Source organism: Paenibacillus barcinonensis, from assembly GCF_003217495.1.
GTDB lineage: Bacteria > Bacillota > Bacilli > Paenibacillales > Paenibacillaceae > Paenibacillus > Paenibacillus barcinonensis.
The window spans coordinates 1-92215 of the sequence record NZ_QJSW01000020.1; the positions used below are offsets into that span (position 1 = coordinate 1).

At 44.9% G+C, this 92215-nt stretch carries 80 protein-coding genes; 60 read left to right on the forward strand and 20 right to left on the reverse strand.

Annotation, left to right across the window (positions count from 1 at the left end):
- Window positions 1-765: 765 nt before the first annotated feature.
- Both DFQ00_RS22520 and DFQ00_RS22525 read right to left on the reverse strand, forming a co-directional pair.
- The gene (locus tag DFQ00_RS22520; protein WP_110898732.1) at window positions 766-1464 is read right to left on the reverse strand and encodes a transglutaminase-like domain-containing protein; all 699 of its coding nucleotides are present in this window, start codon (window positions 1462-1464) and stop codon (window positions 766-768) included.
- Window positions 1465-1493: 29 nt separating this feature from the next.
- Window positions 1494-2255 carry a helix-turn-helix domain-containing protein gene (locus tag DFQ00_RS22525; RefSeq protein ID WP_110898733.1) on the reverse strand — a complete coding sequence of 254 codons (762 nt, stop codon included), beginning with the start codon at window positions 2253-2255 and terminating at the stop codon, window positions 1494-1496.
- A 177-nt stretch (window positions 2256-2432) separates the two neighbouring features.
- Between DFQ00_RS22525 and DFQ00_RS22530 the strand changes: the two genes are divergently transcribed.
- Window positions 2433-3188: an SDR family oxidoreductase gene (locus DFQ00_RS22530; protein ID WP_110898734.1), complete on the forward strand. Its 756-nt coding sequence runs from the start codon at window positions 2433-2435 to the stop codon at window positions 3186-3188.
- Between the two features lie 125 nt (window positions 3189-3313).
- On the opposite strand, the gene ureC is transcribed toward DFQ00_RS22530, so the two are convergent.
- Both ureC and ureA read right to left on the reverse strand, forming a co-directional pair.
- Window positions 3314-5026, reverse strand: a complete 1713-nt coding sequence (gene ureC, locus DFQ00_RS22535) for an urease subunit alpha (protein ID WP_110898735.1) — start codon at window positions 5024-5026, stop codon at window positions 3314-3316.
- Window positions 5023-5649: an urease subunit gamma gene (gene ureA / locus DFQ00_RS22540; RefSeq protein ID WP_110898736.1), complete on the reverse strand. Its 627-nt coding sequence runs from the start codon at window positions 5647-5649 to the stop codon at window positions 5023-5025. Before ureA ends, ureC begins: the two co-directional genes overlap by 4 nt.
- A 314-nt stretch (window positions 5650-5963) precedes the next feature.
- Between ureA and DFQ00_RS22545 the strand changes: the two genes are divergently transcribed.
- From DFQ00_RS22545 to DFQ00_RS22555, 3 genes are all read left to right on the forward strand, one after another.
- Window positions 5964-6824: an AraC family transcriptional regulator gene (locus DFQ00_RS22545; RefSeq protein ID WP_110898737.1), complete on the forward strand. Its 861-nt coding sequence runs from the start codon at window positions 5964-5966 to the stop codon at window positions 6822-6824.
- Window positions 6825-7033: 209 nt separating this feature from the next.
- On the forward strand, window positions 7034-8122 hold the full coding sequence (locus tag DFQ00_RS22550; RefSeq protein ID WP_167433805.1) for a DUF418 domain-containing protein: 1089 nt from the start codon (window positions 7034-7036) through the stop codon (window positions 8120-8122).
- 120 nt (window positions 8123-8242) lie between these two features.
- Window positions 8243-9223, forward strand: a complete 981-nt coding sequence (locus tag DFQ00_RS22555) for an ROK family protein (protein WP_110898739.1) — start codon at window positions 8243-8245, stop codon at window positions 9221-9223.
- Here DFQ00_RS22555 and DFQ00_RS22560 read toward each other — a convergent pair.
- Complete coding sequence (locus DFQ00_RS22560) at window positions 9207-10442, reverse strand: helix-turn-helix transcriptional regulator (protein WP_110898740.1); 1236 nt, start codon at window positions 10440-10442, stop codon at window positions 9207-9209. The two genes, DFQ00_RS22555 and DFQ00_RS22560, sit on opposite strands and share 17 nt — an antisense overlap.
- A 264-nt stretch (window positions 10443-10706) precedes the next feature.
- Between DFQ00_RS22560 and DFQ00_RS22565 the strand changes: the two genes are divergently transcribed.
- The 3 genes from DFQ00_RS22565 (at window position 10707) to DFQ00_RS29630 (ending at window position 14148) form a co-directional block, all read left to right on the forward strand.
- Window positions 10707-12062 carry an MFS transporter gene (locus DFQ00_RS22565; protein WP_110898741.1) on the forward strand — a complete coding sequence of 452 codons (1356 nt, stop codon included), beginning with the start codon at window positions 10707-10709 and terminating at the stop codon, window positions 12060-12062.
- Between the two features lie 75 nt (window positions 12063-12137).
- A complete protein-coding gene (uidA, locus tag DFQ00_RS22570; RefSeq protein ID WP_110898742.1) occupies window positions 12138-13937 on the forward strand; it encodes a beta-glucuronidase in 1800 nt (599 codons plus the stop codon).
- A gap of 25 nt (window positions 13938-13962) precedes the next feature.
- Window positions 13963-14148 (forward strand): hypothetical protein, encoded by a 186-nt coding sequence (locus DFQ00_RS29630; protein ID WP_110898743.1) that lies wholly within the window; start codon window positions 13963-13965, stop codon window positions 14146-14148.
- A 177-nt stretch (window positions 14149-14325) separates the two neighbouring features.
- Here DFQ00_RS29630 and DFQ00_RS22580 read toward each other — a convergent pair whose 3' ends face one another.
- Together DFQ00_RS22580 and DFQ00_RS22585 are read right to left on the reverse strand one after the other, a co-directional pair.
- A complete protein-coding gene (locus DFQ00_RS22580) occupies window positions 14326-15063 on the reverse strand; it encodes an AAA family ATPase (protein ID WP_229729791.1) in 738 nt (245 codons plus the stop codon).
- Window positions 15064-15165: 102 nt separating this feature from the next.
- Entirely contained in the window at window positions 15166-15687 is a 522-nt protein-coding gene (locus DFQ00_RS22585; RefSeq protein WP_110898803.1) for a DinB family protein, read from the reverse strand.
- A gap of 675 nt (window positions 15688-16362) precedes the next feature.
- On the opposite strand from DFQ00_RS22585, the gene DFQ00_RS29635 reads away from it, so the two are divergent.
- The gene (locus tag DFQ00_RS29635) at window positions 16363-16668 is read left to right on the forward strand and encodes a hypothetical protein (protein ID WP_110898745.1); all 306 of its coding nucleotides are present in this window, start codon (window positions 16363-16365) and stop codon (window positions 16666-16668) included.
- Between the two features lie 310 nt (window positions 16669-16978).
- Here DFQ00_RS29635 and DFQ00_RS22595 read toward each other — a convergent pair whose 3' ends face one another.
- Window positions 16979-17776, reverse strand: coding sequence for a helix-turn-helix transcriptional regulator (locus DFQ00_RS22595; protein WP_110898746.1), 798 nt, complete (start codon window positions 17774-17776; stop codon window positions 16979-16981).
- Window positions 17777-17995: 219 nt separating this feature from the next.
- Here DFQ00_RS22595 and DFQ00_RS22600 point away from each other — a divergent pair, with 219 nt between their 5' ends.
- Window positions 17996-19417, forward strand: a complete 1422-nt coding sequence (locus DFQ00_RS22600) for a family 43 glycosylhydrolase (RefSeq protein ID WP_110898747.1) — start codon at window positions 17996-17998, stop codon at window positions 19415-19417.
- 120 nt (window positions 19418-19537) lie between these two features.
- Here DFQ00_RS22600 and DFQ00_RS22605 read toward each other — a convergent pair whose 3' ends face one another.
- Window positions 19538-20446, reverse strand: a complete 909-nt coding sequence (locus tag DFQ00_RS22605) for a helix-turn-helix domain-containing protein (protein ID WP_110898748.1) — start codon at window positions 20444-20446, stop codon at window positions 19538-19540.
- Window positions 20447-20608: 162 nt separating this feature from the next.
- On the opposite strand from DFQ00_RS22605, the gene DFQ00_RS22610 reads away from it, so the two are divergent.
- From DFQ00_RS22610 to DFQ00_RS22630, 5 genes are all read left to right on the forward strand, one after another.
- Entirely contained in the window at window positions 20609-21487 is an 879-nt protein-coding gene (locus tag DFQ00_RS22610; protein WP_110898749.1) for a fumarylacetoacetate hydrolase family protein, read from the forward strand.
- 39 nt (window positions 21488-21526) lie between these two features.
- Complete coding sequence (gucD, locus tag DFQ00_RS22615; protein ID WP_110898750.1) at window positions 21527-22990, forward strand: alpha-ketoglutaric semialdehyde dehydrogenase GucD; 1464 nt, start codon at window positions 21527-21529, stop codon at window positions 22988-22990.
- A 17-nt stretch (window positions 22991-23007) separates the two neighbouring features.
- On the forward strand, window positions 23008-25047 hold the full coding sequence (locus DFQ00_RS22620) for a YjhG/YagF family D-xylonate dehydratase (protein ID WP_244213969.1): 2040 nt from the start codon (window positions 23008-23010) through the stop codon (window positions 25045-25047).
- 99 nt (window positions 25048-25146) lie between these two features.
- Window positions 25147-26736: a glycoside hydrolase family 43 protein gene (locus DFQ00_RS22625; RefSeq protein ID WP_110898751.1), complete on the forward strand. Its 1590-nt coding sequence runs from the start codon at window positions 25147-25149 to the stop codon at window positions 26734-26736.
- A gap of 194 nt (window positions 26737-26930) precedes the next feature.
- Window positions 26931-27284, forward strand: a complete 354-nt coding sequence (locus DFQ00_RS22630) for an SH3 domain-containing protein (protein WP_110898752.1) — start codon at window positions 26931-26933, stop codon at window positions 27282-27284.
- A gap of 8 nt (window positions 27285-27292) precedes the next feature.
- On the opposite strand, the gene DFQ00_RS22635 is transcribed toward DFQ00_RS22630, so the two are convergent.
- Window positions 27293-28183 carry a LysR family transcriptional regulator gene (locus DFQ00_RS22635; RefSeq protein ID WP_110898805.1) on the reverse strand — a complete coding sequence of 297 codons (891 nt, stop codon included), beginning with the start codon at window positions 28181-28183 and terminating at the stop codon, window positions 27293-27295.
- Window positions 28184-28307: 124 nt separating this feature from the next.
- Here DFQ00_RS22635 and DFQ00_RS22640 point away from each other — a divergent pair, with 124 nt between their 5' ends.
- From DFQ00_RS22640 to DFQ00_RS22650, 3 genes are all read left to right on the forward strand, one after another.
- A complete protein-coding gene (locus DFQ00_RS22640; protein ID WP_110898753.1) occupies window positions 28308-29429 on the forward strand; it encodes an MFS transporter in 1122 nt (373 codons plus the stop codon).
- 130 nt (window positions 29430-29559) lie between these two features.
- Window positions 29560-30405: a sensor histidine kinase gene (locus tag DFQ00_RS22645; protein ID WP_110898754.1), complete on the forward strand. Its 846-nt coding sequence runs from the start codon at window positions 29560-29562 to the stop codon at window positions 30403-30405.
- Window positions 30402-31067 carry a response regulator gene (locus DFQ00_RS22650; RefSeq protein ID WP_110898755.1) on the forward strand — a complete coding sequence of 222 codons (666 nt, stop codon included), beginning with the start codon at window positions 30402-30404 and terminating at the stop codon, window positions 31065-31067. Before DFQ00_RS22645 ends, DFQ00_RS22650 begins: the two co-directional genes overlap by 4 nt.
- Window positions 31068-31222: 155 nt before the next feature.
- Here the strand turns inward: DFQ00_RS22650 and DFQ00_RS22655 are convergent, their stop codons facing one another.
- Together DFQ00_RS22655 and DFQ00_RS22660 are read right to left on the reverse strand one after the other, a co-directional pair.
- The gene (locus DFQ00_RS22655; RefSeq protein WP_110898756.1) at window positions 31223-32578 is read right to left on the reverse strand and encodes a PepSY-associated TM helix domain-containing protein; all 1356 of its coding nucleotides are present in this window, start codon (window positions 32576-32578) and stop codon (window positions 31223-31225) included.
- A gap of 216 nt (window positions 32579-32794) precedes the next feature.
- Window positions 32795-33715, reverse strand: a complete 921-nt coding sequence (locus DFQ00_RS22660; protein WP_110898757.1) for an alpha/beta hydrolase — start codon at window positions 33713-33715, stop codon at window positions 32795-32797.
- Window positions 33716-33777: 62 nt separating this feature from the next.
- On the opposite strand from DFQ00_RS22660, the gene DFQ00_RS22665 reads away from it, so the two are divergent.
- The 14 genes from DFQ00_RS22665 (at window position 33778) to DFQ00_RS22730 (ending at window position 51368) form a co-directional block, all read left to right on the forward strand.
- Entirely contained in the window at window positions 33778-34692 is a 915-nt protein-coding gene (locus DFQ00_RS22665) for a LysR family transcriptional regulator (RefSeq protein WP_110898758.1), read from the forward strand.
- A gap of 152 nt (window positions 34693-34844) precedes the next feature.
- Window positions 34845-35696, forward strand: a complete 852-nt coding sequence (locus DFQ00_RS22670) for a DegV family protein (RefSeq protein ID WP_167433806.1) — start codon at window positions 34845-34847, stop codon at window positions 35694-35696.
- A gap of 171 nt (window positions 35697-35867) precedes the next feature.
- Window positions 35868-36251 carry a hypothetical protein gene (locus DFQ00_RS22675; RefSeq protein ID WP_110898760.1) on the forward strand — a complete coding sequence of 128 codons (384 nt, stop codon included), beginning with the start codon at window positions 35868-35870 and terminating at the stop codon, window positions 36249-36251.
- A 17-nt stretch (window positions 36252-36268) separates the two neighbouring features.
- Window positions 36269-36889, forward strand: a complete 621-nt coding sequence (locus DFQ00_RS22680; protein WP_146236216.1) for a copper resistance CopC family protein — start codon at window positions 36269-36271, stop codon at window positions 36887-36889.
- Window positions 36890-37167: 278 nt separating this feature from the next.
- Window positions 37168-37962 carry a copper resistance D family protein gene (locus DFQ00_RS22685; protein WP_208643813.1) on the forward strand — a complete coding sequence of 265 codons (795 nt, stop codon included), beginning with the start codon at window positions 37168-37170 and terminating at the stop codon, window positions 37960-37962.
- Window positions 37963-38145: 183 nt separating this feature from the next.
- Entirely contained in the window at window positions 38146-39147 is a 1002-nt protein-coding gene (locus DFQ00_RS22690; protein ID WP_244213972.1) for a phosphotransferase enzyme family protein, read from the forward strand.
- Between the two features lie 113 nt (window positions 39148-39260).
- A complete protein-coding gene (locus tag DFQ00_RS22695) occupies window positions 39261-40994 on the forward strand; it encodes a sensor histidine kinase (RefSeq protein WP_110898763.1) in 1734 nt (577 codons plus the stop codon).
- Complete coding sequence (locus tag DFQ00_RS22700) at window positions 40972-42378, forward strand: response regulator transcription factor (RefSeq protein WP_110898764.1); 1407 nt, start codon at window positions 40972-40974, stop codon at window positions 42376-42378. The genes DFQ00_RS22695 and DFQ00_RS22700 overlap by 23 nt, the downstream gene beginning before the upstream one ends.
- A 333-nt stretch (window positions 42379-42711) precedes the next feature.
- The gene (locus DFQ00_RS22705) at window positions 42712-44448 is read left to right on the forward strand and encodes a type 2 periplasmic-binding domain-containing protein (protein ID WP_110898765.1); all 1737 of its coding nucleotides are present in this window, start codon (window positions 42712-42714) and stop codon (window positions 44446-44448) included.
- Window positions 44449-44573: 125 nt separating this feature from the next.
- Window positions 44574-45440, forward strand: a complete 867-nt coding sequence (locus DFQ00_RS22710; RefSeq protein ID WP_110898807.1) for an ABC transporter permease — start codon at window positions 44574-44576, stop codon at window positions 45438-45440.
- A gap of 13 nt (window positions 45441-45453) precedes the next feature.
- Window positions 45454-46347 carry a carbohydrate ABC transporter permease gene (locus DFQ00_RS22715; protein ID WP_110898766.1) on the forward strand — a complete coding sequence of 298 codons (894 nt, stop codon included), beginning with the start codon at window positions 45454-45456 and terminating at the stop codon, window positions 46345-46347.
- Window positions 46348-46462: 115 nt separating this feature from the next.
- Window positions 46463-48091: a glycoside hydrolase family 13 protein gene (locus DFQ00_RS22720; RefSeq protein WP_110898767.1), complete on the forward strand. Its 1629-nt coding sequence runs from the start codon at window positions 46463-46465 to the stop codon at window positions 48089-48091.
- Between the two features lie 46 nt (window positions 48092-48137).
- Complete coding sequence (locus DFQ00_RS22725; protein ID WP_110898768.1) at window positions 48138-49814, forward strand: glycoside hydrolase family 13 protein; 1677 nt, start codon at window positions 48138-48140, stop codon at window positions 49812-49814.
- A gap of 153 nt (window positions 49815-49967) precedes the next feature.
- Window positions 49968-51368, forward strand: coding sequence for an APC family permease (locus DFQ00_RS22730; RefSeq protein ID WP_110898769.1), 1401 nt, complete (start codon window positions 49968-49970; stop codon window positions 51366-51368).
- 89 nt (window positions 51369-51457) lie between these two features.
- Here the strand turns inward: DFQ00_RS22730 and DFQ00_RS22735 are convergent, their stop codons facing one another.
- A complete protein-coding gene (locus tag DFQ00_RS22735) occupies window positions 51458-54079 on the reverse strand; it encodes an ATP-binding protein (protein ID WP_208643814.1) in 2622 nt (873 codons plus the stop codon).
- Between the two features lie 283 nt (window positions 54080-54362).
- Here DFQ00_RS22735 and ald point away from each other — a divergent pair, with 283 nt between their 5' ends.
- The 8 genes from ald to DFQ00_RS22775 all read left to right on the forward strand — a co-directional run bounded on the left by ald (window position 54363) and on the right by DFQ00_RS22775 (window position 59900).
- Complete coding sequence (ald, locus tag DFQ00_RS22740; protein WP_110898771.1) at window positions 54363-55496, forward strand: alanine dehydrogenase; 1134 nt, start codon at window positions 54363-54365, stop codon at window positions 55494-55496.
- Window positions 55497-55523: 27 nt separating this feature from the next.
- Window positions 55524-55928: a hypothetical protein gene (locus DFQ00_RS22745; protein ID WP_110898772.1), complete on the forward strand. Its 405-nt coding sequence runs from the start codon at window positions 55524-55526 to the stop codon at window positions 55926-55928.
- Window positions 55925-57184: an aminotransferase class III-fold pyridoxal phosphate-dependent enzyme gene (locus DFQ00_RS22750; RefSeq protein ID WP_110898773.1), complete on the forward strand. Its 1260-nt coding sequence runs from the start codon at window positions 55925-55927 to the stop codon at window positions 57182-57184. The genes DFQ00_RS22745 and DFQ00_RS22750 overlap by 4 nt, the downstream gene beginning before the upstream one ends.
- A 204-nt stretch (window positions 57185-57388) precedes the next feature.
- Entirely contained in the window at window positions 57389-57658 is a 270-nt protein-coding gene (locus tag DFQ00_RS22755; protein ID WP_110898774.1) for a metal-sensitive transcriptional regulator, read from the forward strand.
- Between the two features lie 207 nt (window positions 57659-57865).
- Window positions 57866-58186, forward strand: coding sequence for a rhodanese-like domain-containing protein (locus DFQ00_RS22760; protein ID WP_110898775.1), 321 nt, complete (start codon window positions 57866-57868; stop codon window positions 58184-58186).
- A 50-nt stretch (window positions 58187-58236) separates the two neighbouring features.
- On the forward strand, window positions 58237-58635 hold the full coding sequence (locus DFQ00_RS22765; protein ID WP_110898776.1) for a rhodanese-like domain-containing protein: 399 nt from the start codon (window positions 58237-58239) through the stop codon (window positions 58633-58635).
- Complete coding sequence (locus DFQ00_RS22770) at window positions 58613-59005, forward strand: rhodanese-like domain-containing protein (protein WP_110898777.1); 393 nt, start codon at window positions 58613-58615, stop codon at window positions 59003-59005. Before DFQ00_RS22765 ends, DFQ00_RS22770 begins: the two co-directional genes overlap by 23 nt.
- A 169-nt stretch (window positions 59006-59174) precedes the next feature.
- On the forward strand, window positions 59175-59900 hold the full coding sequence (locus DFQ00_RS22775) for a response regulator transcription factor (protein ID WP_110898778.1): 726 nt from the start codon (window positions 59175-59177) through the stop codon (window positions 59898-59900).
- 142 nt (window positions 59901-60042) lie between these two features.
- On the opposite strand, the gene DFQ00_RS22780 is transcribed toward DFQ00_RS22775, so the two are convergent.
- Window positions 60043-61044 carry a CobW family GTP-binding protein gene (locus tag DFQ00_RS22780; protein WP_110898779.1) on the reverse strand — a complete coding sequence of 334 codons (1002 nt, stop codon included), beginning with the start codon at window positions 61042-61044 and terminating at the stop codon, window positions 60043-60045.
- A 411-nt stretch (window positions 61045-61455) separates the two neighbouring features.
- Here DFQ00_RS22780 and folE2 point away from each other — a divergent pair, with 411 nt between their 5' ends.
- The 7 genes from folE2 to DFQ00_RS22815 all read left to right on the forward strand — a co-directional run bounded on the left by folE2 (window position 61456) and on the right by DFQ00_RS22815 (window position 70895).
- Window positions 61456-62382, forward strand: a complete 927-nt coding sequence (gene folE2 / locus DFQ00_RS22785; RefSeq protein WP_110898780.1) for a GTP cyclohydrolase FolE2 — start codon at window positions 61456-61458, stop codon at window positions 62380-62382.
- A 180-nt stretch (window positions 62383-62562) separates the two neighbouring features.
- On the forward strand, window positions 62563-63186 hold the full coding sequence (locus tag DFQ00_RS22790) for a DUF2239 family protein (protein ID WP_110898781.1): 624 nt from the start codon (window positions 62563-62565) through the stop codon (window positions 63184-63186).
- A gap of 43 nt (window positions 63187-63229) precedes the next feature.
- Complete coding sequence (locus DFQ00_RS22795; protein ID WP_110898782.1) at window positions 63230-64156, forward strand: alpha/beta fold hydrolase; 927 nt, start codon at window positions 63230-63232, stop codon at window positions 64154-64156.
- A gap of 215 nt (window positions 64157-64371) precedes the next feature.
- On the forward strand, window positions 64372-67038 hold the full coding sequence (locus tag DFQ00_RS22800; RefSeq protein WP_167433808.1) for an endo-1,4-beta-xylanase: 2667 nt from the start codon (window positions 64372-64374) through the stop codon (window positions 67036-67038).
- A 278-nt stretch (window positions 67039-67316) separates the two neighbouring features.
- Window positions 67317-68261, forward strand: coding sequence for an ABC transporter permease (locus DFQ00_RS22805; protein ID WP_110898808.1), 945 nt, complete (start codon window positions 67317-67319; stop codon window positions 68259-68261).
- Between the two features lie 17 nt (window positions 68262-68278).
- The gene (locus DFQ00_RS22810; protein ID WP_110898784.1) at window positions 68279-69157 is read left to right on the forward strand and encodes a carbohydrate ABC transporter permease; all 879 of its coding nucleotides are present in this window, start codon (window positions 68279-68281) and stop codon (window positions 69155-69157) included.
- A gap of 46 nt (window positions 69158-69203) precedes the next feature.
- Window positions 69204-70895 (forward strand): extracellular solute-binding protein, encoded by a 1692-nt coding sequence (locus DFQ00_RS22815; protein ID WP_110898785.1) that lies wholly within the window; start codon window positions 69204-69206, stop codon window positions 70893-70895.
- A gap of 68 nt (window positions 70896-70963) precedes the next feature.
- On the opposite strand, the gene DFQ00_RS22820 is transcribed toward DFQ00_RS22815, so the two are convergent.
- The 4 genes from DFQ00_RS22820 to DFQ00_RS22835 are packed head-to-tail and all read right to left on the reverse strand — an operon-like array spanning window position 70964 to window position 77465.
- Window positions 70964-72646 (reverse strand): response regulator, encoded by a 1683-nt coding sequence (locus DFQ00_RS22820; RefSeq protein WP_167433809.1) that lies wholly within the window; start codon window positions 72644-72646, stop codon window positions 70964-70966.
- Window positions 72618-74351, reverse strand: coding sequence for a sensor histidine kinase (locus tag DFQ00_RS22825; protein WP_110898787.1), 1734 nt, complete (start codon window positions 74349-74351; stop codon window positions 72618-72620). Before DFQ00_RS22825 ends, DFQ00_RS22820 begins: the two co-directional genes overlap by 29 nt.
- 58 nt (window positions 74352-74409) lie before the next feature.
- Window positions 74410-75756, reverse strand: coding sequence for a response regulator transcription factor (locus DFQ00_RS22830; protein ID WP_167433810.1), 1347 nt, complete (start codon window positions 75754-75756; stop codon window positions 74410-74412).
- A 5-nt stretch (window positions 75757-75761) separates the two neighbouring features.
- Window positions 75762-77465, reverse strand: coding sequence for a sensor histidine kinase (locus DFQ00_RS22835; protein ID WP_110898789.1), 1704 nt, complete (start codon window positions 77463-77465; stop codon window positions 75762-75764).
- Between the two features lie 313 nt (window positions 77466-77778).
- Here DFQ00_RS22835 and DFQ00_RS22840 point away from each other — a divergent pair, with 313 nt between their 5' ends.
- The 11 genes from DFQ00_RS22840 to DFQ00_RS22890 all read left to right on the forward strand — a co-directional run bounded on the left by DFQ00_RS22840 (window position 77779) and on the right by DFQ00_RS22890 (window position 88393).
- Window positions 77779-78663, forward strand: a complete 885-nt coding sequence (locus DFQ00_RS22840; RefSeq protein ID WP_341866282.1) for an ABC transporter permease — start codon at window positions 77779-77781, stop codon at window positions 78661-78663.
- 18 nt (window positions 78664-78681) lie between these two features.
- On the forward strand, window positions 78682-79551 hold the full coding sequence (locus DFQ00_RS22845; RefSeq protein WP_110898791.1) for a carbohydrate ABC transporter permease: 870 nt from the start codon (window positions 78682-78684) through the stop codon (window positions 79549-79551).
- A 65-nt stretch (window positions 79552-79616) separates the two neighbouring features.
- Window positions 79617-81302 carry an extracellular solute-binding protein gene (locus tag DFQ00_RS22850; protein ID WP_110898792.1) on the forward strand — a complete coding sequence of 562 codons (1686 nt, stop codon included), beginning with the start codon at window positions 79617-79619 and terminating at the stop codon, window positions 81300-81302.
- A gap of 78 nt (window positions 81303-81380) precedes the next feature.
- Complete coding sequence (locus DFQ00_RS22855; RefSeq protein WP_110898793.1) at window positions 81381-83099, forward strand: galactose-binding domain-containing protein; 1719 nt, start codon at window positions 81381-81383, stop codon at window positions 83097-83099.
- Window positions 83100-83333: 234 nt separating this feature from the next.
- Window positions 83334-84023 carry a YetF domain-containing protein gene (locus tag DFQ00_RS22860; protein WP_341866281.1) on the forward strand — a complete coding sequence of 230 codons (690 nt, stop codon included), beginning with the start codon at window positions 83334-83336 and terminating at the stop codon, window positions 84021-84023.
- A 184-nt stretch (window positions 84024-84207) separates the two neighbouring features.
- A complete protein-coding gene (locus tag DFQ00_RS22865; RefSeq protein WP_244213974.1) occupies window positions 84208-84558 on the forward strand; it encodes a DoxX family protein in 351 nt (116 codons plus the stop codon).
- Between the two features lie 102 nt (window positions 84559-84660).
- Window positions 84661-85086, forward strand: coding sequence for a MarR family winged helix-turn-helix transcriptional regulator (locus DFQ00_RS22870; RefSeq protein WP_110898796.1), 426 nt, complete (start codon window positions 84661-84663; stop codon window positions 85084-85086).
- Between the two features lie 184 nt (window positions 85087-85270).
- On the forward strand, window positions 85271-85468 hold the full coding sequence (locus DFQ00_RS29640; protein ID WP_208643815.1) for a class I SAM-dependent methyltransferase: 198 nt from the start codon (window positions 85271-85273) through the stop codon (window positions 85466-85468).
- 11 nt (window positions 85469-85479) lie between these two features.
- Window positions 85480-85731: a hypothetical protein gene (locus tag DFQ00_RS22880; protein WP_110898797.1), complete on the forward strand. Its 252-nt coding sequence runs from the start codon at window positions 85480-85482 to the stop codon at window positions 85729-85731.
- Between the two features lie 321 nt (window positions 85732-86052).
- Window positions 86053-86799: an ABC transporter ATP-binding protein gene (locus tag DFQ00_RS22885; RefSeq protein WP_110898798.1), complete on the forward strand. Its 747-nt coding sequence runs from the start codon at window positions 86053-86055 to the stop codon at window positions 86797-86799.
- Window positions 86783-88393 carry a hypothetical protein gene (locus tag DFQ00_RS22890; protein ID WP_110898799.1) on the forward strand — a complete coding sequence of 537 codons (1611 nt, stop codon included), beginning with the start codon at window positions 86783-86785 and terminating at the stop codon, window positions 88391-88393. The genes DFQ00_RS22885 and DFQ00_RS22890 overlap by 17 nt, the downstream gene beginning before the upstream one ends.
- Window positions 88394-88486: 93 nt before the next feature.
- Here the strand turns inward: DFQ00_RS22890 and DFQ00_RS22895 are convergent, their stop codons facing one another.
- Window positions 88487-89539, reverse strand: a complete 1053-nt coding sequence (locus DFQ00_RS22895) for a YeiH family protein (RefSeq protein WP_110898800.1) — start codon at window positions 89537-89539, stop codon at window positions 88487-88489.
- Window positions 89540-89727: 188 nt separating this feature from the next.
- Here DFQ00_RS22895 and DFQ00_RS22900 point away from each other — a divergent pair, with 188 nt between their 5' ends.
- The 3 genes from DFQ00_RS22900 to DFQ00_RS22905 all read left to right on the forward strand — a co-directional run bounded on the left by DFQ00_RS22900 (window position 89728) and on the right by DFQ00_RS22905 (window position 92062).
- Complete coding sequence (locus DFQ00_RS22900) at window positions 89728-90624, forward strand: LysR family transcriptional regulator (protein ID WP_110898801.1); 897 nt, start codon at window positions 89728-89730, stop codon at window positions 90622-90624.
- A gap of 234 nt (window positions 90625-90858) precedes the next feature.
- A complete protein-coding gene (locus tag DFQ00_RS29290) occupies window positions 90859-91020 on the forward strand; it encodes a hypothetical protein (RefSeq protein WP_167433811.1) in 162 nt (53 codons plus the stop codon).
- A gap of 751 nt (window positions 91021-91771) precedes the next feature.
- Entirely contained in the window at window positions 91772-92062 is a 291-nt protein-coding gene (locus DFQ00_RS22905) for a CD3324 family protein (protein ID WP_110898802.1), read from the forward strand.
- Here the strand turns inward: DFQ00_RS22905 and DFQ00_RS22910 are convergent.
- Window positions 92036-92215: IS30 family transposase (locus tag DFQ00_RS22910; protein ID WP_146236148.1), on the reverse strand; the 180-nt coding region annotated here is incomplete at its 5' end. The two genes, DFQ00_RS22905 and DFQ00_RS22910, sit on opposite strands and share 27 nt — an antisense overlap.

Consider the following 92215-nt stretch of genomic DNA (forward strand, 5'->3'; position numbering starts at 1 on the left):
GTGGCAATTGCCGCTGTAGCGCGTGAACTGATGGGTTTTATTTGGGCGGTTGCCCGAACCATAGAACAGCCGAACGCCCAGTAATTGGTGTTGCACTCGCTCGAGACGTTCGTTACAAGGGGAAAGGGTAAAACCCGGAGCCTTACGCCCGGGGGTTCATGGAAAGGTTCGGGAGAGAATCTGTGTTGATCGTTTGCACCAGGCTCCTGTGTGAGCTGAACGTGCGTTTCTAGCTTACAACCGCTCTCCTTGACGAAGGCATACCATGTGGTAACCAACCCACGGATAGCAGCGTGCCAACCGTCGCTCGCATATGGACTCCCGCGCTTAGGGCTTCGGGCTAAATTGCATCATTTTTGTGTTGGGCTTGACTAAAACGTTCATAGCAACGATCTCAGATGAGCTTATTTAAGCAAAATAGAGCCTTCTGGAATTCTAACGATCCCCAGAAAGCTTATTTCACCGAAAACACAAGATAAACAGTCATCTTCTCATTAATTTCTAAAAATAAGCTCTCCTGGGATCGTTAGAAATGAAAAACGTTTGATTTCGCCTAAATAGCGTTTGTGGAGATCGTTAGAGAAGCAAGACTCCCCGGGACTACGATATATGGATTAACTTCACAAGCGGATAGCGGTTCATCCCCTTGAAAATTGGATATAAACCAGCTCATGCATGTCGCAACTAAAAAGGCATATGCAAACGGAACGAAACAGAGAATTTCCCCTGGATCGTTCCGCTTTTTGTTTCTGCCTAAGGTGAGGTTCAACCTTTCCTGATACGCCTGACATTTCTATTCATTAAATGCCGAACCAGGCAGCTGAATATCCTTCTTTTGATCGGACTTAACTTCTGAGGATGAAGAGTGAAGAATTGGTCGGGATGATCAAACGTGCCGAAATCCTGAACAATGCCTTCTTTTTGTACATAGGTATCATTCTCGTCCCAAAAAATAGCGGGATTCTGAAAATCATCCGTCGCTACGCCATAACCACAAAATGAGCCGGTGCATTCGTTAAACTTTTGCTGAAGCTTGGTCAGGTAAGGAAGATCCACAATGAAACCCTCTATATTTAACCACTTGTCGTTGTATAACACCTCAATCCAGCTATGGATAATCTCTTTCGGAGAAAGGTGATAATACCAGCCAGTCATTGCTCCTTTTTGCAATTGCTTATCAATCGTAAAACCGTGAATTCGGCAAGGGATGCCCAGCGCTCTGAGCAGTGCCATAAATAAAATGCCTTTGGTATTACATTGTCCATAGCCATCCTGCAATACTTCTGAAGCCGGAATATCATCCCTGCGATTATAACCAAATTCAATCTCGTCTCGAACATAGTTATACACGTGCAGGATCTGCTCTTTTACTGGAAGCGAAGCCCACTGACGTCTGCGAATGAGGTCCTGAATGGACGAATGATTGAAGTTTAACAATTCCGTTGGCTCGAGATCGTTGTTCATGATGAGCACCTCCTGCAATCATTGTATCGTCAGTGCAGGGAGGAAACTTGCAAAAACACGCTATCTTTACGAATGTCTTTGGCTGTCATACCCAACAATCGCTTACTTGTATTGGCAAAATGGGAGGGTGTATCGAAGCCGGCAGCCATGGCCGCGTCCGTAATACTCAGTCCTTCAAAAATCAGATAACATGCCTTCTGCAGCTTATGTAAGACGAGATAACCACTAAGGGATATTCCTGTATTTTCTTTAAACAGATGTGAGAGCCTGCTGCTCGAAAGACCAAACTGCTCAGCGTAAGTACGAATAGAGTGCTCCGAATCTGTGCATTGTTTCATATGTTGAATCAGTGCTTCGATTCGTGTATCCGTAATCGCCGGCGGAGTATAGTCGAGGTTAAACAGCGTCATGAGTTCTTGGAAAAACAAGCCGTAACTCTCGGCCGTATGAATTTGCGGCAAACGTTTTTTAATATATTCGGCCATGACCAGACTAAGCTCTGAAGGAAAATTGGCGTATGCCTGTTTGCCCATATAATGCTTAAAGGCCGCAGCTATGCTGGAGGTGCTGTCTATTAGAAGCAATACCAGAGGCTGTCCCAAACCTTGCAAACGATGAGTTACATTGGAATTAAGCACAATCCCGGAAGTACATATATGTTCTCCCTGAACTTCAATCTTAAAATCAGTTTCTAAAGCGATCGTAACTTGAATAAAGGTATGTTGGTGTGCCTCAGCATCAATGGTATTGGAATGTACCAGAATATGATGCTGTGCGCCGTATAAGTTCATCAAACAGGTATCACCTCATAGGGAAATTAAAACAATTATTACTTTCTATTAGAATACATCAGAAGTGTAATAGAAAGGGGAATCAACCATAAATGAAGCATTATCGTTTAATAAGTCAATTCGATTCACTATAATGGATAAGAACAATACACGGCTTTACATGAGGAGGTCAAGAGAATGACTCAAAACCAGAGAAAAATTGCAATCATCACCGGTGCCAGCGGCCCGAGAGAGATGGGAAGTGCCTTTTGCCGAAAGTTAGCTTCACGAGACATAGACATTTTCTTCACACATTACAAGGCTGATCCAGAGTGGATCATAGCATTTCACAAGGAAATAGAGGACATGGGTGTGCGTTGTGCGTCACTGGATGTTGATCTGGCTGAACGTTATGCAGCGAAGCAAGTATATGAACGTGCAGTTGAGAAGCTTGGTCAGCCCTCAATTTTGATTAATAATGCGGCTTATTGTGTAAACGCAGATTATCAGGACTTTGACGCTGACCTCATGGACAACCACTATGCCGTTAATATGAGATCTACTTTTCTCTTATGTACGATCTTTGCCCGTGATTTCGAAAAATCCAGACTAACCTCAGGCAGAATTATCAACATGACGTCTGGACAGGACATATCGCCAATGCCTGGTGAATTAGCGTATGTTGCGACCAAAGGGGCGATCTCTGCTTTTACCAAGTCCTTATCCCGCGAACTGGCACCACTCAAGATTACTGTAAACGCCGTAAACCCGGGGCCGACGGATACAACGTGGATGGATGACTCCATTCGTGATTATCTTTTGCCCAAATTCCCATTGGGACGAATCGGAGCGCCAGAGGATGCAGCCAACATCATTGATTTTCTGGTGAGTGAAGCAGGGGTGTGGATCACGGGTCAGGTGATTCATTCAGAAGGCGGCTTTATTCGGGAGTAGTCTGGAAAATATCATGAAAATAATTCAAAATTAAGGTCAAACGACAAAAAGCTCAGCTGCATCGGCTGGGCTTTTTTGAAGATTAATATAAAGCAATGAATAATTTCGATTACACTGTTATCATGTCAGCTCAGGAAATACCTTTGGGCCATCGGAAGTTCATCAACGGGCAGGCAATGCAATGTTTCTCCATTAACGGATACGGTGTAATTTTTCGGATCGACCATAATATTCGGTGTCTCTCCATTCAAAATCATATCTTTCTTGCTGGCTGCCCGACAGCCAGTCACAGGTTTTAATGACTTGCTCAATCCGAGAGGGGAGAGGGTGCCGGCATCAATGGAAGCCTGGGAAACAAAGGTCGCACAAATGGCTGAACGTGCCTTGCCATAGCTGCCAAACATAGGTCTGTACATGTACGGCTGTGGTGTCGAGATGGTGGAGTTTGGATCTCCCATCACACTATGAATAATCATGCCGCCTTTAATGACAAGCTCGGGCTTCACGCCGAAGAAGGCGGGTTTCCAGAGGACAAGATCGGCCATTTTACCGACTTCAATCGATCCTACATAAGTGGAGATGCCGTGGGTAATGGCCGGATTAATCGTGTATTTGGCAATATAACGTTTGACGCGCGCGTTATCTGCCTGGTTATCACCGGTAAGGGAGCCGCGTTGTTTTTTCATTTTATCCGCTGTCTGCCACGTTCTGATCGCTACTTCACCTACACGACCCATTGCCTGTGAATCCGAACTGGTCATACTGATCGCCCCGATATCATGTAAAATATCTTCCGCACCAATCGTCGTTTCACGAATTCGTGACGCGGCGAAGGCCACATCCTCGGGAATTTTGGGATCGAGATGATGACAGATCATAAGCATATCCAGATGCTCATCGACCGTATTTCGGGTGTAAGGCATGGTTGGACTGGTAGAGGAAGGCAGCACGTTAGGCATGGAAGCGACACGTAATAAATCCGGCGCGTGACCACCACCCGCACCTTCCGTATGATAGGTATGAATGGCACGACCGTTAAACGACCGCAGGCTGTCCTCTACATATCCGGCCTCATTCAGCGTATCGGTATGGATGTTCACCTGTATATCATACTGCTCCGCCACGCTTAAACACTTGTCAATCACATACGGTGTGCTGCCCCAATCCTCATGAATTTTCAATCCGCCGACGCCTGCAAGCACTTGCTCCCTCAGCGCTTCTGGTCTTGAACTGTTACCGCGGCCAAGCATCACAAAATTCATAGGAAGTGAGTCGAGCGCCTGCAGCATTCGTTCAATGTGCCATACACCCGAGGTACAGTTGGTCGCGAGTGTTCCCGTAGCTGGACCTGAACCTCCACCGATTATCGTGGTAACACCACTTTGCAGCGCAATCTCAATCTGCTGTGGAGAAATAAAGTGAACATGGCTGTCTACACCGCCAGCTGTCACGATCAAATTTTCACCAGAGATTACTTCTGTACCAACCCCGATATACATATTCGGATCAACGCCATCCATCACAAACGGATTCCCAGCTTTTCCAATACCCGCAATTAACCCATCCTTGATCCCGATATCGGCTTTGACGATGCCCCAGGTGTCTATAATGACAACGTTGGTAATGACGGTATCCAGCACACCTTCATCCCGTGTCGCCAGAGGGTGCTGGCCCATACCATCCCTGACTGTTTTTCCGCCGCCAAAAACACATTCATCTCCGTATACGGTAAAGTCTTTCTCAATCTCAATCTTTAACGAGGTGTCAGCGAGCCGAATCCGGTCTCCTGTCGTAGGGCCATACATGCTTGCATACGTTGCACGGTCAATGATGTTCATGATTCAACCCTCCCGTTCGTTAATCCGGCAAAACCATAGATTTCCTTCGTACCACCAATCTCAACCAGTGTAATCTCATGTGTTTCTCCCGGTTCGAAGCGAACGGAAAGACCTGAAGCAATATCCAGTCGATAGCCTTTGGTGCCTTCCCGGTCAAAGGCTAGGGAAGGGTTTGTTTCAAAAAAGTGAAAATGTGATCCGACCTGAATCGGCCGACTTCCCGTGTTGGTCACAGAACGCGTAATGCGTTTGCGATCAGGCAGCAGCACAATAGGATCGTCAGCGAATTCATACTCACCGGGTATAATCGCACCATCTATACGGGTAATGGGCTCATGCACGGTCACCAGCTTCGTTCCATCGGGGAACGTAGCTTCAATCTGAACCTCACTCAGCAGCTCGGCTACACCATCCATAACCTGTGTTGCAGTCAAAAGGTGACGTGCTTCTTCCATCAGCTGCTTTACGGTTTTTCCATCTCGCGCACCCTCGACAACAAACCCGGAAATATAAGCTGCGGCTTCCGGATAATTCAGTTGAACTCCCCGTTTCAGACGCTTTTCGGCCATATCCGCAGCCAGATACATTAGCAGTTTCTCACGTTCCTGTACGGTTAAGTGCATAGATAGCAGCTCCTTTGTAATCATTTCCAGTTCTTGCTTATGTCTGAAAATGTAACATGAGAATCGGTTCCAGTCAAACAAATATGTCAAATAACATAACATCATTAATTGGAATTGTGCGAGATGACAAACAGAGAGGACTTACGGAAAATATTTCGTAGTATACGGAGGGCAGATAAAGTATTCTTAAACTTGATGTTTGTCATACTCGACAATATGTTTCTGCAACATCCAATTACGAAACTAAAGTGTGCACAAATCGTTGCGAAACAGGACCGACAGAACACTATACTTTGATCGAGAGGAGGAATCAGATGGATTGGCTGATGAAAATGAACCGCGCTCTGGATCATATTGAAATGAATCTAGCGAATGAGATTGTGCTAAAAGACATTGCTCAGTGTGCCTGCTGCTCGTCCCATCAATTTCAGCGAATGTTCTCGTTTATCACTAATGTTTCACTTGCAGAGTATATAAGGAGAAGGCGGCTTACTCTGGCGGCCATCGAACTTCAGAACAGCGATACCAAAGTGGTTGATATTGCAGTCAAGTACGGCTTCGAATCTCCAGTATCATTTGCAAGAGCATTCTATGCGTTACATGGTGTGAATCCTGCCAAGGCTAGAGAAGAAGGAACAGCCCTCAAAGTCTATCCGCGGCTGTCCTTTCTCATCTCGATTAAAGGGGCTGAGCCTGTGAATTATCGGATTGAAACCAAAGAGAGCTTTGAAGTGTTTGGATTGGAGCGCATATTCAGTCTAAATGGACAAGAAACTCCGGCTGACTTCTGGAAGCAAAGTCATGAGAATGGTGAGGTTGAGCGCCTTGCTGCGCATGCAGGAGGAGTGCCTGATTTCTTGAATCCGCACTATTACCAGGTTCATTCGGTGTGTAGTTATACAGCGACGGAGGAAGAGACATTTCCATATATGCTGTGTGCTTTCAAAAAGGAAACAAGCACAACCGAAGAGTACACGGTAATCAGTATACCTGTGTATACTTGGGCGATCTTTCCATCCGAGCCGTTTACTTGGGATCAATTTGATGGGGTCATGGAGACGTTATACCAACGTTTCTTTACCGAATGGCTCCCTACGGCGGGATATGAGCAGGTGAACGGTTTGGAATTCGAAATTACAGGAAGTAAGGATGGGCGGCAATTTGCAGAACTTTAGTTTGCTGTACGCAAAATAACCAATTAAACAGAAATGTCTAATGACAAGAGCCGCCAGATTAGCGGCTTTTTTTGTGTCGAGGACCTTGATCTAACACGCTTGAGAAAAGTTCGGCGCATGACTTGACCTTAGGTCTGTCCCAAGCCTTATGCTTCATGTTGTGTTTGCAACGGCAAACATTATTGAGATGCAGAAGGGGAGGTTACAGCATGAACGTACATACGACAAAAGGAAGAATTTTCGGACTGGACTTGGCAAGAGCTCTGGCTGTCATTGGTATGATCCTGGTCAATTACAAGCTGGCGATGAATGCACAAGCGGCAGGACCGGATTGGCTGCAGACCATAACAGGGCTTTTCGAAGGGCGGGCTTCTGCGTTATTTGTCATTCTTGCAGGCATAGGAGTAGCGTTAATGACGGCCAAAGCGAGAGCTTCGGAAGGCGAGACTCTACTTCAAACGACACAACGACTACTATTTCGCAGAGCTGGATTTCTGTTTGTTACAGGCATGATGTTGCTACTCATCGGTTGGAGTGCAGACATTCTGCATTATTATGCGGTCTTCCTTGTCATTGCCGCTATGTTAATCAAAACATCCAACTCACATCTGCTCATCGGTACAATAGGCACAGTGATCGTGTCAATCCTTCAATTAATGATGTTGGACTACAGCTACGGCTGGTTGGAGAACTACCATCAATATGAGATATTGTGGACATGGAGCGGATTCACACGCAACCTGCTGTTTAACGGGTTTCACCCCATTTTCCCGTGGCTGGCATTTTTCCTGTTAGGCATGTGGGTGGGCAGAATTGGCTGGCTGACTCAGCGAAAAACCAGAGTGCGTCTGCTTCAGATCTCAGCAAGTGTTGCCGTAATTACCGAGATGGTTTCCGCATGGCTGGTTCATCGTTTCACCACTACACTGAGCTTCGAGGCAGCGCAGTCACTATTCGGCACCAAGCCCATGCCACCGAACCCGATATATTTCATCGCGGCAGCTTCATCCGCACTTGCCATGTTAGTGATTTGCATTGAAGTAGCCGAGAGATGGAGGGAGAGAATGTCGGTGCAGGCATTGATCAGCACAGGACAACTTTCACTTACACATTATGTTGCCCATGTTATGATTGGACTTGTTCCACTTCAATTAACAGGACAATTGGAAAATGGTAGTGTGGTGTTCTCAACCATCTATGCGTTGATATTTTACGTTGCCGCGATTGTCTTTTCATACTATTGGAAAAAACGTCATAGCCGCGGACCATTGGAACAACTAATGCGGAGATGGGAATGAGTACATGTGAAGGACAGACTCTATTCATCGTGTAGGTTTATATGGTTTAATAACGTGTAGATTTATATAGTTTAATATATTGAATATTTCTAATAAACAGAATCGGGGAACTGAACTGCAATGAGTAAATATATTATCGGGATCGATCTGGGCGGTACCAATATCAAATCCGCTATTTTCACGACGGAATTCAAGAAAATTCACGAACGAAGCGATGCAACAGAAGCAGATCAAGGCCCCATTCATGTACTGAATAAAATGGTGAACATTGCAAAAGAGATGATGCTGCTTGTCGGAATCCAGCCGGATGCAGTTCAATGCATGGGAATTGGTGTACCGGGATTGTTGGACCCCGAAACGGGCAACTCTGTTTTTTCGCCTAATTTTCCTGAATGGGAGAATATTCATGTGGTAAACCACATGAAACAGCATTTTGAGTTTCCAGTGTTTATTGATAATGATGTGCGCGTAAATCTATATGGTGAATGGTTGTTTGGTGCGGGTGTCGGGTATCGCAACATGGTGCTGATTACATTGGGCACCGGGTTGGGTTCTGGTATTGTCAATGACGGCAAGGTGATCTATGGTACAACCTCCAGTGCCGGGGAAATAGGTCATATGAATATGTACAGAGAGGGTCGCGCTTGCCGCTGCGGAAGCTCAGGCTGTTTGGGAAGATATGTATCGGCTATCGGCATGGTCAGAACATTGACGGATAAGCTTGATGCAGGCAAGCTTAGTATCATTACAGAATGGGTAGAGGGAGACCACACCAAAATTACAGCTCACATGATCTCGGATGCGTACGACCTTGGCGACACACTTGCCATGGAGGTTATGCATGAAACAGGAGAGATTCTTGGATTTGGCCTGGCCAACGTAATCAATCTGTTGAATCCGGAAGGGATTATCGTAGGCGGAGGCATGTCAGCAGCAGGTGATCGTCTTCTCAACAGCGTTCGGGACACCGTTCGAAAGCATTCATTACAGCTCGCTTCAGGCGCTTGTACAATCGTACAGGCGAAGCTGGGTGGACAAGCCGGGATGATTGGTGCTGCTGCTTATGCAAGCCGCAGGACGTCTGTTATTTTTGGTCCTTGAATTGTTTCGGCGTACAGCCTGTATAGGTTTTGAACACTTTCGCAAAATAACTCTGATCATTAAAGTTCAAAAGAGTAGCGATCTCCGCCAGAGAATAATTAGAATATGTCAATAAATTTTGAGCCTCTTCTATTTTGGTCTTCAATATAAATTGGGATATGGAGATCCCTACTTCTTTTTTGAACAGATTGGATAAATAATTAGGATGAAGTGAGGTCAGTTCAGCCAGTCGCGCAATGGTGATCCGTTCATGCAGGTGATTGAAGATGTAATCTTGACAAATATTAATAGGTTTGGAGTATTTATTTTTTTTGCTATGTTCCACACGCTTCGTAAAGTCCAGCAAGGCATCCTCCATCAAATCATCCACCGCTTTACTATCCGTCAACTCCTCAAGTTTAAGAATATACAGATCACTGAGATTGTAAGCAATTTCTTGAAATACACCACCTTCTACCGCTGCTCTGGTTGCAAGCGTAATAAGGGAGATAGCCAGATTTTTCTGACTTCTGACATAACTGGTTTTAGACAGAACGCTTTTCTTGCCTTGTTTATGGATGGAATGGAAGGTTTCCAGCACTTTATCCATTCTGCCTAACCGAATATAATCCAGCAGTTTTTTCTCTTTATGCATCTCGGTGTGTATGAGGTTATTTTGGCGCGCATCCATAATTTGATGATACGGGTGCTCGATTTCCAGTGCTGCTTTTCTCCAGTCATCCTTCTCCAGATTACCCAATACATCAGCCAGCGTTAACTGCTCCTGATAGAGCATGAAATATACAACCATCGCAAAATTGATAAATGTGTAATTGCTCATTACAGGTACATGGTCATAGTAGACACTCAGTTCCTTATTATTTGCCTTGGTTAACAGATCACTTAATGTGACATGAATGATGGACTCGGTCATTTTAAAATGAATCACAGGTCCCGCAACGAGGCGTCCTATCCGCTGATCGTCAGCAAAGAGGTTTATAGCAAAAAACTTCTCCAGATAGACCGTTTCCCGAATAATCGGATACCGCCGATCCTCCGTGCCATCAAACAACGCTGCGATCATCTCGTGATCCGAGGAAAACAGAGGATTATGTTCAATATTCACAGGAATGCGATAATGCAGTTTATCATGCTCTCCGAAATAGTAGAAGGGTATACTGTATAAATGATGGGCCACCGTACATATAAACTCCAGATGTTCATCCGTAAAGCTTTGCACGTCAAAACCTCCAATTCAATTCATTCCTATCAAAATCAAACGTGAATCATCCGATTAATCTGTGAAAAATACCATATCAAACAGCTCATACCGATTATAATTTTCCATGAAATCGATTTCAAGCATAGATTCGAAGGAGGTCACATCACTGGAACTTGCGTAAAGAGCTATTGTATTCCATAAATTGAGAGCGTTATCATTCTGTCTTATATCATCAATGATCTTCAGAGATATGCCCAATTAAACAAAAAAAGGTGGTTTACTATGCGTCCATTCGGATATAAAGATAAATTCGGTTATTTGTTTGGCGATTTCGGGAATGATTTCTTTTTTGCATTGGTAGCTTCATTTCTAATGGTGTATTACACGGACGTATTCCATATTCATCCTGCAGCGGTGGGGGGCTTGTTTTTGTTAGCACGCTTATGGGATGCAGTAGCGGATATTACCTGGGGGCGTTTTATTGATACGAGAAAAGCATCAAAGCATGGGAAGTTCAAGCCCTGGATTTATCGTATGTCCTTCCCGCTGGTCATCTCGGGTGTGCTTATGTTTGTATACATCCCGGGAATGTCCGACGGATTCTATCTTGCCTATGCTTATGTGACTTATATCTTGTGGGGAACGTTGTACAGTACGGTCAATATTCCCTACGGCTCTATGGCTTCGGTTATTACCGCAGACCCTGTAGAGCGAACCGTGCTGTCCACCTGGAGATCACTCGGTGCAACTCTCGCTCAGCTTATCGTTGGCGTGCTTGGCCCGCTGCTGATGTTTGTGAATAATGAAGCGAATGCCAATCGATTCCTGATGGGTGCTGTCATTTTCGGAGTTTTGTCAATCACGTCGTATATGGCATGTTATAAACTGTCCATCGAACGTGTTGTCATGGATGAGAACGAGAAGCCCAACACAAACTTGAAGAAAACATTACAGGGGCTGCTGAAAAACAAACCGCTGATCATTTTCCTGATCGGATCATTAATATTTTTAATCAATCTCATGCTGATTGGTACTGTAAACACGTACTTGTTCAAGGATTATTTTGGTAACGCGCAGCTGTTAAGTGTGCTCAGCCTCGTTCAATCGGCAACGATATTTATCGGCATGCCCTTGGTTAAACCGCTAGTCGCAAAATTTGGTAAAAAAGAAGTCGCCGCGACCGGATTTTTACTTTCAACGGTGATCTATTTGCTTTTGTATCTCATTCCTGATCTGTCGGTGGTGCAATATATGATCATTTTGTCCGTCGGTTTGTTTGGTTACGCTCTGTTTAATCTGATCAGCTGGGCATTTATAACCGACCTGGTCGACTATCATGAGTATTTGACAGGGCTTCGAGAGGACGCTACGATTTACTCTATTTATTCCTTTTCACGCAAAGTCGGACAGGCTGTTGCCGGAGGGATCGGAGGTGTAGCCGTTGCTGCCGTTGGATATAACGCTTCACTGCATGTGCAGACTGCGGAGACACTTAAAGGGATTTACCTGTTGGCAACACTTGTACCCGCAATCGGATTATTTCTTGTCTTTGTATGTATTGCCGTGCTGTATCCTTTAAACAAAAAACGTACAGCTCAACTTGTAAGCGATATCAATGCGAAGAGAATGAGCAATTAACTGACCAACAATATGTACAGTGAAAGGAGGTAGAGCAAGAGTACCTTTTTAAAAGAAAATGAAGGAGATGTTCATATGTTATACCCTATACTTACCGAGACTCGCAACGTGATTGATCTGAACGGAATATGGAATTTCAAACTCGATTCAGGTCAGGGATTTCAGGAGAATTGGCAGCAGGAAAAGCTAAAAAACACCCTATGCATGGCTGTGCCTGCTTCATATAATGACATTGGAGTAAGTGCAAAAATTCGTGATCACGTGGGCTGGGTGTGGTATGAGCGAGACATCACCATTCCGGATTTGTTAACCAGGGAGAGAGTGGTTTTACGGTTTGGTTCGGTCACTCATGCTGCGAAAGTGTATGTGAATGGCAATTTTGTAGTGGAGCACAAGGGCGGATTTCTGCCTTTTGAAGCTGTGATTAACCCTTATCTGCAAAGAGGGAAAAATCGGTTAACCGTTGCTGTCCATAATGTTGTGGACGAAACTACCTTACCTGTCGGTTCAGTTGTTGAGAAACACATCGCCGGAGTAGGGAAGGTCATGCAGAACCTGCCTAATTTCGATTTTTTTAATTACGCTGGTCTTCATCGTCCCGTTAAAATATACACCACTCCTGCAACTTACATCCAGGACGTCACCATCGTTACTAAATTGGATGGACGCGTTGATTACGCAATCAAAATTGACGGTTCGGCCGCAGTTAGAGTGAAAGTGAAAGTACTGGACGAATCAGGAGCGGTTGTGGCAGAATCTGCAGGGGCATCAGGTCTGGCACACATTCCAGACGTCAGGTTGTGGGAGCCGCTAAATGCCTACTTGTACACGCTTCACATTGAACTGGAAACGGAATCTGAAAATGAAACCGTAGATGTCTATGAACAGCCATTCGGGGTGAGAAGTGTTGAGGTAAAGGAAGGCAAGTTCCTCATTAACAACAAACCGTTCTATTTCAAAGGATACGGCAAACACGAGGATACCGCGATGCATGGCAGAGGTTTTGATGAAGCAGCCAACGTACTCGATTGTAACCTGATGAAGTGGAGTGGGGCGAATTCATTCCGCACCGCGCACTATCCATATTCGGAAGAGATGATGCGGCTGGCCGATCGGGAGGGCTTTGTTGTTATTGACGAGGTGCCCGCAGTGGGTATGCATCTGAACATGCTGGTTCTCCATCGCGGCGGGGTGTTGAAAAATACGTGGGATGAACTGGAAACGTTTGAACATCATCAAGACGTAATTCGGGAGCTCATTCAGCGGGATAAAAATCACCCATGTGTCGTCATGTGGAACATCGCTAATGAGCCTGCTTCAGAAGAAGAGGGCGCCTACGAATACTTCAAACCGCTGGTGGAGTTAACCAGAGCATTAGATCCGCAGAAGCGTCCGATTACGATTGTTACCCAAATCGAATCGTCGCCGGAGAAGGATCAGATTGCAGAGCTGCTGGATATGCTAACCTTCAATCGTTATTACGGATGGTATGTGGATGGCGGGGAACTGAACCTGGCAAAACAGAAACTTCGAGCCGAACTCAATGGGTGGCTAAAAAGATGTCCACACACACCTATGATGATGACAGAGTATGGTGCAGATACCGTTGCCGGATTACATGATGTCGAGCCCGTTATGTTTACTGAAGAGTACCAGGTTGAATTCTACAAAGCCAACCATGAAGTGTTCGATGAGTTTCCACAGTTTGTTGGAGAACAGGTTTGGAATTTTGCTGATTTCGCAACAAGTCAGGGCATCATTCGAGTGCAGGGCAATAAAAAAGGCATTTTCACCCGTGATCGTAAACCAAAGGCAATTGCACATGAGCTTAAAAGACGCTGGACAAGTATCCCGGATTTCTACTATAAGGGTTAAAAAGAAGTATACACAATAGAGAACAGTGGAATTAAGAGGAATAACTATACGCAGGAAAAGCAGAAAGAAAACGGCTAAGAAAACAGATAAGAATAAAGATAAAGATAAAACAAAGATAAAAAAAGATAAAACAAAGATAATAGAGATGAAGACAGCTCATCATATAAAGTGGCTGTCTCTTTCTCATGGAAATAGAATAAAAATAGAATAGGGGATTTAGTATATCATTTATATCACTCGCTGCTTCCAGGGTATAACGCTCGCTGAGTGACAGGAATTGATCAAAGCAAAGACCTACCCGCGTCTATCATGTCAAAATTGCTGCTCATGCTCTTCTTTTTACATTATCCCGTATTCTTCGTTATTTGCTTGCTTATGCTAGTGCCCTTTAGCCCTCAGAGTCAGCTTCCTCAAATAACTGTTGAAGCATCTTATCCTTGTTGTTCAGAAATTGCTTCATGATCTGATAATGATCTGTTTCCTCCAACGTCTGGAGCTCGATGCCCTCTGAAGTCAGATTAAAGATCTGTGAATCCGGGTACGCCATTAAAATAGGGGAATGGGTAGCAATGATGAATTGTGAGTTTTGCTGCACCAGTTCATGAATACGAGCGAGCATAGCCATCTGGCGCAGTGGTGACAAGGCCGCCTCGGGCTCGTCCAGAATATACAGACCTTGGCCCCCGAAACGATGTATAAACGTAGCAAAAAAAGACTCTCCATGAGATTGCTCATGTAAAGATTTTCCCCCGTACGAATCTTTTATCGGAGGTCCATACGAAGGCTCGTTGTCCAATTCATCGATCGTTGTCGCCAGATTATAATAACTTTCAGCCCTGAAAAAGAAGCCGTCCCTGGGACGCCGCGACCCTCTGACCAGTTGGATATACTGAAACAGATCGGAATGCGTGGCCCGGGTAGAAAATGAAAAATTCATCGTTCCGCCTTCGGGATTAAATCCCCAGGAGACAGCAATAGATTCCATCAGCGTAGACTTGCCCATTCCATTTTCACCAACGATATACGTGACCTTGGGGTGGAAATTCAGCGTATGTAGATGTTGAATTACGGCCAAGTCAAACGGATATTGATCAAAAGCAGCAATTTGATCACGCTTCAGCCGAATCTGGCTTAAATAAGATGCAGATAAGTTCAACTGGCTTCACTCCAGACGATAAAATAGATGGGCTGTTGTCGTCATTCTCACTTCTATACTGCCATTGGTGCGTTATACACGTACTTCATAACGATCACGAAGAACAGATAAATGATGCAGCTCATGTCCGGTGATCACCCAAGCAATTGCACGGGCAGTAGTCGAGTAATCATTGACGACTCCTGTGCGCAGCCATGCTTCAGGACTAAGGCGGCGAAGCATGAGCAGGGTAGAATGCCGAACAGCTTCATATTCTTCTGCCAGATCGGCCACAGTATACGAGTCAAATGGATGACTGCCCATCAGTGTGTCCTGATCATATCCCGGAAGCGATGTCATATCACCTCTCGCTACCCGCAGCAAACGACCGCTCATAATACGTTCATTGTCAATAAGATGGCCGAAAACCTCCTTAACGCTCCATTTCCCTTCGGCATAGCGGTAATTGGCTTGATCCTCAGTCAAGGAGGAAAGGGATGCCAGCACTTGTTTGGCTTGCTTCTCAAGCAGTTCCAACACATTGCCTTCAGGAACTTGACGAATGTATCCTTCATAAAAGGAAGCATATTCTTGTGGTTCAGGTCTTTCGTTCATGTGGTTGTTGTTCGTATTCATGCTATAACCCCTTTAATAGAATTGATTTTGTTTATTTTACCATTAATCAAGATAGAACCCCAGCGCAGATCACATTCATAGCATGATGTTAAGGTTAGAGTCCGTCATGGTTACAATATTGGTGCACGTTCTCTTTTGAATTCTCTTTTGGACTCTGGTTCGGATTTAACCCTTCATTTATCGGAAACTCCAATGGATTATTTTCTCCAATTATCGGATCTACCTGCCAAACACCGATTTATCAGCAGCATTTCTCAGAAGAACCTACTTACTACTTAGCTAGACTATCTGCTTGCTCTAACGAATCCAGATGAGCTTATTTGAGCAATATTGGGCCCTCTCAAATTGTAACGATTCCCACAAACCTTATTTCGCTGAAATTGCAAAATAAACACCCATTTTCCCACCAAATGCCGAGAATAGGGTCCCCTCGATTCGTTAGAAATGAAATACGTATAAAATCGGCCAAATAGCGTTACCTGAGATCGTTAGAGAAAATAGAGCTTTTTACAGCATCGGCGGAGCATGTCAATCTTGAAAGGAGCAAGTTTAAAGGGGTAAGTTTAGTGGTGCATTTTTACAGATTCGCATTATAATATACAGATCACGGTCAATAACATTTTTCTGAAAGGAGGGATCGACATCATTACACCGATGCAAGGCTACATTATTATTTTTGGATCTATTTTTCTATTCATTCTGATTTATATAGGAATTCCGGCTATCTTAATCTTTACAACCTATATGATGTTCCAAAAACGCAAAAAGCTTAACCAAGCGACAGCTCAAAACCAACTGAATCAACTAAACAATCCAGACAGCCCAAACAACGTGGACCACCTGAACAACGTAGACAAATTAGATAACCCAAACCATGTAGAAAATCTAGACAATGTAGACAATCCAGATCATTTGAACACACCTAAGCTTCATATGCACCAATACAAAGTTAAACCCTAGCAAGCAGCAGACTATCCAACGTGAGACCTATGATAAAAACTTTTAACCCAGATACATAGTCCACCACCAAGCCGCCGTTAATTCGGTGGTTTTTTCATTTTACAGAATTCAGCATAAGCTGATACATATAAGAAGCATATGAGGATTGATCAATAATCCATCAGTATACATCATTGCAACTGTATGCCCGATACCTTACCCTGAATATATTAGTAACCGCTACCATCACATAAGTCAGAAGGGATCTGAACATAGGCTGAGCGTAAATACAAAATGAAATAACCTTCAACTGTCTATTTCGTTCATCAAACTATTGATCAAGATTGGCTCTGTCCGTCAAAACATTGACGCTCTGCTGCTTGAATCGCTTGGGTGATACCCCTGTGATCTGTTTAAACTGTCTGCAGAAATGCTCCACATTGCGGTACCCGCAGCGATCAGCGATTTCAGCTACCGAGTAAAGGTAATGCCTGAGGTATTCTTTGGCTAAACGAATGCGGCTGTGGATGACATCATCCATACACGATACACCAAAGGATTTCTTATAAATCAGCTGCAAATACCCTGGACTGATACTCATCGTTTTGGCCATGGCCGCAACCGTCCATGGGTGACCGGGATTGTTGTGAATCGCCGTCCGCAGTTTCATTAGAGGATAATGCTGCGGGCCAATATTCTCAAGAACACAGGACTCCAGCAGCTTGTTAAACAGCGTTCGAAGCAAAAAATCCATCGAGGCTTCCTGGTAATCCTTCTTGAAAGAATGCTCTGCCACCAGTAACTGGAACAGCTTGTGACAATATTCAGGATCATCTAACGGGAATGGCTTCCCGCGCGGGAGGCGGCTTTCGGTGATATAAGGCTCATCACTATGCAAACGAATCCAATCGTTTACATACTGCTCCGCACACGCACGATAATAGATTTTCTGATGGGGTGCATATAGAACAGCATGATGGGGCGGATATTCCTTCAGCTCACCATCTACCCAGAACTGTGCCGCCGTCTTTGTGATGACCAAAAGCCAGCAATCATGCCCTTCGGGCACATCAAACACAAACCCACTGTGATGTACCGCATCATGCTCAACGTAAAAAATAGTATTCATTGTTTGTTCTTCACCTTTACCATACAGGCTGTGGAATTGATATGAACTTGGACACTGTTATTCCTGTTTTCTATTATACGGTTACTTCTGCTCTATATTAAACGGAAGTTTGTCTTAAACGCTCGGCAAATACATTCATTTATTTTCATCTAAACCTTTAATCAATATCTTCAATATCTTTTCAACTTCAATTTCTTTTCAATAAGGAGTGCATCTCGAATGAAAAAGCAAGCGTTTAACCCTTACCTGCCAGCGTGGGAGTATGTTCCTGACGGTGAGCCTTACGTATTTAACGACAGAGTATATGTGTACGGGTCGCATGACCGTTTTAACGGGCATGTGTTTTGCCTGAACGATTATGTATGCTGGTCTGCATCAATAGACGATCTTGGTAACTGGCGCAATGAGGGCGTCATTTATTTGAAAACAGATGATCCGCTGAACCCGGATGGCCATATGTGTCTGTACGCGCCCGATGTAACGGTAGGGCCGGACGGACGTTATTATCTATTTTATGTGCTGGATAAAGTTCCAGTTGTTTCCGTTGCTGTGTGTGATACACCCGCTGGTAAATATGAATTCTATGGTTACGTAAAATATGAGGATGGCACCCGGCTTGGAGAACGAGAAGGGGATGAGCCGCAGTTTGATCCCGGTGTGCTGACGGAAGGACAGCTGACTTATCTGTATACCGGCTTCTGTGCACCTGGCGATCATTCCAGACACGGCGCCATGGCAACCGTACTTGGACCGGACATGTTAACGATTGTGGAGGAACCCGTTTTCATCGCACCAAGTCAGCCGTACAGCGAGGGAAGTGGATTCGAAGGACATGAATTTTTTGAGGCACCTTCGATCCGCAAGAGGGGGGACCTGTACTATCTCGTTTATTCCTCGATTGTGATGCATGAATTATGCTACGCCACCAGCACATCCCCAACGGCAGGTTTTGAATACGGGGGCGTAATTGTGAGTAACTGTGATCTCCACATCGATACTTACAAACCGGCCGATATGCCGATGTATTACGGAGGCAACAATCACGGCAGCATTATCGAAATGAATGCAGACTGGTATATTTTCTATCACCGGCACACTAATGGAGATGCATTTAACAGGCAGGGCTGCATAGAGAAAATTTCATTTCAAGAGGACGGATCGATTCCTCAGGTGGAGATGACCTCTTGTGGCGCCAATGGAGGCGCACTTGAGGGTAAAGGACAATATCCTGCGCACATTGCATGCAATCTGTTTACTCGTGATGATCAAACATACACCGGAGGTTTCGGTGCAGGGGCCTGGCTGGACAGTCGCTTTCCGAAAATTACACAGGACGGCAGAGACGGTGATGAGGAGATCGGGTATATTGCCAATATGGTTGATTCAGCAACAGCAGGTTATAAATACTTCCATTGTCATGGCATTCGCCAGGTTACACTGAGGGTAAGAGGATACTGCAGCGGAGCTTTCGAGGTGAAAACCTCATGGGACGGCCCGGTTCTGGGAACCATCCCGGTTCACTTTACCAATGAATGGAAGGCCTACACCGCGCCAATCAACATCCCGGACGGCACACAAGCATTGTTTTTTACTTATAGAGGAAATGGCGGAGCGAGTCTTGCTTCATTTGCCTTGGAATAAGATGTTAGGCGGACTTCAAAGAATGCCTCAGGAGAAGCGGTTACACACCTTTTCCGGCATGTGATGTATGTCTGCATCATGTGGTGGGTGGAAAGCAGCTAGTGGAGAGTCAATCGTCCATTAGCTGCTTTTTTCATGCTCTGCCTGCTGTGAATGGCTGCGAAACTCGCTTGGTGCAATGCCCGTCCACCGCTTGAATTGACGACTGAAATGCGCATTGGTCTTATACCCCAGCATCATGGCAATATGGTCGATCGTCAGATCCGTCTGTTTAAGGAGCCGCTGTGCTTCGTTCAGAAGTGTCTCGGATAAAAATTTGCGTGGCGGCTGACCATAGACTTCACGAAAGATTCGATTCACCTGAGATGTGCTCATATTCAGCGATTTGGCGATATCCTGAATCCATGTACGGTTATTCTCCTGAATCTCGCCATGCAGATGAATGTAGTTTACTGAATCCTCGATGTGCTCCGCGATCTGATGGGCAATGATTTCTTTTCTGGATAATGTAACGGAGGCGTGATCCGATAACTGTCCAACCAGCGAGCCAAGCAGCTCAAATACTGCAGCATGCACCTTCATCTGTTTGGAGGAGGATAATGAATCGGACAAATGCTCCGTAGACAGCTCGTATAATGCAGACAGGGAGGCCGATAATCCCGTGGCCAGATTGGAAACAGCCGGATAATAGATATCATTACAACGGTTGAGCTCCCGGCAGAAGGATGTATCATGCACACTGAAATGCACTGAAAAATAACTGAAGCCCTCTGGCCCTGCGCCTGTACAGGAATGGGTCATTCCAGGGCGGATGAACAACAGGTCACCCTTGGACTGCTTGTAAAGCTGCCCATTAACCACCATATCCATCTTCCCCTCCATCATCCAGTGTATTTCATACATTGTGTGCTCGTGAGATGGATAAGTCCAGTTCGAATCTGCCTTTCGGGCATGCAGACCCATGAGTTGAAACGACATGCGAACATCAGGAAGACGGCCCAGATACATCGCTTCCGCATGTTTGGTCATACCAGCTCAGCTCCTTTGTCGAATAAATATAACCTTATCTTACCAGAAAAATAATGCGTGAAAAGGGTAACTCTTCGGATGAATTAGAGCATCGTCATGAGACATTCATGATGCTAAGGTATAATTATCAACCCGCCAAGGGAAAACAGGGGGCACGCTTACATGCGAATTATTCGATTTCTGGATGGAGAACAGAAGTGGCTTGCAGCCGTTACGGATGACGAACAAGCCTATCGTTTGCCACAAGCCGATTTCATCACACTAATCCATCAGTCCAGAGAGCAGGGGATATCTCCAGTACAGCTTGTTGAAAGCGCTCTTAAACCCGTGAACCGTTTGACAGAGGATTGGACATCCCTGCATTTTATTAATCCAATTGACGCACCGGAGGTGTGGGCTGCGGGTGTGACGTATCAGCGAAGCCGGGAAGCGCGTAATTATGAAGCGACAGACGGCAAGCTGGATGCAAACACCTTTTACGATAAGGTCTACGATGCAGAACGGCCGGAAATCTTTTTCAAATCAACAGCTGCCCGGACCGTGGGTCCTAATGAAGCCGTAACACTCCGCAGCGATTCCACCTGGCAGATTCCAGAGCCCGAGCTAGGGCTGGTCATTACCGCAGATGGCAGCATTGTGGGATACATCGTTGGCAATGACATGAGCTGCCGGGACATCGAGGGTGAAAATCCGTTGTATCTGCCACAGGCCAAAATATGGCGCAGCTCCTGCGCTATTGGTCCAGCTATACGTTTGGCAGAAACGGTAGCTAATCCTTATGATCTTGACATCGTCTGCGAAATCTATCGCGATAGCAAGGTTGTGGTGAATAGTGAGGCAAGTACAAGCGAATTAAACCGGAAGCTGGATGAGCTGGTTTCCTTTTTGGCAAGAGATAATGATTTGTTTGACGGAACCGTGCTGCTGACAGGTACAAATATCGTACCGCCTAACGATTTTACACTTCAGCCAGGAGACCGCATTGAAATTACGATCAGCGGCATCGGCACACTGGTGAATCCTGTTATTTCAAACCGATAATCGATGAATTCGAACAAATGAACAGGGAGGATGAGCGCAATGGGTTTTCAGTTAGAGCAGACGTATAACAATTTTATTAACGGTGAATGGGTGAAGGCAGGTTCCGGCCAGACCGAACCAAGCCTTAATCCGGCGAATCGCAACGAAATTGTAGGTTATGTTCCAGCTTCTGGTGTGGAGGACCTGAATCATGCTGTGGCAGCGGCCAAAACGGCAGCCAAAACGTGGCGCAGGTTAACTGGCGCGGAACGCGGCAATTATCTGTTTCAGGCTGCCAATGTACTCGAACGTCGGGCAGACGAGGTTGCCGAAGCGATGACAAGGGAGATGGGGAAGACCTTTCCTGAAGCCAAGGGAGAGACGATGCGCGGCGTCGCGATTCTCAGGTATTACGCAGGAGAAGGCATGCGCAAAACAGGTGATGTTATTCCGTCAACGGACAGTGAAGCTCTGATGTTCACAACCCGTGTACCGCTTGGTGTGGTAGGTGTGATTGCACCTTGGAATTTTCCGGTGGCGATCCCGATCTGGAAAACAGCGCCTGCGTTGATCTACGGCAATACCGTTGTACTCAAGCCAGCTCAGGAAACGGTGGTTACCGCAGCCATAGTAATGGAATGCTTCAAGGAAGCGGGTCTTCCAGCAGGAGTTCTTAACCTGATATGTGGTAAAGGTTCCGTCATCGGTTCCGCGCTGGCGGAGCACCCGGATGTAAACGGAATTACATTCACAGGCTCCAATGAAGTCGGCAAACGGGTTGGTGCGGCTGCCCTCGCTCGGGGTGCCAAATACCAGCTTGAAATGGGTGGTAAAAACCCGGTAATCATTGCCGCAGACGCTAATCTCGATCTGGCTGTAGAAGGAACGATCAGCGGTGGTCTGAAATCAACAGGGCAAAAATGTACAGCGACCAGCCGCGTTATTATCGAACGAAAAATATATGATGCCTTCAAGGAAAAGCTGCTGTCACAGGTTCAGGAGATTCGTTTGGGAGACGGCATGTCTGCTGGCAGCTGGATGGGGCCGTGTGCAAGTGAAGGGCAGCTGAACACCGTGCTGAGCTACATTCAGAAAGGACAGGATGAGGGCGCAGTTCTGCTTGCCGGGGGAAAAAGACCAAATAATCCCGAGCTTGCAGAGGGCTTTTATGTAGAACCAACCGTATTTGAAGGTGTCGAATCCCATATGTCTATTGCCAGGGAAGAAATTTTTGGCCCGGTGCTGGCCTTGATGCCCGTTGACTCTATCGAGGAAGCGATAACACTCGCCAATGACAGCGATTATGGTTTAAGTGCTTCAATCTATACGCAGAACGTTGGTTCGATGCTCTCGTTTATCCGGGATATGGATGCCGGACTTGTCAGAATTAATGCAGAAACCGCAGGAGTAGAGCTGCAGGCACCGTTTGGCGGGATGAAAATGTCCAGCTCGCATTCCAGAGAGCAGGGACAAGCGGCTATAGAATTTTTCACCGCGATCAAAACAGTCTTCGTGAAATCATAACCTGCGGGGAGGATATCATGTACGAACAGATCCTATCAATTATGGAGGGAAAAGCAGCTGTTCTGGAGGGAAAAGCAGCTGAACAGGATGGAGCAGTGACCGAACTGAAAGGAACGGCGTCAGACCGCTACGAGATTACAGCTCATGCTCCAGGGCCCACAGGTCATCTGCCATTGACCGATGATTTGCTGCGTAATGCTCCAAGCGGTGACTTGTTCGGCATGTCCCAGAATGTTGGCATGGGCTGGAAGCCAGGAGAATTAAACGGCAAACAGTTCCTTATCTTAAGCACACAGGGCGGTATTCGAAATGAAGATGGCAGCCCTGCAGCTCTTGGTTATCATACGGGCCACTGGGAGGTTGGGCTGCTGATGAAGGCGGCTGCCGAAGAACTGTCCAGCCATGGCGGCATCCCCTTTGCCGGTTATGTCAGTGACCCTTGCGACGGCAGATCACAAGGAACGACCGGTATGTTCGACTCGCTTCCGTATCGGAACGATGCGGCAATGGTTTTCCGCCGATTGATTCGATCTCTGCCCACGCGAAAAGGTGTGCTTGGTGTTGCCACCTGTGACAAGGGACTGCCCGCCATGATGCTTGCGCTGGCAGGTGTGCCGCAGCTGCCAGGAGTGATCGTTCCGGGCGGTGTTACCCTTCCGCCTACGGATGGAGAGGACGCTGGCAAAATCCAGACTATTGGTGCAAGGTATTCGAATGGAGAGCTTTCACTGGAGATGGCATCAGAGCTGGGGTGCCGGGCTTGTGCTACACCTGGCGGGGGATGTCAGTTTCTAGGAACAGCTGCAACTGCGCAGGTTGTCGCGGAGGCTTTGGGCATGACGGTACCTCACGCCGCCTTGGCCCCTTCAGGACAGCCGATCTGGACCGAGATGGCGCGTCAATCCGCACGCGCGCTCATGCATATGGAGAAGCAGGGTATGACGATGTCTGACATTATTACCGATGCTTCCATTCGCAATGCCATGGTTGTACATGCTGCCTTCGGCGGGTCTACGAATCTGCTGCTTCATATTCCAGCGATTGCTCATGCGGCAGGTCTAACCCTGCCGGGTGTACAGGACTGGATTCAGGTCAATAAACAGGTGCCCAGACTGGTAAGCGCGCTGCCGAACGGTCCTGTCTTTTACCCGACCATTCGGGTATTTCAGGCCGGCGGTGTTCCCGAGGTCATGCTTCATCTCAGACGCCTGGGCCTGTTGGATGTCTCTGTACCGACCGTAACTGGCATGCCTTTGGATCATGTACTGGATTGGTGGGAATCGTCAGAACGTCGTCATGTCATGCGCAAGCAGCTGCAGGAGAGAGATGGCATTGATCCGGACACCGTCATTATGAGTGCAGAACTTTCGAAGCATCTCGGGATTTCCTCAACGGTGACCTTTCCAACCGGCAATATCGCTCCCGAAGGCTCGGTTATTAAATCGACCTCCATCGACCCGGATGTTCTGGATGAGCATGGGGTATATCGTCACCGGGGCACTGCAAAGGTGTTTACCACCGAACGTGCAGCCATTCGTGCCATCAAAACAGGCGGAATTCAGGCAGGAGACATTATCGTACTGCTTGGACGCGGGCCTTCAGGCACGGGCATGGAGGAGACCTATCAGCTAACGTCTGCACTCAAACATCTGTCTTTTGGCAAATACGTCTCCCTGATTACGGATGCAAGGTTCTCGGGTGTCTCCACAGGTGCATGTATTGGTCATGTTGGTCCTGAAGCTCTGGCGGGCGGGCCAATTGGCAAGCTGCGGGATGGTGATCTGATTGACATCGTAGTGAATCGAAGCACACTGGATGGAAGTGTTAATTTTGTCGGAACAGTGGGCATGGAGGTAACCCCGGAGGAAGGATCGTTTATTCTGGCACAGAGATCGTTTCATCCAAATATGCGTGCAGATGAAGCGCTGCCAGATGATACACGCCTGTGGGCCGCACTTCAAGCAGTCAGCGGGGGAACCTGGAGAGGCAATGTATATGATGTCGATCGAATTATCACCGCACTCGAAGCGGGAAAAAAAGCACTGGGTTGGCACTAAACCAACAGGACCTGGATAAACAAAGTCACTCTGGCATCGGTGCTCTGGCCTGTATATTATTTTGGAACAGATATTACTCATGTACCGGAGGTTTCTTCAATGAATACGATCAACCCTTTGATCACCAATCCGATTCTTCCCGGGTTTCATCCCGATCCCTCTATCTGCAGGGCGGGAGAAGATTATTATATCGCTACATCTACGTTCGAGTGGTTCCCGGGTGTACGCATTCACCATTCCAAAGATCTCGTTCATTGGCGCGCAATGCCGTATCCGCTAACTCGCAATGCGCAGCTCAACATGGAGGGCAACATTAATTCCGGTGGCGTATGGGCACCCTGCCTCAGTTATGATAACGGGATGTTTTATCTAATATATACCGATGTGAAGAGCCGGGTGGGTGCTTTTAAAGATACACATAATTACCTTGTCACCGCATCGGATATTGAAGGACCATGGTCTGACCCGATCTATCTGAACAGCAGTGGCTTTGATCCATCCTTATTCCATGATGAAGACGGGCGCAAATGGCTGGTTAATATGATCTGGGATCACCGTAAAGGCAAAAATCACTTCGCAGGCATCGTGCTGCAGGAGTATTCCGTTCAGGAACAGAGGCTGATCGGACCCGCAGTTCATATTTTCAAAGGGACCGAGCTGGGACTTACAGAAGCACCGCATCTGTATAAGCACAACGGCTATTATTACTTGGTTACCGCAGAAGGTGGAACAGGCTATGAGCACGCCGTTACCGTTGCACGTTCACGGACGTTACAAGGCCCTTATGAGGTTGACCCGGCAAACCCGATACTCACATCCAATGGCAGAACGGATTTACCCCTGCAAAAAGCAGGTCATGGCAGTCTCGTGGAAACACACACTGGTGAATGGTACATGGCACATCTCGTTGGAAGACCCGTGCAGGACAAGCACTGCATTCTTGGTCGTGAGACAGCGCTGCAGCGCTGTATCTGGAGCGAAGAAGGATGGTTGAGACTTGCTACTGGAGATCGTTATCCAGAGCTTCAGGTCGCTGCACCTAACGTAACACCGCATCCTTTTGAAGCGATGCCCGATAAGGATGATTTTGATCAGACCGAGCTTCGGAACGACTGGAATACACTTCGCATCCCGCCTGACTCATCGTGGCTTAGCTTGACGGAACGCCCTGGCTACTTGCGCCTGTATGGTATGGAGTCGATGAGCTCGACGCATCGACAAAGTATGGTTGCCCGCAGACTGCATACTTTTGAAGTTGAAGCAGAAACCTGCCTTGAATTCGCACCGGATCATCCACAGCAGATGGCTGGACTGATTCTTTATTACGATACTCAGGATTATCTCTATCTGCGAGTGACACATCATGAAGAGAAAGGGCTGTGCCTTGGGATCATTCAGTCCAGATATGGAGTGTATGATGAGCTTGTAGAGGAAGACATTGCACTGACACAGGGGAATCGAATTCGGCTGAAATCGGTGATTGATCATGATCGTGCCTGCTTTTACTACAGCCCGGACGAGGATTCTTCCTGGGTTCAGATTGGTGATTGGACAAATATTACTCATTTATGTGATGAATCTCCGGAGTACATTCGCTTCACCGGAACCTACATTGGGCTCTGTGTGCAGGATCTTGGCGGAACACGCAAGCATGCTGATTTTGATTATTTTCGGTATACGATGCGTTAATTAAAATTCATATTCAAGATGGCCCTGGCATTGTTGTTGTAGCTACCCTGGGCCATCTTTTTTTGTTGAACAGTGTTAACTATGGAGAAAACGAACTCCATCATATTTATAGTCCTATCATATTTTGATAGAATAATCATGTAGCTCAACACATTTTATGTAGAATACAGTCTTATATTTTGGAGGGAATACATATGAAGCAGTATACAGTCATTCAAGCACATCATTCTAATTATCCAGATCCGATTGTGCTGTCCAAGGGCGATGTCGTTCTGTACGGAAAAGAGGATACCGAATTCCCGAACTGGATCTTCTGTGAAGCCGTGCACTCTAAGAAAAAAGGCTGGGTACCAAAACAAATCCTGAGTGCACCTGATGACAAACTCATGGCAAGTGTTCAACAAAACTACTCTGCACATGAATTGAATGTGTCTCCGGGTATGATCGTTGAGAAGGAATCAGAGTTGAATGAGTGGAGTCTCGTACTCACTGCTGATGGGGAGAAGGGGTGGGTACCGAATAAAGTAATCACCCCGTTGAAGCTATAAACAAAAGCTCAGTCTTCCTTGGATTTGAAAAAGTCAATCAGCCATTCCATTAACTGCTGCTGAGCCTTGCTGATAAAACGGTCAGCATAATAAGTCAGCTCCATATGCCGAACTGGCACAGGTCCAGCAATCGGGATAGATACGATATCAGACCAGCCGGAATGCTGTTTCAGCAGCTCTCTTGGCTGAATTGTGGCACCAATGCCTGCCGCAACCAGCTGCAGCAGGGAAGACGCAGACCCCACCTCCATAACCGTACTTAATTCCATGCCGTGTTCCCGGCAAACATCATCCACCAAATCTCTGCCCAAATACCCCTTCGGATACATGACAAGCGCATGCTTCGTCAGTTCTTCAAGTGTAATCTCATGTCTCTTCGCCAGCACGCTTGAGGCATGAACAAATACTTCATACGGTTCACTGCCTAGTGGAATCTGTACCAGTCTTTTGTCCGCAGGCGTACGTAGTCCAATACCCAGATCGACCTGATGTGCGAGCACTTCATCCCGAACATAGATGGTGGAGAAGGCCTGCAATTTAGTATCAGGATAACGCGTTTTGAACTCCACAAAGAGTGGAACGAGCTGAAAATCAAGGTCAGACGGTAATACAGCCAGACGCACGGTTCCACGTTTCTCGGATAACAGCTCTTTAATCGCATTCTTCGCATCCATCTCCGCCTGAAGCATTTTCATTCCGTACTGATGGAGAAGCTTGCCCGCCTCGGTTGCAATGACTTTTTTGCCAATGCGGTCGAAGAGAGGGGTACCCAATTCTGCCTCCAGCAGACGAATCTGCTGACTCAGCGTAGGCTGGGAAATGCCTAAACTCTCTGCCGCCTTTGTGAAATGAAGCTGCTCAAATACTGCCCTGAAATACGTTATATTTCGGGTATCTATGCCGTTCACCTCGCTAAATGATAGTATTTTACTATTATAATAATATGAATTATTGGATTGATCAATGAATCAGGCGGGCTTATACTCAAAGTGAATTCAACAAGAACTCTGGAGGAAGAGCACGATGAAAAAAACATTCTATGTATTGGCGCTATCTATCGCGGCATTGAATCTGCGTCCGATCATTACTTCCGTAGCTTCGATGATGGGCATAATTAAATCCGAGCTTGGTATAAGTGCATTAACAGCAAGTCTATTAACAACATTGCCTGTGCTGTGTATGGGACTGTTTGCTCCTGCTGCCACGGCGCTCAGTCAGCGGCTGGGTATGGAGCGAACACTTGTCATATCCCTGTTGCTGATTACAGTAGCGACTGCACTGCGAAGTGCGGGGCAATCCGTCACTATACTTCTCGTTACCGCTTTGTCGGGAGGAATCGGGATCAGCTTCGCTGGCCCTCTGTTATCCAGTTATATCAAAAAGTATTTCCCCGGCAGTCCTGGCATTGTCAGTATCTATTCCGTATCCATGACGATTGGGGCGGCGCTAGCATCAGGATTGACCATTCCGATCTATCATCAGTCTCAGAACAACCTGACACTCGCTTTGTCCTGCTGGACCGTGCTGGGAATACTTGCTTTGATTTTCTGGCTTCCACTTATTCGCCAAAAACAATCATCCAGCAGCAGCATGCAGCGTCTTCGGTTGCCGCTGTCCAACAAAAAAGCAATTCGATTCACCTTATTCTTCGGCTTCATGGCCAGCATGTTCTACAGCCTGACCGCGTGGATATCACCGATTGCTCTTAGCTTTGGATACAGTACACAGGATGCATCCATACTGCTTACCTTGTTTACACTGATTCAAGTGCCTGCTGCGCTGCTCATTCCAAATCTGGTGAACCGCTCAGGCAAGCTCAAGCTGTGGCTGGTCTTATGTAGCATTTCGGAGCTCGTGGGTCTAGCATTACTCTTATCCCCTGTTCCAATGCTTCCAGCCGTCCTTTTTCTGGGTATGGGTGCCGGTGGATTATTTCCTTTGGCCTTAATGCTGCCTATTGTAGAAACACGCACGGCGGAGGAAGCGGGAACCTGGTCGGCCATGTCACAGATGGGTGGTTATATTATGGGAGCTTTCGGCCCCCTTGTTATCGGAGGCATCTTTGATCTGAGCGGACATTTCAACGCCTCCATCATAGCCATGCTGGTCATCGTGGTGCTAATGATCAGTGTTCAGCTATCCTAGCCTCCATTTTCTGAATTCAATATGTGATCACAATTTGGACACTTTTAGAGGCAGGCAATAGCCTGGTCGGGCTATATGGACGCCTGAACTTCATTTGTATACTAAGAATGACGGAGGGAGAGGAAGCCAGATGTCCTACAAACAAATTAAATGGATGATTTTGTTCATCCCTACAATCACAGTTGCGTTATGGGAGTACGTTCGGCATCAATTTCTACTTCCGTACATTTCAATGGATCTTGGAAACTGGCTGACGCCCGTATTCGTGTATATAGTCAGTATTACATTGTTAACCAGGCTGTTTCAGATGCTGGAGAAGATGCAGCGAGAGCTGGAACGTGCGCGGGCGGACAAGGCTGCGTTGGAGGCCAAAGAACAGCTTGCAAGAGAGCTGCATGATGGCATAGCCCAGTCCCTATTTCTACTATCAGTTAAAGCCGAGAAGCTGGAGAAGGGCAGCCGTAAAGAGCCAGAGCAGCATAACGAGAATATTCTTTCTATACGTAAAACCATTCATGAAGTGAATCGGTACGTGAGGCAGGCCATTGCCAATCTGCGACAGGATCGGGAGGAAAGCCGACTGGAGGAGACCAAAGAATCTGCACTGCAGCATCAGATCAAATCCATGATACGAGACATACGCACGCCCATTATCGTCGATTGGGACATGAAGGATAACCCTATGGAAAACAAGGAAAAGATAGAGCTGCTCGCCTGTGTTCGTGAGGCACTTATTAATATGGACAAGCACGCTGGCGCATCCTCTGGTCACATTAAGGCAGATGGCTTGAGCAACAGCTGGAAGATCAGTATTACCGACAACGGACAAGGCTTTGAAGGCGATCCTTTTGCAAAGAAAAACAAATTCGGGCTACGCATTATGAAGGAGCGTTGCAGTGAGATGGGATGGGTCATGAATATGTACCGGGAGAACGAACAGACGATTGTTGAGATCCGCAAAGGGGGTGCCGCATGAATCTAACGAAAACCCGTGTACTTGTGGTGGATGACCATGCACATGCAAGAGAAGCGATCCGTGAAATATTAAGCATGGATGCCCAGTTCGAGGTCATCGGTGTCGTGGCTAATGGACAGGAAGCGATAGAGTTTATGGAAAAATGGCTTCCTGATCTGATTTTAATGGATATCCAGATGCCGGTTATGGATGGGTTGGAAGCAACTCGCCGTATCAAGATGGATTATCCGTATATCAAAATTGTAATGATTACTGTGTCTGATGATATGCTCCATTTACTTGAGGCTCTGAAGCGAGGGGCTCAGGGGTACCTGCTCAAGAATCTGGAGCCCTCCACCTGGCTGGAGTATCTGCATTCGATTATCAACGAAGAGGCACCATTATCGAGAGAAGTAGCTTATCAGATTCTAAAGGAAGTTAACGTCGTGGAAGCGAGAGAGGCCGAGGTCAAGCTGACGACACGAGAGCTGGACATTTTATATGGAGTAGCCGCGGGCTGGACCAATAAAGAGATCGCCGTCAAATATACGATTTCGGAATATACAGTCAAAAACCACCTAAAAAACATACTGCAAAAGCTACAGCTGCAAAACCGGGTTCAGTTAACCCGTTATGCTCTGGAACAGGGACTTGTATCAGATGCCAAACGCAGACTGAATTGAACGCTGCCGCAGCATCAGTACAACACAAAAACACCGCCCGAAAGATCATATCCATGATGATCCACAAGGCGGTATTTCTATTTTTTATTTCTTATGCCTTCTTACTTATTCAAATCAGCATCCGCTGTATAGTCGTCCTTTCTCACGTGATCTCTTTATGCTGCGTGTTCCGGCTGGCGTGTGGCGAAATAAACGATCGTTTCAATGATCAAAATGAGGAGCAAGGATAAGCCGAATAGCGGCATAAGTATCCCTAATACAAACAGGGTAAGTACGGCCCCGATGGACCATGGTTTGTTGATTCGCCGCGGACGATTGGACTCGCCAGGCTTCATTCTTTTCATCCAGGACCAAAAACCCATCACGATTGCGCCCAGGAAAGCAAGGCATACCAGTAAATTCATGATTCGATTCGCTGTGCCAAACAGGTGACCTTCATGCAGCGGAATACCCCATGTAAACCATTTGCCGATGATACCATAGTCTGCAAAATTAATCCGGGCAATCAGCTTGCCGGAATATTGATCGAAATAAGCGGTTGTCTCCTCATAAGGATTCACATCCAGACCGGTAACCCCCGTGTTGCTTCCTTTGGTCACGGTGAAGACACCTTGTTCATTGGAAGGATACACAATAGAGAAGGGCCGGGTTATGTTCTCTTTTTGCGCATTCTGAATGATTACTCGCAAACGTTGCTGATGCTCGGATATCACTGCCGCCGTTGTCTCGTGATGTCCATGAGCTGCATGCTCCGAGACAGGCTGATCCAGACTGCGCGTAGCCCATGGAATCTCGTTGATGTCCGATTGAGGCGGGTTATATTTCAATGCCGTTCGGCCAAGTGCAGGATGCTCCTGAGCATATGAGCTGATGTAACTGCCGGTAAATACGGACCACGGAATGCCAGTGACTACGATAACGACCAGCGGAATCGCAATGATAAGCCCGAGAATGGCATGTATGCGTTGCAGCCGGAAAGGATGTTTACGCTGACCATTTCTGGCATCCAGCAGTCTCTTCTTGAAAGTCATATATACACCAGAGACAATCAAGAAGATGGCCCAGCAGGCCGTTAATTCGACCAGATAACGTACGAAGGTGCTACCGGTTAATAAGGAGCTGTGAAAGTTCCTCATCAGATTGGAGTACGTGTTATCGGCATTCTGCTCAGCTACAATCTGGTTGTTATGGTCCAAAAAGATATAACGAGTGTCACCATCGGCATTGCTGATCGTCACTCTGTTATTGTATGGCTCAGACATAATGCTGATCTTGCCGATATTGTAATCAGGATACTGATTACGGAGCTGCTGTACCGCTTCATCCAGGCTTTGCTTGGTGCTTACGGTGCTCTGACCGAAAAACGGCTCTTTGTACAGACTGTTCTCTACATTGGGATAGAACAGAAATCCGATGCCTGACAGTGTCAGCGTTAGCAATAGTGGCGAAATGAACCAAGCGGCATAAAAGTGGAGCCTGCGAAATGGATTAAATGTGTTCGAATTGCGCATACCCGTCTCCTCAAAATATCGTATTTTTTAATATTAGTAGGCCTAATAGTTATATTAATCGAAATAGATAGAGGAGCGGAATGGCTCAAGTGAGCTATTTGAAGCGTTTAGATATACCAAAAAAACAAGCCCCCATTCCCAAAGAGAGAAGGAGAGCTTGTTTGGTTCCAGGCAGCGTCAACGCATTCAGCCGATGGAGCTAAGCGTAGCGGTGTCCTAGCTTTTAATAATATCTATAATTTGCTTAAGCGCCTTTTTGGCTTCAGGGATCGGAAATACCGGGAACACATGATTCATTTTCGGATATTCAAAATAGTTGATATCTACGGATTGGCGGGCCGCTTTTTCTTTGAATTTACGCGCATCCGGAAGGAAGAATTCATGGGTGCCGATGAACACCGTGATTTTACCCAGATTTTTGATCTCTCCATGGATTGGGCTGACCAGGTAGTGAGAACGCGGCAGTTCACCTGCATATTGTTTACCAGCCTCAACCAGCATGACCCAATTCAGCATCGGCTCCCCGTCGATCATAGCTATAACCTCGGGGCTGCTCAATGTAATGTCAAGCCATGGTGACAACAGAATGATGTCCTTTGGCTGCGGTAATCCTTGCTCTTTCAAATATTGTGCGAAGGCCAGAGCAAGGCCGCCACCCGCTGAATCGCCCATAATGGTGATATTTTCTGGTTTGGCTTTCTTCAAAATATGCTGATAGACGAGCAATACACTTGCAATCGCATCTGTGCACTGATAGTTTGGAGCTTTTGGATATACTGGTGCGTATACCGTACAATTTAATTGCTCTGTCAAATGATTGAGAAAGTGCCGGTGCCATGTCAGCGGCTGCTCAACATATCCTCCACCAGGCAAATATAGAACGATCCGTTCATCAGATCGAGAGTTGGACTTCATCATATAAGTATCTACAGGGAGGCTCTGTTCCTTGATTATATTGTATTTCTGTTTAAGCTTGGCAGGAACCTCATAGGGCACGCTATTGATCTTTCTACGTTCTTCCATAAAGTCATGTACATTCATTTTCTTTTTCGTCATTTTTAACAACACTTCTACAAGAAAACTACGAATGCTACGCATAATATTCGCCTCCTTAGATAGATCATACTCGATTCGCATTATAAAATATATTTAATTATAATTTAGTATTATAAATATTTTTTAAAGATGGGGAGCATGTGATGAATATTTCTCAACTGCAGTATTTGATATCTGCCGCACAATTCGGTTCGTTTACCAAGGCAGCAAGTGTACATCATCTTACCGTGCCTACAATCAGCCAATCCATCAGGCAACTGGAAGAAGAGCTCGACACCGTTCTTTTTCACCGCACCAAAAAGGGCGTTGCTCCGACAGCCGAAGGGGAGTTGGTCCTGAAGTATGCTATGGCTATTCTGAAAAATATAGACAGCATGCAGCATGAATTGCTCACGCTGAAGGAAAATCATATAGAGAGCATTACGATTGCCACCATTCCCGGTTTTGTTCCGCAAGTGGTTCAGGCTACGTTAGAGCTAATGCAGGAACATCCAGAACTCAAGGTGCAGATGATTGAAGGCGATACTCAGACGGTTTTGAATCAGGTACAGGACGGTTATGCAGACATGGGTTTACTATCCTACAGTAAAAGTCAACAGAATCCTTCGTTTGAATGGGTCCCGATTGTAGAAGGGAGTGCTGTAATCATTATGAACACGAGCTCACCGCTGCGTTATTTGAAAACGATTACTCCCCAAACCTTGAAGAACGAGGTCTTTGTCTTATACAAAGATGAACACATCGAAAATATTGCCCATTATCTGATGTCTGCAAGTGATGGCAATCGTATATCTCTGATTACGAATAACACAGATGCACTGGGGCAGATGGTCTTTAAGGGCAATGCGATTACAATCGCTCCCGATTTTATTGTTAATGCATTGTCCTCCACTTATAAGGAACAACTAGTTACCGTTCCAATCGAACAGCTCGGTTCTGATAGCAAAGCTATTTTGGGCAGAATTACGAGAATAGCTGAGCCGATCCCTAAAATGATTCAAGAGTTTACGGCCAAGCTTACAGATCTGGTTAACCATATTAGTCCCCAGAAGGAATAAACAACATACCTGTAACTGAAACATCCAATTTCCTGCGCTTTTCATATAAAATTTGACTCACCCCTAAAAATGATATAGCTTTGTATCAAATGATATTTAAAATTTATATATTTCACAAAATCATATTAGATTGGATGGATGCAGCTATGGGGATGCCCTCGAATATTAAATTAATGGTGGACAGCACCTCGGATTTATCAAAGGAACTGCTCGAACAGTATGAGATCAGTGTTGTGCCATTATATGTCATTATGGGATCTCAATCGTACAAGGATAATATAGATATCACGACTGGAGAGCTGTATCGTCGCTCCGATGAAGAGGGCATCAATCCCAAAACAGCCGCGCCATCACCGGCGGATTTCCTTCACTTTTTTGAACAAGAGCTTACTGAAGGCAAACAGATCTTATACATCAGCATGTCCTCCAAGGTGTCTTCCACCAACCAGAATGCACATATTGCAGCCTCCGAGCTGCCGGCCGGCCAGATTCATATCGTGGATTCGATGCACCTGTCTGCAAGCTATGCCATGCTGGTGGTACGCGCAGCCCGTGCACTTGAAGCAGGAACCTCTCTTGAGCATGTCATTCAGGATATTGAGAATGTACGCGAGAAGGTTAATATTGAAGTATTAGTGGACCGATTGGATTATCTGTACAAGGGTGGACGAGTGAGCAGTTTACAGCATTTGATCGGGAATGTGCTTAAAGTACGTCCTGTGCTAAATATTATTGAGGGAGAAGTGCGCTCTATTCAGAAGTATCGCGGAAAAATGGAAAAGGCTCTGGACGGAGTGGTACAGAAAATCGTTACACGTAAAAATGAAATATGTCCAAACGTACTCATTATCGCTCAAACCTTTGCAGAGAAAATGGCCGAAAAACTGCATACATCTCTGAAGCAAACGAATCATTTTAAAGACATTATTCTGATTGAGGGCGGCTGTGTGATCGGCTCGCATACGGGTCCTGGTACAATCGCTGTCAGCTATATCGATTTGTAAATTCACATCAATCGTTCAATCTCCTTCAAGGCTGACTTGGGGGAGATTTTTTGTGAAAAAACACAAAATTGTCGAATTCATCCCATTGAATGAATATATGCTCATATGTTAACCTATAAACATTATCACATCCAGGGCAACCAAGCATTGTATTAAGGGAAGGGGAAGAATATGCCAAAAGCCGTTATACTTTTATTTGGGCTTGCATTCATTGTGATAGTGTCGGGATGCACGACTCCTGCTGCAGGATCAGGAGAAGGCCTGTCCGACATGCAGATTCAGGTGGTTCCACAAAAATCGTCAGGTGAAGCACAAATTATAGCCAAACTGGATGAGTCGATCATTCGTGATGGCTCATGGGTTATGTTTGAAATTATCAATCCCGCGATCAAAGGTCCCATCTGGCTGCAGGCAGATTACGAAGGGGAAGGAATCTATACAACGAAAACAACCTTGCCAAGTAAAAGCTACACTCTGTTAGGCCATTTTTATGCCGCTGGCGGATTTCATTTCTCCAGACAGTATGAACCGCAAACGAATTCAAACTTGAATTAGAAAGGCTGGTTTTTGCATTGAACCATTTACGGCAAACCGTTATCTCCATAATATGTGTAGTGCTGCTCGGTCTCTTTATGCTTCCGTCTAATTCATATGCACACACGAAGCTTATAGATTCAACCCCCAAAGTTGATGAAGTTGTCACGAAAGAGCTGGATGAAATTACGCTGCAATTCAATACCAGAATCGAGATGTTAAGTACATTTACGCTATGGGACGAACATAATACAGCAATTGCGTTAGGTTCCACCGAGATTAGTGAGGACACCATGAAAAGAAAACTCATCGCCGCAGATGATCTGCAGAATGGTACATACCGATTGGATTGGAAAATAGTCGGCAAGGATGGACATCCCATTGAAGGGCAGTATACTTTTCAGGTAAATATCCCTGCATCTATCCAACCATCTCAGATTGAATCAGCAGACCTTACTCCCTCAACCAAAGATCAAAATTCAGCTTCTGATGCTGCGGCATCTGAAACAAGCGTTTCTTCAGCGCAACCTACGCCTGATCAGCCTACAGAGAAGGCATCCGAGCGTAATTCATCATGGCTTCCGTATTTGCTCGGTGTAATCATTCTGCTGATTGTATTGTGGGTGGGATTACGTGCCGCCCAACGGAGAAAACCATGAGTTTTTACTGGCTTGCGGAACCCTTTCTCTACACATGCCTGGCCGTTCTATTTGGATTTTTGATCATGCCGCGCATACATCCCGTCATTCAAACGAGCACCAGAATGATAAACTGGGCGCTCCTTGGAATTGTTATTTGTGCTTTTGTACCTGTTCTTCGAATTATCGTTTTCTTTGCTAATGATACAAACTGGTTCATCATCTTCAGGAGTGTTATGTTTTCGTTCGCAGAAGGCAAAGCATACGTATGGACACTTATTTTCTGCATTCTGTTATTGATGATGATTCGAATAAACAATACGAACAAGAACAGACATCTATACACAGCGGCTCTAGTTCTTACAGCCATTGGACTTATAGCTACATTATCCTGGTCAAGCCATTCATCTTCCTATTTTGGCATGCAGGGCTTCTGGAATCATTTGATTCATCTGCTCTCGGTTACTGTCTGGTCCGGGATTTTGATTGTGACAAGCAGAATGATGCCTAATCATGAGAAACACTGGAGATCATTTCTCTCCTGGTATCACCCGTTCGCCGCAGCCATCATGGTTGTGATTCTAATGTCTGGCTTGATGTTAAACGTGAAAACAGATCCCGACTATATCAATTCCTGGGTCACCTCGTATGGTCAGGCACTGTTGATGAAACATCTGCTGATGATTCCGCTGCTCATCATGGCCTTTTTCAACGGCTTTATCATGAAGAAGAGACTTGGTCAAGAACAGTTCAATCCTCAAAGATGGCTGATGCTAGAAGGCATATTGGTGTTACTCATTTATACCGTCACCGGTTTTCTCAACCAGCAGCCCGCTCCTCATGAACTGAACCCTGAGACCATGAAGCTGTCTGCATCAGGTCTCTATACGTTCTGGAATCAGGGGAATCCGATAACCTATCCGGTGCATTGGAATATTGATGCGATTGCGATCCTCATGTATCTATTGGCAGCAGTCTCGATTTTAGCGATGTATGTGATTTTGAAAAAAAACAAAAACACGTATGCGGCACTTGTTTGTGGAGTCTTGTTCTGCCTCGTTTCGTTTGCCGGTTTGATACATGCCATTGCATAGAGCAACAGGCCCGATTGGTATATTCCTCATCCAATACGGGCCTTTTTGTGTTATGTAAGGAATAAATATAAACAGACTCTGCCTATAATTGAAGATCAGCTTCCCTGTACACTACAGATATGGAACCTTTGTTTTAATACATGTTCATATGACACTAAACATCAGAAAAAGGGGATGCTCATCATGTTTCATTTTGAATCAGAAAAAGAACTTCAGCAGACGCTGCTGCAATGTAAACAGGCCGCTTTACAGGCACTACCCTATTATCAGCTGGACTGGGAGCAGATTCGATTCAACCAGCTCTCGGGCACATGTACCTTTGTATTGGAAACACAGGAGAAGCAAAAGCTTTTGCTTCGAATTCATTCGGGAACGGATATACAGGAGATTGAATCTGAATTATTATTCCTTGAATCTCTTCATGCAAACAGTGATCTGATCATACCTCAAGGGCTTGTAAGTGCTGCCGGCTCCAGAGTAATTACACTCGAACGAGATGGTGATGTTGAATATCATGCCACATTACTAAGTTGGGTTGAGGGTGAACATTCGCAAGGGGCGCTTACGGATGATCAGGTGTATCAGGAAGGTGTGCTTTTGGCAAAACTGCATCAAGCCACCGAGGGTTTGATGTTAGACGAGAACGCCCATTTCAAACGTCCTGCATGGGGTCAGCAGACATTTCAGCAAGCTTGGGCTCGATTAACGAAGTATTACAGTCGCTTTCTGAGTGAAGCAGAATTCCAGCTGTATCGCGAAGCCGCCGACCGGGTTTCCTCATGGCTCGCCACACTTTCGGTTGAAAAGAACAGCTACGGCTTGATTCATGGTGACCTCCATCAGGGCAATATCATTTTTCATGAAGGGCAGCCTCGCGCCATTGATTTTGGAAGATGTGGCTACGGATTTTATACATACGATATTGCACACATGATTCTGGCACTCTATCCCGCACAAAGAGAAATCGTCATTCAAGGCTACGAGAGCATCAGAACGCTGGATCAAGATTGGTATGCTGTCTTAGAGGCATTTGCGGTGATGGTCCTGATTGAAAATACCAGCCATCATGCCCCCAATCCTCGGGAAATCGAGAGTCTTCAAGCGGAGCAGCCATACGCTCAAGCGATCCTTCAGCACTATTTAGACGGAAAACCATTTCTGTTTAATGCGATTGAGATTAATTAAGATTCCAGATGAAAGCGTTTGACTTATTCGAATAACCTTCTATAATTATGAAAGCAAAGGCAAGCTTCCACAGCAGGAGGCTTGCTGTTTCATTTAGCAAGGAGAATATCAACATGACACTAAAGAAAAGAATCTTTCTGTTGTTTTTCCTCAGTGCGTTTATCCCCTTTATCAGTATATTTGCCATCTCGTATTACACGATCGACTCCATTTTTGCCAATAAGATTGACGATGGAATTCGAAGTAATCTGCAGCAGGTGACCTCGTCTTTGGAGAACTCCATCACCAACCTGAATCACGTAACCCAGCAATTGTCCTACAGTGGTACGGCAGGCAAAAGGCTGCAGCAATTTCTGGACCCTGCCTCTGGTATATTTGACAAAATTGAAGCAAGGGACGAATTAAAGAGCGAGTTAAGTGTTGTGACATTTACCAATCCGAATATCGGATTGACCTTGTATTATTTTCAAAAAGAAGGGACCACGCAATTCGGCAATTTTCCGATCAAAGATCGGTTTTCTCCCGAAGCTTTGCCAATCCTCTTTCAATCCTATGGAATAAGCTATTATAGCCCGCATGTCAGCATGAACCGTTTTAATGACGAGTTGGTTCTGTCCGCAATGCGCAAAGTGAAGCTCTCTGGCAGAGATGATGTGTATATTTATGTCGAATCCGGCTTTCGTCTGACCGAGGATATTCTGGGTTCCAATCAATCCAGCAGCACTGTATCTCATCTCATTCTGGATGCGGAAGGCAATACGGTCTACAGTGAAATACCCGATACGATTCGAGTCGGAGAAAACTTTAACAGCTTAACGAGCGCATCCGTCAAAGACGGCACATCTCGCGGTTATCACTGGTTCAAGACCGATTCTCCGCAGAAATGGAGTGTCGTGTCCGTCATTTCCCAAGATCAATACCAGCAGGAGAAAAATCAATGGCTGGTTCGAATTATGCTGGTTGCTTTATTTTTCCTCGGGTTTACTGTTTTCCTCGCTTGGCTGCTGTGGAAGATGGTGTATAAACCGCTCGGACTGTTTCATTCCGAGATCAATGGGATGTCGAAAAATCCGCAAACCGCAGATCGGCAGCAGGCTCGCACAGCTATTCCCGAATTCGATTTTCTGCTCAGTGAATTCTCCAACATGCAGCATCAGATCAGCGATTTGTTTACGGAGGTGCAGCAGAAGGAAAAAATTCGCGCTGACCTGGAGGTGGAGAAGCTGTTATATCAGATCAATCCACATTTTCTGATGAACACTCTGGATACGGTGCACTGGCTCGCCGTCATGAACGGGCAGGGAGAGATCGACAAGCTGGTACAGGCTCTGAACAAGCTGCTTTACTATAACCTGGGCAAGCTGGGGCAAGTCTCAACCATGCAGGAAGAATTGAATGCGTTGGGACAATATTTGATTTTGCAGCAGATTCGATATGATTTTGAATTTGATGTTCGCATCACAGCGGATGAGCAGGTGCTTCAGATTCCTGTACCTCGCTTTATCCTGCAGCCGCTGGTTGAGAATTCGCTGTACCACGGACTAAGCGATGAAGGTTTTATTCAGATCGAGGTCACATGCACCTCTACATTGAACATTCTGATTCAGGATAACGGGGCAGGCATGAGCGAGGAGACCATTCAGAAGTTGCTGAACAATCGGGTAGCCGAGCAGGATAAAGTCGGGATGGGCATCGGACTGAATTATGTTCATCGCATGCTGAGGGCCCAATACGGGAATCAGGCTCAGCTGCGCATCGAAAGTGAACCCGGTAAGGGAACAAACATCCTGTTGATACTGCCTATAAAAGGAGAAGACGCTCATCATGATAAAAGTGTTAATAGTTGATGACGACAAGCTGGTACGCAAGGGCATTAGCTCTGCAATGCCATGGAAGGATTTTGATATGGAGGTAGTTGGAGAAGCCGGCAACGGGCAGAAAGCATTGGAATTTTTGCAAAGCCATCCTGTCGATCTGATGCTGACCGATCTGGCGATGCCGGTCATGTCCGGCATTGAGCTGATGAGAGCGGCGAAGCAGCTCTATCCGGGGTTACATATTGTCGTATTGACCCTGCATCAGGATTTTGACTATATTCAAGAAGCACTTCGGCTGGGAGCCATTGACTATATCGCCAAAGTTCAGCTGGAGAAAGAGCAGTTCGAGCATGTTCTTCAGCGCATCTATACACGTATTAACGAGTCAGTTCAACCAAACCGCTTAGTGCCTTCACTCGAAGAAACCAATGTTCGTTATTCAACTGTATATGTGCTTGTGTCTCAGGATCGCAACTCTGAACATTCCTGGGTTTCACAGATGAACGTGACTGACTATGAGATGCGTTGGAAGATTGAACGAAACTGCTGTATGTGGGCAGCGCGCAGAGAACAGGAGCAGCAGCTCTTTGAGCAGCTGAAGGAGTTACAGCTTCAAGCCCCACAAACCACACTATTTGTGCTGTCTGATGTACAAGCACGAACGTGGTCACAGATCAAAAGCTGGATTATTCATTACACTGAAACTGAGTTTTTCTACAAATATACTCCTGATCTTAGGGTACTTATGCTTTCGATGAATGATGACAAGCCGTTTGTACTCGCACTGCAGGATGAGAAGCTGGATCAGCTTAAACAAACCTGGTTTCAAACACCATGGACACATCATGAACTTCATTATCGTGAACTTATCCACCAGTTCAAAGCATTACAGTTGCAGAAAGGGCAGCTAACGGGGCTGCTGTACTTCATCGTCATGGAGTGGAATCGCCTGTTTGCCGAGACTTCACTCGGGAAACTCACTATGATTCATTCATTTGATTCCTGGTACGAGGTAGAGACATGGATCAAACAAACCGCAGCGAGCATTCGTCAAGCGGACAAGCAGCACGGGTATTCACCTGAGATTATGGGGGCGGTCAAAAAAGCCGTGAAGATCATTCAAAATGATTTGACTCAGGCGCACACTGCTTCCGGACTATCCCAGCAGCTCAATATCAGTCGAAGTTATTTCAGTCAATGCTTCAAAGAGCTCATGGGACGCACATTTAACGATTACACCCGATTCGTTCGAGTAGAAAAAGCCAAGGAATATCTGGTCAATACGAATCACACCATAGCGTGGATTGCAGAGCAAGTCGGTTATACAGATGAAAAATACTTCAGCCGAATTTTTCGCGAAATGACAGGATTCCTGCCAAGTGAATATCGACAAGCTGGCGTAAACATGGAGTAGCGGAATCATCACAAGGCTCATCTGCATCTGACTTCTATGGAAAAACAAATAATGATTTGGGCATAAATAATCCTTCCAGGTCGACAGCACCTTTCATGATTAAGGGACTGCCGGCTTTTCTTTTCAACAAATACCAGCAAAGGGTAGACAAATGGAAGGCAGCAGGTAGGATAAATGTAATTCTGCTGTGTCATGTGGGGAATATCATCCGAAAACGGTGAACATTTCTCTAACCAAACGAGCGTGCAATCCCTATCCCGGCAGAGGGAATATTCAACTTATAATGAAAGCGTACACAAAAATGATAATCAGATTGAAGGGGAATCTAACAAGATGACAACAAAATGGTCCATGAAAAGCAATCTGTTCACGAAACGTTTGGCTGTGCTGTCCATGTCTGCCATGATGGTTACTGTTCTGGCTGCCTGTGGTGGAAGCACAGAGGCACCTACTGCAGAGGATGCAGGCAAATATGAAGTCAATCCGGGAGAGCCTTTTAGTGCGTATAAGGACGAAATCAGCGTCACTATGGGAAGGGTGACCACAGCCAATCCGAAACTTCCGTCGGGAGATACGTACGAGAACAATGCATATACCCGGCTGGTCAAGGATACGTTTAATGCCAAAATTACAGACCAATTTGAAGCCAACGGTGAAGACTATAGCCGTCAGGTCTCGCTTGCGATTGCATCCGGGGAGCTGCCCGACATGATGCGTGTTGATTCCAAGGATGAGCTGAAGGAACTGGTAGACAATGATCTGATTGAAGACCTGACGGCTGTATATGATCAATACGCCACCGATGAGATTAAAAAAATATACGATTCTTACGATGGTCGTGCCTTGGGCAATGCAACGATAGATGGGCGTTTGATGGGACTGCCGGCAACTTCACTGGATTCTGCGCCAACGATGGTTTGGGTTCGCCAGGACTGGCTGGATTTGCTCGGAATTAAGCTTGATGCAGATGGAGACGGAGCGATCACGCTGGAGGAGGTCGAGCAAACGGCGCAGCAATTTCTGAAAAAAGATCCGGGGCAATCCGGCAATCCGGTCGGTATTCCTTTTGTAAACACCATGAACACGACTGATTATAATGGCTCTGCCTATACAATGCTGGGTGTTGCTTCAACGCAGAATGCATTTCCACAGTATTGGATGAAAGGTGAGGACGGCAAAATCTTCTATGGCTCAACAACCGAAGAGACTAAGCAAATGCTAGGTATTATGGCAAATTGGTTCAAAGCAGGCATCATTGATCCCCAATTCGGGACTCGTACATTTGATGATATTACCGCACTTTATGCGAATGGACAGAGCGGCATCGCCTTTGGACCTTGGCACATTCCTGACTGGGGCCTGATCAGTGTGAAGCAGATGGACAAAAACGCCAAATTTTCGGCTTATACCTTAGAGGATGCAAACGGCAAGGTCAATGTTGCACACGCGAATCCCTCCAACCAGTTTATCGTTGTGAGAAAAGGATACGAGCACCCCGAGCTGGCGGTTAAAATTGTCAATCTGTTCTACGACAAGCTGGCGAATGACAAGGATGTTGCAACAACGATGTCGGAAGCAGCCAAATATCAAGAGACTGGCGTCGATGGATCGACCCGGCCATTCAACATCGAAGTCAACTCAGCGACATCACTGTTGGACGATTATTCGGATGTCGTTCGCGGAATTAAAGGCGAAATCAGTCTGGATGAGGTCCATACGACCGAATCCAAAAACAATATTGGCAGCATCAAAACGTATTTAAGCGACATGGATACAGACGATACAACAGCCTGGTCGAAATATCATTCACGTATTAATGGCGTAGGGCTGATTGATAAGCTAACCAAGGAGAAAAAATTCGTATGGATGACCCCGGCCTTCTCGGGAACCACCTCTAGCATGAAACAAACGTGGGCTAATCTGAGCAAGCTGGAGCAGGAGTCGTTTATCAAAATTATTACCGGGTCGGAACCGATAGATTACTTCGATACTTTTGTGGTCAATTGGAGAAAACAAGGTGGTGACCAAGTAATTCAGGAGATTGAATCCGAGATCACGTCACAACCATAAACATCTACAGAATGTGCGAGGCTGCGCACGGGTATATCCATGTGCGGCCTTTCTTCATCAGGGAAGGAGAATGCTTCTTGAAACAACGAAATTCAAACATCAATGGCCGCATCAGCTCAGGTACAATGTACCATATGATGATGATCCCGGGCATTTTATTTTTGCTTGTATTCAGCTATATTCCGATGGTTGGCGTAATCACAGCCTTTCAGGACTATATCCCGGCCAAAGGAATGTTTGGCTCTGAATTTGTCGGGCTCAAACATTTCATCTATATGTTCAAATTGCCCGACATTGCACAAGTGGTGAGCAACACGTTAGTCATCGCTCTTGGCAAAATTCTGCTCGGTACGCTGATGGCCATCATTTTTTCGGTGCTGCTTAATGAAATTCGCATCAAAACGATTAAGAAATCGGTACAAACGATTGTGTATCTGCCACACTTTCTATCCTGGGTAGTGCTTGCTTCGGTCGTTGTTAATATGTTTAGCCTGGATGGCATTGTGAATCAAATTCTGGCCTTCTTCGGAGTACAGCATATTAATTTCCTAGGCAGCAACACATGGTTTCAACCACTGATTATCGGGACAGATGTATGGAAGGAATTCGGATACAGCTCCATCGTATATCTGGCTGCCATTACCTCCATCGACCCGGGCTTATATGAGGCTGCGGGCATGGACGGGGCCAGCTGGTGGAGAAAAGTATGGCACATTACGCTGCCAGGTATGCTGCCAATTATTCTGCTCATGGGTGTCATGAGTCTGACCAATATATTAAGTGCGGGCTTTGATCAAATCTACAACCTTTATAATCCGATCGTCTATGAATCAGGAGACATTCTGGATACGTATGTTTACCGCATTGGTCTGGTTGGAAGACAGTACAGCTTCGGTACGGCAGTGGGTTTATTCAAGTCCGTGATCGGTATTGTTTTACTGTTATCGGCCAATCAGCTCGCCAAAAAATATACGGATCGCAAAATATTCTAAGGAGGCAACGTCTGTGTCATACTCTGCAAACTTCAAGGATCGACTGGGCCGGTTCTGCATCTATGCCATTGTCATCCTGCTTGCGCTGATCTGCCTTCTGCCTTTATGGAATATCGTAGCGATTTCCTTCAGCAGCAGCGAGGCCGTATCTGCCAATGCAGTTGGACTTGTTCCGGTTAACTTCACGACAGCAGCCTATACCCGAATCATTGATGATGCTCAGTTCTGGCGTTCTTTCGGCATATCCGTGCTGCGTGTAGTGCTTTCCCTTGTGCTCAACATGATTCTGATTACTTTGATGGCTTATCCATTGTCCAAATCCAAAAGGGAATTCAAGGGCAGAAACATCTATATGAATGTTATGATCTTTGCGATGCTGTTCAGCGGGGGCATGATCCCGAGTTACCTGCTGATCAAAAATCTGGATATGCTCAACACCATCTGGGCGCTTGTACTGCCCGGCGCGGTACCGATATTCAGCGTGATCCTGGTCATGAACTTTTTCTCAGCCGTTCCTGAAGCGCTGGAAGAAGCTGCATTCATAGACGGTGCGAGCCCGCTTCAGGTTTTATTCAAAGTTTACGTTCCTGTGTCTATTCCTGCACTGGCCACAGTGGCTTTATTCAGTATCGTGGGTACATGGAATGATTTCTTCAGTGGTTTGATCTATATGACCAAAGTGAGCAACTATCCACTTATGACTTATATCCAGTCACTTAACGTGAATATTGCGGACCTGCTCCAGGCCGGCACAAACTCCAGCGAGCTTAGCAATCTGACCGAGATATCCAATAAAAATCTGAATGCAGCCAAAATCGTAGTGGCAGTGATTCCGCTACTGCTGATTTATCCGCTGCTCCAGAAATACTTTGTAACGGGAATCGTTGTCGGATCGGTCAAGGAATAACCAGCTGCAATCAGAACATAAACGTGAGTATTTTAATATATAAGGGCAATCACTCAAGAATAAAATAGGATAGAGGGCGCAGCCACTTGGGCACGTCAGAGAGGTGGAGCAACGTATGGAACCGAAGCAATGGTGGAAAGAGACAGTTGTTTATCAGATCTATCCTCGCAGTTTTCAGGATAGCAATGGAGATGGAATTGGTGACTTGAAGGGCATTGTCTCCCGTCTGGATTATCTGCAGCAGCTTGGAATCGGTGCAATCTGGTTATCACCCGTATGCAAATCTCCTCAAGATGATTACGGTTATGATATTTCAGATTATCAGGATATTGATCCGATGTTCGGCTCACTGGAGGATATGGAAGCCTTAATTGATGAAGCTGCCAAACGGAACATACGCATTATCATGGATCTGGTTCTCAATCATACATCCGATGAGCATCCCTGGTTCCAGGAAGCCAAAAAGGGAAAAGACAATCCATACTATGACTATTATGTATGGCGAGACGGGATTGAAGGAACACCGCCTAACGACTTGGGCTCTACCTTCGGCGGTTCAGCCTGGGAGTGGGTGCCCGAGATGGGCCAATATTATTTACATTTATTTTCTGTCAAGCAGCCGGACCTTAACTGGGCCAATCCGAAAGTACGGCAGGAAATGTACAATATGATCAATTGGTGGATCGGGAAGGGTGTCGGTGGGTTTCGCCTCGATGTCATTGACCTGATCGGTAAAGAGCCGGATGCCAAAATCACAGGAAACGGGCCTCTTCTCCATGAATATATTCGAGAATTAAGTCGGGAAACGTTCCAAAAAGGAAATGAGCTGTTAACGGTGGGCGAAACATGGGGAGCCACGCCAGACATTGCGAAACTGTACAGCAACCCGGACGGCAGTGAGTTTTCCATGGTATTTCAGTTTGAGCATATCAGCCTGGATGAGCAGGAGGGCAAGGGTAAGTGGGATCTCAAACCTCTGGATCTGATGGAGCTGAAAACGGTACTGTCCAAGTGGCAGACCGAGCTTAAAGGAGAGGCATGGAACAGTCTGTTCTGGAATAACCACGACCTGCCACGGATCGTCTCACGCTGGGGGAACGATGGCGAGTTCAGAGTTGAGTCCGCTAAAATGCTCGCAACCCTGTTGCATGGAATGCAAGGTACACCTTACATCTATCAGGGTGAGGAGCTGGGTATGACCAATGTTCAATATGAGATTGAGGATTATCGGGATATTGAATTGCTTCGGTTGTACCGGGAAAGAATCGAAAAGGGGTATACTGAACAGGATGTGATGGAGTCGATCTACGCGAAGGGACGCGATAATGCGAGAACGCCTATGCAGTGGAATGATTCCAAACATGCAGGATTTACTACGGGCGAACCTTGGATCAAAGTTAATCCGAATTACACGGACATTCACGCCGCAGAAAATGTAAACAATCCGAATTCAATATTCCATTATTATCGTCAGCTCATTCAGCTCAGAAAAGATTATGAAGTCATTGTTTATGGCGATTATACATTGATTTTCCCGGAACATCCCGATGTGTTTGCTTACAAACGAACGTTACATGATAAACAAATTATAGTGGTTTGCAATTTCCGGGGATATAAGGTAGAACTACCGCTCCAGGAGCAAATGGAAGAATCTGCTAAACTGTTGCTGGCTAATTATTCAGATCATCTGGCTCATAACGAATTACGTCCATACGAAGCCAGAATGTACCTTATGGAAACTTAAAAATATTATGATAACAGCCGTAGTTAAGAAAGAAGGAAGAGTACGAATGAAAAGAGTATGGTGGAAAGAGGCAACCGCTTATCAAATCTATTCAAGGAGCTTTATGGATTCAAACGGGGACGGCATCGGCGACATTCAAGGAATTCTGTCCAAACTGGACTATATTCAGGAGCTTGGTATTGATCTGATATGGATCTGTCCGATGTATAAGTCGCCTAATGATGATAACGGGTATGACATCAGTGATTACTGCTCTATTATGGATGAATTCGGAACGATGGCTGATTTTGATCAATTATTACAGGAAGTCCATCGGCGCGGTATGAAGCTTATTATGGATCTGGTCATTAACCACACCAGTGACGAGCATCCCTGGTTCATTGAATCCCGTTCTTCCGTCGATAATCCGAAACGGGACTGGTATATCTGGAGGGACGGCAGGAACGAAGAGGAGCCTAACAACTGGGAAAGCATCTTTGGCGGCTCGGCCTGGCAATACGACGAAACTAGAGGGCAGTATTATCTTCATCTGTTCTCCAAAAAACAACCGGACCTCAACTGGGCCAATGCCGAGGTTCGTAAATCTATCTACCAGATGATGAATTGGTGGATGGACAAAGGCATTGACGGCTTTCGGGTGGATGCGATCAGCCATATCCATAAAGAAGAGGGTTTGCTGGATATGCCGGCCAAGGAAGGCGTCAGATACATTTCTTCATTTGAGAAGCACATGAATGTGAAAGGCATTCAACGTTATCTGCAGGAAATGAAGGAAGAAACGCTCTCCAAATATAACGTTGTCACTGTTGGCGAAGCAAATGGAGTAAAAGTAGAGGATTCCGAGGATTTACTCGATTGGATCTGTGAAGTCAGAGGCAAATTCAATATGGTATTCCAATTCGAGCACCTTGACTTGTGGAATAACAGCACAGACAGGCAGCTGGATGTTTCCAAGCTGAAAAATGTGATGACCAAATGGCAGAAAGCACTGGAAGGCATCGGCTGGAATGCGCTGTTTATTGAAAACCACGACCAGCCGCGCAAGGTTTCCTCCTGGGGAAACGATACGCAATATTGGTATGAAAGTGCTACAGCGCTTGGTGCCATGTACTTTTTCATGCAGGGCACGCCATTCATCTATCAGGGACAGGAAATTGGAATGACCAATGTGTCTTATCCTTCGATTGAGGATTACAACGACATCGCTGACCACAACCTGTATCGGATCAAACGGGAAGAAGGCATGTCACACGAGCAGATTATGAATATGATCTGGGCGTCCAGCCGGGATAATTCCAGAACACCGATGCAGTGGTCGGCAGGGAACCAGGGTGGGTTCACGACAGGTATTCCCTGGTTAAGGATGAATGATAATTATCTCGATATTAACGTGGAAAAACAGCTGCAGGAGCCTCATTCTGTTCTAAATTTCTATAAACAGATGATCCGGCTGCGGAAACAGCATGACACGTTGATTTACGGCACTTACGACCTTCTATTGCCTGAATATCCTGAAGTTTTCGCTTACACACGCACACTGGAAAATCAGCAGGTGCTGGTGCTTATCAATCTGAGCGAACACACCGTGGAGATGGAGGAAAATGAGCTTGGCGTTCGGTTATCAGAGCTCTGGCTGACCAACTACGTGAATCATGTCTCTGGTCGACTGCAACCGTATGAAGCCCGTATTGGATTATGTGACTCCTTTTTTCGTTTCTTCTAGCTTTGTGTCATATTAGATGACACAATTTGATGCAAAAATCTGTTTTTGTAATTATTTTCTCTTGTTTTGTAATTCTCATGTATTAGACTCTCCGTAATATTCATTTAAGTGGAAGGTAATATTCCATACTAAGCAATTAATGGAGGGAATAACGTGGGAATTACAGCAGAGAACGCCAATCAAGGAAAGTTAACCTTAAAACATCAAATTATTTTCGGCCTTGCGTACATGTCTCCACTAGCAGCTATGAGCACGCTAGGGATCGTCACCGAAATGACACAAGGTTTAGTAGCCACCACATACTTGATCGCATTAATCGTCGTTATGTTTACGGTATACAGTTATAGTCAAATGGTGAAGGCATATCCGATATCCGGCTCTTCTTATACGTATACACAGAAATCATTACATCCCAATGTAGGGTTTCTCGTAGGCTGGGCAGTGCTCATGGACTATTTATTTGTTCCGATGTTATGTACGCTGATTTTTGGTTTGTACATGAACACATTAATTCCAGAAATCCCGCAATTCGTATGGATGATCTCCCTGGCTGTACTGATGACAATCCTGAATGTCCGTGGTGTAAAGCTCGCAGTCAAAGTGAATAGTTTACTTATTCTCCTTCAGTATGTCGGTGTCGCTGTATTTGTCTATTTATGTATAAGAGGTTTAACGCATGGTCTGGGAAGTAATACGCTGTTCTCACTTGAACCTTTCTACAATCCGAATTTTGCACTTGCTAATGTTGTTGCTGGCGCAGCACTTGTTTTTCAGTCCTTCCTGGGCTTTGATGCGATTGCAACATTGGCAGAGGAATCTGTTCAACCCAAAAAAACCATCCCCAAGGCTCTCGCTATTTGCTGCTTGCTGAATGGCTTGGTATTTGTAACCATCTCATATCTCTCAAGCCTGGCATATCCCTCTCACCGTTTCCAATCTGCGGACACTGGAATTCTTGAGATAGGCTTATATTTGGCAGGAAACTGGTATATTATCTTCTCCTCGATTACATCCATGATTGCAAGTGCAGCTTCCATGCTTGCTTCTCAATCCAGTGCCGCTACAATGCTCTATGTAATGTCTCGCGACGGGGTTTTCCCGAAAAAATGGTTAGCTCGCAAGCACTCCAAATTCGGAACTCCTTATATTAACATTATTCTGATCGGCCTGATTTCCATGACAGGTGCATTATTTCTGAATTTGGGCACCGCTGCTTCATTTATCAATTTTGGAGCCTTCCTCGCTTTTACATCCGTTAATCTATGCGTGATTGCACATTATTACATCCGCAACAGACAACGTTCCTTGAAAGATCATATTTTTTATTTGCTCATTCCCTCCGTTGGAGCTGTAAGCAATCTCTGGCTGTTAATCAATCTTGAGCGCACCGCTCTCATTCTTGGCACAACCTGGATCATTCTAGGAATTGCATATCTTTTATATCTGACCCGGTTTTTTAAAGCCAAAATTCCACAGATGGAAGTCGTGGATCAGCATGTAGAGTTGATGGAGAAAAGACCGGATACACAAGTGCCTCTCTCGGCAGTCAATTAAACGACAAGCTCATCACCAAGCGCACCGAAAATGATCTAATAAAGACGCCTCAACCCCAAATGTGAAGGGGCGAAGGCGTCTTATTTCTGTTATACGAGTAAAATTGCAGTAATTTCGCTTGGCAGCTCTAGTCCGAGCTCCTTATGAATGTAACGTTCCATTTTGGAAGCGACATGTCTGGCCTGAGATCGCATTCCGTACTGAATGAGGGAACCAATATATTCAATATATGACTCCTCGCGATAAGGGTCCTTGTTGACTAGCTTCTCATAATACCCTAATGCACGAATAGGGTCATTGTTCGTTTTGTAATGCTGTGCAACTTCTTTTAACAGCTTCAAGTATGAAAGACGTATTTTCTCTCGTTCAATTTCCAGAAATGGCTCGTACAGATATTCAGAGAAGTAGTCTCCTCTATACATACTCTCAGCCCGAAGTAATGCAGGAATATCAGGAAGAGCAGCATTAGAAGAAAGAGCATACACATAATGATCCAGATCAAGATCAATGTATGCAGCGTTCAGATAATACAGGCCAGACTCACGGCAGATGAATTTGATCCCGTCACCAGGTGATGTATTCTTTTCAAGTGATTTTCGAAGAGTGGAGAGAGCAACATGAAAATGATTGCTTGCTGACTTGAGATCCTCCATAGGAAAAAGCTCATCCAGTATGAGATCTTTATGCATTTTGCGATTACGGTGTGTGATCAGGTACTGAAGCACTCGTAAACTGGAGGATCTATTAATTACGATTAATTCCCCATTCCATTTCATTTCAAAGGTGCCCAGCACGTTTACTTCCAGTTTAGCTGATTGCTCCTGAATCTGCTCCACCTTTCGTGTAGGGACATCCGTGCGAATCGTTTGCTCGTTCCAGATATGAGTAAAGGTGGCAATTAGTGCAGAAGAGGACTCTAACCATCTACAGGCTTCAGCAAAGCTTCGCTCAGCCTCTTCAATATCACCACAGGCGTGCAGGGTTTGCGCCAGTTCGAATAAAGCCCAGCCTTTGTCAAAATTTAATGAAAAAGCATTTGCAAGGGCGTAAGCCTTACGGGCCCATTCAATGGATTTGGATAGCTCCTGCTGCATACGATATGTCCTGCTTATCGTTGACCAAATGAACAAGTTGGATATATCGTTCTCATCCGACAGTGAGAGGGCTTGATTCGCATACAATGCCCCCTCCTCAATGTGATTCATATCCAGATAAATGTTTGCCATAGTATCCAGTACAAGTAACTGAATCGGTTGTATACCATACTTCTCTGCAATAAAAAGAGATTTTCGCGCGTATGACATAGCCTCATCCAATCGTCCCTCACACCGCCGTATATCAGCAATTCCATTCAGACTAAACGCTGCAATCGGATGATCGTTCATCGCTGTTGAAGCTTCTAGCGCATCCTCATATAACTCCACTGCTTTTGCCGGATTCACACCTGTATAGATCGCAGCTAGTCGATGGCCCACCACCATTCGATTCCTCAAGCTCTTGCTGGCACGAGCTTCCTTCATTCGCTCCTCCAGATGAGAAATCAATTCCTCGTATGCATTGGCACTGTAACAACGGATAATAAAAAAAGTCAGAAAGGCTACGGATAAACCCGGTGAAGCTTTTTCTACCCAGCCTTCAGCCAGTATCATCAATTCCAATGGATTATATCTTGAAGATAACATATTCGCACACCGTGCAGCATTTAAGTAGTCGCCACCTGCTATATAGTTCGAGAAGGCACTAAAAAATTCAAAGCGGCGCTCATAGATGCCAGCCAATTCGACATGCCTCTGCTTGAGCTGCATTGCACCTATTTTTTTCTTGTAGGTTTCATAAAGAAAAACCCTGAACAACGAGTGGTAGCGAAGAGCACCATTCTCCTTTTTCACAAACAGATTGTTGCGAATCAGTGCCTCCAGCATGGTCTCGGAGGGCGGGTCGCCAATATATTGATCCATTACCTGGATGTCCAGCTCAGTTAATACGCTGCTTTTCAGCAGGAAATCACCAACTTCCAGACCCTGGCTCATCATGACGGCCGTCTCAAAATAGCTGAATATTTCCACGTTCACACTGAGCCTCGATAAATAAGTCATTCTCTCGCGCGGAGACTTCTCCCTAAAAGCCTTGAGTATAAAGGGCAGGATGGCCGCCCAGCCTTCCGTCTTCTCATAGATTATCTCCAGCTCTTCAGGAAGTAATTCGATTCCAGCCAGCTGTTGGAAGTAACTCACGATCTCGGAGGGAGTGAAGGATAGCTCATCCGTCCCAAGTTCCATATAATCCCAGTTTGATTTTAATTTCGCCCAATCCGAGTGCAGTGAAGAGCATGATACTAAAATAAACTGGAAGTGGGGAGGTGCACTTTCGATCAGATTCTGAATCATCCTGCGTGTTTTCTCGTGTTCATCTAACAGATGATAGTTATTTAGAACGATAACCTTGGACTTATTACATAAGAACAGCAGGGAGAGAATATCGTGAATTCCATTCGAGGCAAGCTTCACTTGAAGATTGTTTTCTTCAGAGTCCATATGCAGCGCTCGGAACACAGCAACCTTCAGATAAGTTAACCCTCGATCCTCTGTCATGTCCTCCAGATCAAGATTGATCCAAATCGGATCTATTTCTTTATTTTTCAAAAAATCAGAGATCACTATCGCCTTCCCATACCCAACGGGACCATTGATGTGAATAAATCTACCATTCATTCCAGATTCGAGTCTGTTAAATAACCGTTGACGAGGAACGTAAGAAATGAAAGTTGGCATTCGCAGTTTACTCTCGATGATATTCATTGCAAATCCCCACCTTTTTACGACTTAATCATTTATATGTCAGGTATTATACCACAATTTATCAGAATCTAGTGTTAAAACGTTTAAAACTCTCTTTTGTAAGTAAAACTCATCGTTATTGTAATTCCCATGTCATTTATCCTCCGTATAGTGATGTTATAAAACATCATAATGATTTGAAAGAGGTGCAGTATACATGAAAATTGGGGTACCTAAAGAAATTAAAAACAATGAAAACCGTGTAGCCATAACACCTGCGGGCGTGTTGGAATTCGTTCAGGCGGGACATAAGGTCATCCTTCAGGAAGGAGCAGGTGAAGGAAGCGGCTTTCCTGATGCGCTATACAGTGAAGCGGGAGCGATACTAGTACAGCGTGCAGAAAGTGTATGGGGCAGCGCTGATATGATTATGAAAGTAAAAGAGCCATTGCCGGAAGAATATGTTTATTTTAGAAAAGGGTTGATTTTATTCACCTATCTTCATCTTGCCGCCGAACCTCATCTGGCTAAGGCTCTTGTGGACTCGGGGGTTACAGCAATCGCTTATGAAACGGTTAACGTGAACGGCAGCTTACCCCTTTTGGTTCCAATGAGCGAAATTGCAGGTCGAATGTCGGCACAGAAAGGTGCAGAAATTCTCGAAAAACCGAACGGCGGTCTTGGCATTCTTTTGTCAGGTATCCCGGGGGTACAGCGCGGTAAAGTTACTGTGCTTGGCGGAGGAATCGTGGGAACAAATGCCGCGAGGGTAGCACTCGGATTGGGAGCGAATGTGACAATCCTTGACCTAAATGCGACTCGGTTAAGACAGCTTGATGACTTGTTCGGAAATTCTGTACAAACCCTTGTCTCCACACCGTCCAATATCTCGGCTGCAGTTCAAGAAGCGGACTTGCTGATCTGTGCTGTCCTTATTCCCGGAGCAAAGGCTCCCAGACTTGTCACCGAAGACATGGTTAAAGGCATGAAAGCAGGATCTGTTATTGTCGATGTCGCCATCGATCAAGGTGGTGTTGTGGAAACGATAGACCATATTACGACACATGACAATCCCACTTACATTAAACATGGAGTAGTGCATTATGCCGTTGCCAATATGCCAGGTGCAGTGCCTCAAACAGCTACATTGGGACTAACGAATGCAACTTTGCCTTATGCACTGCAGTTAGCCAATCATGGGTTATACCAGGCTATCGAGAGTAACCCCGGCTTAAAATATGGTGTGAATGTATTCAACGGGAAAGTGACCTATGGAACGGTAGCGCGCGATCTCGGTTATGACTATATTGAAGTCTCTGAAGCTTTATTAGCTGAAGCAGCCGTTCTGTAGCCTGTAAATAGAAGAGGAGGAAAAGAAATGAACCAAGACACCGCTTTAACTGCTGAGCGTTATACTCTGCTCATTGAATCATTTATAGATCACGTGGTACACCTTGTTCAAAATGATGTGACATGCAGTCAACATGCCTCCAAGCTGTCAGGTGTCATTTCTATAGAGATTGGTACAGACAAAATAGGGTTTGCTTTTGACAATGGGCAAATAACAACGAGCAGAGGAGAGAATGTACCTCGTCCAACGGCAAGCATCTATTTCATGGATCTGGAAACGGTACTCCATATTTTGTCTGGAACCGCAGACGTTAACCTCTGCTGTGTCAGAGGGACGTTTATCATCAAGGGATACTTACCATTACTTGCGATATTCAATCCGATTATGGGGAAAGCATTTCAACTCACTATGGAAGGAGAGGCTGTACAATGAAAACGTATGAATACAACAAAAGTCACGCTTTATTTGAACGAGCTGCTCAGGTCATCCCTGGTGGAATCTATGGTCATCTAGGCGTTGCAGGCGGGAGACGGTACATTCCTGCCAGCGCCTATCCATTGTTTGCTGAACGGGCAGAGGGTGCATACTTCTGGGATGTAGACGGAAACAGATTCCTGGACTATATGGCTGCGTACGGTCCTAACGTGCTTGGCTATAATGATCGGGAAGTGAACGAAGCGGCGATCAAGCAAGCTGCCATTGCGGACTGCACCACGCTGCCCTCATCTTTGATCGTTGATCTTGCAGAGCTTATGGTGGATACCGTAGCATCAGCAGATTGGGCCTTTTTTGCCAAAAACGGGGGAGATGTCACCACGCTGGCTGTAATGAGCGCAAGAGCTGCAACAGGCAGAAAGAAAATCATCTTTCTTGAAGGCTACTACCACGGTGTTGCTCCATGGGCTCATACCGACACAGGTCCAGGTATTCTGGAGGAAGAGGTGTCCAATAACATTCTGATTCCATGGGATGACCTGGATGCCCTGGAAGCAGTTATTCGCGAACATAAAGAAGACATCGCAGGCCTTATTGCCACACCGTACTATCATACCGTTTTTGATTCCAACCAGCTCCCGGCCAAAGACTACTGGCAAAAAGTAAGAAAGCTATGTACCGACAATGGAATTGTTTTGATCTTTGATGATATTCGTTGCGGCTTCCGCCTGGATATGGCAGGATCAGACCATTACTTCGGCATCAAGGCGGATCTGATCTGTTTTTGCAAAGCGATTGCGAATGGCTGGAATCTCTCTGCCCTTTGCGGAACAGATGCACTAAAAAGTGCCGTGCAATCTGTCTTCTATACCGGTAGCTACTGGATGTCCGCTGTACCTTTTGCAGCTGCCATTGCTACAATTAACAAATTAAAACGCATAAACGGCGTTCAGCTTATGAACGATATTGGTACCCGATTGACATCAGGCTTGAGCGAAGTTGCAAAAAGTCATGGCTTCAATATGGAGGCCTCCGGCGCACCATCACTGTTCTATCTGCATATTACGGATGATAAATCGATGATGCTCCAACAGGACTGGGCTGCGGAGTGTGTTAAACGAGGTGTGTTTTTCTCCCATTACCATAATATGTTCACCAACTGTGCGATTGGTGATGAAGAGATCAAGCTTTCACTTGAGGTCGCTGACGAAGCCTTCAAAGCAGTCAAAGTGAAGCATCCTCAATTTATCTGAAAATAAGGCTATACAAGATATAGCAATGTCTGTGTTACTAAATACTAGAACCGTCTTAAACCAAAAGTCGCTATTTTAGCGGCTTTTTGTGTTTAAATCAATGAAGCACTTATGATTCAGTGATCTATTGTTGAAAAGGTGTACCTTATGAAGTTTTGATCTATAATATACCCATACAGGTATGGATAAGGAGTGACATCAGCAATGGAATATAACTATACAGACAGCTTGAAAACACGTTTGCGGAGAATTGAAGGTCAGGTTCGGGGGGTGCTCCGATTAATGGATGAAGGAAAGCCATGTAAAGAAGTAGTTGCCCAATTGTCTGCTGTTCGTAATGCATCTGATCGAGCGCTCGCTCAGATGGTTGCCGAGAACCTTCAGCAATGCATCATGGCAGAGCAGGAGGCAGGCGGTAAGGATACGGACAAGCTGGTGAAGGAAGCGATCGAGCTGCTGGTGAAAAGCAGATAGTTGAAGCGGGCGGAGGCGGATGACTGAATGATAGGTTATATGGGTGCTAATTTCACCTGTTAAGCCTTGATGAGCTATCCGCTAAATCCAACAAGAAGATGGGACTTGAGAAAGACTTAATTTAGGTCTATAATACCCATAGGGGTATATGTTTCATAATATGATTGGTATGGTGTTTAAAAACAAAACAGATTGGAGCAGATATAGATGGCATTTCAGATTCCAAAGGCAATCACACCTCAAGAGGTCGCAGCGCAGTTAAAACAAGGGAAACAGCTATTCCTGCTGGATGTGCGGGAGGATGCTGAGTGGGTAGAAGGGCATGTGCAGGGGGCAAAACATATTCCGTTAGGACAGTTGATGGAACGGGTAACGGAGCTTCCAGTCTCTCAAGAGATTATTGTGATGTGCCGAAGCGGGAACCGTAGTGGTCTGGCCTGTGAGCTCTTGCATGAGAAAGGTTTCCCGATTGTGAATATGACAGGTGGTCTTGGTAGCTGGACGGATTATGATCAATTGGTTCGATAATCCTGCTCAACTCCTGTAACGGAAGTACCTTGAAGAAAGGATGTCATTGAATGACACTGGTGTATATTACGGCCGGAGCCGGTATCCTATGGCTAATCGTTCAGCTGTGGCCGGTCTCCTCCCTAACCTATGTGAGCCGCAAGGAGTGGGACCCATCACACAAACGGTGGTCTGATGTTAGAATGCTGGATGTCAGGGACTCAAGCGAGTTCTGGCAAAATCACATCCCGGGTTCAATCAATATATCCATTGGCCGATTGTCTGCAGTCTGGAGTAAGGAGCTGTCACCGGATCAGGAGGTTATCATCTTCTCACGGAACTGGCTGTCCCGTCAAAAAGCAGCACGCATTCTGGCGCGCCGCGGATTCAAACAGTTGTATGCCGTGAAAGGGTGTTATTTTGACATAAATAGAAAGGGAGAGTCCTGTGAACGTAAATACTGTTATTAATATCGCTATTTTGCTTCTGATTGTCTGGTTCCTTTATACCCGACTGAAGCCGGTCAACGGTCTGACCCATTTAAAAGCGAATGAATTCCGGCAGGCCATCAAATCGAACAATCCAGGCATGGTGGTAGATGTACGCGAGCCTGCGGAATACAACAGGGGGTTTATCCCGGGAGCAGTCAACATTCCGTTGTCGCAGCTGCAGCAGCGATTAAGCGAGATACCGCAAAACAAGCAAGTTTTTCTATACTGCCAGAGCGGCATGCGTAGCAAGAGTGCAGCCAAAATATTAAGCAAGCATGGCTATGATCAAATCTCTAATCTTAAAGGCGGCGTCAGTGCATGGCGAGACAAACTGGCTTCCAAAAAATAAAGCTCCACTCAAATTAAATCGGTTTCTGTTAAAGTTCAAACATTGTTTACAATTAGATTAAATGTGGAGAAGACATGGCTCTATTGAGTCATGTTTCTTTTTGTTTACAGACCGTATGCTTTTTAAGGACAAAGTACAACCCATCCATGATGCGTAGGAGGAATGACATGTGCTGGAAGCCTTTCCGAGTAAAAGAATACTGATTGTGGATGATGATGCACGGGTGCGAAGATTGCTTCGGATGTATCTGGAAAAGGAACAATTCATAATTGAGGAAGCCGGGCTGGGCTGGCAAGCACTAAGCAAGCTTCATCACTCTTCTTATGCCATGATCATTCTTGATTGGGCACTTCCCGATATCAAAGGAGTCGAGATATGCAGCTATCTTAGAACCAGCTTGAACATACCTGTCATGTTTCTAACCGGACGAACCGAGGAAGCGGATCGTGTTAAGGCTTTCCAGGCAGGAGCCGATGACTTTGTGATGAAGCCATTCAGTCCTAGAGAAGTGGTGCTGCGCATCAAATCGATGCTTGCTCGTTATCACGGCTTTACCGACCAGATCGCAACGGAGCTCACTGCAAGTGAGGTGATGATTGGTTCGATTCTGATCAATCCTGTCACGCGAAAAGTAAGTGCAGAGCAGGAGGAAATTCATATGACCCCCAAAGAATTTGAACTGCTTTATCATCTGGCAACTCATCCCGAGACGGCCTATTCCAGACAAGATTTACTCCGAATCGTCTGGAAGGTAGAACGAGAAGAAGAGCTGGATTTTCGAACGGTGGATACTCATGTGAAACGTCTGCGCGACAAATTATCTCATTACTTGCCGAGTCGGGAAGATCTGATTCAGACGTTGTGGGGAATCGGATATATTATGCGTTTGCCTTGACTTCCGGTTCATTGGAGGCATCGCTACACGCAACATTTGGTTCATTTTTACAGATCAAGAACCTATATGATACCAAAGCAGGAGCCGCCCAACCTGAACAAAGCAACTCCTGCCTTGGTGTTACCTAAACAAGCTTTGTTTATTAGTCAGCTACGCAATCAGCAAACTGTTGACGGAACCAGTTTTCGTCCAAATTGCGACCGATAATTACAAATTCGCTAATCGGTTCTTCGTTTGTTTTCCATTCACGATCAGGAAATGCTCCCAATAACATATGAATCCCCTGGAATACGACTCTTTTTTTGGAGCCTTTAATGTTTAAAATCCCCTTATAACGAAACGTATCTACACCGTGATCTTGGAGCCATACGTTAATAAAACGTTCGACTTTTTTCAAATCCAGCGGCCGTGTTTCTCGGAAGAACAGGGAGGTCACATGATCGTCATGATGATGGTGATGATCTTCCTGAAGGAATTCGGGTTCAATCTCCAGCTTTTTGTCCAGATCAAAAGCACCGATGCCTAGTATTTGCTTCACATCAATTGAGGATTGCTGAGTTCTATAGATTTTAGCAGTTTTGTTCATGTTCAGAAGCCGATTTTCAAGTTGCTGCAATTCCTCTGCTGAAACAAGATCCGTTTTGTTCAATAACATGACGTCGGCAAAAGCAACTTGCTCCTGAGCCTCATGACCATCATCCAGATGCTGTCCAGCATGTTTGGCATCGACGACCGTAACGACCGCATCTAATTTGTAAAAATCGGCGATTTCCGGGTCTACAAAAAAAGTCTGTGCCACCGGGGCCGGATCTGCCAAGCCTGTCGTCTCAATTAACACGCGATCAAAGTCTGCCTTGCGGGTCCCGCTTCTCCCGAGCTTGACATCCTTCAAATCATTTAGAATGCGAATAAGATCTCCTCTCACCGTACAACAGATACAGCCGTTGTTCATTTCGAAAATTTCTTCATCTGCCCCAACGACAAGCTGATTATCAATGCCAATTTCTCCGAATTCGTTAACAATGACAGCGATCTTCTCACCATGGTTTGCAGTTAAAACATGATTCAGCAAAGTAGTCTTTCCAGCACCAAGGAAACCCGTAAGCACGGTAACAGGTATGGGATTATTCTGAACGGTAGACATGGTTATATGCTCCTTTGAAATAATTAATAGTAATAATTACGAATAAACAATAATAGAATAACTATTTTTTGTCAAACTGAAATCCGCTCTCCGCTTAGTAATAGCAGAAGAGACAGTCAGCCTTGACATAACTGGATCAAACGGATTATAGTTTACTAATCGTAATAATTACTAATAAAAATCGAATTGTACTAGAGTACATCTTCTTGAAGAATACCATATCACCTCAGGTGTACGTTTCAGAACGAATTCACTCCCGAGATGGGGCAGGTTCATCCGCCAGAGGCAGTTCATGTATTATCTCGAAGTATGGAAATCTACGGAGTTTGTAATGAATGTGTTTAAGCAATCTGTGTAAAAGATAGAAATCATCATATGATATCAGAATCAGATCACAAGGAGAAATGTACCATGAATAGTCGTGTTAGGCCCGATGGATATATACTGCCCGGTAAAGCTGAGCGACTTCGGATATTCGGTTCGGTTGATCCAGTAGAAGGGAATAAACCTGTTTCAAAAGCAGAAATGAAAGATTTGCAAAATATGAAAAAGGACTTTCTATTTGAACTGCAGCAAGTTGGGGTAGATAACGTAAAATATCCTTTAGAGGTCATATCGGCCAAGGAGCCTGAGCAATTGTCCAGTATAGGGAATTTCAGACTAACGACAGCTCTGGATTATGAATCCAAAGGCATTAACATGAGTCGTCTGATGGAACAGCTTGAGCGTAGCCGCACTCGGGGCCTGAGTGATCGCATTCAGGATTTGATTACGTTGACACAGCAATTTGCTGAACTGATGCAGCAACCGAAGGCAGAGTTGAAAGTTACATACCCCTGGTTCTACGAACGGACAGCCCCGGTTACAGGTCTTTCCGGTTTAAACCATTCTCTAGCGATAGTACATGTTATTTGGAAAGCGGGGGAAACTCCGATCATCCGAGCCGGTCTAGAAATACAGATTACGACATTGTGTCCCTGCTCGAAGGAAATTAGTGAATATAGTGCTCACAACCAGCGGGGCACGCTTCGTATACAGGTACAAAGCAATCCGTGCGAAAATCTGCCAAGCTATTGGAAAGAGGAACTGTTAAACGCAGCCGAATCGAATGCAAGCAGTTGTCTTCATCCTATTCTGAAGAGACCTGACGAGAAGCGGGTGACAGAACGAGCATATGAAAATCCAAGATTTGTGGAAGATATGGTGAGGCTGACGGCGGCAGATTTGTATGAGAAGCACTGGCTGAGCCAATTTGAGGTGGATTGCCGCAATGAGGAGTCCATTCATCAGCATGATGCAGTTACCCGCATTGTGTATGATAAGCGTACGCCGCAGTAAGACAGTACATGCACCATATAAGAATCGGTATTGTAATCCCTTGATAACAGCAGTCCATATATTGGGCTGCTGTTTTATTATGTTTTTCAACAAGGATAATTAAACCCGGGTAATATTGACTTTATATTTTTATCCGGGTAATATTAATGAACAATGTGAGAACAGAGAAGGAGGGGTTATATGCAAGCTTCATCACTTCCGATCGGCTACACTGCTTTTGTAGATCGAGCATGCTTCGCCAAAGGCTCATTACAGCATGTTGTTACCCTCGCCAAAAATACTCTGGGTGACAGTCAACTTGCGAATGTTCTTATTTTTAATGATGGAACAGGTAAACCGGTAGACGTTGATTTTCGCGGGAGCACAGCTGCAGTGCTTGACCGATTACGCGGCGAGAGTAAGGAAGGGCATACGTCGGATACAGCAGAAAAAGAAAATGAGCAGCCCCCTCGCAAGGTCGGTCGTCCCAAGCTGGGCGTAGTATCTGGCGAAGTTACGCTGCTTCCTCGGCAATGGGAATGGCTGAAAGCTCAACCCGGGGGTGCTTCAGTAACATTGAGGAAACTGATTGATGAAGCCCGCCGTGTCGGAGAGAGTGAAAGTCAAGTTCGCGCCGCTCAAGAAGCAACTTATCATTTTATGACTGCAATGGCAGGTGATTTTGACCGATATGAAGAGGCTTTGAGAGCGCTATATGCCGGAAATGAAACTCTCTTTTACGAATGGATTGATGACTGGACGCCAGATATCAGAGACTATGTTAAGTCTTTAGCCAGCAGTGCGTTCAAGCAGGAAGAGCATTAATCCAGCTTCAACCCGAAACATTAATTAGAAGGAGAACCTCACAATGAATAGGTTAAACGTTAACGGTATTGAGCTTGTATATGACAGTTATGGCGATGAGAAGCATGAAACCATGCTCTTGATTGCCGGGCTGGCAACACAAATGCTTCGATGGACTACTCCCTTTTGTGAAATGCTGGCAGCCAGAGGATACAGGGTGATTCGTTTTGACAATCGGGACACCGGGTTATCTACCCATTTTAGCCATCACGATACACTGGATTTTGAAGCACTCGCCAGAACACTGATGTCAGGACAACGACCGCATATCCCCTATACGCTTGAGGATATGTCTGATGATACGGTTGGATTGTTAGATGCACTGGGCATCGAAAAAGCACATATAGTCGGACGCTCCATGGGGGGCATGATCGCCCAGCTTGTTGCCAGTCGTTATCCCGAGCGTGTGCTCTCACTGACTTCAATTATGTCAACTACAGGCAATCCCGAACTTCCGCCAACCTCGCCAGAAGTCATGGCGCTAATGACTCGTCCGGCTCCAAACCCGAGGGAGCATGAAGCAGGGTATCTGGCTCAAAGCACCGCTTTTGCCAGACAGATTGCAGGTACGGGTTATCCATTTAACGAGGGAGAGTATCACGCCATGATTCGTGCCGAAGTGAGGCGAGCGTATGATCCGGGCAGTATCGGAAGGCAGATAGCAGCTATTGCCGTATCCGGGGATCGTCGTCCGCAACTCGCAAAAATAGATGTGCCCACGTTAGTCATCCATGGAGCGGAAGATCCCATGTTTGTGCCAGCATGTGGCGAGGACACGGCGAAAGCCATCCTTGGCTCAGAATTGATGGTGCTTGAAGGCATGGGACACGATTTGCCAGAGCAGTTGTATGAAACGGTCATAGACGGAATTGTGCAAACGGCTCAGCGTAATAAAGGTATTGAAACGATGAACCATAGGCAGAAGCCGTGAAGGAGCCGCTTTTAGCGGCTCTTTTTACATATAACTTCATTATCATATATCCCGTTAAAATTACGAATGTGATCTTCCGATATAAAGCAGATGATAATATGTTGTTATTAATATTAGAGATTTGTTATATGTAAGCCTAATTTAAAGAAATATAATCCAGTTATCTGGATGTTCAGCCGTTCAGAAATAGGATCATCAAACGAATGGAGGATCGCATGAAACGATTACGTCAATGGAATATGGCATTTCTAGCTTGTTTACTCGTACTTACTACGCTCCCATTAGCAACGGTTTCTCATGCATCCAACGAAGTCACAGCATCAGAAGCAAGGGAGCCGTTTCGCACTCATTTTGAAGATGGTACGCTACAGGGATGGGCTCCACGAATAGGTAGTGAACGTCTGACAGTCACACAAAAGGAGGCACACGAAGGTCATTCAAGCATGCTGGTTACCCAACGTGAACGCTCTTATCATGGGCCGATGCTTCCCCTGAAGGAAATATTGAAGCCAAACCAGCCGTATGAGATTACGGCTTATGTCAAACTTGCAGCAAAGCCTGATACAGATCAGACCTTGCAGCTCACCGCTTACAAAAAGACTCGCACCGAAAGCTGGAATGCGGTAGGTAACACAAGGATTGCCAAAGATCAGTGGAATACCTGGCAAAAGATCACCGGAACATACCAATACAGTGATGATGCCTCTGAATTGAAGCTGTTCATTGAAACACCCTATATCTCGGAGGATACGGTAGATACGCTATCGTTCTATGTGGATGATGTGTCTATTACTCAGGTTGAACAGCCGAAGATCGAAGAGAACATAGTAGCTCTGAAAGACCTCTACAAGGATGATTTCCCTATCGGTGCAGCGGTATATCGCTGGCAGCTGGATGGAGCCTATGGGCAGCTGCTTGCCAAACATTTCAACAGCCTGACGGCAACCTATGAGATGAAGCCCAAATATTTGTCTCCTTCCGAGGGTGTATATGAGTTTGAAGCTGCAGATCAATATGTGGAGTTTGCGGAGAAACACCATATGGGTGTACGTGGACACGCATTGCTGTGGCATATAGATGGAGCAGATTGGATGCTGAAGGATGCTCAAGGTAAACCTGCGAGCCGGGAATTGCTGCTGGCGCGGATCAAAAATTATGTCGAAACCGTTATGACCCGGTACAAAGGTAAAATCTATGCCTGGGATGTCGTAAACGAAGCCATTGCAGACGATAATGGAGATGCTCATGGGCTACGTCAAAGTCCGTTTTATGAAATAATCGGGCCAGATTATATTGAGAAAACGTATGAGTTCGCTCGGGCAGCCGACCCGGATGCCAAGCTGTATTACAACGAATATTTCACCGAGGTTCCTGAAAAGAGAGAACATATGTATCAGCTCGTTAAACGGCTGAAAGAGAAAGGACTCATTGATGGGGTGGGCTTGCAATCGCACTATAATCTGGCTTCACCACCTGTAGAGGAAATTGAAAAAACGATCAATCTGTTCGCCGGACTGGGACTGGACATTCAGATCACGGAACTGGATGTGGATAGCGGCATTCCCTTTGGTGAAAAGATGCCCGCCGAAGTTGCCGTTAAACAGGCTTATCGCTACAAGGAACTAATGGATCTGTACAAAAAACATAAAGATCAGATCTCATCTGTTACGTTGTGGGGACTTCAGGACGAGAGATCGTACAACAATCAGGCCATGCTGTTTGACACCGAATTGAAAGCCAAGCAAGCGTACTGGGGACTCGTCGATGAATCCAGCCTCCCTGTTCTGACTCAGAGAGCGGTCTCTCTTGCGGGTAAACCAAGTACTTCAAAAACGCAGCAGGACCCCCTTTGGAACAAAGCTGTATCTACTTCACTTAAAGGTCATGCCTCGGGTACAGCCAGCTTCCGTACGTTATGGGATAAGCAGAATCTGTATGTGCTGGTCGACGTTCAAGATGCCAAGGTGGATGCCATGGACAAGGTAGATGTCTTTGTGGATTTCAATAACGGGAAAACAACCTCCTATGAAAAAGACGACAAGCAGATCACTATCAAACGTTTGGGCAAAGCGCAGAGCAAGGAGAAACGCACCTACCATGTAAGGGAGACAAAAGGAGGTTATCAGGTAGAGTTAGCGATTCCATGGGGTAAGGTAAAGGCGGGCTCTAATACTGAAATCGGCCTGGACATTCGTGTAGCCGATGGGGGTACAGGCGGTAAGCAACCACCTGGAACCTGGTACTGGAATGATCGAACGCTGTCTCAGGAAAAGGACATGAGTAAATACGGCATTATTCAGCTTGCCCAGATGCCCAAAACGGCACAGGCTGTGCAAGGTGAAGTTCAGATTGACGGAAATCAAGATGCAGCATGGAATAAGGCCGTACCTTTTGAGGTAAAACGATTGAATAGCAATGGAAGTGCCAAAGCTGTGGCACGTGCACTTTGGTCAGGTGAATATCTGTACTTGCTCATTGATGTCACTGATTCAAAGATCATTACAGATAGCGTCAACCCATGGGATCAGGATTCCGTTGAGATTTTCCTGGATGAGAATCACCAGCGGACACCGTATTTTCAATATGATGATGCCCAGTTCAGAGTGAATGCAGATAACGTGGGCAGCTTTGGAGGCAGCGCTTCACCTGCACGTCTGGAAAGCGCTGTGAAAAAAACGAAAAAAGGTTATCTGATCGAAGCTAGAATCCGGTTACAATCTCTGAAGCCTAATGCAGGGGATGTTCTCGGCTTCGATCTGCAAATTAATGATAACCAGGGCGCTGGCAAGCAGGACGCAGTGAAATGGAATGACACTACAAGTGAGAGCTGGCGAAATACGTCTCAGTATGGAATACTCATGTTGTCAGGCAAGAAAAAATAAAATTCAGTCGTTCTAAATCAGGCTTTAAGGGTCGATCCCTCGACGTGATAATGAATCATCCATCACGTTGAGGGTTTTATTTGTTCATGCCATTCATTAACATAAACAATATTAATAATTTGTTATGAAAGCTATGCTTTTATCATGTTGAGTTACGAGTCGTGAAACTATACTGAATATACAGAGAATACAACAGTATCGTTTGAGAATGTATCTCTGGAGCACATAGAGAAAGAGGGGGAACGCATGAAATGAATGACGCAAAAGCTGTAACACCGATGGAAGCCGACGTGATTCGTCCGAATTCGCGGCGGCGACGGTCTCAGCAGCCCAAAAACTTCAAGCGTACGTTAGTGCTGGACCTGATGCTGCTACCTGCAGTCATCTTGACATTCATCTTCGCGTACATACCGATGGGCGGTCTGGTGATTGCCTTTCAGGACTACAAGCCTTGGCTCGGGTTTGCCAAATCTTCCTGGATTGGGCTGGAGCATTTTGAATTTTTGTTCAGCATGCCGGAAAATGTACAGGTCATCTGGAACACCCTGATCATTGCGGGTATGAAGCTGGTTGGGGGACTGATTGCACCATTGATCTTTGCACTGCTCCTGAATGAAGTGCGCAAAGAAAAATTCAAAAAGAGCATTCAAACCTTCGTTTATCTGCCACATTTTCTGTCCTGGGTCATTCTCGGCGGAATACTGCTGGACATGCTGGCGACGAAAGGCATGATCAATCAGTTTCTCGGGGCCGTGTTTGGACTTGAACCGATATTCTTCCTGGGAGAAGGCACCTGGTTCCGCATCGTCGTTGTAGTCAGTGATATCTGGAAAGAATTCGGCTTCGGAGCAATCATCTTCCTTGCTTCGCTGGCAGGTATTAATCCTTCATTATATGAAGCAGCTGAAGTAGATGGAGCGAACCGCTGGCAGCAAACCTGGTCGATTACGATACCTGCTCTGATTCCGATCATGATTGTGGTAGGAACGTTGTCTCTTGGAAATATCCTGAACGGAGGTTTCGACCAGATCTTCAATCTGTACAACCCGCTGGTTTACGATAAGGGTGATATCATAGATACCTTTGTTTATCGGGTAGGTCTAATCGATGGTAAGTTTGGCTTTACGGCTGCCGTCGGGCTCTTCAAATCAGTTGTCGGATTCGTTCTAATCGTGATCGCATACCGTGCAGCTTATAAATTTGCGAATTACCGTATTTTTTAGAAAGGAGACACCACGGCATGTATCATAAAACGAAGCCTTACAAAGTATTCACAGTATTCAACTATGCGTTTCTTATTTTGTTATCACTGCTCTGTATTATTCCGTTAATCCACATTCTCGCAGTCTCCTTCAGCGGTAAAGCGGCTGCCAATGCCAATCTGGTTGGACTCTTTCCAGTGGACTTTACGTTTGATGCCTACGCCAAAACATTGGATAATGAGAACTTCATTCGTTCTCTGGGAATCGCCGTTCAGAGGACGGTGCTGGGTACGCTGCTGAGCATGGTTATTGTCACATTGGCAGCCTATCCGTTATCCCGAGAGAATCGCAATTTCAAGCGGCGTAACCTCTACACCTGGTATTTTGTATTTACGATGCTGTTCAGTGGAGGATTAATTCCATTTTACATTCTGATTCAGAAGCTTAATTTGTTAAATACGATGTGGGTACTCATTCTTCCGGGTGCAGTATCCGTCTGGAATATGATCCTGTTGCTGAATTTCTTTCGCAACGTGCCCAAAGAGCTGGAAGAGGCCGCCTTTATTGACGGCGCAGGTTACTTCCGCACATTAATTTCCGTATTCCTGCCTGTATCCATGCCAGCGATCGCTACGCTATCCTTGTTCTCCATGGTGGGACACTGGAACGCCTGGTTCGATGGTTTGATTTTCCTGACGGATCACGAAAAATATCCGCTTGCGACCTTCCTGCAAACCATTATTGTGCAGCAGGATTTCAGTAAGGTGTCCGTACGTCCCGAGGATTTGGAAAATATATCACAACGGACGATCAAGGCCGCTCAGATTTTCATCGGCATGGCACCCATTTTAATTGTATATCCACTGCTTCAACGCTTTTTCGTTAAAGGCATTGTGCTTGGAGCTGTGAAAGAGTAAATGTAATTCAGGTTTAACCAAATTGATTTCATATGGGGGAGACAAAATGTTAAAAGCATGGAAAAAGCCGCTTAGTGTTCTGATGGCTGCCACAATGTTATCCGGTGTACTCGCGGCATGCAGCAGTGATACTGCATCCGGTCCAGATCCAAAATCAACGAATAGTAACGAGTTTTATTCCGCACCGTTCGAGAATGGCAAGTATACGGAGCCCGTTACGATTTCAACTGTTTTTCCAATCACCAGCAGCTTGAAGTTCAAAAACGGGGAGAACATTGAAAATAACGTTCATACCAAATGGGCCCATGATACACTAGGGATTGATATTAAATATTTATGGACGGTCAGTGATCAAAATAATGCTTACCAGACCAAACTTCGCCTAATGTTAACCTCGGGTCAGAAAATGCCTGATATCATTTCGTTCCGCGGCGATTCCACGTTAATCAGTGATCTGATTGAATCGGGTCAATTCACAGATGCAGGAGAGCTGTTCGATAAATATGCCTCGGATGTTTACAAAAAAGCAATGGCAGAAGATCCAAATGTATGGAAGCCGTATGTGCGTGATGGTAAACGGATGGCTATTCCGATTCTGGAGAACGCTTACAACAATGATCCAGTGATGTACATTCGCGAAGACTGGCTCAAAAAGCTCAATCTGAAAGCACCTACAACGCTGGCTGAGCTGGAAACGGTAATGGATGCCTTCGTCAATCAAGATCCGGACGGTAACGGCAAAAAGGACACTACGGCATTATCTGTAGGCTTCAAAAACTATCTGAACACCTGGATGTCCGATTCCAGCTGGATCTTTGGCATGTTCGGAGCGATGCCTGGTCAGTGGAATAAAGCAGCGGATGGCACTCTTGCCTACGGGTCGATTCAGCCTGAGATGAAGCCTGCACTTGCCAAGATGAAAGAATGGATGGATAAAGGCTACATCGATAAAGAAGCGGGGCTATATGATGAGCCTAAGGCAGCCGAAGCCTTTACTGCAGGTAAATCAGGTATTATTGTGGGTCCATACTGGATGACCGGATGGCCGATCCCGGATCTGCAAAAAAACGTGCCAGATGCCGAGTATAAAGCATATCCGCTTCCAGCCGGTCCTGACGGCAAGATGGGGCGCCATGGTACACGTATCAGTACAGGTGCAGTGCTGATCAATAAGGATATGGAGCATAAAGATGCTTTCTTTGTATACCAGAACTATCTGTTTGATCACTGGGCTAACCCGGACAGTACCACATTCGTGAATGGATTCGCGAAAGGTTATGATTATGACATTGCTCCAGATGGAACCGTCTATAAAGAGCTGCAAAGTGACAAAATTCCTGGCGGCTGGATTGATGCAATTCGTTATACATTAACGTTTGATGGTGCAATCATCCCTAACCTGATGATGAATACACTGGCTGAGCTTGCAGGTGGCAAGGAGCCTACAACGCAATATGAGAAAAACCTGGCAGATCGTATCCCTGAACAGATTAAGGCGGCCAAAATTGTCATTGATCAAAAGGATATCGTAATGCCTCAAATGTTCACAGGCGTACCAACCAAAACACAAGTTTCCCGCGGCGATATGCTCAGCAAGCTGGAGAAAGAAGTGCTTAATAAAATCATTTACGGGCAATCCCCGGTGGATGAGTTCGATACCTTTGTTGAACAGTACATGAGCTCTGGAGGTAAACAGATTACGGAAGAAGTCAACGAATGGTATAATACGGTCAAATAAAATAGCTTAACACACATCATGCACACAGGCTCTACTCGCCAGTGTGCATGATGTGTGTTTTTTTGCTGTTATTGTTCCCGGTATTCCTGGGGAGTCATGCCGAATTTATCTCGGAATACCTTGATGAAGTATTGGGAGTTGGCATAGCCGAGCTTCTCGGAAATCTCATATACTCTGTCCTGCGTATGGTTAAGCAGGTATAAGGCCAGATCCATTTTCACACTTAAAATGTACTCACTCAAGCTTATGCCTTGAATCTGCTTGAACAGCTTGGAAACATATACGGGATGCAGTGAGACGTGATCTGCAATGGATTGCAGACTTAGGGAATGCAGGTTGCTGGAGACAAATGTTTGGATCTGCTGAATGACATCATGCTGCTCGTCAAAAGACTGCTCCTCAAGCTTGGCTCGTAGCCGGTCAAGAACAAGCTCTGCCCAATCGGTGAGCTGGGATACAGAACGAAAGGAAGGGCGTGAGCTCCATTCGTTACCGACCAGATCGGATAACAGGGTATGATTTTTATGCGCTATATAGTGATAGGCAGATAACAGCACGATTCGAATCTCATCCAGATGCTCTTCGGTTTGTTCAGGCAGAGCACTGTAAGCCTGCTTGATTCGGTCCAGGCGCTCTTTAAACACCGCCCATTGCCCCGTTTCCAGCAGGTGATTGAAGGTGGGCGGCTCATACAGAATATGCAGAGATCGAATCGAGGCAGGACGATAACTTTCCGCGATGGACAGGAAGTATCCTGTACCATTGCCCACCTGCTTCTTGAGTGCAGAGATCGCCTGCTCATACATCTCACGGATGTCGGAATGGAGTGTGCCTCTGTGGCTGAGAATTACCGAAATGCCACCTTTCAGGTATTCATTGACATTGTGATGCAGCTGCAGTGAAAGATGTGTCAGATTTTGATGCTGATATTGCATCTGTTCCTGAGCCACGGCGCATTCCATGGAAGCAATTGCTGGCTGCACATCCACATCCGAGGCAGGCGTTGAGGTTGCTATTGAAGCGTCTAGCTCCGTAGGCTTTAACACAAATACCAGATAATCATGATGATCGCGGCAGTGCCAGGTATGAAAAGCGCTGTTGAACAATTCACACGCTATATTGGTCACGGCATACTCAAACAACTGCAGACTGCTTGTCGTATGTCGCGTAAAATGCTCCTCCAGCCGAACCAGAACGAGCTGTACTTCATCAGCGGCATGAAAGGGCAGCTGATAGTGTTCCAACTTGTCGTTCAGTGCATCTGTTGCATACCGATTGCCCTCAATCAACTGATTCAGCAGTCTGTCCCTGAGTGAAGGCAGGTGTTGTCGAAACGAGTTCATTGCCAGCTCATAGGACAACGTTCTGCGGATTTGATCTTCAATGGATAATACGGTTTTCTCCAGACAAGCCGCCAGTTTCTCAACATCAAGCGGCTTTAATAAATACTCGACGACGCCGTATTTGGTCGCTTCTTTGGCGTACTCGAACTCGGCATAACCCGTAAGCAAAATGCAGGGCAGGTTAGGCTTCAGCGCTTTGATCTGACGAATCAACTCAAGCCCGTTCATCACGGGCATCGAAATATCGGTAATAACGATGTCTACGGTCTGTTCATCCAGAATGGATAAGGCCTGCATACCGGAGTATGCCTTGTGAATACGTTCAATACGGTACTGCTCCCATGGAAATGCAATTTCGAGATCGTCAATAACATAGGACTCATCGTCGACTAACAGGATCTGATGCATCTGCAATGTCCTCCTTGTGTATAGTAATGATGCACCGAGTTCCTTCATATAAGCTGGAATCTACGGACAAACCCGATCGTTTGCCATAAGTAAGCTTCAATCGCTGATTCACATTTCGTATCCCTGTTCCGATCTGTTCCTCCGGGCGTGTGAATTCATCCATATGTGCGCGAATTCGTGCCAAACGGTCCGCAGACATGCCTACACCGTTATCCTGTACGAAGATACGAATGTCCTCCTGATTTTGCTCCGCATGAATCGTAATTTGCCCCGAGGCCATGGAGGGCTCAATACCATGTTTGACCCCGTTCTCAACCAGCGGCTGCAATATCATGCGAGGAATGCGGATGGAGAGGAGAGGGCTGGGCACATCCGTTTCAAACGTAATGCTCTGCTTGCGCATATGGATGATGGACATGTAGTGATTCACAAAACGAAGCTCTTCACCCAATGTGGAATCCTGATCTTCAATGCGGTGAATATAACGACAGTAGGAAGCCAGCTCCAGGGTCATCGCTGTAACCGATTCATAATCCTTAATACTGGATTTGCTCTGGATAAAATTAAGACAATTGTACAGGAAATGCGGATTAATCTGGGCCTGATATTGCTTCAGTCGGGCTTCTTTAACCGAAAGCTCGCCAAGAAGAACCTGCTCAATCAACGTCTGGGTATTCTCGGCCATGCGGTTGAAGGAGCGTCCCAATATTTTAAATTCAAAAATCTGCGTTTCATCCACACGGCTGGAGTAATCTCCGCGATCAAAACGATCAATGGCTTTACGCAAACGTATAATCGGCTGTTGAACCTGATTACGCAGCGCTAATATGTAAAATAGAGACAGTAGCAGCATCACAACAAGAGCCAGAACAAACCAAGTGTTATTGCTTGAAATGGATTGTCGTAATTGGTCGGTGGGATGATAGTCGATAAAATACAAATCCAGAATGCTCGCTTTCATAAAACTGATAAAATAATTGGTATGCTGAAACGAAATTTCAAAGGTTCCGCTCTCATTCCTAATGTGTGGAAGCACTTCGGCATCGGCTCCGGCGAGTTGTGCAGAACCCGTTCCTCGAATCGCTCTCTCAAAACGAGCATCATACAGCATCGGTGTACCAGAGGTGTACTCAGACATCATTTTCTGCAGCACGTCCAGGGAAATGCGAATCTCGATATACATCGGCCCGCGGTGTCCCTTGGTCAGATGAGAATAGTAACCGGTGCCATCCTGGTTCATATGCAGCATCCATCGGTCGAGCGGCTCTTTGGACATGGCAAAGGGACGGAATGAAAACTGGGGATCGGATGATACCGTATCCTGTTCATCGGGATAATACAAAATAATCGTATTGTTCCATGAAGTAGAGGCACTGTTCAGGGCCAGCTTCTCAATCAGCTCCAGCTTCGCTTTATATTTTGCAAAATCATTCCCGTAACGCAGTACATATGTATATCCTCTGACGGACTGATCCTCAGCCAATGTTAGCGCATTCACTAATACCTGCTCGAATTGATTGGACAGCTGGGAGGACATGAATCGCACTTCGCCCAATTTATTCTTTTGCAGCTCTCGCTGCGTTTCCTGTACATTCAATTGATAAATCCACCAGAAGATAAGTATGATAAGCACAAACATTAAAATCAGACCAACGGCCAGCTTTTGAAAAATCGAACCTTTCTCTATGGTGTACTTTTCTTTCAAACTACGGCCTCCTTTGAAGCTACCCACACGAATACCATTCCAGGTATCAAGAGTAGCTTCACTTCAACATATTTCTTCTATACTGATAAGGTGTAACGCCGAATTCCTCTTTAAACAATTGAATAAAATACTGATTCTTTCGGTAACCGACCAACTGTGAAACGTCAGCGATGCGAAGCTCTGAATTGCGGAGAAGGTAGGCGGCTTTCTCCAAGCGTTTACCAGAAATATAGCTAGAGACATTTTCACCTGCTTCCTGTTTGAAAAGTTTCGAGAGATAGACCGGATGCAGATGAGCAACCTTGCCGAGCTCATCTAAACTCAGGCTATGTGAGATGTTATCATCAATATGTTTTTTTACTTTATCGACAATGGATTGAATGGACATTTGCTTCTGGTTTCTGATCGAGTCCAAAATATCTGACAGCACGGGCCAAAGTGTGTCAGGATTATGCAGGTCGCAAAATATCCAGACTGCCATGTCGGATTCAACGAGCTCTTTTCTCACCTGATATGCACACCATATCACCTCCATCAGGTACAACATTTTTTCTTTTCTACCACGGATAAACTCATAGTTTTTCATCATCTTCCCTAATGACTCCCCATCCGGGTGGGAAACAGGATACTTAGACAACTGGGCAAAATCTTGTGAGTATACCTCCTGGTTTAAATAAAAACGATAAAACTGCTGTCTTGTTACGTTTCGATCGGTCAAATGAAACGGGGGAGAGGCTACCCAAAAGCTGTCATCGCTCTGAAGATGCTTTGCAGTATTTTCTGGAACAATAGCAGCCAGCTGTGTTCCAAAAGTCCAGATGAGAGCAGAATAAGGCATGTCATGTCCCCTCTGCAAATGTTCTCTATGCTTCGAATTGAAATCATTCAGCTTCAAAAAGCATACACGCTCGTTTCCAAAAAAACTGAGATGGGAGGCACAGTCCTTCTGTAAAGATGCATTGATTCCAAGAATCGAAAGCAAAAACTTTGTACGGCTAAACTGTTCCCAGTTCACGGGCTGAACAGATTGATGCTGTTTAATCTGCCGAATTGCATTGCACATCGCTTTATCGACATCCTCCTTGTCGACGGGCTTGAGCAGATAATCCAGGGCACCCAATCGAATGCCTTGCTGAGCATATTCAAACTGGGAATAACCGGATAAAAAGATCACCTTTGTCGGCAGATCCTGCTGATGAATATACTCAAGCAGATCAATTCCTGAAATCTCAGGCATGCGTATATCTGTAATCATAATGTCGATTGCATTGCTATTCAGCATCTTCTTGGCCTCTATTGAATTGGTAGTTGTCTCAATATGCTTGATTCCGAACGAAGCCCAGTCTAGCAAATGTTTCATATATTCCACCACATAGTGACCATCATCAACGATTAGAAGGCGCATTGGCATCATCCTTTCTCTGCATGTTCGGGAATGAGCAGGAGTATAGATAGCCCCCCCCAGCTGTTGGAAGCGAAGTGAAGGCCGGCTTGCTCACCATACGTATTTTTCAATCGTTTGTTGACATTGTACAGACCCATTCCTCGTGAACCCTCAGGCGCTGTATCCTGATCAAGTTCAGCTTGTAAATTGTACATGTGTTCTGGAGATAGACCTTTGCCGTCATCGGATACCTCAATCTGAATACCTTCTCTGGTTTCTACCACATCAATCTTGACCTGGTGAGCACCTTGTCTGCCTTCAATGCCGTGTTGGATGGCATTTTCTACGATGGGCTGAATCATCAAGGGAGGCAGGGAAAAGGAGGTGAGGTCATTTGGAGTTTGGATACTATAATCCATCTTTTTGCTTAACGCCATAATAATAAGGTAATGTTCTGCAAATTGAAGTTCACTTCCCAGTGTAACTTCATGTCGATCAAGCTTCGTTAGATATCGGTAATATTCAGCCAAGTGCTTGCTCATCCGCATGACAGCATCAGGTGAGAACTGGGCTGCTGACGTTATAAAAAATAAACTGTTGTATAAAAAGTGGGGGTTGATCTGGGCTTGTAGCTGCTTCAGTTCAGCAGTTCTCCTCAGTTGCGTTTCGGTCTTGAGCGACACGAACAAATCCTGAATTTCGGAAACCATATGATTGAAGCCGCGAAACAAGCTGAAAAATTCTCTGCCCGTATGAACCTGAATGCGCGTATGATGATTGCCTTGTTCAACTTGAGAAAACTTTTTTTCTAATAAACGAAGATTGCGGTAATAGTTACGGTAAAAAGTAAATATCACGATTAAACCAAGCGTTAATACAGCGATAATGCTTGCAAGAAAGACGCTGCGGCTTCGGTCAAGCGGCTTCAGAAAATCATTGGTCCGAGTATATGTAATCAAGTAGGCATCAATAGGCTCAACATATCGAGAAAGGACATAATAATCTTCCGAAGGATTGTGGTAATCATATTTTACGGTTGAAGCCTGTTGGGGCACAAGTAAGTCCGTAACCGTTTTCAACAAAGAAGCCTCTACCGCTTTTTCACTCCATAGCTCTTGGTTTTTAAACAAGTAAAATGCATTAGAGCTGTTATTATTGATCGCTTTTTTAAGCATGCTTTTCAAATAGTCCGTCTTCAGCTTAACCCCGACGATATATTGTGTAGGCTCCACTGTACCTGGCTTCTGAATGTAAGGATAAATAACAAAATAGTAGAGACTGTTGTTAACAATTTGCCATCCTCGTTCCTCCACGCTTTTAAATATCTGTCTCATCTCCGATGAATTGTGAGTTGATAAAAATGTCTCTTGGGATTTCCAATAGATTCCGATGGATTCGATCGAGCGACTAGATAGCAGAGTCTGACGCAATCGATCCACGATCTCGTTTTTTTTCATCTGAGAGTCGTAATTACTTAGCTCAACGAGCTGATTCTGGTAAAATCTCACATCGTTATCCGCTGCAAATTGCACCCCGTACATATTGGCCTCATAGATAATACCATCAATAATTCCTGTTACATATTCAAGCTGGTTCTTCGAAGCACTAATTAGGTTTTCTTCAAGAGTCTTGGAACTGGAGCGATTCATGACATAAAACAAGCTTAACGTTAGAAGCAGAAAAAAAACAAAGAAATAAATAAATCGCCTCATATACATTTTTCGAATCATATGAATTCCCTCTCTAAGATAAGCCGACTGTAATGTATTTTAATATAAGCGAAAAAGAGAAAAAGAGAAAGCGGGTTCAAACTTAAAGAGGGATTAGAATGAAAGCGTTTTAAAAATGGTTAAGATTGAGGTTATGATCTTCATATTTTGGCATATTGAAACAAAAATGCTTTTGATAAGCTGAATGGGAAGAGATAACATTCACTGGTTGAGAATCACCCAAGAGGAGGTATGCAGCATTCGTAAATTTTCATCTGTATCCACAGCAACATCCGTCAAAACCAGGACCCTTAAGCCAACATGGAAAAAGGAACTGCAAAAAACATGGCCTTTATATGTATTATGCATTCCTGCTTTTATCTTCGTCTGTATTTTCTCATATGGACCTATGGTCGGTCTGCTGATGGCATTTCAGGATTACAAGCCATGGCTGGGAATAAGTGGATCTCGCTGGATTGGTCTGGCGAATTTCGAAAGAATATTTCAATATGATGAGGCCACTCAGGCTATCGTCAATACATTAATTATCGCAGTCTCCAAAATAATTGTTGGCATTATTGTTCCTATTGTTATGGCGATTCTTCTAAGCGAGCTGCGAAACATCGGTGTCAAGAAGAGTGTTCAGACGTTGGTATACTTGCCACATTTCCTCTCCTGGGTCACGGTTGCAGGATTAATGATTGATATTTTGGGTCTGGAGGGTGGCGTGAATCGAATATTAACAGCGCTATTTGGAATCCAGCCCGTTTATTTTCTAGGAAATCCTGACCTGTTTCGATACACGGTAGTCATCAGTGATGTATGGAAAAGCTTCGGCTTTGGCATGATCGTTTACCTGGCCACTATTGCCGGGATTAATCCTTCCTATTATGAAGCCGCGGAGATTGATGGTGCTACACGAAGGCAGCAAATTCGTTTTATTACGTTGCCCAGCATGCTGCCCATGATTATCGTCATTTCAACCCTCAGTCTGGGGAGTATTCTGGACGCAGGCTTTGATCAGATTTTCAACCTGTATAATCCGCTGGTTTACAGCACAGGAGACATCATTGACACCTACGTGTATCGTTCCTCCTTATTAAACGGGCAGTATGGGTTCGGAACAGCTGTCGGATTATTCAAATCAGGAATCAGTCTGGTGCTGATTGTTGTATCCTACAGACTAGCCTACAAGTATGCCAATTACAAAATATTTTAGCAGGGAGGGAGATTCATCATGTATCATAAAACGACAGGTTATCGCATGTTCTCTATATTTAATTATGTATTCATGATCGTCGCAGCACTCGCGTGTTTGCTCCCTTTGCTGCATCTATTAGCGCAGTCCCTTAGCAGCAAGATTGCAGTTAGCGGTAATATGGTTTCCTTTTGGCCGGTAGGCTTCAACGTAGATGCTTATGTCAAAACCTTTAACAATTCCAACTTCATTGGCTCCATGATGATATCTATTATTCGGACGGTGCTTGGAACCTTCATTAGCATGTTTATTTTGATCTGTGCAGGGTATGCGTTGTCCAAAGAATTTCGTGGTCGCAACGCTCTAATGTGGTTCTTTATCTTCACCATGCTTTTCTCCGGCGGTCTAATTCCTTCTTACATATTGATCACCAGCCTGGGGCTTAAAGATACAATATGGGCCCTGGTTCTTCCCGGTGCTTTTGGAGCTTATAATCTGATTCTGCTCGTTAATTTCTTCAAAACCATTCCTAAAGCGCTGGAGGAGGCTGCTTTCATTGATGGAGCATCGTTTTTCCATATTCTTTGGAAAATATATTTGCCCCTATCCTTACCGGGGATAGCTACCGTATCCTTGTTCATTATGGTAGGGCACTGGAACTCCTGGTTCGATGGAATATTGTATATGTCGGATGCCAGCAAGTATCCGCTGGCTTCTTTCCTCCAAACCGTGGTCGTTCAAAGTAACATGCAAAGCATGGCTATGAGTCAATCTGAAGTAGCCGCTATGTCCGAACAAAGCATCAAATCGGCTCAGATCTTTGTTGGTACGTTGCCGATCATTCTCGTTTACCCCTTTCTACAACGATATTTCGTGAAAGGCATTGTGATGGGAGCCGTCAAAGAATAATACGCGTCAAGAAAATCATAACTCTACAGGAATTTCACTACACCAATATTGGGGGCATGTTTCTAATGAAAACAACAGGTTATATGAGAAAAATAATGAGTATGACCCTGCTTACGGCTGTGTTGATGACTGGCTGCAGCAACGGGGAGAGTAGTAACGAATCCGCACCAGCTTCAGAGCAAAAGAACGGGAAGTATAATCCACCGATCACGATGACGATTGCGAAGCAGCAGGATGAAAATGCGGGCAAATACATCAATGGGGAAAGTCTGAATGATAATGTATTGACACGCTGGGGAGAAGAACATCTGGGAATTAAAATAGAAACAACACTTTTGGGCGGCGATGCCTCACAGTATAATACAAAACTCAGACTGGCTTTGACCGGTTCGGAAAAGCTTCCTGATGTACTGCCAGTGTATGATACGATGCTAATCAATGATCTGATTGATTCAGGAAGGGTTAAGGAAATTACAGATGATATTGCTGCCTATATGCCAGAACGGTTAAGAGAAATCTACAAGCAGTACCCAACAACATTTAATCCGGTTGTACGAGACGGAAAAGTATATGGAATGGCTATTGCCCCCAATCTGACGGAAGGAGAGATCATGCTGATCCGTCAGGATTGGTTGGATAATCTTAATCTGAAAGCACCAACAACAATGGATGAATTGGAGCAAGTTATATCCGCCTTTACGCTGAAAGACCCTGACGGTAACGGAAAACAGGATACCTATGGCTTTACGTTCTCGGGTAAGGATTCCTACAATACAGGTTGGGTAAGTGACCCGGTGATGATCTTTAGTGCATTTACAGGTAAACACATCCCTAGGCAATGGGTAGAAGAGAATGGCAAACTTACCTATGGATCTGTCGCGGATGGCAACAAGGAGGCTCTTGCCAAACTTCAGGAATGGTATGCTAAAGGTTACTTAAATAAAGAGCTTGCTACACAAGGTGCATGGGATGCCTTATCGGATTTTACGGAAGGGAAAGCAGGAATCATTGTTGGGCGACCTTGGCTGTATGACAGTGTAAAAGATGTAGAGAAAAATATTAAGGGAGCTAAAATCAGTGCTCAACCAACGATCCGGGGAGGACATGGAGATAAAACCTACCAGACAGCACAGTTAAACGACGGCGTATTTATGTTTAATAAGGACTTTAAAAACATGGAGGCTTTCTTCCTGTATTACGATAAAATGTACGACGCTGCCTTCAGCACAGGCGATTTCAAGTACGGCTACGCTCAGGGATACGACTACGATATCGTCAACGAGGAGGTAACTTTTGATCCAAAAAAATTCAATACACCTCTGGAAGCCATCCAAGGTGTCGGGAAAATGGCCTTTACCAAAAACACGCCAAGTGTGGATGGCCCCGGTAAATCGTATTACGATCTAGCAAACGGCGTCAAAGCTGATACCGGCGTTCTAATCCAGAGTGATTCCAGGGATCAGACACTGAAGGACGGATACCGTATCTCTTACGAACAACGTGAAGTATTACTGCCCAATGCATTTAATGGACCACCAACTCAGACCATGCAAAATGTGTGGGAACAGCTGACAACAATGGAACAGGAGACGTTCACCAAGATTATATATGGCAATCTGCCCGTCGAAGCCTACAACTCCTTTGTAAAACAGTGGCATGAGAAGGGAGGGGACCAGATCACCAAAGAAGTAAATGAATGGTATAGCAAGGCTAACGAGACGGATATTATGGAGCGGATGAAGCTGAAATAAGAGGCCGTTTACGATTGTGCAGCATCAGCTCTCTTGCATGGGAGCTGGTTCCAAATAAAAAAATGGAGATGATACGTCATGATCAAAGGCAAACAAAGGCTTGCGATTTTACTTGCATTCGTTTTGTTCACTTTTCATTTAGCGTTCTCAGCTCAACATGTGCAGGCAACCAGTAATGAAACGAAGATTGCTGCTACACTCTTCGTACTGAAAAATGAATCGAATGTCTCCAATGCCAAAATTCACTGGGCTCCTGTGGCTGGAGCCCTGACATATGAGCTGTACCGTTCCGTGAATGACGGGCCTTATCTTCTGCTACAAACCTTAGCCGGTACTACGACTGACGATTACGGGCTTAACATCGGCAGTACATATCGTTATGAAATTAAAGCATATAACGGAACGGCTCTGCTGGCAGCTGTAAAATCATCCGAATATGTACCCTATACGCTTCCAAATAACCTGAGCACGTTTGATAACACGGTTCAATCTACACTCAAGCTGCCCAATCAGCTCAAAGTCGGAGGCACGTATTACCGATTTAATTTTGTACAAAAGCCTACCGGCGGATTCGGTCAGATGATTCAGCAGACCTCCACCGATGATATTCATTACGGTAATGATCAGGTTGTACTCTCTTATACCGATCATCCTGATTTGGCTAACGCCAAATTTGAAGGTATTAACGTGCTTTACCATGAAGCAACGAACCAATTTGTATTCTGGGCACACTATGAAAATAGTACAGACTACACTCTGGCAAGAGTATCCGTTGCTTCAGCCACACCAGGAGAATCCTTTACCTTTCACAAAAGCTTCCGGCCGGAAGGAAAAGAGTCCCGTGATATCTCCATCTTTGTCGATGATGACGATGTAGCTTACTTGATTTCTACCGCAAATAACAATTCGGATACCATCTTGTACAAGTTGACTGCGGATTGGCTCGATGTAGATACTCAGGTATCGTTGATCTATCAAAATCAACATAGAGAGCTGCCTAAAATGATTAAACAGGATGGCATATATTATCTGTTCTCCTCTCAAGCGGCAGGCTGGTACCCAAGTATACCGCTGTATTCCTCTGCAACAAAAATTGAAGGGCCTTGGTCTGACTTGCGTACCATCGGCAACACGTCCACGTTCTCTGCACAATCCGGTTCAGTGTTCAGAGTCACACCGGATACAGGGAAAAACGTGGTCATGGTTGCGTATCGCTGGATGTTTGGCTGGGCAGGTACACAGAATGGAACGACCGAAGAGCGTCTGCTTCCTGTGTGGTTCTCCAACGGTTATGCATTCTATGATTATTTTGACCAAGTGATGTACAACAGCAGTGATGATAAGTTAGTGCCCGTACAGAATGGAAAATTACTGTCGCAAGGTAAACCGGCCACCGCCCAAACGACATCAGGAACGAATCCGGCCACCTATGCGAATGATGGCAATTACCAAACGGAATGGGTGGGTACAGGAAGCTCTTGGCCTCAGTGGTGGAAGGTAGATCTTGGCTCAGCGCAGCAGATTCAGAACGTGCAAATCTCCTGGTGGATGCAAAAGGGATCCGAAGGCTTTTATCGATATACTATCGAGACAAGTACAGACAATATCAACTGGACCGTCGCTTTGGATCGAACGAACAACACATCCTATGGTTTCACTTCGGATTCATTATCGGGTGTTACAGCAAGATATGTGCGAATTAACATGCAAAATGCAAAGCTGCATAATAACCCGAATAACTGGTACACCCCGCGATTATGGGAAGTCAAAGTATTCGGGAATGATACCAATCCGTAGACTTTCTAAGCTGCTCGTTACCCGTTTTGAAAATGGAGGTAAAACAACCGTTGATCTGAGCATAATCAACGGTTGTTTTTTTAGCAGAGGATACTCCTGGGGCTCAATCGGTTCAATGGTAAAGATTTCATTCCATCACATTATATTTGGAGTCTAGTATGTACATACTTATAGGAAAATCCTGCGTTTTGTTTCGAAGAAAGGGTGTTTCTGTTGTACGATCATTTCATTATTTTGATTCGAAGTATTTCAGCATTTCTGCTCTTATTAGTCATCGCACGAATACTCGGTAAACAAACATTATCCAATATGAATTTTCATGACTTCGTTACCGCTGTAATTATGGGGGCTATTGCAGCTAATCTGGCATTTAATGAAAAAATGGAGGTGATCCATCTCATCATTTCCCTTGTCGTTTTTACCGGGACATCGTATTTACTGTCTAAATTAAACCTCCGAAGCCGAAAAATCCGTTTGTTAGCAGAAGGATCTCCTACAGTGTTAATTGAAGGCGGAAAGATATTGGAGCATAATTTGTCCAAAAACAAAATGACGCTTGATTCTCTCAACCAGGCGCTCAGGCAAAAAGAAGTTTTTGATATAAACGAGGTCGAATACGCCTTATTAGAAGTTAACGGACAAATTTCAGTTATGAAGAAAAAACAATTCAGGACAATAACGATGCAGGATATGCATAAAAAAGACAGCCCGAAGGAACGATTGCCCATTGAAATCATTATGGATGGACACTTATTGAAAGAAAATATGAGCTTAAATCACGTTTCCCAAAACCAGTTAACGGAGCAGCTCAAGTCTCAAAAGAAACAAATCAGTGATGTTTTCTATGCAGTTATCGGGAGTAACGGTAAGCTTTATATCGATTACTATAAAGATCAATTAAAGCACCCGGTTGACGTAGAGTAGATATATTTTTCCTAGAGTCGCTATGATAGCGGCTTTTTTACGTCATTTTGCATCAAAAGATCTGCAGTATTGACTTATTGAACTAAATATATCAAAATACATGCTATGGCATATAGTTGGATTGTTGATTACTATAGATCCTACAGCATATTTAACTTGTATATGTACAACGGATGAAAGAAGGATAACGATGAGCATTTTTATCACAATTCTACAAGTTTTATTGGGTATCTTTTTCCTTTTTACAGGAAGCAAAATTATTTCAGGTAAAATGGCAGATGAATTTAAACGTTTTGGACTGCCATCATTTTTTAACGTTATGACTGGTTCGTTCGAGATTGTAGGGGCCGTTGGCATGATCGTGGGCATATGGATGCCCGTCACAGCCATATTAGCTGGTATGCTGTTAGGCGGAACCATGCTTGCCGGAGCGTTCACCTTGATTGTTCTGGCTAAAGATCCGATACAAAAAGCGATCCCTGCACTGGTTTTGTTTGTACTCAGTTTGATTGTGTCCGTATATCATTTCTTCTAAATCAGGATTAACGGCCCTTAATGTATTGGATGTATGTCATTTGTAACCTTTAATCAGATCACCTATAATTGGTGTAACAAAGTGATGAATGAGGGTACTGCAATGGACTTATATCATATTACCGGCTTCTTGATCCATCGGACAGATGTCAAGCTTACGAACTATTTTACAAAACAATTAAAACCTTATGAGGTTACACCAGAGCAGTGGAGTATTATCTCTTATCTTGATCCAGACAAGGCTATGACTCAAAAAGAGCTTGCCGAGGCCATTGATCGTGATCAGACAACGGTCGTAAGAATGATTCATTCATTAGAGCGCAAGGGCATGGTTCGACGTATGATGAATGATCAAGACAAGCGCTCACATCATTTATATTTATCTTCCAAGGGCCAGGAAGTGAAAGAACGATTGCTGCTGACGGTTAAGGAAGCACATGATCATGTTACACGTGGTCTAGAGCCTGATGAATTAGATCAATTAAAAGTGACATTAGATAAGTTGTACCGAAATGTGAGAGAAGATTAATTAGAATTTATAACGGGTAATGCATTCGACCTAAAACATGCTATAGCATGTAAAAAACTGAATTCTATTCGAGTATGTCTTGGGAATTTCAGGATGTTAATCAGGTCAGATCGCAAGAAACCGATATGATAACTATGGTGACCGTGAATGGACACGCCTTGAAAAAGATGGACATTGCGAACTTTTGTATCAGGTACATTTTGATATTTTGAAGCGTTATGTTAAGCCTGCAGATAGAGTGTTAGAGATTGGTGCGGGATCAGGAAGATATACGAAAGATCTCGCCATCATGTGTTCCGAATTGACCGCTGCTGATCTATCCAGTCATCAAATTGAATTCACCAACTATGTGTTTCACATCAAGCTCGCTCTGCGGGAATAGGCACCTCTTTATTGTTAGAGGTTGATAAATTCTCAGTAGAGAGGAATATCGATTTTATTTTATTATTTGCAGATCACATGGCTTTATATGAGAAAAACGGATATACAACGGTTGAAAACCAGTGTACATGGATGAAAATTGATCATGAATCTCAGACCACTAAAGAAATAGGCTGCCAATCACTGAACGAATTAATGGTAAAAAACGTTGGAAATAAAGAGTGGAATAAAGGAACTTTAGATTTATTAGGGTATTTGTATTAAACTGGAATCCGATCATACGTATAAAAGAACACACGCAAAATCCTCATTGAAGTCGCTATTGTAGCGACTTTTTTGCTATGCCAAGTATTCTTTTATGTGTGAATACAAGGAATTACATCGTTCGAAATAGAATACAAATAAGAGTGATTGTCTTATTTTCCAATAATGATCAAATGGGTTAAGTAAGATGATTCAATTATAAAAGGATGTTCATGGTTGTCCTTTTATGAAAAAAATCGAAGGGATGGATCTGTATGAAAACTAAACAATTATTAAATATGAATATAAAAATGAAATGCTTTGAAAGCGAGGAACAAATAAATGAAATTGGTATTACAGCATGTAAGGAAGAGTTTTGGTGAAAAAAAGGTATTATCCGATGTAAATTTTCAATTTGAAAAGGGTAAGATTTATGGTCTGCTCGGACGAAATGGCACTGGAAAAACAACATTGTTTAATTGTTTAAGTGGTGAGCTTCCAACAGATAACGGTACGATGAAACTTGTTCATGAAGCGACAACCCGTAATTTAGAGATGCATGACGTAGGTTACGTGTATTCTCTGCCTATGCTGCCAGAATTTCTAACTGGATATGAGTTTGTACGTTTTTTTATTGAGGTTAATGCTGATGTCATCGAAGAGCGGGGAACGGATCTAGATGCCTTGTTCGATATGATGCACATTGCGGAGGATGACCGGCACAAGCTCATTAAGCATTACTCGCACGGAATGAAAAATAAAGTTCAAATGTTGTTATTTTTACTCATAAAACCTACGGTGATTCTGTTGGACGAACCTTTGACTTCCTTCGACGTCATCGTTGCAAGCGAGATGAAACAATTGCTGCGTGATATGAAAAAGGATCATATTCTCATCTTCTCCACGCACATCTTACAATTAGCAACGGATCTGTGTGATGAATTAATTATTTTAAATCATGGCAGTTTGACTCCAATTTCACCTGAAATCCTTACGCAACACGACTTTGAAGAACAAATTATTGAGTTATTGCGAGATGACAACGGACAGGATGTCCAGAGGGAGAATGCCGATGCAGGGAATCTTTAGTACGATTTCTCGCATGTGGCAGCTGCAGGTGATTTCGCTAGTCAACCGTTTGATATATTTCATGCAAAGCTTACCGGTTATAGGCTCGTTAATCCGTGATCAAACGTATGCTGCTTTTCGCACGAAACGTATATTAGGTGCAATCGCCGTAATTTTAAGACTGGGTGCTGGTTTGTTCGAAAGTATACTCTACTTCGGGATATTACTCGTATGGCCCATACTGTTATGGACGGAAGGGCCTGATACGGAGCGGTTTACACTTCTTCTTCATATGTATTTATGCATCAGTGGCATAATGGGCGGGGTAACTGGTGCAAAAGTGTTGGAATCCAACAAGATGAAGTATACTGCTGTCCGGCTTATGCGAATGAATCCAAACCGGTTTATACGGGCTGTGCTTCTTAACAGGTATACAACATTTTTCTTGTATCAAGGCATTGCATTTACCCTTGCTTCGGTATTTTTTAACTTTTCAATCATTCACGCATGGATGGCCGTAGGAATCATGACATTTTGGCGGGTGCTGTGCGAATTTTTTCATTTGCAGCTGTTTCAACGGAAAGGCATCGTTCTTGTTCGGAAAACATGGCTTATGAGTTTGACCATGTTACTTACACTGACTGTTGCTTATTTTCCCTTAACGCAATGGAGCATTCCTCCATTTGGTGCTGCAGTATTGGATCAACAATGGTTTGTTATATTGATATTGCTGTCAGGGGCTGTCGCTGGGTATGTGCTGCTAAAACATACTGATTATGCATCAGCAGTCCGCGCAGTAACCAATTATGCTGATCCATTGTTGAACACAGAAATTATGATAGCCGATCTTCAGCAAAGAATGGTTCAGTCCAAAGACAATGATCTGGCCAACCTTCATGTCGGTGAACAGAGCACCTTTAGCAAAAAGGGATACGAGCAAATGCATGTACTCTTTGTTAAGAGGCACGCTAATCTCTTTCGGGCACCGTTCCGCAGACGTTTAATCGCGATTATGGTCATTGGTTTCATATTATCTTTCCTGGCACTGATCTTCAGAGATCATATTTCTGGTGAATTCATTGCAAGATCTTCTCCTTTACTCATTGTAGTTATGCTGCATCTAACTGTAGGAAGCCAGATTTGCAGAGCTTTCTTCTACCATTGTGATAGAACCTTGATGCGTTATCCATTTTACCGTGAGCATGCGCAGCAGCATTTTCTGTTAAGATTGAGAAGTTTATTAAAGTTAAATCTAAAATTAGGTTTATGTTTAGCAGCTGTGCTAAGTGTACCTGTACTCATACTAACTGACGGGGCAACCATAAGTGCACTACTTCCCATTTGGGTTATAACCGCTGCACTTGCTGCATTTTTCTCAGTACACCATCTTTTGTTATATTATGTGTTTCAACCTTATACAGTGGAATTAGAGACAAATAGTCCTTTATTCTCATTGGCAAACGGCTTCATTACTTTGGGTTTTATTGTGACGATGTATTTGGCACCTCCACTATGGGCATTAACCGTTGTTTTGACGGTCCTGACTGCGGCCTATCCGTTTAGCGCTATTCTTCTCGTGAAAAAATATGCGCGTAACCGTTTTAGATTAAAATAGAAGGAGAATCTTCGCTGTGTTAAAACCGTTGATCCGAAAGGGCTCAACGGTTTTTAGCATTCTGGGATTGGAAATGAGTGCTTAATCGCTCTATCAGCCTAACCCAAACATTCGGATCAATGCATATCCCGTAAGGGAAAGAATCACTGAGCCGATAAAACCTGCCGCAAAAGCCTTTAAACCCTTCTGTCGGAACGAGGCAGTATCTACAGTAAGACCCAGACCCGCCATCGCCATAGCAATAAGCAAATATGCACTAACAATGATGAGATTGGTTAGATCATGTGGGATAATATGCGACGTATTGACTGCACTCATTATGAGGAAACCCAATATAAACCAAGGGATCGGCAGAGCTTTCCAACTTCTCTTATTTAACGTGCTGTTACCCGGATCGTTAGAATGAAACTGACGATTGGACCAGAATCCCAACAACATAGCAACCGGAACCAGAAGGGCAACCCTTGTTAATTTTACCATGACTGCCAGATCCACAGCCTCTTTATTTACTGGTTCCGCAGCTGCAATGACGTGAGCGATTTCGTGCAGCGTTGCTCCTGCAAAGATGCCATATCCTGATGAAGACAAGTGCAGAAAGGGATATAGAAGCGTATAGGCGATGGTAAAAATCGTTCCGAGAATGGCTACGGTTGCCGCACCGATTGCTGCTTCTTCATCCTTGGCTTTAATTTGCGGGGCAATGGCCACAACGGCTGCCGCGCCGCAGATGCCTGTTCCACATGCCGTTAACAGCCCCAGGTTTTTTTCAACCTTGAACCATCTTGTAATGCCGTACACAACAAATATCGTTATCGCAACATTTAGAATGGAGATTACAGCAACCATAGGACCTGTATGGAGGATATCACGTAAGTTCAATCGCATGCCAAGCAGAATAATTCCATATCGTAGAAGTTTTTTGGATGAAAAAGAAATGCCGCTGGCCATATGCTCAGGCACATTGCGAATGGCCCGCCAGATCATGCCAAGCAGGATCGCAAGCACGAGCTGACCCATCATGTTTAGCAATGGGAAGCTAGCTGCATATTTGGCAGTCAGCGCCAGGATGAGTGTTAAGGCAAGGCCTGACAGGAAGCCTCGTTTTTCCTTGTGGTTCTCCTGCTGTAAAACGTAAATTTGACTCATGCAGATCACATCCGATTCCTTTATTTCGTGGTCATGTATAACTATAATTAGTTATGATTCAGAAGAGAAATACAGGAATGAAATGCATATCATAATTAAAACTAATTATTAATTTATTAAAATGAATTGAAGCCGTAAGAAATAAAAATGAAATAGAGCTCGCTAAACGGGAAGAGGAGACCTTCACTATGATTGTTGAAAGCTTGAAGTTATACGTCACTGTGGTCGAACAGCGAAATTTTTCAAAAGCAGCAGAAATATTGCACATGTCACAGCCTGGTGTTAGTTCGCAAATCCGGAATTTGGAGAAGGAATTTAATGTGAAATTAATGCATCGTTCGCCCAAGTGGGTCAAATTGACGGAAGCAGGGGAGCTGCTCTATGTGCGTGCCAAGGAAATGCTGAATCTGTATGAATCGGTGAAATTGGATATAGCCAGATTACAAGATAACGTAAGTGGGTCACTACAGATTGGAGCAAGCTTTACGATTGGAGAATATGTGCTTCCTCGCTTGTTCTCATCCTTTGCCAAGCAGTACCCCGACGTGTCCATGGAAGTATTCATCCGAAATTCGTCTCAGGTTATTGAAGCTGTTCGACGTAGTGATATCGATTTTGGTTTGGTTGAGGAAGACATTGAGGCTCCTGACTTGAATGTGACAACCTTTATGCGGGATGAATTGATTATTGTGGCTGCGGAAGGGCATCCGCTAAGCCTTTCTATGAATATAGATCTGGAGCAGCTACAGCATCAAATATGGGTGCTTCGCGAGACTGGCTCAGGAACCCGATCTGTTAGTGATCGATTTCTAGCTCAGACGGGGCTCCGCATAAGCCGTTCATATGTGTTTAACAGCAGTCAGAGCGTGAAGGAAGCCGTGTTCTCTGGTCTAGGCATCGCGATGTTGTCTCGCTGGGTTGTAAAAAGGGAGCTGTCCGCAGGAGTGCTCAAGGAAATTTCTATTCCGGGTATTCTGATGGAGAGAAATTTTTCTCTCGTTCGACGAAAGGATCAAATACCTACCCGAGCCAACGAAGTTTTTTCTGAAAAACTACTGAAGCTGGACAACCACTTTATATGGTGAATTCTCAAGTAAGATGTAATGAAATTACACACTGCAATGTATGGCTTGTCCTCAATTGATCCCGTAGGAAGAAAAAACCTTTTACAATCATTGGTAGTACGATATAATGCAGTTAACAACTGCATTATCCAACAATAAAAGAGAAATGCTGTTATTTAGTGTGAGAAACTTGCTTGCGGATTCATGTTATTGAACCGGAAAATGAAAATCCTATCTACATTGGAGGTAATCGTTATGGTCAAAAAGAAAATGTCCAAAGCCCTCAGCGCAGTCTTAGCCGTATCCATGCTGACTGCTGGTGCGATCGTGTTTATCCAGGATAATCCAACATTAGAGGTAGCGAAATCAGCAGGGGATAAAAAGGTTGAAGTGATTAAAGGTATTCAAAGCGCCTGATGCGTTATTCACGAAATCAGAACGCTACCTCAGTTGCAGTGCTGAAGAAGGTTATCTAACTACCTCAGCTGGGTTAACCAAGCTGAGGTTTTTCATTTTGCTATATAAGTTGAACTAAAGAAACGACATTATACCGATTAACAGTTCATGATCGTCAAAGAGCGTTGTACTGGGGCAAGAATACCAGCCTTGGCAGGCTGTTTAAGTCGAAGAGGGAAGGCTAACGATCCCCATAGAGCTTATTTTCCCTGAATCGGGGACATTTGAATTCTAACGATCTCCAGGAAGCTTATTTCATTCGAAATCCTGAAAAAGGAGCCTGATCAAGCTGGTTTCAGCACAATAGCGTCTCTGGGGATCGTTAAAATTTTCCAAAGCCCAAATATGCCGAAATAAGGCTTCTCCTGATCGTTAGCGCTCGCAGCAGAGGGTGGCAGACTTGCACTTGCCACTTGCCGTGAGCGATAGACGATATCTGACTAATGTGTCTGGATTGATGAGCAAATTGGAGTGGATGGTATTAAATTTTTAGTTCAACTTATATAGCAAGAAGTATTCATTAATCTGGGAGGTGAATCTGGTGAAAGAAATCGGAGTGGGGTTCTTACATGCTTGGCTCTATGCAAAGCCAGTGAACGATATGGCAATGCTTTGTGTAGAGCTGATTAACAACCAAAATTGCCAACGTTGAATCCTAGTATTCAAAACTGGCTTTGCACCTTATTGATCCATTAAATAAGGAGTGAGGCCCATGAAATATTCCAATGCCGAATCTATTTTTCCTGAAGAACTGCTGCGCAGCATTCAAGAATACGTTCAAGGTGAACTAATTTATATCCCCAAACCCAAAGAGGCACATCTTAAATGGGGCGAGAAAACTCATAGCAAGAGCAGGGTGTCTGCTCGAAATGTTGAGATTCAATCCTTATTCCGCAATGGGGTCAGCATAGAAGAATTGGCGAGTCAGTATTTTTTGTCCTACGAGAGCATTAAGAAAATTGTTTATGACGGATTGTCAAGCCAAGTGCGACAGTTCCTCTGAAAAGGATTCATGAGCGGTTCTCCACCCCAAGCATTTTCGTGGTCTGTGATTGATCAAGTCCAGAGCGTTTTCTAGAGCCTCATCCGTGATTTGGGCGAAATCCGTTCCCTTGGGGAAAAACTCTCGCAGGAGCCCATTGGCATTTTCATTCGA

Bases quoted from the DNA above. Each gene is read 5' to 3' on its own strand.
- DFQ00_RS22520 (WP_110898732.1), bottom strand. From the start codon at position 1,464: ATGAACAACGATCTCGAGCCAACGGAATTGTTAAACTTCAATCATTCG.
- DFQ00_RS22525 (WP_110898733.1), bottom strand. From the start codon at position 2,255: ATGAACTTATACGGCGCACAGCATCATATTCTGGTACATTCCAATACC.
- DFQ00_RS22530 (WP_110898734.1), top strand. From the start codon at position 2,433: ATGACTCAAAACCAGAGAAAAATTGCAATCATCACCGGTGCCAGCGGC.
- ureC (WP_110898735.1), bottom strand. From the start codon at position 5,026: ATGAACATCATTGACCGTGCAACGTATGCAAGCATGTATGGCCCTACG.
- ureA (WP_110898736.1), bottom strand. From the start codon at position 5,649: ATGCACTTAACCGTACAGGAACGTGAGAAACTGCTAATGTATCTGGCT.
- DFQ00_RS22545 (WP_110898737.1), top strand. From the start codon at position 5,964: ATGGATTGGCTGATGAAAATGAACCGCGCTCTGGATCATATTGAAATG.
- DFQ00_RS22550 (WP_167433805.1), top strand. From the start codon at position 7,034: ATGAACGTACATACGACAAAAGGAAGAATTTTCGGACTGGACTTGGCA.
- DFQ00_RS22555 (WP_110898739.1), top strand. From the start codon at position 8,243: ATGAGTAAATATATTATCGGGATCGATCTGGGCGGTACCAATATCAAA.
- DFQ00_RS22565 (WP_110898741.1), top strand. From the start codon at position 10,707: ATGCGTCCATTCGGATATAAAGATAAATTCGGTTATTTGTTTGGCGAT.
- uidA (WP_110898742.1), top strand. From the start codon at position 12,138: ATGTTATACCCTATACTTACCGAGACTCGCAACGTGATTGATCTGAAC.
- DFQ00_RS22585 (WP_110898803.1), bottom strand. From the start codon at position 15,687: ATGAACGAAAGACCTGAACCACAAGAATATGCTTCCTTTTATGAAGGA.
- DFQ00_RS29635 (WP_110898745.1), top strand. From the start codon at position 16,363: ATGCAAGGCTACATTATTATTTTTGGATCTATTTTTCTATTCATTCTG.
- DFQ00_RS22595 (WP_110898746.1), bottom strand. From the start codon at position 17,776: ATGAATACTATTTTTTACGTTGAGCATGATGCGGTACATCACAGTGGG.
- DFQ00_RS22600 (WP_110898747.1), top strand. From the start codon at position 17,996: ATGAAAAAGCAAGCGTTTAACCCTTACCTGCCAGCGTGGGAGTATGTT.
- DFQ00_RS22605 (WP_110898748.1), bottom strand. From the start codon at position 20,446: ATGACCAAACATGCGGAAGCGATGTATCTGGGCCGTCTTCCTGATGTT.
- DFQ00_RS22610 (WP_110898749.1), top strand. From the start codon at position 20,609: ATGCGAATTATTCGATTTCTGGATGGAGAACAGAAGTGGCTTGCAGCC.
- gucD (WP_110898750.1), top strand. From the start codon at position 21,527: ATGGGTTTTCAGTTAGAGCAGACGTATAACAATTTTATTAACGGTGAA.
- DFQ00_RS22620 (WP_244213969.1), top strand. From the start codon at position 23,008: ATGTACGAACAGATCCTATCAATTATGGAGGGAAAAGCAGCTGTTCTG.
- DFQ00_RS22625 (WP_110898751.1), top strand. From the start codon at position 25,147: ATGAATACGATCAACCCTTTGATCACCAATCCGATTCTTCCCGGGTTT.
- DFQ00_RS22630 (WP_110898752.1), top strand. From the start codon at position 26,931: ATGAAGCAGTATACAGTCATTCAAGCACATCATTCTAATTATCCAGAT.
- DFQ00_RS22640 (WP_110898753.1), top strand. From the start codon at position 28,308: ATGAAAAAAACATTCTATGTATTGGCGCTATCTATCGCGGCATTGAAT.
- DFQ00_RS22645 (WP_110898754.1), top strand. From the start codon at position 29,560: ATGTCCTACAAACAAATTAAATGGATGATTTTGTTCATCCCTACAATC.
- DFQ00_RS22650 (WP_110898755.1), top strand. From the start codon at position 30,402: ATGAATCTAACGAAAACCCGTGTACTTGTGGTGGATGACCATGCACAT.
- DFQ00_RS22655 (WP_110898756.1), bottom strand. From the start codon at position 32,578: ATGCGCAATTCGAACACATTTAATCCATTTCGCAGGCTCCACTTTTAT.
- DFQ00_RS22660 (WP_110898757.1), bottom strand. From the start codon at position 33,715: ATGCGAATCGAGTATGATCTATCTAAGGAGGCGAATATTATGCGTAGC.
- DFQ00_RS22665 (WP_110898758.1), top strand. From the start codon at position 33,778: ATGAATATTTCTCAACTGCAGTATTTGATATCTGCCGCACAATTCGGT.
- DFQ00_RS22670 (WP_167433806.1), top strand. From the start codon at position 34,845: ATGCCCTCGAATATTAAATTAATGGTGGACAGCACCTCGGATTTATCA.
- DFQ00_RS22675 (WP_110898760.1), top strand. From the start codon at position 35,868: ATGCCAAAAGCCGTTATACTTTTATTTGGGCTTGCATTCATTGTGATA.
- DFQ00_RS22685 (WP_208643813.1), top strand. From the start codon at position 37,168: ATGATGATTCGAATAAACAATACGAACAAGAACAGACATCTATACACA.
- DFQ00_RS22690 (WP_244213972.1), top strand. From the start codon at position 38,146: ATGTTTCATTTTGAATCAGAAAAAGAACTTCAGCAGACGCTGCTGCAA.
- DFQ00_RS22695 (WP_110898763.1), top strand. From the start codon at position 39,261: ATGACACTAAAGAAAAGAATCTTTCTGTTGTTTTTCCTCAGTGCGTTT.
- DFQ00_RS22700 (WP_110898764.1), top strand. From the start codon at position 40,972: ATGATAAAAGTGTTAATAGTTGATGACGACAAGCTGGTACGCAAGGGC.
- DFQ00_RS22705 (WP_110898765.1), top strand. From the start codon at position 42,712: ATGACAACAAAATGGTCCATGAAAAGCAATCTGTTCACGAAACGTTTG.
- DFQ00_RS22710 (WP_110898807.1), top strand. From the start codon at position 44,574: ATGTACCATATGATGATGATCCCGGGCATTTTATTTTTGCTTGTATTC.
- DFQ00_RS22720 (WP_110898767.1), top strand. From the start codon at position 46,463: ATGGAACCGAAGCAATGGTGGAAAGAGACAGTTGTTTATCAGATCTAT.
- DFQ00_RS22725 (WP_110898768.1), top strand. From the start codon at position 48,138: ATGAAAAGAGTATGGTGGAAAGAGGCAACCGCTTATCAAATCTATTCA.
- DFQ00_RS22735 (WP_208643814.1), bottom strand. From the start codon at position 54,079: ATGAATGGTAGATTTATTCACATCAATGGTCCCGTTGGGTATGGGAAG.
- ald (WP_110898771.1), top strand. From the start codon at position 54,363: ATGAAAATTGGGGTACCTAAAGAAATTAAAAACAATGAAAACCGTGTA.
- DFQ00_RS22745 (WP_110898772.1), top strand. From the start codon at position 55,524: ATGAACCAAGACACCGCTTTAACTGCTGAGCGTTATACTCTGCTCATT.
- DFQ00_RS22750 (WP_110898773.1), top strand. From the start codon at position 55,925: ATGAAAACGTATGAATACAACAAAAGTCACGCTTTATTTGAACGAGCT.
- DFQ00_RS22755 (WP_110898774.1), top strand. From the start codon at position 57,389: ATGGAATATAACTATACAGACAGCTTGAAAACACGTTTGCGGAGAATT.
- DFQ00_RS22760 (WP_110898775.1), top strand. From the start codon at position 57,866: ATGGCATTTCAGATTCCAAAGGCAATCACACCTCAAGAGGTCGCAGCG.
- DFQ00_RS22765 (WP_110898776.1), top strand. From the start codon at position 58,237: ATGACACTGGTGTATATTACGGCCGGAGCCGGTATCCTATGGCTAATC.
- DFQ00_RS22780 (WP_110898779.1), bottom strand. From the start codon at position 61,044: ATGTCTACCGTTCAGAATAATCCCATACCTGTTACCGTGCTTACGGGT.
- folE2 (WP_110898780.1), top strand. From the start codon at position 61,456: ATGAATAGTCGTGTTAGGCCCGATGGATATATACTGCCCGGTAAAGCT.
- DFQ00_RS22790 (WP_110898781.1), top strand. From the start codon at position 62,563: ATGCAAGCTTCATCACTTCCGATCGGCTACACTGCTTTTGTAGATCGA.
- DFQ00_RS22795 (WP_110898782.1), top strand. From the start codon at position 63,230: ATGAATAGGTTAAACGTTAACGGTATTGAGCTTGTATATGACAGTTAT.
- DFQ00_RS22800 (WP_167433808.1), top strand. From the start codon at position 64,372: ATGAAACGATTACGTCAATGGAATATGGCATTTCTAGCTTGTTTACTC.
- DFQ00_RS22805 (WP_110898808.1), top strand. From the start codon at position 67,317: ATGGAAGCCGACGTGATTCGTCCGAATTCGCGGCGGCGACGGTCTCAG.
- DFQ00_RS22810 (WP_110898784.1), top strand. From the start codon at position 68,279: ATGTATCATAAAACGAAGCCTTACAAAGTATTCACAGTATTCAACTAT.
- DFQ00_RS22815 (WP_110898785.1), top strand. From the start codon at position 69,204: ATGTTAAAAGCATGGAAAAAGCCGCTTAGTGTTCTGATGGCTGCCACA.
- DFQ00_RS22820 (WP_167433809.1), bottom strand. From the start codon at position 72,646: ATGCATCAGATCCTGTTAGTCGACGATGAGTCCTATGTTATTGACGAT.
- DFQ00_RS22830 (WP_167433810.1), bottom strand. From the start codon at position 75,756: ATGCGCCTTCTAATCGTTGATGATGGTCACTATGTGGTGGAATATATG.
- DFQ00_RS22835 (WP_110898789.1), bottom strand. From the start codon at position 77,465: ATGATTCGAAAAATGTATATGAGGCGATTTATTTATTTCTTTGTTTTT.
- DFQ00_RS22845 (WP_110898791.1), top strand. From the start codon at position 78,682: ATGTATCATAAAACGACAGGTTATCGCATGTTCTCTATATTTAATTAT.
- DFQ00_RS22850 (WP_110898792.1), top strand. From the start codon at position 79,617: ATGAAAACAACAGGTTATATGAGAAAAATAATGAGTATGACCCTGCTT.
- DFQ00_RS22855 (WP_110898793.1), top strand. From the start codon at position 81,381: ATGATCAAAGGCAAACAAAGGCTTGCGATTTTACTTGCATTCGTTTTG.
- DFQ00_RS22870 (WP_110898796.1), top strand. From the start codon at position 84,661: ATGGACTTATATCATATTACCGGCTTCTTGATCCATCGGACAGATGTC.
- DFQ00_RS22885 (WP_110898798.1), top strand. From the start codon at position 86,053: ATGAAATTGGTATTACAGCATGTAAGGAAGAGTTTTGGTGAAAAAAAG.
- DFQ00_RS22890 (WP_110898799.1), top strand. From the start codon at position 86,783: ATGCAGGGAATCTTTAGTACGATTTCTCGCATGTGGCAGCTGCAGGTG.
- DFQ00_RS22895 (WP_110898800.1), bottom strand. From the start codon at position 89,539: ATGAGTCAAATTTACGTTTTACAGCAGGAGAACCACAAGGAAAAACGA.
- DFQ00_RS22900 (WP_110898801.1), top strand. From the start codon at position 89,728: ATGATTGTTGAAAGCTTGAAGTTATACGTCACTGTGGTCGAACAGCGA.
- DFQ00_RS29290 (WP_167433811.1), top strand. From the start codon at position 90,859: ATGGTCAAAAAGAAAATGTCCAAAGCCCTCAGCGCAGTCTTAGCCGTA.
- DFQ00_RS22905 (WP_110898802.1), top strand. From the start codon at position 91,772: ATGAAATATTCCAATGCCGAATCTATTTTTCCTGAAGAACTGCTGCGC.